Raw genomic sequence first — 115,343 nt, 5'->3', positions numbered from 1 at the left:
GTTAAGCCGGGTCAGTAAGGCACGGATGCGATGAAGGCGCGTTTCCTGCAGCATAAAGGTTTCCTTATAAAGCGCGAAGAGCACGGATGATACGCCTGTGAAGCGAAAGATTCCGTCTGAATCAGAGAGCAAGCTTAGCGCGGCGATCTGCCTGCGTCATGTGTATTTTATTGTATTTGTGTATTTGGTTGCATTTTAGATTCAGGCAGGCATGATAAAGGCGTCAGCTCTTCCTCCTTCATCCTTGTAACGGGAGTCATTATGGCCACGCGTTCCACTATTATGGATACCAACAGTTTCCGCGCCGAACATGCCGATGCGCTCGACAGCGAGACGCGCAAACTGACCGATAAACGCAGCAAAGTGCTTGGCGAATCTTATCGCCTGTTCTATCGCAAACCGGTGCATCTGGTGCGGGGTGAGGGGCAATATCTGTGGGATGCGGCGGGCGATAAATATCTCGACGTCTACAACAACGTGGCGAGCATCGGTCATTGCCATCCGGCCGTGACTGAGGCGGTGACGCAGCAGATGAAAATGCTGAACACCCACACCCGTTATCTGCATGAAAATATTCTGGACTACAGTGAAGCGCTGCTGGCGACTACGCCCACGGCGATCGATCGCGCGATGTATATGTGCACCGGATCGGAAGCTAACGACCTGGCGATTCGCGTGGCGCGCGCCTTTAGCGGCGGCAGCGGGATTATTGTCAGTAAAGAGGCCTATCACGGCACCAGTGAGCTGACATCCGGCGCTTCTCCGGCGCTGGGCAGTGGCCAGCCGCTTGCGCCCACCACGCGGCTGGTGATGCCACCGGATGCGTATCGTGTGGATGCGCCTGACCTGGGCGACTGGTTCGCTGACCAGATTCAGCAGCAGATTGATGATATGGCGGCGCACGGCATTAAATTTGCCGGTTTCCTGGCGGACTCAATCTTCTCCTCGGACGGCGTGTTGCCCGATCCGCGCGGCTTCCTGAAAAAAGCGGTCGAGGTGGTGCATGCCAACGGCGGCATCTTTATTGCCGATGAAGTGCAGCCTGGTTTTGGCCGTACCGGTGACGCGTTCTGGGGCTTTGGCCGCCACGATGTGGTGCCTGACATCATTACCACCGGCAAGCCAATGGGCAACGGCATTCCGGTTTCCGGCCTGCTGGCAAAAAGTGAAGTGCTGGCCGCCTTCAGCGACTCAATTCCTTACTTCAATACCTTTGGTGGTAATCCGGTCGCGATGGCGGCGGCGCAGGCGGTACTGAACGTGATCACCGAAGAGGGGTTACAGGAACACAGCCGCGTGGTCGGCGCGAAGCTGCTGGCGGAGCTGCGAACCCTGATGGATCGCTATGAGTGCGTGGGGGATGTGCGCGGTGCCGGACTGTTTATCGGTTTTGAGCTGGTCACCGATCGTCACAGCAAAACGCCGGACAAAACGCTGGCGCTGGATTTAATCGAGAAGCTGCGTGAACATCGCGTGCTGACCTCGGTCGCCGGCCCGTATGGGAATGTGCTGAAACTGCGTCCGCCACTGGCGTTCCAGGAAGGTGATATCGACTGGCTGGTCGGCGCGCTCGACAGTGGGCTGCGCGAACTCGGCAGGTAACGCGCAGGGCAGGGCAGATGCGGCGTTCGGGCGAGATGAGTGCCTGCTGGTGGTGCTGGCAGAGTGCTTCGCTCTCCCTGTCTGATAAAGCTGAAAAGGTGGAGTCAGCAGCAGCATGCTGTAAAAACAACAGGTTGCTTTTGCCAGATTTCTCAAATCCTTATGGTTAATAGGGCATTGATTACCCTTTTACGCTACATGAATTTAACTATAATGATTCGACTGCTTACGCGGCACGTCCCGAATTCGTCGTGCTGCTCAAACTAAATGGAGAGGAAGAACATGAGTTATTCACTGCCATCCCTGCCTTACGCATACGACGCACTGGAACCGCATTTCGACAAGCAGACGATGGAAATCCATCACACCAAACATCACCAGACCTACGTGAACAACGCTAACGCGGCGCTGGAAGGCACTGAATTTGCCAATCTGCCGGTAGAAGAGCTGATTACCAAACTGGATCAGCTGCCAGCCGACAAAAAAGGCCCACTGCGTAACAACGCAGGCGGCCATGCTAACCACAGCCTGTTCTGGAAAGGCCTGAAAACCGGCACCACGCTGCAGGGCGACCTGAAAGCGGCTATCGAGAAAGATTTCGGTAGCGTGGAAAAATTCCAGGAAGAGTTCGAGAAAGCGGCTGCGACCCGTTTCGGCTCAGGCTGGGCGTGGCTGGTTAAAAAAGGCGACAAACTGGCTGTGGTATCTACCGCAAACCAGGACAACCCGCTGATGGGTGAAGCGGTTGCTGGCGTTTCTGGCTTCCCAATCATCGGTCTGGACGTGTGGGAACACGCCTACTACCTGAAGTATCAGAACAAACGTCCTGATTACATCAAAGCATTCTGGAACGTGGTCAACTGGGACGAAGCAGCAGCCCGCTTCGCAGCAGCCCAGTAAGTTAACCCAGTGTTAACGTGATGACGATAAACCGGTGGAATTTATTTCGCCGGTTTTTTTTATCTTTAACTTCTGTTGTCCCAGATTAAACCAAAAATAAACGGATCTCGCTTTTTAACCGCCGCGCTTTTAACCTTCTGCCACATTAACACGCCGTTGATACTCGTTGTCTTATGCTCAGTGACATTCCTGCTCACTGTGTGTCGATGATTATGTCAATTATAACTACTCACGAAACCACGACCGATTCTTCTGCATCGCTTTTTTTTCAGTTAATTAGCGGAAAATACGTTCCGAATAAACTCTGGATAAGTAAACGTTTCCGGCTGAAATTTGTGTTAAGAACCTTAATATCGCCGCTGACTACGCTGCGTTATCTGGATGAGCTGTCGCATTTACCGCAACTCCCTCTGTTGATGAGTACTCAGGGATTGCTGCCAGCCAAGCTGCACCGGCCCTATCTGCGCTCAGGGTTGAGCATTGCTGCGCGCGCGCAGGCGATACTTGATCATTACAGCCTGATGAATAATCTGGAAAACCCTGCGCTGCGTCAGCTGCTGCAAAGCGCCACGGATAATCCGCTGGCTACGCTGACCGGTAAAAATGGCGAAACCTTTTTACTTTCCTGCAGTTCCGGTTATTTCGATCGGGAAGGGGAAGTGACGCTGGTATTACGTTATAACGACGAAATTATTGCTTCACTTTCATTTTCAATTCTCAATGAAAATAACCAGCGCACATTATTAATTGGCGGATTACAGGGTCCGCGGAAACATATCAATAATGAAGTGATCCGCGAGGCGACCAAAGCGGCGCAGGGTCTCTTTCCGAAACGCCTGTTAATGGAAGCGGTATTTATTGTGGCGAAGCAGTGCGGTGTGGAGAATATTCTGGCGGTAGGCGATGAGACTCATGTCTTCCGCAGCCTGCGTTACCGTCACAGCAAAGGAGATAAGTTCTTTGCCAGCTACAGTGAGTTCTGGCTGTCGCTGAGTGGCGAGGCGCGCAGGGATGGGATGTTTATTCTGCCACTGAGCCTGCCGCGCAAAACGCTGGAGGAGATTGCCAGTAAGAAGCGGGCTGAGTATCGTCGCCGCTATGAATTGCTGGATGCGCTGGCGGAGCAGGTCTATGCCGCCGCCGGCGAACGCAAAGCCGATGTCGATCAGGCTGCTGCCTGATCGACCCGTCAGAATGCGGTTTTGGCGAAGCCGGTCATTGCTCTCAGCCCCATCTCACGTCCCAGCGCGGTCATTGGATGCACCACGACCAGGCCGCGCACGCTTTTCTTCAGCGCGCCCAGATTTGCCTGCTCTTTCTTGGTAATTTCGCGGCTGAAGCCCATTTTTTGCAGCTTCTGCGCCTCGGCACTGAGTTTTTCAACCCGCTGACCGCGCAGACGCTCAATCTCAATGACCAGCGCTTCTTTCTCTTTCAGCAACGCGCCCAGTTTCTCGACATCACCCGATTCCAGTAACTGCGGCTCTTTGCGGTTCAATGCGTCCAGCTTATCGCTGAGAAGTTTGATTTCGTTCTTTTCTTGCTCTTTCATGACAACAACTCGTTGAGGAAAACAGGCAAAGGATACACCAAATCTGGCGCATATTCCCGCTCAGGTTAAGACGAAAAAGGCGCCGTGATGGCGCCTGACAGGATTAGCTGCCGGACTTTTTAAACGCCTGCTTCATACTGATGCGGGCGATCAGCTCGGTTAGCGACAGGACCATGGTGGATCGCACCATCTGCAGATAGCGCTGCTGCTGCATGCTGCGCAGCTCTGCATCTTCGGTGTGAAACACCGGCGCGGGCGGCCAGGCGGTGACGCAGTGCAGTTCACCAAACGGGCCAAGGATCTCATCGTCGGTAAAACGATAATCACCGCTGTCGTGATTCAGCTCTTCGCGCAGCGCCAGCAGCAGTTCACCATCTTCATATTCGTGCCGGCTGATAACGCCAAGACCGTAAATCAGCTTCAGACGAACCGAGAGTTCGCCTAAAGGACCGTTCCCCAGCAGCAGTGGTTCTACGGCATATTTCACCGCGTAGTCATCTTTGCGGAAGACCTGCAGCACCAGCAGATTGACGGCTTCAGCCAATAGCTCAACGGCGGCGATCAGAAAGCTTCTCACCGAACGACCGGCGTTCAGGCGCTCAAGCACCCGGTTTTCAAAAGCCTGCTTCTCTTCCATTATTGCCTGCATGGGTTCAATACCGCCGTTGGGCGCAGGCGAACTGCGCCCGGCTTGCGTCACTAACACGCGCGCATTATGCCATAGCGTGCCAGGCGCTCACCACAGAAGCTACCACTTCGCTGTCAGCATCCAGACCTGAAACCTCAGCCAGCGTCGCCTGTGGGCCTTTTTCTGCCAGCAGCGTGGCCAGCTCCTGCGCCTGTGGGTCCTGGTCGCTGCGATAGTGCATCGCGGCGGCAATGCCCTGCACCAGGCTGGCGTGCGGTAAACCATACTCCAGCGTGCCCAGCGTCGGCTTGATCAGGCGATCGCCCGCGCTGAGTTTACGCAGCGGCTGACGACCCACACGCTCAACATCATCTTTCAGATAGGGGTTTTCAAAACGGCCAAGAATTTTCTGGATGTAGGCCGCATGTTTATCCGCCTCAAAACCGTAGCGCTTAATCAGCACCGCGCCGCTCTCTTCCATCGCCCCTTTTACCACGGCCCGGATTTTTTCATCGAGGATGGCGTCACGAATGGTCTGGTGACCGGCCAGCTGGCCAAGATAGGCGGTAATCGCGTGACCGGTGTTCAGTGTGAAGAGTTTACGCTCAACAAATGCCATCAGGTTATCGGTCAGTTCCATACCCGGAATCGCAGGCAGGTCGCCTTTAAACTGAGTTTTATCGACGATCCATTCGCTGAAGGTTTCCACGGTCACTTCCAGCGGATCGGTGCTGCCCGCTTCAGATGGTGGCACGATGCGATCGACAGCGGAATCCACAAAGCCGACATGCTGCTCCAGCCAGGCGTGATACTGCTCCGGCAGCGCCTTCAGCACATGCTGTTTCAGCTGGCTGGTGCCGCGCACCATATTCTCACAGGCGATAATATTTAGCGGGCGGGTATTGCCGTTGTCACTGCGTTTTGCCAGCCCTTTAGCCACACTGCCGGCAATACGCTCCAGAATCTGCGGGCCCACGGCGGTGGTAACGAGATCGACTTCAGAAACCAGGGTGATGATCTCATCGCTGGTGCTGTTTACCGCACTGACGCCTTTAACGGTTTCTGTTTTGGCCTGCTCGCCAACCACATGAACGGGATACTCATGACGCGCGTTCAGTGCATCCAGCACCGTCTGATTCACATCAGCAAAAACCAGTTCGATACCTGCATCAGCCAGTAACTTGCCGATAAAGCCGCGACCAATGTTTCCTGCTCCGAAATGTAACGCTTTCATAATTTTTGACCCATATCAAATGACGATGGGGCGGGCAAACCCGCCCCAGGAAATCGGGACGGGCATGACCGCCCCAGGGAAAATAATTGCTATAAATTACGCGATTGCAGGCTTACCTGACAGCAGATCCAGCACTTCCTGCACGCTGGTGGTGTTCGCCAGCTTCTCAATCACGCTGTCATCATCCAGCGCATTGGTCAGGCTGGTGATCACCTGGATGTGCTCGTTGTTACGGGCAGCAATACCAATCACCAGGCGCGCCACATCCTCCGGCTCTTCACCGAACAGGACGCCTGCCGGGTACTGACAGAACACCACGCCGGTTTTCAGCACGCGATCTTTCGCTTCGACCGTACCGTGCGGCACGGCAATCGACTCACCGAGATAGGTCGGCGTCAGTTTCTCACGCGCCAGCATCGCCTCAACGTATTCAGGCTCAACGTAACCGCCTTTCACCAGCTGTTCACCCGCAAAGCGAATCGCCTGCTCTTTGTTACTGGCGGTCAGGCCGAGGAAGACGTTATCCGCACCCAGTTTAAACAGGTGTGCGTTGCCTTCATCGTAGCTGTCAGAGAGCGCGGTATTCACCGTTTGACGATGCACGTCGCTGCGGTTAGCCGCCACCAGACGCTCGGTCAGGGTGCTGTAGAGCGCGCTGTCGAGGAAGTTGTTCAGCGAGATATGCTGCGCATGCGGAGCCTGACGAATGGCGCGCTCAGTCAGGTCACGGTGGGTAATCACCAGATCGACATCACCCGGCAGGGCGTTGATCGCGGTATTGGTCACCGACACATTGCTCAGCCCGGCGTCCTGCACTTTCTTACGCAGTACGCCTGCACCCATCGCGCTGGAACCCATACCGGCATCACAGGCGACGATGATTTTACGCACGTGATGCAGTTCAACGCTCATGGCATCGCTGGCGACTGGGGCACCCGCGCCGCTCTGGCCTTTAGACTGCGCTTTCATCTCATGCATGCGCTGGGTCGCGGCTTCGATATCGTCATCTTCTTTGACTTTGCTGGTTTTCAGCAGGATAGCGGACACCACGAAGGAGACAGCGAAGGCCGCAGCAATAGCGGCGATGTTCGCGAAGTAGGCACCTTTTGGCGTCATTGCCAGCACCGCCAGGATTGAACCCGGTGAGGCAGGAGAGACCAGGCCACCGTTCAGCACAGTCAGCGTGAAGACGCCGGTCATACCGCCAAGGATAACCGCCAGCAGCAGGCGAGGGGCCATCAGCACATACGGGAAGTAGATCTCATGGATGCCGCCAAGGAAGTGGATGATTGCCGCACCGCCCGCAGACTGTTTAGCACTGCCACGACCAAAGAACATATAGGCCATCAGCACACCCATACCCGGACCCGGGTTGGCTTCGATCAGGAAGAAAATGGATTTGCCGGCTTCACTCGCCTGCTGGATACCGAGCGGCGAGAAGATACCGTGGTTAATGGCGTTGTTCAGGAACAGGATTTTCGCGGGTTCGACGAAGATTGAGGTCAGTGGCAGCAGGTTGTTCTGCACCATCAGATTCACGCCCGCGGCGAGAATGTGTGACAGACCTTCTACCAGCGGACCGATCGCCAGGAACGCCAGCAATGCCAGTATCATCCCGATAATACCGGCCGAGAAGTTGTTGACCAGCATCTCGAAGCCGCTTTTGATTTTGCCGTCAATCGCCCGGTCAAACGACTTGATTGCCCAGCCGCCCAGCGGACCGGCAATCATCGCGCCGAGGAACATTGGCATATCAGCACCGACAATCACACCCATGGTGGTAATGGCACCGACCACGCCGCCGCGATCGTCGCCGACCAGACGCCCACCGGTGAAACCGATCAGCAGTGGCAGCAGGTAGGTGATCATCGGGCCAACCAGTTTGGCCAGCGTTTCGTTAGGGATCCAGCCAGTTGGAATAAACAGTGCGGTGATGATACCCCAGGCGATAAACGCCCCGATGTTTGGCATCACCATATTACTCAGAAAGCGACCAAAGCTTTGTACTTTGACCTTCACTGATGAGGACATAAACCCACCCCTTATTGAGACGCGCTGCAATAGGAGAGCGCGCTTGTTTTTGTTTAGCCACCCCGACCCAAAGCCGGTGGTATTACTGTATGCACGCGGACTCTATCACGCGAATTTGACGCTGCGTAGCGTGCGGGGTAAGTGTGATCTACATCACTAATTAAGGGTGGTGGCAGGGGTGGTTAGCGTGATTTTGATCACACTTTAAAGCGCAGCTCAGGCTCTTTTGGCTGATTTTTAGACGAGGTGGCCGGTTATTTGTGAGGTAAATCACACTTGCCTGACGTTGATTTGTTATATATCTGTGACTTAGATCACAAACTATTTTTGGTCGAAAATGCGCCAGATCACACTTCATTCTGCGGGTGATCGGGTGGGAGGAGAAAAGGGAGTGTAACGGGCAGACGATTAACGTCTGCCCGTAAGGCGGGTTTACTGCAGACCACCCTGGACGGCAGCCTGTGCCTGAGGAAGCGCCTGCGAGTTGGCGGATAAGGTGCTCATCAGCGCGTTATATTGCGAAGCCTGATCCTGAGTCGGGAACTGCACGCCGCCATCATTGAAGCTGACACGGGTTCCCTGCGTTTGCAGGAAATCGCCGGTCTGCACTGCACCCTGGCTCAGCGCCTGGAGTTTTGGCAGCAGAGGAATCAGCTGATTAGCGGGCACCGTCACCACTTTGTTATAGGCGGTGTCGTAGACTTTTTTCAGGTCATCCGGCTGCTTCAGGGTCGCCTTGCTGCTATCCGCCTGCATTTTGGCGCTTTCAATCTGCTGGGTGACGATCACCAGTGCGCTGGTCGCCTGACGCAGGGAATCACGACGGCTGAGATAATCCTGCGGAACGCGAATAGCAGAAAGCTCATCCACCACCGGACGCATACCCTGTTCAACCGCTTTGTTCGCCTGCTGCGAGAAGCCATACATAATGGCGTAATCGCTGGCGAAGTTGCCAAAGCTCTGCTTCTGGTTTTCGCTGAGGCTGGGCAGATGCTCGCCGCTGCGCATCACAGTGTTCTGGAGAAAATCGATAAATGCTTTGCGCTGCTCGCCTTCTTTATCACCGCATGCGGTGAGTTGCAGCACGATCAGCGCGCCAGCGAGCATAATGCCGCCGCGTGCCATAAGGCGTGTAAGTCCTGAAGCCATAGGGTCAACTCCTGTCGGTGATACTGTCAGATGTCCAGGTAGGAATGGCCTAAAGAATAGAACAAACCCGAGCCACGGCACAACGTGAAACCACCTGTGAAACAGATGCTTTCTGAAACGCCGGTTACAGAATGGGAGCGCCTGCGCCTCACGGCGTGCTGCGTTCCCTGCCATCGCAGGCTTCAGCGCGCAGAGATGAAGGAGGGGCTGAGCAGCCTGACGCTCACTGCCGCAACCTTAAAACACCACCGCCTGACCATCTTTGCGACTCTCACTGGCCGCAATGTAGAAGCCCTGCGGATCGCGCACTATCGCCTGCGCGCCACCAAAATTGTAATTACTCAGGGGATCTTCCAGTACCACGTTGTGACCCATACGGCGCAGTGTGCTCAGGATATTGCGATCGAGGGTTGATTCAAACACGACTTCGCGTCCCTGCACCACCCGCCAGCGCGGCGCATCAATCGCGGCCTGCGGATTCTGGCGGTGCAGCATAATGCGTAGCGCCAGCTGGAGGTGTCCCTGCGCCTGCATCGGGCCGCCCATCACGCCAAATGCCATCAGCGGCTGGCCCTGCTGATCCCGCGCAAAGGCCGGGATAATGGTATGAAACGGCCGCTTACCGCCCGCCACGACGTTGGGATGGTCTGGATCGAGTGAAAAGCCCGCGCCCCGGTTCTGCAGGCTGATGCCGGTATCGGGTACCACCACGCCGGAGCCAAATCCCATGTAGTTAGACTGAATGAATGAGACCATCATGCCGCTGGCATCACCGGCGGCGACATACACTGTGCCGCTCTGCTGCGGTGATCCAAAGCGGAAGTCTCCCGCCTTGTCAGGATCAATTAACGCTGCCCGCTGGCGGATATAGTCGTTGCTGAGCAGGTGTTCCGCCGGAAATTCGAGGTGATCTTCATCGGTGACATAACGGTCCAGATCAACCAGCGCCAGTTTCATCGCCTCGATGGAGAGATGCAGCCACTGCGGCGAATCCGGTGCATAGCGGTTGATTTCCCACTCTTCCAGAATGCCAAGTGCAATTAAGGTCGCAATGCCCTGACCATTCGGCGGCAGCTCCTGCACCGATCCTCCGGCAAACGGACGCGACAGCAGGGTAACCCAGTCGGCACGATGGTTTTTCAAATCCTCCAGCGTCAGGGCCGCGCCATGCTCACGGGCAAAGGCTGCCATCTTCTGCGCCAGGGCGCCGCGGTAAAAGCTTTCGCCCTGAGTCTCAGCGATTTCCTGCAAGGTACGGGCCTGAGCCGGGTTGCGGAACAGCTCGCCAGCACGCGGCGGACGACCCTGCGGCGCAAAGCAGTCGCTAAAGCCAGGTTGATCCCGCAGCTTGTCATAGCCGCGCTGCCACAGCTGACCAATCAGCGGAGATACCGGAAAGCCGTCGCGCGCATAGTCAATGGCCGGTTGTGCCAGGGTGGTCAGCGGTAAGGTGCCAAAGCGCTGTGCCAGTGTGACCCATGCTGAGACGGCCCCCGGCACAGTGACGGATTCCCAGCCGGTTTCAGGCATTGCACTAAAATCGGCAAAGCGTTCGGGATGCCAGGCGGCTGGCGATCGGCCTGAGGCGTTTAACCCATGCAGCTCGCTGCCATCCCAGACAATGGCAAACGCATCGCTGCCGATGCCGTTTCCGGTTGGCTCCAGCACGGTTAAGGCGATGGCGGTGGCGATAGCCGCATCCACGGCGTTACCACCCTGTTGCAGCATACGTAAACCCGCCTGCGCCGCCAGCGGTTGAGAGGTTGCGACGGCATTACGACCCATCATCGGTACACGATGAGAAGGGTATCCGACGTTAAAATCTGTTTCACGCATCGCTTTTCCTTACAGAGGTCAGGTATAGGTTTTGCCCGTCGTCAGTACGTTATTACGGGCTGCACTTTTACCGCGCATCAGGTCGATAGTTGCCGGGTAACTGCACCGGCATGAGGCGTCAGCCGTTTCGTTAAGATGACTGTTGATTAATCTGGCGACAGAGCGCCGTTAAGAATAAAAGATTTACCCGCTCTGCACTGTGAGCCGCCGCGCGCCAGGCCTCAGGCCCCAACCAGGACTATTCTTAATTTAATAAGAACAGTGAATATATGTGTTCAGGAAGTAAACCATTGGCGTATATTTTGCACTCACTACCTGAAGAGGTGTATCGCCTCACAGAAATGAGGATATGCCAGCAAAAAGCTTGATGGCATCCACATAAATAGCAAACACCATTTGATTTTTTTGCCCACATTGAAGGCCAAAAACTCAACTGCCTCAGCGGGTTAGAGGCGCTGGAACTTTTCCGGCAAACCATAGTTAAAAAAATAATTATAAATTGCGCGGCAAATAGTCAGGTCTCTATCCATACTTAGTCTCCCGGCATTTGTTGCATTGACCTGACATCTTTAAAGCAGTGCACCGCAGGCTGTGTCCCGTAATGGTTTCTCTCATAACAAAAATAAACCCTTGCGGGATCCAGCCTGAAACAGGCCCGGTTTCAGAGTCCTGACTTCAGGCTCGTACCTCTCTACTTTCACGTGCTTCATAGCGAGTTTTTAAGGAGTTCTCTATGGAATTAAAAGACCCGATGTTTGAATTGCTCAGCAGCCTTGAGCAGATTGTTTTGACACGTGATGATCGCGCCGCCGAGTTACTTATTCAGCGTCAGCAACCCGCCCAGCCAGAGCCGCAGCGTCTGCGTGAAATGACCGGCATGCAGGTTGATGAGTTTGCAAAAGTAATGGGCGTGAGCGTTTCTTCCGTGAAAAGCTGGGAAGCCCGGCGTACCCGTCCTTCCGCGACAGCGCAGAAATTGATGAAGTTATTACATGCCAATCCCTATCTGGGACGGCAGTTGCTTGAATAAACTGATATCACGAAAAGAACCCGCCGCTGGCGGGTTTTTTATTAGCGCAATTCACTGTATTTTGCCGCCTGCCTGGCAAACCAGCTCTCCGGCACGCTATAGGGCGGCTCCCGCAACTGTGCGAGTCCGCTTTCAATAATCGTTGAAGCCTGCTGCCATAACTGCGCATCTCCCTGCTTCAGCAACTCAATCTGTATCTGCTTTTCAACCAGGTAGACCCGCGCAAAGTCGGGATCAAAACGCACAATCGCGCGGGTGTTATCAATGATGTCAGCCAGTTTGATGGTTTGTGCCTCCGGACTGGCGCTGGCTGTATGGCGGAAGTGCGCCAGTTTACGGGCCGCCCGGTTTTTTGCCGCAGCGGGCGCGCTGTTGGTCAGCATCTCTACCAGGCCTGCCACGCGCGTACCAAAGTGGGCTTCGATATCGCTCTGTGTGGTTGCGGTATCTTCCACGGTATCGTGCAGCCAGGCCGCCGCTAACAACGCGTCGTCATGGCTGACGCTGCGCACCAGTTCCACCACCGCTGCCGGATGAACAATATAAGGCTCATCGGTATATTTGCGGCGCTGACCGGCACTGGCATGTGCCTCGGTGGCGAAGCGACGCGCCTGTTCTTCCAGTGAATCCTGCATGCCTATCCCCCTGACAAAAAGTTTGCTTGCAATTATCTAGCGCGCTACCTATATTATTAACCATGAACTGTGATCAAGATGACAAAAAAGTGAAAACGATGCCACTGTTGGTCGATCAGCAACTCTGCTTTGCGCTTTATTCTGCCAACCTGGCGATGAATAAAGTCTATCGTCAGTTGCTGAGCCAGCTCGATATCACCTATCCTCAATATCTGGTCATGCTGGTGTTGTGGCAGAAAGATGATGTCACGGTGTCAGAGATTGGCGAGCAGCTTTTTTAGACTCGGCAACATTAACACCTCTATTGAAGCGGCTGGAAAGCGCAGGCCTGATTAACCGGCAGCGAACCCGTCAGGATGAACGACAGGTTGCAGTGACGCTGACCGAAGCTGGCCAGGCGTTACGGGCCAGGGCTGAAGCCATTCCTGAAGCGGTTAAGTGTGCCACGGCCTGTGATGATGACGCCCTGCTGGCGCTGAAATTACAGCTGGATGGGTTGCGCGATAACCTGAATCAGTCACGATAAATATTGCTGACGGGTGCGCGGCACCCGTTAAACCTCACAGCCTGATTACAGCTGCATAAGTAGCGGGCGATTAAATAGCGTAACGGAGAAATGTCATGTCTTTAGAACAAGTGGTTTACCGCGCCAAAGCCAAAGCAACCGGTGGTCGTGATGGTCGTGCAACCTCTTCTGACGGTGTACTGGACGTGAAACTGGGTGTGCCAAAAGAGATGGGCGGTGCAGGCGGCGAAGTGACTAACCCTGAGCAGCTGTTTGCTGCGGGCTATTCTGCCTGCTTCCTGGGCGCAATGAAGTTTGTGGCGGGCCGTGACAAAATCACCATGCCAAAAGACGCCTGGATCGAAGGTGAAGTGGGTATCGGCCCTATCCCTGATGGTTTTGGCATTGAAGCGACCCTGAACATTCATCTGCCAGAGATGGATGAAGCAGAAGCGCAGAAGCTGGTTGATGCGGCACACATCGTTTGTCCTTACTCAAACGCCACCCGCAACAACATCGATGTCACGCTGAACATTATTCGCTAAGCGTGCTGCGGGCCTGAAACTATCAGGCCCGCACTTTTCTTCCTCTGTCACTTCCTCTCTCCTGCTGCTGTCTGCAACAGCCTACCCGGCCGTTCCTGTTCGCTGTGTACAAAAAATGTGCTAATCAGGTCGACAACGATTATTTTCTGGTCTATCAAACGCGACCATGTTTTACTGAGCCACCTCGCGTTATAGCCTATAAATCCGTTCAGAATTTTCCTTCATCTTGTCCGGTCCGCTTATTCAGCGAACTCTGCCGCGTTTCGGCAGTCACATAAAAGATTTGGTCAAGCGCTTCACACCGGAGAAACACCTTTTTTCATGAATTACATTAAAACCCTGACTCAGCAGAAGTTATCGCTCTTGCTGGCGCTCTATCTCGGTATCTTATTGAATTTACCGATTTTCTATCGTCGTTTTGACGGTTTTCTCAGGCACTCTACGGTAACGAACTGGCTGACTGCCGTCACCGAGGTGATGGCTATTGTGGTGCTGACTTTCTTCCTGATGCGTCTGCTGTCGCTGGGAGGAAAGTGGTTTTATCGCGTGCTGGCCACGCTGATTGTGCTGATTTCTGTTGCCGCCGCCTATTACATGGCGTTTTTTAACGTGGTGATTGGCTACGGCATTGTGGCTTCGGTGATGACGACCGATACCGATCTCTCTAAAGAGGTGATTGGTTACCATTTCATCCTGTGGATGGTGCTGGTCAGCGCGCTGCCACTGCTGATGATCTGGCGCAATAAGCTGAGCATGACGCTGAATGAACAGCTGCGTACGCCGGGACAGCGACTCAAGCCCACCCTGATCATGCTGCTCTGCGTGGCGCTGGTCTGGCTGCCGATTCGTTTTTTCGACAAGCTGCAGAAGCATAACGAAGAGATCACCAACATCGATCTGCCGAGTTACGGCGGTGTGGTGGCGCACTCTTATCTTCCTTCGAACTGGCTGGCGGCTGTGGGCCTGTTTGCCTGGACCCGCGTGGATGAGTCGCTGAACAGCCAGGAACTGCTGGATCCGGCGAAGAAATTTACCTACGTCGCGCCTGCCGGGCTGGACGACACCTATGTGGTATTTGTGATTGGCGAAACCACGCGCTGGGATCACATGGGGATGCTGGGCTATGAGCGTGACACTACGCCAAAGCTGTCGAAAGAGAAGAACCTGGTGGCGTTCCGGGGCGAGTCCTGTGATACAGCGACTAAGCTTTCACTGCGCTGCATGTTCGTGCGCGAAGGCGGCACTATGGATAATCCGGGCCGCACGCTGAAAGAGCAGAATGTGTTTGCGGTGATGAAAGAGCTAGGCTTCACCTCTGAGCTGTTTGCGATGCAGAGCGAAGTCTGGTTCTACGATAACATCAACGCCAACAATTTTGCCTTCCGTGAGCAGATTGGTTCAGAGAAGCGTAATCAGGGCAAAGCGGTGGATGACATGCTGCTGGTACCGGAGATGAAAGCGTCACTGGATCGTTTCCCGAAAGGTAAACATCTGATTGTGTTGCACACGAAAGGTTCGCACTATCTCTATTCACAGCGTTATCCGCGCAGCTTCGCGAAATATCAGCCGGAGTGTATGGGTGTAGATGAGACCTGCAGCAAAGCGCAGTTGATCAACGCTTATGACAACTCGGTGCTGTATGTCGATAGCATGCTGGATAGCGTGCTGGATCAGCTGCGAGATAAGAAGGCGATCGTCTTCTATGCCGCCGACCATGGTGAGTCGATTAGCGAGAATATGCACCTGCACGGCACCCCGCGTGAGATGGCTCCGCCTGAGCAGTTCCGGGTGCCGATGATAGTCTGGGCGTCAGATAAGTATCTGGAAGACAGTCAGAACCGCAGCAACTTTGAGCGTCTGCAGGCGCAGCAGCGTGTGGGCCGGACCCATCGCCACGTTGAGCTGTTCGATACCATCCTGGGCTGTCTGGGTTACACCTCGCCAGATGGCGGTATTAACCCGGCCAACAACTGGTGTCAGGCACCGGGTAATGGTCAGGCTAAACCGCTGTAATAGTGGCCGAAAAGGGTAAAGCAGGCGGCTGATTCCCGGTAACCGCATGCTTTCCAGGCGATTGGCGGCAAAAGCATAAAAAGCGGTTGACGCTGATCGGGGGTAGCAGTAACATGCGCCCCCATCGGCGAGTAGCGCAGCTTGGTAGCGCAACTGGTTTGGGACCAGTGGGTCGGAGGTTCGAATCCTCTCTCGCCGACCATATTTAAGAAACCTGTCTGAAAAGACAGGTTTTTTTTCGTCTTTAGAAAAGAGGATGAGAACCTCCGAAGGAGGTTTGAGCCGAGCGTAGCGAGACAACGTTGCTTCAGCAACGGCCCGAAGGGCGCTGCTCGCAGAGCAGAGTCATCCTCTCTCGCCGACCATATTTAAGAAACCTGTCTGAAAAGACATGTTTTTTTTCGTCTGTATAAAAGTGGATGAAAGGTACGTATTTACCGTTGAGCTGGCTTCAGGGAGCATACGCCAGGCAGACGCTGGGAGCCTCAGACGGCTAACAGATCCAAACCCGAGTGACGGCTGACAGCAATGAACAATCTCAAGGCGCAGGGAACACGGGCAGAGGAGGAAAGCGTCCCACGCCATGGACGGCGTGGGCCGAGCGTCCATGGATGGTTTAAGCGCCTTTCCGATCTGACCGTGTTCCCGAAGCAGTCTCGATCTGACAGCTAAGCATTCACATTCTTACCGCTGAACGTCCATGGATGGTTAAAGCGCCTTTCCGATCTGGCCGTGTTTCCGAAGCAGTCTCGATCTGACAGCCATTCATGCCACATCCTCTTCCCTGAACATTCCCCCGCTTTCAGCCTCTGGCTATCATTTTCCAGAAAGTTCCAGTAAACCCCATCCACCGCGCATTCTGTTTACCAGCCGTTGTTATCATCACTTACCCGCTGGCAGGCCTTGCCATATAAGAGATGCGATCATAATTCGCGACACATTCTTCTTATGACCGAAAGCGGCAACATGCTGATTTCTTATGCTTCTTTACCAGCATATTCCGCTGGATGAACGTCATAACGCACGGTGAATCGTTCAGTTATTCAACATTTGCCGGTAAAAGTTTTAAGTTTTTTAGCGGTGAGAATCACTAGCGATAGAACAACCATCCAGCACAATGCACGGAAATCAGGCCAGCTGCGCTGTGCATTGTATGGCTTTTAGGCCGAAAGAGTTTTTATTACCGTTGCATGCTATCCCTCACACTCTGTGTAAATAAGTAACCGTTGTATTGACGTTCTTTGCAACTGTTGACAAATTGATGCGTCAATAAACGCGCAGTTACGGAATTTTCTGAATGCACCATCTGCATAAGAAAAAACAAAAAAAACGTAGCGTGCTTTAACCACCTGTTCGGTGGTACGCCTGAACCGCATAAAAAAATCAGAGGTCGGGCAATACACACAACATCACATCACAATGGAGCAAAAGCATGATCAACTCCCTGGCTAAATCCGGGATGCTGAAGGTCGGTCTGAGCCTGATTGCTATGACTGTCGCCGCCAGTGTTCAGGCAAAAACCCTGGTTTACTGTTCTGAAGGTTCTCCGGAAGGCTTTAACCCGCAGTTGTTCACCTCGGGCACCACCTACGATGCCAGCTCACGTCAGATCTACAACCGACTGGTTGAGTTCACTATCGGCACCACCGAACTGCACGCTGCGCTGGCAGAGAAGTGGGATGTCAGTGAAGACGGTAAAACTTACACCTTCCACCTGCGCAAAGGCGTGAAGTGGCAGACCACCAAAGATTTCAAACCGACGCGCGACTTCAATGCGGATGATGTGGTGTTCACATTTGAGCGCCAGCTGGATAAAAACAACGCCTATCACGGCGTCTCCGGCGGCAGCTACGAATATTTCGAAGGCATGGACATGCCGAAGCTGATCAGCAAAATTGAAAAAGTGGACGAGAACACCGTGCGCTTTGTGCTGACGCGTCCTGAATCGCCGTTCCTTGCTGACCTCGGCATGGACTTCGCCTCGATTCTGTCGAAAGAGTACGCTGACAACATGCTGAAAGCGGGCACCCCGCAAAATGTCGACCTGAACCCGGTCGGTACCGGTCCGTTCCAGCTGCTGCAGTACCAGAAAGATTCGCGCATCCTTTACAAAGCTAACCCGGATTACTGGGGCACCAAGCCGAAAATCGATCGCTTAGTCTTCTCTATTACCCCGGATGCTTCAGTGCGTTACGCCAAGCTGCAGAAGGGCGAATGTCAGGTCATGCCCTATCCAAACCCGGCTGACATCGCGCGTATGAAGCAGGACAAAAACATCAACCTGTATGAGCAGGCTGGTCTGAACGTCGGCTATCTGTCGTACAACGTTGAGAAAAAACCGCTGGATAACCTGAAAGTGCGTCAGGCACTGACCATGGCCGTCAACAAAAAGGCGATTATCGAAGCCGTTTATCAGGGGGCAGGTCAGCCTGCTAAAAACCTGATCCCACCAACGATGTGGGGCTATAACGACGACGTGAAAGACTACGCCTACGATCCTGAGAAAGCCAAAGCGCTGCTGAAAGAAGCGGGCATGGCAGACGGCTTCTCAATCGACCTGTGGGCAATGCCGGTTCAGCGTCCGTACAACCCGAATGCACGCCGCATGGCTGAGATGATTCAGAGCGACTGGGCGAAGATTGGCGTCAAAGCCAAAATCGTCACCTACGAGTGGGGCGAATATCTGAAGCGCGCCAAAGCAGGTGAGCACCAGACCGTCATGATGGGCTGGACTGGTGACAATGGGGATCCGGATAACTTCCTGGCCACCCTGTTCAGCTGTTCAGCGGCAAAAGATGGCTCTAACTACTCGCGCTGGTGTGATAAATCCTTTGAGGATCAGATTCAGCCAGCTCGCGCCACCGCCGATCAGGCGAAGCGCATCGAGTACTACAAGCAGGCACAGGTTGTGATGCATGACCAGGTACCGGCGCTGATGATCGCGCACTCAACGGTATACGAACCGGTCAGCAAGAAAGTCTCCGGGTACAAAGTCGATCCGCTGGGCGGACACTACTTTGCTCAGGTAGACATTAAAGAATAATTGTCGCCTTTTCCGGGGCGGCTGCGCGTCGCCCCGGCTTTATCTCCCTGTTTTACTGGAAACGGTAGAGGCGCAGCCTGTCTGCGTCGCGGTCGGGCCTACCCGATCGTCAGATGTAAGCAATAACTACCCTCGCGGCGACGGTCGCGCGGACAAGAGAGAACCCGGATTATGCTGCAGTTCATACTCCGACGTCTGGGCCTTGTCATCCCAACGTTTATCGGTATTACATTACTCACCTTCGCATTTGTTCACATGATCCCCGGCGATCCGGTACTGATCATGGCGGGCGAACGCGGTATTTCTCCTGAACGCCATGCACAGTTAATGGCGCTGTTAGGTCTGGATCAGCCGCTGTGGAAACAGTACCTGAACTACATTAACGGCGTATTACATGGTGACCTGGGCATTTCACTTAAGAGCCGCATCCCGGTCTGGGATGAGTTTGTTCCGCGCTTCAAAGCGACGCTGGAACTCGGCATCTGCGCCATGATATTTGCCGTGGCCATTGGTATCCCGGTTGGGGTCATGGCTGCCGTGAAGCGGGGGTCGATTTTCGATCACACCGCCGTGGGAATCTCACTGACCGGCTACTCGATGCCGATCTTCTGGTGGGGCATCATGCTGATCATGCTGGTCTCGGTACAGCTCAACCTGACGCCGGTTTCCGGGCGGGTCGGCGACACCGTCTTCCTGGATGACACCATGCCGCTGACCGGCTTTATGCTGATCGATACCTTCTTCTGGGGGGAGCCGGGCGACTTCCACGATGCGGTGATGCACATGATCCTGCCTGCCATCGTGCTCGGCACCATTCCGCTGGCGGTGATTGTGCGAATGACGCGATCGGCGATGCTCGAAGTGCTGGGTGAAGATTACATCCGTACTGCGCGTGCCAAAGGCCTGACGCGGATGCGCGTGATCGTGGTGCATGCGCTGCGAAACGCCATGCTGCCGGTGGTCACGGTGATCGGCCTGCAGGTCGGCACTTTGCTGGCCGGGGCGATTCTGACCGAAACCATCTTCTCGTGGCCGGGCCTGGGTCGCTGGCTGATTGAAGCGTTGCAGCGCCGTGACTATCCGGTAGTGCAGGGCGGGGTGCTGCTCACAGCAGTACTGATTATTGTGGTCAACCTGCTGGTTGATCTGCTGTATGGCGTGGTTAACCCGCGCATACGTCACAAGAAATAAGGGGGCATCATGTCTGTTGTTGATCCCGGCAGCGTTACCGTTGCACCCAAGCCGATGACCCCGTTTCAGGAATTCTGGCACTACTTTAAACGTAACAAGGGCGCCGTTGTGGGCCTGGTCTACATCATCATTGTGTTGCTGTGCGCCATTTTTGCCGATGTGCTGGCCCCGCATGCCCCTGCTGAGCAGTTCCGCGATGCGCTGCTGCATCCGCCGGTCTGGCAGGAAGGCGGCAGCTGGAGCTACATTCTGGGCACCGACGATGTAGGCCGCGATGTGCTGTCGCGTCTGATGTACGGCGCGCGCCTGTCGCTGCTGGTTGGCTGTCTGGTGGTGGTGCTGTCACTGATTTTCGGCGTGATATTTGGCCTGCTGGCCGGTTATCTCGGCGGCGTGGTCGATGCCATCATCATGCGTGTGGTCGATATCATGCTGGCGCTGCCCAGTCTGCTGCTGGCGCTGGTGCTGGTCGCCATCTTTGGCCCCTCAATCGTTAACGCTTCCATCGCGCTGACCTTTGTGGCGCTGCCGCACTATATCCGTCTGACCCGCGCGGCGGTGCTGGTGGAAGTGAACCGCGACTATGTGACCGCCTCCGGCGTGGCCGGTGCCGGTATGCTGCGCCAGATGTTTGTGAATATTCTGCCTAACTGCCTTGCACCATTGATCGTGCAGGCTTCATTAGGTTTCTCCAACGCCATTCTCGATATGGCGGCGTTGGGCTTTCTCGGTATGGGTGCGCAACCGCCAACGCCGGAGTGGGGCACGATGCTCTCCGACGTCCTGCAGTATGCGCAAAGTGCCTGGTGGGTAGTGACCTTCCCTGGATTGGTCATTCTGCTTACCGTGCTGGCATTTAACCTGATGGGCGATGGTTTGCGTGATGCACTCGACCCGAAACTCAAGCAGTAAAGAGGCACCGAGATGGCGTTATTAAATGTAGACAAACTATCGGTGCATTTCGGCGACGATAAAGCACCGTTCCGCGCGGTTGACCGCATCAGTTATCAGGTTGAGCAGGGCCAGGTCGTGGGTATCGTGGGCGAGTCCGGCTCTGGTAAATCGGTGAGTTCACTGGCGATCATGGGGCTGATCGATTTCCCCGGCAAAGTGATGGCTGAGAAGCTGGAGTTTAACCAGCGCGACCTGCAGAACATCTCCGAACGTGAGCGCCGCCAGCTGGTGGGTGCCGAAGTGGCGATGATTTTTCAGGACCCGATGACCAGCCTCAATCCCTGCTACACCGTAGGTTTCCAGATCATGGAAGCGATCAAGGTGCATCAGGGCGGTAATAAGCGTACACGGCGTCAGCGGGCGATCGACCTGCTGAATCAGGTCGGTATTCCCGATCCCGCGTCACGGCTCGATGTCTATCCGCACCAGCTGTCGGGCGGCATGAGCCAGCGTGTGATGATTGCCATGGCGATCGCCTGTCGGCCTAAGCTGTTAATCGCCGATGAGCCGACCACGGCGCTCGATGTGACCATTCAGGCGCAGATCATCGAACTGCTGCTGGAGTTGCAGCGGCAGGAGAACATGGCGCTGATCCTGATTACTCACGATCTGGCGTTAGTGGCAGAAGCGGCGCACCACATTATCGTGATGTATGCCGGTCAGGTGGTGGAAAGCGGTAAAGCGACCGATATCTTTAAGGCGCCGCGCCATCCTTATACGCAGGCGCTGCTGCGTGCGCTGCCGGAGTTCGCGGCCGATAAAGCACGCCTGGCCTCGCTGCCTGGCGTGGTACCGGGCAAGTATGACCGCCCGATTGGCTGTCTGCTTAATCCACGCTGCCCCTATGCGACTGACCTTTGTCGTCAGGAAGAACCTGAACTGCGCACCATTCCAGGACGCCAGTCCAAGTGTCACTATCCGCTGGACGATGCCGGGAGACCAACTTATGAGTCATGAAACCACTAAAGATCAGTTCCTGCTGCAGGCGATTGATCTGAAGAAGCACTACCCGGTGAAGAAGGGGCTGTTTGGTCAGGAACGTCTGGTCAAAGCGCTGGATGGCGTCTCTTTTAATCTGGAACGCGGTAAAACGCTGGCGGTGGTGGGCGAGTCAGGCTGTGGTAAATCCACGCTGGGCCGCCTGCTGACGATGATTGAAACCCCGACCGAAGGGCAGCTTTACTGGCACGGTCAGGATCTGCTGAAACACGATCCCCAGGCGCAGAAGTTGCGTCGCCAGAAAATCCAGATCGTGTTCCAGAACCCGTACGGCTCACTCAATCCGCGCAAAAAAGTAAGCCAGATTCTGGAAGAGCCACTGGTGATTAATACCCAACTGACCAGAGCGGAACGCCGCGAGAAGACGCTGGAGATGATGGCAAAAGTCGGTCTGAAAACCGAGCACTACGACCGCTACCCGCACATGTTCTCAGGCGGGCAGCGTCAGCGTATCGCCATCGCGCGTGGGCTGATGCTCGATCCGGACGTCCTGATTGCCGATGAGCCGGTTTCGGCGCTCGACGTGTCGGTGCGTGCCCAGGTGCTTAACCTGATGATGGATCTGCAGCAGGATATGGGGCTCTCTTATGTCTTTATCTCGCACGATTTGTCGGTGGTGGAACACATTGCCGATGAGGTGATGGTGATGTATCTCGGCCGGTGCGTTGAGAAGGGCAGCAAAGAGGCAATTTTTGCCAACCCGCGCCATCCTTATACTCAGGCTTTGCTGTCAGCGACGCCGCGGCTGAATCCTGACGACCGTCGTGAGCGCATTAAGCTGACCGGCGAACTGCCCAGCCCGCTCAATCCGCCGCCAGGCTGCGCCTTTAATGCGCGCTGCCACCGACGTTTTGGCACCTGCGTGCAGTTGCAGCCGAAGCTGAAAAACTACGGCGGACAGGAGATTGCCTGCTTCGCAGTTGATCAGGATGAAAATCAGCCAGTCGGCGTGGCAGAAAAGGTCAGCTGAGGATTGGCAGCGCATTCTGGTGTTTACAGACCGCACAAGATTGAAGGCGATGGGAGCATACGCCTGTAGCAAAGTATCGCGCCGCCCGGATAAAAACGCCGGGAGCGTTTTTGAACAACGCAACGCGTTGGCCCCGCTACGGGCGCACCTCAGGGATGAGGTGCGTAATCGCCCGCGCTGAGCCAGCCAGGGATGGCGTCTTTGCGTAAGGCGTATGCCCCCTGAGCCTGTTCGCGATCTTAACTCCCCAGCCGAAGGCTCCTTTCTGGAGCCTTTTTTTATCTCAACTCAGCTGCAAGCCGCATTGCTGGCAGGTCAGCGAGCACTTCCTGGTTATTCCTCCTCTTTTTCCGTTATCAGTCTTAACCTGTTTTTCTTCTGGCGATATTTGCAGTGAAAAAAGATAAATATCCTCAATCACTTATGGCAGAAATACGTTTTTTTTGCGCCTGCGGCAGCCTGAACGCTCTTTGAAACGCTGTTTACAGGAGTCAGCCTGGCAGTGCCAGAGGTTGTAAGAGCGGTATTTTCTGAAAAATTATTAAAACAGTGCTAATGAATTTAACTTAAGTATTACTTATTAATTATCAGCGGTAATGACTCAGCAAAGGCTTTCTTCCGCCACTATTGAATCTTTATGATTAAACAATTTGATTGAAATTGCTTTTTTTGTAATCAGGTTTTTCTGACTGATATTAAAGGGATGTGTTATATTCCAGGAAAATTCCCACCTTGTTGCAGGCCACGGCCAATGAAGAATAATTACGATGATTTGCAGCGTTTTAAAGAGAAAACGCAAACGCTCGACATCGACTTTAAAGATATGTCTGGCCAGACACAGGAAGCGGCGGAACACAGTAAATGGGCATTGATTCGCCAGCTGGCGAAAGAAGAACATCAGACCCCGTTTGGCGGCGGCGAGCGTATTGACCTGCCGCAACCTCAGCCGCTGCGTGGTGATGAGTTCACGGCTCCACCGCCTGGGGCACCGGCACGACATGCCGCACTCACTGCGCAACCGGCAATGGCAGCCCGCACCTCGATTCTTGATAGCCTGTCAGGCAGTAACCTGCCAGCAACCAGCACGACTGCACGCGGTCCTTCATCACTCTTTCCGCCACCGCCACCACTGCAAAAAGCGGCCGTGGCTGAGCCTGCGACCCCGCTGCGTGCTGAGCCGGTCCGGCCTGCCACCGTGGCGGAACTTCAGCCCGTCGTCGCACCCACCGCCACCCATTCTGAGCCAGGACGATTTGGTGCGCTGTTCCGCTCGCGCGAGATTAATCTGCCGAAAGAAACCTTACTCAAACCGTTACTGGAGAAGATTGCGCTATGCCATTAGTTTGTGTGTGCTCGCCAAAGGGGGGCGTGGGGAAAACCACGCTGGCGGCGAATCTGGCCTGGAGTCTGGCGCGTTCCGGTAGCAAAGTTCTGGCGATTGATTTTGATGTGCAGAATGCACTGCGTCTTCACTTTGGCGTGCCGCTTCATGATGGCCGCGGATTTGTGGCGCGCTCTGAAGAGCAGGCGGACTGGAGCCAGTCGATTCTTACCACTGGCGGCAATATCTTTGTGCTGCCCTATGGCGACGTCACGGAGCCGCAGCGCGAACGGTTCGAAGAGAACCTGATGAAAGATCCCCACTTTATTAAGCGCGGTCTGGATACGGTGCTCAATTATCCTGGTCTGGTGATCGTGGCTGATTTCCCGCCAGGCCCAGGCCCCGCCCTTAAAGCAATGACGGCGCTGGCCGATATGCATTTAGTGGTGATGTTAGCCGATACCGCATCAGTATCGTTATTACCGCAGATTGAAGAGAACCGGATGATCGGTAAGCCTCTCAATAATAAGCAGGGTCACTATTTTATCCTTAACCAGTGTGACAACCGCCGGAATATCAATCGCGATGTCACCGCGTTTATGCAGCAGCGCCTGGGCGATAATTTACTGGGCGTGGTTCACCGTGATGAAAGTGTGGGTGAAGCCAATGCTTCGCAGCAGTCTGTTTACGATTTCAGTCCCGCCTCCGCAGCGGCATTTGATATTGAACTGATCGCGAAAAGGGTCAGCAGCATTCTGAATATCACCGTGGGTAATGGCGAAGTTCAGGCTCCCATCCGCACAAACCACTTTTAGTCGGCTTCCGACAGGCGACTGACTTACACAGCTCTTCTCAGGGTGAATCATGAGTAAAATCGGGTTTTACCTGCTGCTGCTGGTGCTTGCACCTGTTGCCGCGGTGATCATCATTACGCCAATGGACAGCCAGAAACAGTATATTTTTGGTCTGATCAGCATCGGCATGATGTTTTTATTGGGTTTCAGCAAGAGCCGCAAAATAACGGTGGTGATGGTGGTTCTCTCTGCGCTGATGTCCAGCCGCTATATCTGGTGGCGGACCACCGAGACGCTGCACTTTAATTCCGAAGTTGAAGCTATCTTAGGCATTGGCTTATATCTGGCGGAGCTGTACGTTTGGCTGATCTTAATTCTTGGCTTCCTGCAAACCACCTGGCCATTAAAACGCACGATTGAACCCTTACCGGACGACACCAGCCTGTGGCCGACGGTCGATATTTATGTGCCTTCCTACAATGAAAGTCTTGATGTGGTGCGCGACACCGTACTCGCGGCGCAGTGTATCGACTACCCGCGTGACAAAATCAGGGTCTATCTGCTGGATGATGGCAAGCGCAGCGAGTTTGCCCGCTTTGCGGCGGATGTCGGCGTGGGTTATATCACCCGTGACGACAACAAACATGCCAAAGCCGGGAACCTCAACCATGCGATGAAAATCACTAAAGGTGAGCTGATTTGCATCTTCGACTGCGACCACGTGGCGACGCGCACCTTCCTGCAGGCGACGGTCGGACCGTTCCTGAAAGATCCAAAGCTGGCGCTGCTACAGACGCCGCACTACTTCTATTCTCCCGATCCCTTTGAGCGTAACCTGCGCGCCGCACGCAGCATTCCAAACGAAGGCTCGCTGTTTTATGGCCCGGTGCAGCAGGGTAACGATAACTGGAATGCCACTTTCTTCTGTGGCTCCTGTGCGGTGATCCGTCGTTCAGCGCTGGAAGAGATTGGCGGTTTTGCCGTTGAAACCGTGACCGAAGATGCACACACTGCCCTGAAAATGCAGCGACTGGGCTGGGGCTCAGCCTTTTTGTCGATCCCGCTGGCTGCCGGTCTGGCAACAGAACGTCTGGGCCTGCATATCATTCAGCGTACCCGCTGGGCGCGTGGCATGACGCAGATTTTCCGCGTCGATAATCCGCTGTTTGGCCGTGGCCTGAAGTGGCAGCAGCGTCTTTGCTATCTCAACGCCATGCTGCATTTCCAGTTTGGCCTGCCACGCGTTGCCTTCCTGACCGCGCCGCTGGCTTACCTGCTGTTTAACCTGAATATTATTCACTCATCGGCGTCGCTGATCTTTGCCTATGTGCTGCCCCATCTGGTGATGTCCCTCTACGTTAACTCACGGATGAATGGCCGTTTCCGTTACACCTTCTGGGGTGAGATTTATGAGACGGTGATGTGCTTCCATCTGGTTATCCCGACCATTCTGACCCTGTTGTCGCCAAAACATGGCAAGTTTAACGTGACCGATAAAGGCGGCGTGCTGGATCAGGGCTTCTTCGATTTCCACATCGTGCGTCCGCATGTGATTGTGGCGCTGCTGCTGGGCATTGGCATTGTAGCCGGCGTGGTGCGTGCCGTGATGCATGACTATTTTGGCGTCGATCCTTACGTTATCGCGCTCAACGTCGGCTGGGCGATCTTCAGCCTGATCATTCTGATGGCGGCGATTGCCGTGGCGCGCGAAACCAAGCAGGTGCGTAAAACCATCCGTGTTGAAGTGCAAATCCCGGCGATTATTCATTACGCCAGCGGCATTTCATCGCGCACCCAGACCAGCAACCTTTCGATGGGCGGCGCGCAACTTGATGCACCCGATGGACGTCATGAAACTGATGAGATTGAAGAGATTGATCTGTTGCTGAAATCCGGCGCGATCACTATCCCGGTCAGTCAGATTTCCGGCGATGATGAGAGCATCCGTCTGCGCTTTGAGGCGATGCCGCTCGCGCGTCGTCGCGAACTGGTCCGTGTGGTGCTGGCTCGTGCTGATGCCTGGATTCAGCCGGAGTATAAGCAGGACAACCCGCTGATTTCGCTGGGCACTATTATCCGTACCGTCTTTGAGCTGTTCTGGCTGACGTGGAAAGGCCGCCACGATAAACGTAAAAATGTCGACCCGGTTGCCGCGGCGGCGAAAGAGGATGGGGCGGCATGAAGATCCTGACGCAAACTTTGCTGGTCAGTTCACTGACCGCAGCGTTATGGCTGACGCCCGCTGGCGCGGAAATGCCGGTTGCTACTGATAACAGCAGTGCTGCGTCGGTAAACAGTTCAGCTCCGACGCCGCCTGATGCTGCTTCCACCGCGCAGCCTGCCAGTGCGCCGGTAAACAGTTCAGCCCCGATGCCGTCTGATGCTGCTTCCAGCACGCAGCCTGCCGATGCCACCGTCATTGCACCCGCGACAAATCAGGCTCCGGCCAGCGATGCGGCCTCTGTGGCACCCATGAATAATGGTTCCACCCAGACGGCAGGTTCAGACCAGGTAGCCGCCCCGGTCAGCGGTGGAGAGTCTGCAATGCCGTCAGTGTCACCAGCGGCAAATGCGCCATCTGCGACACCGTCCGCAGAATCTGCACCGGCATCGGCGCCACAGAGTGCATCACCCAATGCCATGGCACCCCCGGTGAACGCCTCTTACGCCCCAGGTAGCGACGCGACATCACAAACTCAGCCATCTTCAGTGACCGGTGACGCGACTTCAACGCCTCAGACAGCGTCATCGACCGGCGAGGCGGCGGCTTCTGCCCAGACCACCGCGCCGATGGCCGCCACCGGCGCGGTGACCCAGGACAGCAGCGCGCTGTCAGCAGTACCCCTGCCGCAGGGCCTGAGCAGTGCCGATCCCGCGCTGGAAGCAGCCGCCAGTGCGCTGCCCTACGCGCCAGGCCAGGTAGCTGCGCCGGTTGCAGAAGCGCAGCCGCCGATCGCGGCTGCCATCAATCAGCCGATCAGTAGTGTTATTTCAGTGGCCCAGATGGGCCAGTCGCGCGGCATCACGCTGACCGGCGGCCAGCTACAGTCGGGCATCACCTTTACCCTGCCCGGCGATGAAGTCATTACCAATGCGCGACTTAATCTGACGCTGCGCGTCTCAGCTGCGCTGGCGGCACGCAATACGTCGCTGCAGCTGATGCTGAATGGTCAGCCGCTCGGCACGCTGCCGCTGGGTGCGACGGACAGCGATGTCAGTGACTATGAGCTGGATATTCCGGCGGCGATGGTGGTGTCGGCGAACAATCTGAGTTTTAAAATCAACGATGCGGACAAGTTGCTGTGTGAAAGAGAGAGCGCACAGCAGTATCAGGTCACCATTCTGCCGAACACGTCGCTGCACCTTGAGGGTCAGAAGCTCAATATCGGCACCAGCCTGCGTAATTTCCCGCGCCCCTTCCTGGATCCTCAGCGGATGACGGCGTCCACCGTTACGGTGGGCTTTGCCAGTCATGTTTCAGCCGAGGCCGTCAGCGCGGCGGCACTGGTGGCATCCTGGCTCGGCATTCAGAGTGATTATCGCGGCATCCGTTTCCCGGTGGTGCGCGGCGAACTGCCGGAACACAACGGCATCCTGTTTGGTCATCCTGGTGATCGGATCGGCACCCTGACTTTCCCGGCCAGTAACGGTCCGATGTTGCAGGTGGTGGATAATCCCAATAATCCGGTTTACAAATTGCTGCTGGTCAGTGGCAACAATGAGGAGCAGTTGCGTCAGGCGGCGAACCGTCTGACGACGCAGCCACTGACGACAGATGAGAGTCAACTGCAGGTCCCTGAGCAGACTATTGCAAACCGCAAACCTTACGATGCACCACGCTGGATTAACACTGACCGCCCGGTACGGCTGAGCGAACTGCTGCGTAAAGATCAGAGTCTGACCAGCAGCGGCATCTGGCATGATGCGCTGCGTGTTAACTTCCGCGCCGCGCCTGATTTGTTCCTGTGGGATGGCGACACAGTGCCGGTCAATCTGCACTATCGCTTCCCGTCTGAAAGCTGGATCGATGAGGATAATTCCTTCCTTAACGTCATGCTCAACGGCACTTTTCTGCGCAATCTGACGGTGAACAAAGTCGGCCTGCTGGAGAACGCCTGGCACCGTCTGGGCGGTGATGCGCGTCAGGAGAAGTATCAGCTTAATCTCGAACCCTACCTGATCTATGGCGATAACCAGCTGGCGCTCTACTTCAATATCAAACCACGGGCTGATGCGCCCTGCGGTGTGTTACTCAACAACAACATCAAAAGCCGGATTGAAGAGGATTCATGGATCGACCTGAGCCATACCCGTCACTTCAGCATGCTGCCGAACCTCTCTTACTTTGTGGGTGCCTCTTTCCCGTTCTCACGTCTGGCCGATTTCAGCCAGACCACGCTGCTGCTGCCGGAAACGCCCAGCGATGCTGAACTGTCAACGCTGCTGGATCTGGCGGCGCGGGCTGGTAAAGCCACCGGTCTGGCGCTGACACAGAATCAGGTACTGTTTGGCCTGCCCAGCGGCGGCACACATCTGGCGCGCATACAGCAGAGCGATCTGCTGGCGGTGAGCACCACCGGCAACAGCGCCTTTAATCAGGCGATGCTGGCGGCTTCCCCTTATGACGCCACCAGCAGCACCTTTGGGGTGAAAGAGCCCGACACGCTGGAAAAATTACGCGGCTGGCTGACCGGTGACTGGAGTCGTCAGCAGCTGGATGCCGATCGTTACTTCTCCTCTAACGAAGCGTGGCGAGGCTTCCTCAGCTACCGATCGCCATGGAACCGCGATCGGCTGGTGGTGATGACGGTGGCAACCAGCGACGATCAGCTGTTGCGACTGCATAACGATTTGAGTTCAGCGCAGATTAACGCCGGCATTCGTGGCGATACGGCGATTATTACCGATGAAAACGGCATTCGCAGTTTCCGCGTCGGCGCGCAGTTCCCCAGCGGTGAGTTGCCCTGGTACATGATGGTGGTGTGGTATGCCAACCAGCACTCGGTGCTGCTGGCGGTGGCGGCGATGCTGCTCTCCGCGCTGGTGGGCAGTGCGGCCTGGGTGATGCTGAAGCGTCACGCCTGGCGACGTCTGAACCCAAAGCAGGACCGTGATTCCGGCAGGAAGTAAGGATAATAATAATGAAAAAAAATCTGTTAAGTGCCGGTATTCGTAAGGCGTTGCTGCTGGGCAGCGCGCTGGCCCTGTCACAGCCGCTGCTGGCGGCAGAAAGCGCCAACCCGGCGCTGCAGGCGCTGTTCGATCAGGCCTCTTACTGGCATCAGAAAGCGCATGACGACCTGGCGACAGCCTCACTGCAAAAGGTGCTGATGGTTGAACCCAACAACACTCAGGCGCTCTACCTGCTGGCGCTCTATTCACAGCAGGGCGGCGACACTGCGGCGGCGGCGCAGTATCGCGCCCGGCTGAGCCAGGTCTCCCCCAACGATCCGCATCTTGGCGAGCTGGATAACGCGCGCCAGATGCAGACCATTCCGCAGGCGCAGCTTGCGCTGGCGCGTCAGCAGGCGCGCAGCGGCAATATTCCGGCGGCGTTACAGACATGGCGCAACACCTTCAGCGGTAATGCGCCACCACCCAGTGTCGCGGCAGAATATTATCTCACTATGGCGGGCGACCGTACGCTGCTGCCGCAGGCAGTTGAGGCACTGCGTCAGTTTGCGACTCAGCATCCGCAGGACACCGGCGCACGGCTGGCGCTGGGTAAAGCGCTGACCTATCAGGAACCGACCCGTCGCGAAGGCATTGAGGTGCTGAGTTCGCTGGCGAGCGGTAATCAGGATGCCGACCGCTCACTGCGTCAGGCGCTGCTGTGGCTCGGTCCGCAGCCGTCAGATGCGGCGCTCTATCAGACCTGGCAGCAACGTCATCCGCAGGACTCCGCCGTCATCGACTACTACCGTAAAAACGTCGGCGGCGCAGAAAAAGGGGCCGGATTCAGTGCGCTCAACAGCGGTGACGTCGGCGGTGCGCAGTCCAGCTTTGAAAAAGTACTGGGCGCGAATCCGCAGGATGCCGATGCGTTAGCGGGCATGGGCTATGTGGCCCAGCGAGCCGGACGTTATCAGGAAGCGGCGGATTATCTGCAGCGGTCTGCTCAGCTCGGCGGCGATCAGGGTTCATCGCGTCAGCAGCAGGCTGACGATGCGCGTTTTTATGCACAGCTGGCCAGCGCCCAGCAGGCACTGAAAAGCGGAGACACGGCGCAGGCGCTGACATTAAGCGAACCGCTGGTGCAGGCTGACGGTGAAAAAGGGCTGGCCGCCAGACTGTTCCGCGCCGACGTGCTGCGCCGCACCAATCAGCCTGCGCAGGCGGAGCAACTCTATCGCACTATTCTGCAAAGCGATGCGGATAACCGCAGCGCCAAAGAGGGGCTGTTCTATGTTCTGCGTCAGCAGAATCGGGGTGCCGAAGCCAGTACGCTGCTGGGTGCACTGCCGGACAGCGTTCGCCAGAGCGTCACGCCACGGGCCAATGAAGCCGATGCGCTACGTCAGCAGGCGAAGCGTCAACTGGCGGCTGGTAACAATGCCGCTGCCATCGCGACGCTGCAGCAGGGTATTCAGCGCTATCCCACGGATGGCTGGCTGCGGCTTGATTTAGCCCGGCTCTACCGTCAGCAGGGCGATACGCTGCTGGCGGCCAACGTGATGCAGCCGGTGATGCGCAACGGGGCCAGCACCAGCGAACTGTATGCCGGTGCGCTTAACGCCAGCGAAAGCGGCGGCTGGCAGCAGGCCAGCACGTTGCTGTCGCGCATTCCCGCTAACGCGAAGACGGCGGCGATGCGTGAACTGGCGCAGCGGGTTAATTTCAATCTGCAGATGAGCACGGCCGACCAGTATCTGGCGCAGGGCGCGACGGCTGCCGCCGCCAATACCCTGAAGGCGCTCACGGTTAATCCACCCACCAACCCGGTTGATGCCGGAAACCTGGCGCAGAAGCTGGCGCAGGCGGGCGATCTCACCAGCGCCGTTTCGGTGGTGCGGACTAACCTGCAGCGTGGCGTGCAGGGCAATGCGGGCGATTATGCCGCGCAGATGACGGTGCTGAATCAGGCGGGCCTCGGCAGTGAGGCGCAGCGCTTCCTCAGCAACCCGGAACTGCAGGCGCGCAGTACGCCGACGCAGCTGGCCGGTATTCGCAATGGCTATCTGATTAACGAAGTGGATCGTCTGCGGCAGCAGCGTCAGTACGCGGTGGCGTATGACAAGCTCATTGGTGCACTGCAGCAGGATCCGCAGAACCGCGATCTGATGTTCGCGATGGCCCGTCTCTACCAGGACGGCAAGATGAACCGGGATGCGGGCGTGGTCTATGACTACCTGATGACCCAGGATACGCCGACGCAGGATGCGCGCGTCGGGGCCATCAACGTCGCGCTGGCGCAGAACAATGTGCAGCGCGCTAATGAGCTGAGTCGCGGCCTTAACAGTACGACTCAGACACCGGATCGTCTGCTGCTGCTGGCGCGGGTGGCGGAAGCCAATGGCGAGCATTCTCAGGCGATGGCTTATCTGCGTTCAGCGCGCGGTCAGCTGATTGGCCTGCAGGGCGCGCAGCCTGGCAGCGTGCCGACCGTGGGCGGACTGGCGCTGGCGGATAATCCGTTTATCAACCGTGATACTTCGCCGGTGGGACGTTCACCATCCAGCTACGGCACCGTGCTGCCGTGGCAGGCGGCACCTGCGAGCGTTGCCGCTGGCGTGACAACGCAGGGTGAACCGGCCGCGGGCAGCGAAACTGTTTCCCGGCAGTCACAGATTCTGCACGACGTCGACACCATGATGGATTCGCTGCAGGAGAAAACCGGCAGCTGGAGTCAGGGCATGGTGCAGGTGCGCGGGCGTGACGGCGAGTCGGGCCTGAGCAAGCTGACGGAAGCCAAAGCGCCGCTGACCTTCTCTACCGTGCCGTTTGAAACGGCGCGCCTCGACTTTACCGCAACGCCGGTCTCACTTACGGCGGGCAGTGGCGCAGCCGATGCCTGGCGCCGTTTCGGCACCAATGCGCTGAGTCAGGGCAGGGTAGTGGCTGCAGGCGGTGCAACGGTGAATGACCTGCCGAACGCCACCACCGATTCGCAAACTGCCTCGGGCGTGGAGCTGAATCTGGCGCTGAAGGGCGACAGCTATAAGGTGGATATCGGCAGTACGCCGCTGGGCCAGGATCTCAGTACTCTGGTCGGTGGCGTGCAGTGGTCACCGAAACTCACCGACTTCCTGACGCTGATCCTGACCGGTGAGCGTCGCGCGATTACCGACAGCCTGCTCTCTTACGTCGGCGCAGAAGATAAAACCAGTGGCAAACGCTGGGGACGCGTCACCAAAAACGGCGCTAACGCCCTGTTAAGCTACGACAATGGCGATGCGGGCTTCTACGCCGGTGCGGGCGCGTACAGCTATCTCGGCGAGAATGTCGCCAGCAATAATAACCTGCAGGCGACGGCCGGCGCCTACGTTCGTCCGTTCCACACTGACGATCGCGAGCTGAAAGTGGGCATGAGCCTGTCGTGGATGGACTTCTCGAAAAACCTCAGCTATTTCAGCTACGGTCAGGGCGGCTACTTCAGCCCGCAGAACTATGCGTCGGTCTCCTTCCCGATTGAGTTCTCCCGCAAATTTGACGATCTGAAGGTCAATATTGGCGGGGCAGCCGGTTATCAGACCTACAGTCAGGATAAAAGCGCGTACTTCCCGTCGGATGCCAGCCTGCAGTCAGAGCTGGAATCCCTTGCCGCCAGCGGCAGTGTGAAAGACGCTTACTACTCCGGCGACAGTAAAAACGGCATCGGCTACAACCTGCACGCCGGGGCGGACTACAAACTAAATAAAGATGTGACGATTGGCGGCCAGCTGGGTTATGACACCTTTGGTGACTACAACGAAAGCAGCGCGCAGCTCTATGTCCGTTACCTGTTCGGAGAGAAGTAATGAGTGAGCATTCGGGGGTATCGCATCCTTATCAGCCGGGCTGGTTTGATCTGGTCAGCGTGCTGATTGACGGGATGATCGCCAACGCCGGTCAGCAGGAGGCAGAAGCCTTTCTCTATAAGATGGGGGAATCGCTGGCGACCCGCTATCCTTTGCCTGAGTCGCGTACCGTGCAGGATCTGGAGCGCGAGTGCAATCTGCAACTGGCGCGGTTTAACTGGGGCTTTGTGCAGCTTCAGCCGGAAGAGAAGGCGCTGCTGATTGCCTGTCACGCCTTACCGGCAGGCGACAACACCCACTCTCCGGCTGACTGGCAGGCGGCGTTTGGTGCGGTGATGGCCGGGCTTTTTTCGGGCTGGTTGCAGGGCCAGGGCGGCAGCAGCATTGTGCCGGTTACGCTTGAACTCAACGATGGCAGCACGCTGCACTATCGATATCAATAGGATCGGAAATGAAACGTAATCCACTCTGGCGGGTCTGGCTCTGCTCTGTTTTACTGCTGGCCTGCAGCGCGCAGGCGAATGCCAGCGGCTGGGAGACTTTTAAAAGTCGCTTTGTGACCTCAGAAGGGCGGATCACTGACACCGCCAATAACAACGTCAGCCACACCGAAGGCCAGGGTTATGGCATGTTGCTGGCGGTGGCCAACGACGATCGCGCCACCTTCGATCGGTTGTGGCAGTGGACGCGCAGCCAGCTGCGTAATCCGCAGACCGGGCTCTTCTACTGGCGCTACGTGCCGGGCAGTGACAACCCCGTCGCCGACAAGAATAACGCCTCGGATGGCGATGTGTTGCTGGCCTGGGCACTACAGCGTGCTGCACAGAAATGGCAGATGGATAGCTACCAGCAGGAATCTGACCGTATTCAGCGCGCCATCATCAGGCTGGATGTCACGAGTTTTGGCGGCCACACCGTGATGCTGCCGGGTGCGCAGGGCTTTAACAAAGTCAGTTATGTGGTGCTCAATCCCTCTTACTTCCTGTTTCAGGCGTGGCGCGAGTTTGGTGAACACAGCCATCTTCAGGTCTGGGATAAGCTGATTAACGATGGCTTTGATCTGCTGGGTAAGCTGAGCTTTGGTAAAACCGGGCTGCCAATGGACTGGGTCGCACTGAATGCCGACGGTTCGGTTGCCCCGGCCGTCGGCTACTCGAACCGCTTCAGTTACGATGCGATTCGCGTGCCGCTGAACATCTGGTGGTATGACCCGCACAGCCTGGCACTGGTGCCGTTTCAGCGCGTCTGGCAGGGTTACAGCCGCATGCTGACACCCGCCTGGTTCGACGTGCTGGCGAATGCCCCTGCACCTTACCATCTTGAGGGCGGACTGCTGGCGGTACGTGACCTGACGCTGAATGAAACCGGCTATCTGAGCGATAAGCTGGCTGCGGATCAGAACTACTTTTCTGCCAGTCTGCAGTTGCTGACCTGGCAGGCATTTCAGGAGAAGCGCTGATAACCAGCAGAATGGCGGCACTGGCCGCTGTTCTGCCACCGACCGCCACGCGCTCAACAGGGAGCAGGCGCTCAGCCGCGCCTGCTCCGCCTTTAACTGCCGGGTCACGGCTCTGCAGCCCGTCGGTTACGCGTTACTGCGGATAGGCGACCCAGTCGCCGCCGTTCAGCCTGATCCAGGGTTTGCCCTGATACATCATCACCACCGCACCGTCATTTTCCGACACCACCGGCGTCTGTGGCAGCTTGTCAGTCAGCACCGACATATTCACATTCGGGGCATTAAAAACCTGCCCATCTACGACGCGCGACACAATCTCTGACAAGGCCAGCAGGCTGGTCGGCGCATCAATGTTCAATGGCTGAGCCTGATGCGGCGCCTTCATTCCGACGAATTTAATGCCTACCGGTACGTGAGTAATATCCGGGCTGGGAATATCGCGCAGGCCGGACATCTGCATTTTGTCTCCCTCTAGCGCGGCACCATGCTCGGGCACTACCATTACCATGACGCGGCGGCCCGACTTCTCCAGTTGTGTCATAAAGGTATCAAGCTGATCGAATAGTAGTTGCGCGCGCGGCTTCCACGGTGCCGTTTTGGTGCTGCCGAGTTCGCGGGTGCCGTCGTGCAGCGGGATCAGATTGTAGAAAGTGGCGCTGCGTGCATCGCTGCTTTTGCTGCGGTCGTCCAGCCAGCGCTGCATCAGTTGCGCATCGTTGAAGACCGGCGAGCCGTCGAATGATGTCAGTTCTGGTGCGATACCCGCCTGTGACATCAGCGGTGCCTGAATATCGCCCCCTTCGCGTACCTCCTTCAGATAGTTACCGAATACGCCGGTGTGATCCATCATCAACTGCTCTTTAAAGCCCAGCTTCGCCAGATTGTCGAACAGATAGCAACGCGGATCGGCAGGTTTATAGAGATCGCTATGCGAGGTCTGGCCACAACTGGCACGCAGCAGTCGGATGCCTGCCGGTCCGCTGTAGCTGGTTGCGGCGTTATAATTGCTCAGCATGATGTCGAAATGCTGCCACAGCGGATGGTTACGCAGCTGAGAAGCATCCATATCAGACCAGGCGAGCGAACAGATATTGATCACCAGGATGTCGAAAGGCTGCGAATCGGCGGGCAGATTGTCGGGAAAATGCGTCACGCGCTGGCGTTCACTTTCATGAAAGCGGTTCAGCCAGGCGGTGAGATTCGCGCTGGTCGGCGGCGCAGACTGCTCCAGTCCATCCGGCGTGGCGGCTGGCTGGCCGCCGCTGGGCGTCTGATTCAATACCACCTGTGGCGTGGCCGTCCGGGTCGGCAGCAGCGACATCGCCGGGCCAGCAATCGTCAGCACGTTAAGCCAGATCAGCATCAGCGAAACCAGCACCGTGATGCGGATCCATTGTGAAACAAACAGATAGAGAACCAGCAGCACAAAGGCGGCCCCCACCATTTGCCAGTTAATAAAGCGATCGGCCAGGTCGAGCAGATAGGCCGCAGAGAAGCCCGCCAGCTGATCGCCCTGGCTGAGTATGCTGCTGAGTCCTGGCAGCCAGGTGTCGTGCCAGAACAGCGCGATGCCAACCGGAATCGAGATCAACTGGCGGATGCGATGCAGGCGCGCCGAGGGTAACGGAAAAAGCAGCCAGGCGAGAAACACCAGATTACTCAGGGCGTGAAAATTGAGATAGCCATACCACAGCAGGCCGAACTTCAGTAAAAAGTAGAAATTCCAGCCGCCCAGTCCGCGCCAGGAGGACCAGAAGCGGGAAGAGGAGGCCGCCGCAGGTTGATCAGTATTCATTAATTTTTTCTATCCGTTTCAGAGGATTGACGCTGCCAGTGACCTTCCGATTTAAGCGCGCGAGCCGGCAACAGGCGATTCATGATGCCGTTCCAGCGACGGGGTAGCCATTTTTGATATAACGGCTTTAAAAACAGCAGGATAACCAGAGTAAGTAGCGCGATTTGTACCCAGTCCATCAGATTCATCAGGCTTTGTTCTCCGGCAATAAAGTGATGGGCTGCGGTGCAGCGCGTTCATGTGTTTCAGGCCGGCTCTCAACGGCGGCGCGGGCCGTCTCTGATACCGGAGTCAGCTCCTGAATTGCCATCGGCGTCAGTTTCTTGATATTGCTGACTTCCGCGAGGATCTGATTATCCTCAAACCAGACCATCCGGTTAGCAAACAGCTCGTCGTGAGGCAGAGAAAAGATATATTTCAATGCTTTATCAAGGTCGTTATAGCGGCAGGAAGAGAGGAAAAGGATGACACGATCTTCCAGCACCGTGACCAGGTCGCCAAAGCGGCGCGGTTTACAGAGCGTCAGGATTTGCTGAGGCTTAAGCTGTGGCACCGGCCGCAACGCGACCAGCAGGCCCTTATCATTTTCCGGCAGCAGGGTATTGCTGATCAACTGGCCGACTGACTGACAGAAGGCGTCGAGACGCAGGTAGCCTTTCTCATGCAGAGGCTGCAACGAAGCAGTTAACGCCTCAAGACTGGCGGGAACGCGACGGTTAAACACCTGTCCCTGAAGGCCCTCCAGCGTGGTCAGAAAGCGCGACAGTGTGGCGTTAGTCGGGACGATGGCGTTCACACCGCAGGCCAGCAGCAGACGTTCGTCGCTATAACGCAGGCTGGCCCCCATCTCGCGCACCACAATTTTCAGGCCGTTGCCGCGTGTACGCCGCAGGCTGTGCACCATCTTCGCCAGTTCGTTGATATATTCGCTGCGGGTCAGGCTGAAAATCACCGTTGCGGCATTGGCCTGCTGCGCCCGCAACCAGGCCTGTTCATTATCCTCGAACAGTTGCCACTGGCGTGAAAGCGGCGGCGCGCCTTCGAGCACGATTTTGTCCGCAAGATAATGCTGCTCATCGTTGAGGCTCAGCGGTTCCTGCTTTTCATTTAAGGTAAAAAAGCGCTCATTTTCACAGCCCAGACGTATTGCCCGATCGGCAAGCAGGCGTTCCGCGGCATACCACCAGTTAATTCGATACTGCCAGCTATCCTGCTGAAAGCTCAAATGCGCAACGCCATCCAGCTGACGAAAATAACGCTGAAGATGATTACTCAGATTTATTATTGTGGTGCCCGAGGTCACGATTAAAAGGGTGAGCTTTCTTTTATGCAGCGTCTGACGCATGCCCTTTATCCAGCGGGATAATTCTGCGTCATCAAGCTTATCCCATTGCGCTGCGTTGCTATTAAATATCACTAACCCATTTTTACTGCCGAGCGTGCGCAGAAAATCACTTTCCAGCTGCAACAAACTGCTTTTGCTTTTGGAAAGAGAAAACAGCGGAATACGATCGGGTCCGCCAATGGGGTCGGGCGTCAGCAAATCACGCGGCGGCTGGTCAGCGCTGATCAGCGTTACGGCCTGCTGATGTGAAATTACCTGTCGAATAAAAGTGCGGGCGTCATCCTGCCGCGCACAGGTCACCCAATAACAGCCAGGCGTTTGCAATGCCGTTAATTCAGGCTGAACATGCAACAGCCCCAGCGAAAAAGAATTTTTCATATTGAATTCGTTATTTTTCCAGTCCAGGCTAGCTTATTATAGACAGGCCGGGATGTAACCTGAGAAATTTAAACATTGCTAATCACAGGCCGGCTCACATTGTTCTGCAATTGCCGCGTTTCTGGAAATGTTTTTCAACTTTTCTTTACGCGCAGTCCGTCATCCTGAGTGTGACGTTGTTTTATTTTTGGCGAACAGTAATGAAAAACCACAATCTCTATAACCCTGTTGCCGCTGATGGCGATCGTCAGGATGATATTAGTGCGTTGCGTGATGCGTTTTCTTTGCACTCTTTCCGCTATGTCGACATTGCGCGGGAAGAGCGCCTGAAAGCGATTGTGTCGCGCTGGCCGCTATTAGCGGAAACCCTTGCCAGCCAGTCTGAGACCGATCGCTGATGCCGCAGATTGCGCTTCAGGGCGTACGGGGCGGCGTCGGCACGACTTCTCTTTGTGCCGGATTAGGCTGGGCGCTGGCTGCACTCGGCGAGCGAGTATTGTTGATCGATGGCTCCCCGGTCAGCCAGCTCGGCGTGCATTTTAATCTGCCCGCTCAGCAGGATAATGGCTGGATGAAAGCACTGTGTGAGGGCGGTGACTGGCAGCACAGCGGGCTTCGCTATCCCGATGGTCCTGATTTGCTGCCTCACGGGGTGCTTTCCCATCAGCATGCTTTGACTATTGCCAGACAGAATGAGGCGATCGCCGCGCCGCTGCTCCAGGCATTGCCGGACCTGCGGGCGCGCTATCAGTGGATTATTTTCGATCTGCCTGCCGATACCCTGCCCTGGCATGAAACGCTCTATCCGACGCTGGACAGCCTGTTGTGCGTCACTCAGCCAGACGCGAATTGCCATTTGCGGCTTAACCAGCGCCAGTTTCCGGCGCGCACCCGGTTTATTATCAATCAGTTTAATGCCAACAGCCGTCTGCAGCAGGATCTGCATCAGCTCTGGATGGCCTCGCTGAATCCGCTGATCCCGCTACTGATCCACCGGGATGAGGCGCTGGCAGAAGCGCTGATGATGAAGCAGCCGGTCGGTGAATACCGGCCACATGCGTTGGTCAGTGAAGAGATCATCACGCTGGCAAGCTGGCTGCTGCTCAATCTGAATGGAGTGAGCTCTTGAATCCGTTGTGCTGGCTGTTAACAGCGCCCGCCTGCCAATCGCTGCACAGGGGCTACACCACAGCGCGAGGCAATGGCGCGTCCCGCTTCGCCAGTGCGCTCCATCTGTTCTGGTCGGTGCTGGGTCTGATGCTGCTTCGCTTCGAAACGCCGGGCTGGCAGCGGATTATTCAGCAGCGCCGCCGGCTCTATCCGCACATTTCGCCGGAGCGGCCGCGACCGCTGGATATCCTGCGTTATCTGATCCAGACGCTGTGGCTTTTGGTGATCCTGACGCAGAGCGATGGCGCTCGTGGCGGTTTCCGTGGCCTCGGTGCGCTGTCTGGGTGGCGCCACCATGGCTACCGCTGGCTGGACAGGGCCGTTGCCCACTCACAGACCCAGGGAATCGATGTGCGCATCGAACAGTGGCTGAAGCGGCTGTCGCCGCTGGTGCGACGCAGCCTCTTCGCCGTCACCGCCCTGTTTGCGACGTTGCTGGCGCTGCTCTGTATCAGCCAGCCCTTTGGTCTGATGACGCAGTTTATCTTTGTGGTACTGCTCTGGAGTCTGGCGATGCTGGTACGACGCGTCCCGGGGCGTTTCCCGACCATGATGCTGATTGTGCTGTCGCTGACCGTATCGTGCCGCTACCTCTGGTGGCGCTATACCTCGACGCTGAACTGGGACGATCCGCTGAGTCTGGTGTTTGGTCTGCTGCTTATTGCGGCTGAGACCTACGCCTGGGTGGTGCTGGTGCTGGGCTATTTTCAGACGCTCTGGCCGCTTAACCGTCAGCCGGTGTCGATGCCTGTCGATCGGGATCAGTGGCCAGGCATCGATCTGCTGGTGCCAACCTACAACGAACCGCTCAGCGTGGTCAGACCCACCATCTATGCTGCCATGGGCATCGACTGGCCGAAAGACCGCCTGAATATCTATCTGCTCGACGACGGTGACCGGCCGGAATTCCGCGACTTTGCCGCCAGCGTGGGTATCAACTATGTCGTCCGTCCCACTCATGAGCACGCCAAGGCCGGCAACATCAATCACGCGCTGAAAAAGTACTGCCGCAGCGAATTTGTGGTGATTTTCGACTGTGACCATGTACCGACGCGCGCCTTTTTGCAGATGACCATGGGCTGGTTTATTAAAGATCCCCGGCTGGCGATGATGCAGACGCCGCATCACTTCTTCTCGCCTGATCCGTTTGAGCGCAATCTCGGGCGGTTTCGTCGTACGCCCAATGAGGGTTCGCTCTTTTATGGGCTGGTGCAGGACGGTAATGATACCTGGGATGCCACCTTTTTCTGCGGCTCCTGCGCCGTGCTGCGCCGCAGCGCGCTGGATGAAATTGGCGGTATTGCGGTGGAAACCGTTACCGAAGATGCCCATACCTCGCTGCGTCTGCACCGGCGCGGCTACACCTCGGCCTACATCCGCATTCCTCAGGCGGCCGGACTGGCGACCGAAAGTCTGTCAGCGCATATCGGACAGCGTATCCGCTGGGCACGCGGTATGGTGCAGATTTTCCGCCTTGATAACCCGCTGTTTGGTAAGGGGCTGAAGTGGGTACAGCGGCTCTGTTATGCCAACGCCATGCTGCACTTTCTCTCTGGCATTCCGCGGCTGGTCTTCCTGCTGGCGCCGCTGGCGTTTCTGCTCTGTCATGCCTACATCATCTACGCGCCTGCGCTGGCGATCGCCATTTATGTTTTGCCCCATATGCTGCATACCAGCCTCACCAACTCGCGTATTCAGGGACGCTGGCGACACTCTTTCTGGAGCGAGGTCTACGAGACGGTGCTGGCCTGGTATATCGCCCGGCCTACCACCGTGGCGCTGTTCAATCCTCATAAAGGGAAGTTTAACGTCACCGCAAAAGGCGGGCTGGTCGAGGAGCAGCATCTGGACTGGGTGATAACCAAGCCCTATATGCTGCTGGTGCTGCTCAACCTCGCAGGGGTATTGATGGCGTTCTGGCGCATGCAGCACGGTCCGGCCAATGAGGTACTGACGGTATGGGTGAGCCTGATTTGGGTGCTCTACAACATGATTATTCTTGGCGGTGCGGTAGCGGTTTCGGTTGAAGCACGGCAGATCCGTGAGGCGCACCGGGTGGAGATCGCCATGCCGGCCGCCATTGCACGCGAAGATGGTCATATGCTGCCCTGTACGCTACGTGATTACTCTGACGGCGGCGTCGGGCTGGAGATGCGCGAGCCGGATGCGCTGCGGGAGAATGAAAAAGTGTGGCTGCTGCTGCGTCGTGGACAGCAGGAGTTCAGCTTCCCGTGCCAGGTGCAGCGTGTCTTTGGCCACCGTGCTGGCGTGCGTCTCCATCAGCTGACCACCCAGCAGCATATTGAATTTATCCAGTGTACCTTCGCCCGCGCCGATACCTGGGCGCTGTGGCAGGACGGTTTTCCGGAAGATAAACCGGTGCAAAGCCTCGCCGATATCATGATCCTCGGTTTCAAAGGTTACCTGCGCCTGGCGGAATATGGCCCACCGCAGTTACGTCGGCTGTTTAACCTGCTTACCGTTGGGGTGAGCTGGCTGGCTTCGCTGTTGCCGCAAGGCATCGGACGTGTGCCGGCTTCAAAAAACGCATTGAGTTGATGATATGACGATACCGAGAGTAAACAGGTGGTTTGCCGCTCTGCTGCTGGGCAGTGCAACGTTAAGCTGTGCCGCCGCGCAGGAGGACGCGCCCGCAAACATCGCTGGTGTAACGCCTGTGCAATCTTTACCGCAGGATAACGGCGCACCGCTGCGGAACAGCCAGCTGAGCTTTGCCCAGCTGGCACCGCCGCCTGGCAGCATGACGCTGCGTGGCACCCGCACCACCGGACAGATTGAGTTCGGTGTGCGCAGCGATGAGGTGGTGACGCGCGCGTTGCTGAACCTCAGCTTTCGGCCTTCGCCCGCACTGCTGCCGACGCTGTCGCAGCTGAAGGTGTATCTCAATGATGAGCTGGTCGGTCTGATCACCCTGACGCCGGAACAGCTGGGTAAAGAGACCCAGACGCAGCTGTCGATCGCTCCGCGTTACATTGCCGACTTCAACCGCGTGCGTTTCGAGCTGGTGGGCCACTACGCCAACGTCTGTGAAAATCCTGCCAATAGCGCAATCTGGCTCGATATCGGCAAACAGAGCGGCATCGATCTGACGCTGCAAAAACTGCCGCTGAAAAATGACCTCTCCCACTTCCCGGAACCCTTTTTTGATTCGCGGGATACGCGACCGCTGACTCTGCCGATGGTGTTCAGCGCCCAGCCGGATGTCACGCAGCAGCGGGCTGCCGCCATTCTTGCTTCCTGGTTTGGCAGCAAAACGGGCTGGCGCGGGCAGCGCTTTCCGGTGCTGTATAACCAGTTACCGCAACAGCATCATGCGGTGGTGTTCGCCACCAACGAATCGCGCCCGGATTTCCTGAAAGATCTACCGCCGGTGACGAAACCCACAGTAGAGATTGTCAGCCAGCCCGATAATCCGTATGAAAAAATGCTGCTGATTCTGGGACGCAATGATGAGGACCTGCTGACGGCGGTTCAGGGTATCGCCCAGGGTGAGCTGCTGCTGCGCGGCGATATCTCAACCATCGACAGCGTTAAGCTGCTCTCCCCGCGCCAGGCCTATGACGCACCTAACTGGGTGCGGACCGATCGCCGCACCACTTTCGCCGAACTGACGCAATATGAGAATCAGTTGCAGTCTGATGGGGTGCAGCCTAATCCCGTAAGCCTGACCCTTAATCTGCCGCCCGATCTCTTCCTGGTTCGCGCGCGCGGTATCGATATGGATCTGAGTTATCGCTATACCGCGCCTTTCCAGTCGAATGGCTCACGGCTGGCGGTCAACCTGAATAATCAGTTCATTCAGGATTATCCGCTGCCGCCGAAAAATACGACGGGTCAGCAGCTGCTGCATATTCCGCTGATACAGGGAATGCTGGACAAGAGTCATGAGCTGCTGATTCCGGCGCTGCGCCTCGGGGTGGTGAATCAGCTGCGCTTCGATTTTGATTACGCCAACATCACCATCAGCGGTAACGCGGATGGGCGCTGCGAAACCGCAACGCCGATTACGCATCATGTGGTGGTGGACGACAATTCCAGCATCGATTTTTCCGGCTATCGGCACTACATCGAAATGCCGTCGCTGCGCGCGTGGGCGAATGCGGGCTTTCCGTTCAGCCGCTACGCCGATCTGGCGCAAACCCTGGTACTGATGCCGCCAAAACCCGATGCAGAGCAGGTCAGCACGCTGCTGAATACGTTGGGCAATATGGGTGCGCAAACCGGCTATCCGGCGCTGCGCGTTCAGTTGACCGATGACTGGGCCACGGCGAAGAAGCAGGATGTGGATCTGCTGATGATCGGCGTCATCCCCAAAGATCTTCAGGATGACCAGCGGATCCCGGCGCTGGTCGACGCCACCGCCAGCTGGCTGAAAGAGCCTGTGCGACGGATCACTCCGGAGGTGAACCCGCAAAGTCAGCGCGAGCAGGCGGCAGAAAGCACGACGACTATCAGCTCCCGCGGCCCGCTGGCAACGGTGATTGGCTTCCAGTCACCTTTTTACGATCAGCGCAGCGTTGTCGCGTTGCTCGCCGATGGCACGCCGCGCAGCTGGCAGTTGCTCAACGAGGCGATGGGTGACAGCGGCAAGCGTGGCACGATGTCTGGCTCCACCGTGGTGATCCGCGAGTCAGGGGTTAACAGCCTGCGCGTGGGAGAGAGCTACTACGTTGGTCATCTGCCGTGGTGGGAGCGTCTCTGGTCGCTACTCTCCGTCCATCCCTTCTGGCTGGCACTCTGCGCACTCTTTGTGGTGGTACTGTTCGCGCTGATGACCTGGCGTCTGATGCGAATTATTACCCGTCGTCGTTTACTGGATGAAGATGAATAACGCCCGGGTGCTGCGGGCAGGCATGCTGCTCGGCGCACTGAGTGCGCTGCCGGGGCTGGCTGCACCGGTCGACGGACCGGAGGTGTCGCCGGTCGAATGGTTGCTGTCACAGGTACGCACCGGCGAGTCGACCAACAAATACGATCTGGTGCAGCAATCGCTCTACCGGCTTGAGAAGATCGATCCTGATAATCCGCAGGTGCTGGCGGCTCGCCTGCGGCTGGCGCTGCGTCAGGGCGATATCCCTAAAGCTCAGATGCTGCTGGAGCAGCTGAAAAAGGTTGCGCCCGACTCCGCCGCGACGCGTGAATCAGCCGTCGGCCTGACGCTGATGTCGTCGGATGGGCGGCAGCAGCTGCAGCAGGCGCGCCTGCTCGCCACTTCGGGGCGCCTGGCGGAGGCGAAAAGTGCTTACGATGCGTTGTTCGGAGGGGTTTTTCCGGATGCGAACACGGCGCTGGAATACTGGCGGCTGCTGGCACGCATTCCCGATCAGGAGAGCGTCGCTTACCAGCAGCTACAGGCGCTGGAGCAGCGCTACCCGGGCAATATCGGGGTTGAGCTGCAAATTGCACGCATGGCATTTGATCAACAGCAGCCGGCGCAGGCGATAGCGCAGTTGAAAAAGCTGGCAAACAGCAACGGCGGACGCGCCGCCGCCGCCGATCTCTGGCTGCAGCAAATCAACGATCAGCCGGTCAGCGACAGCAGCGTGGCGCAGTTGAAGGCTTATCTGGCTGTTTTTACCGACGGCGACGCGCACCAGCAGGGCGCGGATGTGCTGGCGAAGCAGCAGGCGCAGCTCGCCGATCCCGCCTATCGCGAACGGATGCGTGGCCTGGCGCTGGTCGAGGCGGGCGATGTGAATAATGCGATGGCAGCGCTTAGCCGGGCACTGAAGGATAACCCCAACGACGCCGAATTGATGGGTGCAATGGGGCAGACTCAGGCACGCGCCGGCCATCGTGACGTGGCGGTGCTCTGGCTGGAACGCGCCGTTGAAGCGGGCAAGCAGAGCACGTTGATCGGCAAATGGCAGTCGCTGTTGCAGACTAACCGTTACTGGCTGGCGGTCGAACAGGGCGACAAGGCGCTGGCGCAGCATGACGTTGAGGGGGCCGAACGCGCTTACCGCGCCGCACAGAAAATTGATAGCACCGACAGCTATGCCCTGATTGGCCTGGGCGATGTGGCGATGGCGCGCAAAGATGCGGCAGGTGCCGAACTGTTCTGGCAGCATGCGCTGCGGCTTGACGCGACCAACACGACCACCGTGCGTCGCCTGGCCGGGCTTTATCAGGCTGAGTCGCCTGCCCGCGTAATGCAGTTTATCAGTACGCTACCCGCCGGGCAGCAGCGCGAGATGGCGGGAACGTTGCGCGCGCTGCGCAGTGACAGTCTGCGCGCCGAGGCCGATGCGCTCGCCCGGCAGAATAAATGGCCGCAGGCGGCAGAGAAGTATCGGGCGGCGCTGGCGCTGCAGCCGGATGACGTCTGGCTCAGTTATCGGCTGGCGAGCGCGCTACGCGACGGTGGGGCCACCCAACAGGCGGATGCACAGATCGCGACGCTGCAACAGCAGCATCCCGGAGATACGACCGCGATCTACGCTGCCGCACTCTACCTTTCCAGCCGGGATAATGATGACGCCGCACTGGCAACGCTGCATCGTCTGCCTGAAACGCAGTGGAACAGCAATATGCATGAGCTGGCTGACCGGCTCGGGCAGGATAAAATTTTTGCCAGCGCCGAAGCGCTTCGTGCGGCAGGGCAGGAGCGGGCATCGGTGACGCTGCTTTACCAGCAGCCGGTTTCCAGCCGACGTGACCTGACGCTGGCCGACTGGGCGCTGGCTCGCGGGGATGCGCAGCAGGCACTGGAGACCTATCAGCAGGTGCTGTCGCGCGAGCCGGATAGCGGCGACGCGGCGCTGGGACGAATCGAAGCGCTGGTCGCGCTCCAGCGCACCGGTGAAGCACGGCAGGCACTTGAGCAGCAGCCAGCCCAGCCCAATACTCTTAATGCCGATCGCCGCGCCGCGCTGGCATGGCAGGCAGTGGGCGAAACCACGCAGGCTGCCGTGCGCTTTGCCAGCCTGAAGCAGCGCGCTGCGTCACTGCCGCCTTCGCAGGATAAGGCACTGGTGTTTCGTGATGCGGCACGGCTGGAGCGCGCACAGCAGCAGCCAGAGATCGCGCTGGCGGATTATCGTCAGGCGATGACGGCCAGCGGTATCGGCAGCGGCGAAAGTATCAGCCGCGCGACACGTTCTCAGGAACAGGATGACTGGCTGAAGCGCAGTATTCGCAGCGACACCGCAGATCTCTATCGTCAGCGTGAGACAACGCTGACGGTGCAGCAGGATTATTCGCGCAATAAGGGTACGGCTGGGGTCTCCGACTTTACTGCCCATACCACCATGCTGCAGGCGGAAAGTCCGTTTGCCGACGGACGCGGCTTTTTCCGTCTCGACCGGGTGGACGTCTCGGCAGGGAGTTTTACCACCCGCAACGGCAGCTTCGACGAGCAGTTTGGTAGCTGCGACGACGCCAGTTCCGGCGGATGCAGCCGCGATGCCAGTCAGCGCGCCGAGGGCACTGCGCTGGGCGTCGGCTGGCATAATGACCGCTGGTCAGCGGATCTGGGTACCACGCCGCTGGGCTTTGAGGTGACCAACTGGACCGGTGGACTGAGCTGGAAAACTGACGTCAGGGATCTTGGCGTGACGCTGACCGCCTCGCGACGGCCGATCGCCAGTTCGCTGCTTTCCTATTCGGGCGCGCGCGATCCATCGGCCAATGGTGGAAAAAGCTGGGGCGGCGTAGTGGCAACGGGTGGCAGCATCGGGCTGAGTTACGATCAGGGTGGGGCGCACGGTATCTGGGGCGACATCAGCGCGCATCAGATCACCGGTAAAAACGTTGCGGATAACAGTCGCGAGCGCTTAATGGCCGGCTACTACTACAAGCTCATTAATAGCGATAATCGCCGTGCCACCGTCGGGCTGAACAGCATGCTCTGGCACTATCAGAAGGATCTCAGCGATTACACCTTCGGTCAGGGCGGCTACTACAGTCCGCAGCAGTATCTCTCCTTTTCCGTGCCGGTCACCTGGCGACAGCGTACGGAAAACTGGTCGTTCGACCTGGGCGGCTCGGTTTCCTGGTCACATTCGAAAACCGATGCGCAGCAGCGCTATCCGGTCAATCCCGGTTTTACCCTTGCCAGCAATCCCGTTTCCGCCAGCAGCACCGGCAGCGGCACCGGGTATACGCTGCAGGGCGTTGTTGAACGTCGTATTACGCCCGACTGGTTTATCGGGGTGGGTGTCGATATTCAACAGGCGAAAGACTATACCCCAAGTCACGGGCTTATCTACGTGCGTTACTCTGCCGCAGGCTGGGAAGGGGATCTGGATATGCCGCCACAGCCGCTGACCCCTTACGCGGATTTTAAATAATCCCGACCGGGAAAAAGCCGGACTTTTCAGACGGTAAAAAAGTCAGTTTATGGGATATACTGGCGGGCATTGTACTGTCTGCTATCTGGGCTTTTTTCATCGTCAGGAGAATATTTTTGCGCGTAAGCCGGTCACTTACGATAAAGCAGATGGCGACGGTTTCGCTGGTTGCGGTTATCACCATCAGCATCTTTATCGTCATCCAACTGTTTCATTTTGTGCAGCAGCGCAGGATTGACTACGCCCAGCAGATGGAGAATATTGCACACACCGTCCGCCAGCCGCTGTCGGAAGCGGTGCTACGCGCCGATATTTCTCAGGCCGAACGCATTCTCCATTCACTGAAACCTGCCGGTATTTTATCGCGCGCCGATGTGGTGCTGCCGAATGCGTTTCAGGCTCTGCATGCCGACTTCGAAACGGAGAAACCGGTGCCGCGTCTGGTGGCGCGACTGTTTGAGCTGCCGGTGCAGATTACCCTGCCGCTCTATTCAGTGGAAAATACCGGGATGCCGAAACCGCTGGCCTATCTGGTGTTGCAGGCTAACTCGACGCGCGTCTACCAGTTTATTCTCAGCACGCTCTCGACCATGATTATCACCTATCTGCTGCTGGCACTGATCCTGTCGGTGGCGATCAGCTGGTGTATCAACCGGCTGGTGGTGCATCCGCTGCGCAATCTCTCGCGGGAGCTGCAGGAGCTGCCGCCGCAGTCGATTCTGACGCATAAGCTGTCACTGCCGCAGAGCCACCGCGATGATGAAATCGGCATGCTGATCCGCAGCTACAACCGCAATCAGCAGGTGCTGGAGTCGATACATGATGAGATGAGCCGGCTGACCACCCATTTTCCCGTGACCGATCTGCCCAACCGTACCCTGTTTCTGGCGCTGGTCGAGCAGTTCATGAGCAGCCCGGAACAGCCGCTGGGGCTGATGGTGATCCGCATTGAAACCCTGCAGGAAGCCAATGGCGTATTGAGCGATGAGCAGCGCGATACGCTGATGCTGACGCTGGTGGAGAAGATCCGTAATACGCTGGATGACCATACTCTGCTGGCGCAGACCGGGACCAGCGACTTTGTCCTGTTAATGAAGCGCGCCAGTAATCCGTTCCGCGCCCTGCGTCTGGCCCGTAACCTGATGATTCGCCTTAATCAGCCGGTCAACCTGTATCAGCTGCAGCTGCGTCCTAACGTCAGCATTGGTCTGGCGCTGCGCGACGATCAGCCGCTGAGCGCCAGTGATCTGCTTGGCCGCGCGACCTCAGCGATGATGTCGGCCCGCCATCAGGGCAAAAATCAGATCCTGTTCTTTGACGCCGCGTTAACCGAGCGCGCGCAAAAACGTCTGACCCAGGAGCATGACATTCTGCAGGGCCTGCACAATGAGCAGTTCGCCCTCTATCTGCAACCGCAGGTCGATATGCGCACCGGCACGTTAGTTGGCGCGGAAGCGCTGCTGCGTATGCGCCAGCCCGACGGCAGCTACGGTCTGACCGAAGAGTTTATTGCCAGTGCCGAAGAGATTGGCGTGATTAGCGCCATTGGCCGCTGGGTGTTTGAAGAGGCGTGCCGCATTCTGGCAGGCTGGCAGCGACAGGGCATTACGCTGCCGCTGAGTGTGAATATTTCCGCTGTGCAACTGCGTGACACGGGCGTGGTCTCTCATCTGCAATCCCTGCTGACGCGCCACCGCATCGCACCTGGCACCTTCGTGCTGGAAGTGACAGAAACGGCTCAGCTTGATGATGCTGAACAGGCGATATCGATGCTGCGGATGTTGCAGCAGACCGGCGTGGCCGTGGCTCTGGACGATTTCGGCATGGGCTACTCCAACCTTAACTACCTCCATCAGCTGAAAGCGTTGCCGGTTAACAAGCTGAAGATGGATCGCAGCTTCGTGGCGGCGCTGCCGCATGACGACACCATGGTCTGCATCGTGGCGGCCATCGCCGAGATTATCCATCTGGAGGTGATTGCCGAAGGTGTGGAGACAGCGGAACAACGTGACTGGCTTCTGGCGCGCGGTATCCATATCGGACAGGGCTATCTTTATGCTGAAGCGCTGCCTCTGGCCCGATTCAATCAGGCATGGATCGAAAACTCCTCACTGCCGCAATAATTGCCTGATTCATTGATTTTGCGAGAATTTTAGTTACAAAACCCCCTGCTGAAGCGTTTCAGTTCAGAATTACGATCCCCGGGTTTCCTGGGCGTTTGTCACCCTGTATTAATCACGTAAACAGAGTGTTATTTTCGGGTTACTGTCAGGCGCCACCTCTGTTGCCCGCCAGTCACAATAACGAATCCGACAACATCACCTCACGGCGTTAGTGGACACCTGTTTATGAAAACCTCACTTTTTAAAAGCCTTTATTTCCAGGTGCTGATGGCGATTGGCATCGGCGTTTTGTTAGGCCATTTTTACCCGGAGTTAGGGACCCAGATGAAGCCGCTGGGAGATGGCTTTGTTAAGTTAATCAAGATGATTATCGCCCCGGTAATTTTCTGTACCGTGGTGACCGGCATCGCTGGCATGGAAAGCATGAAAGCGGTAGGACGGACCGGTGCGGTTGCACTGCTCTATTTTGAAATTGTCAGCACCATCGCGCTGATTATCGGCCTGATCGTGGTGAACGTGGTGCAGCCAGGTGCCGGGATGAACGTTGATCCTGCCACGCTGGATGCCAAAGCCGTAGCGATGTACGCCCAGCAGGCAGAACAGCAGGGTATCGTTGCTTTCCTGCTGGATATTATCCCCAACAGCGTAATTGGCGCCTTTGCCAGCGGCAATATTCTGCAGGTACTGCTGTTTGCCATTCTGTTTGGTTTTGCCCTGCATCGTCTGGGTAACACCGGCACGCTGATTTTCAACGTGATTGAAAGCTTCTCAAAAGTGATTTTCGGCATCATTAACATGATCATGCGTCTGGCACCGATAGGGGCATTTGGCGCGATGGCGTTCACTATCGGCAAGTATGGCGTGGGCTCACTGGTGCAGCTCGGCCAGCTGATTATCTGCTTCTATATCACCTGTATTCTGTTTGTTGTGATCGTGCTGGGACTGATTGCACGACTGTTCGCCGGATTCAGCATCTTTAAGTTCATCGCCTATATCAAAGAAGAGCTGCTGATTGTGCTGGGCACTTCCTCTTCCGAGTCTGCGCTGCCGCGCATGCTGGATAAGATGGAGAAGCTGGGCTGCAAGAAATCGGTAGTAGGGCTGGTGATCCCCACCGGTTACTCCTTTAACCTGGACGGCACCTCGATTTATCTGACCATGGCGGCAGTATTTATCGCTCAGGCGACCAATGCGCACATGGACATTTTCCATCAGATTACGCTGCTGGTGGTGCTGCTGCTCTCCTCCAAAGGCGCGGCGGGGGTAACCGGGAGCGGATTTATTGTGCTGGCCGCGACGCTCTCTGCGGTGGGACATTTGCCGGTGGCGGGTCTGGCGCTGATTCTTGGTATCGACCGCTTTATGTCCGAAGCCCGTGCGCTGACCAACCTGATCGGTAACGGTGTGGCGACCGTGGTGGTGGCGAAGTGGGTCGATCAGCTGGATCATAAACAGCTGACCGACACGCTGGCAGGCCGGAATAAGGAGAATAAAGCGTCTGAATCTTCAATTTAATCATTGAATTTCACTTAAATCCCCACAAATGCCCGCTGTCGCTTGCCCTGACAGCGGGCATTTGCATAATAAACCCCACTTGTTTTTTTTGACGTTTTTCACTTCGTTACGCGACATCCTGAGCTTCCTGTGGTCAAACACTTTGTTGTTGGATAACAGCGCGATTCGGCGCCAGCCGATTCGTTAATAACAGCGGCAATATGCGCCAGTGATAACGATATTTGAATTATTTGAGTAGGGGTTCACATGCAGGGCACCAGAATTCGGCTTTTGGTTGGTGGATTAGTGCTGGCAAGCAGCTTTGGTCTCCAGGCAGAAACGCTGCAACCGGATCCGGCCTGGCAGGAAGGCAAGCTGGATAATGGATTTAACTGGCAGTTACTGGCCACACCGCAACGCCCCAGTGACCGTATTGAACTGCGGCTGGTGGTGAATACCGGCTCGCTGGTGGAGAGTGCGCAACAGGCCGGCTTCAGCCATCTGCTGCCGCGTCTGGCGATGGTGCACAACACCGCGCTTGATAACAATCAGCAGCGCGCGCTATGGCAACAGGCGATGGATCCACAGCATCCGCTGCCACCTGTGATCACCTCCTATGATTCCACCCAATATAATCTGAGTCTGCCGAATAACCGCCCCGAGTTGCTGAAAGAAGCGCTGAACTGGCTGGCGGCCACGGCGGGCAATATGGCCATCACCGAACAGGTGGTCAACACCGCGCTGGCGGCATCGGATCCGGTGGCGACCTGGCCGAAAGATACCCAGGATGTCTGGTGGCGCTACCGCCTGAAAGGCTCCGCGCTGCTGGCACATGATCCCGCAGCGCAACCACGCGTGCCGGTTGATTTAACCCAGCTCAATGATTTTTATCATCAGTGGTACACCCCGGATGCGATGACGCTCTACGTGGTAGGGAATGTCGACAGCCGCAACCTCTCTGAGCAGATCAATAAAACCTTCTCGGCGTTAACCGGTAAACGAGAAACGCCTGCGCCACTGCCCACCCTGTCGCCGCTGCCGCACGAGCCGGTAAATCTGGTCAGCAGCAACATGACGCAGGATCGCCTTTCGCTGGTGTGGGATACGCCGTGGCAACCGATTCGTGACTCCCAGAATCTGCAGCGTTACTGGCAGGGCGATCTGGCGCGTGAAGCGCTGTTCTGGCATGTCCAGCGTGCGCTCAGTGACAGCAAGGCTCAGGGCATACAGGTGGGATTTGATTGCCGTGTGCTCTATCAGCGTGCGCAGTGCTCCATCAACCTGGATGGACGCAACGAAAATCTGGCGCAGAATATGAACCTGGTGGCGCGTGAGCTGGCAAACGTGCGTGACAAAGGCTTGCCGCAGGAGGAGTTCGATGCGCTGATGGCGCAGAAGCTGCTGGAGCTGAACAAGCTGTTTACCACCTATGCCCGCACCGATACGGATGTGCTGATGAGCCAGCGCCTGCGCTCCCAGCAGAACGCCGTAGTCGATATCGCACCTGAGCAGTATCAGAAGCTGCGTCAGACTTTCCTGGCCGGCCTGACCCGCGAACAGTTAAACCAGGAGCTGCGTCAGCAGCTGACGCAGGAGCTGATGATGGTACTGATTCAGCCAGAAGGCGAAGCGGAAACCAACGTGAAGAGCCTGCAAAACAACTGGGACAAAGTGATGGCACCGCCAGCGGCACCGGCGACCAGCAATGAAGCCAGTCCGCCGGATAGTAACGTCAAAGACGTTCCGCCAGCCGCATAAAATCAGGTCTTTGCCCTGAGCCACTCGGTCACTAACATCGGCCAGCTGGCGAGGGGCAAATCTGCCACGCCGCGGATACCAAATCCGTGCCCGCCTTTCTGATAGAAATGCACCTCTGCCGGGACCTTATGCTCACGCAGCGCGCCAAAAAACGCCATGCTGTGATTCACGGATACATCATCATCGTCGGCTGCATGGATCAACAGCGTCGGCGGTACCAGCGGATGAACCCGGGTTTCCATTGAATAAGCGTCAATGGTTTTCTGATCGGGCCAGGCACCCAGCAGGCGGGTTCTGGCTCCTTCATGGGCGATGCCGTCCCGCATGCTGATTACCGGATAGACCAGGACCATCGCATCCGGACGCGGCGAGAAGTTTTCTGCGCCATCCTGCACCGGATAGAGTTTCTCTGCGAAACGCGTACCCAGACTGGCAGCCACGTGGCCACCCGCCGAAAAGCCCATCATGACGATATATTTACCATTCAGGCCGCGCTGCGCCCGTTCACGCAGGACGCGTACCGCGCGCTGAGCATCGGCCAGCGGCGCGTCGGGGCCTTCGTGATGTCCATCATAGGGCAGGCGATAAGTCATCACCGCCAGGGTGTAACCCATTGAGGTAAAGAATGTCGCCAGGGCGCTGCCTTCACGATCGATCATCACGCGCTGATAGCCACCGCCCGGTGCGACCAGCAGGGTAATCCCGTTTGATTCGACCGGATGCCAGATCGCCATCTCCGGGCAACGCACGCCGGTAGCAGCCCGATCGTAAGGCTCATACTCTTTTGCCATGTCGACAATCTGCGGCTGGGCGCGCGAATCGCTGGCGCCTGGCGCATCACCGTGTGGCCAGATATTAATAATTTCTGTGTGCATAAATAGATCCTGATGCGGGGAATATTTTAATTGTTTTGTTCGCGGCCGGAGAGAACAGCGTCCTGCTGTCTTTTGATTAAAAGATGGTCTTTTTTCAGGCGGTCGTCCATCCGAAAAGGGGGGATCTGACCAGATTCGGACTATGCCTGGTGGTGGATCTGTTTATATAACTGATTAATTTTAATCAATAAATTATAAGGATGGTTGAAGGGGATTGCCGCAGGAAGTCCATTATTAACCACTAATTTGCAGCTTAAGGTAAATGGCTGGCACGGCCCGCTTCGATAGCCGCAATTTACCGGATATCACGCTGTCTGCTGTTAAGGCGACATAATGATTTTAGCGCCAGAGTCACTCCCGCCACGCTGCAGAGGCTTAAGTACCAGTCTCATTTGGGAATGATCAGCGTCGGATAGAAACAGGCAGTTTCCTGTTGGTTGATGGGGTTTAACATAATATCAGTCGTTCATTCACAACGGTAAGATGCATCCCATGTTTGATACCGATCTCTCCACCCGACAAACCTTTGGTCGCCTGTGGCCGACGATTTCTCCCTTCAGGCTGGGACTGCTGGTTGCGGGTGTTGCCCTGATCGTCAACGCCGCAATAGATCCATTTATGCTGACGTTACTGAAGACGCTGCTGGACGATGTCATTGGCAAAAACAATCACGGCATTCTGCGCTGGATGCCGCTGGTGATTATCGGGCTGATTCTGATTCGCGGTGTCAGCGGCTACATCTCCAGTTACTGCATCTCGTGGGTGTCAGGCAAAGTGGTGATGACCCTGCGTCGTCGCCTGTTCAGTCACATGATGGGCATGCCGGTGGCATTTTTTGATCAGCAGTCAACCGGCACGCTGCTCTCCCGTATCAGCTACGACTGCGAGCAGGTCGCCTCCTCCTCTTCCGGCTCGCTGGTGACGGTGGTGCGCGAAGGGGCCTCCATTGTTGGCCTGTTTGTGATGATGTTCTACTACAGCTGGCAGCTTTCACTGATCCTGCTGGTGCTGGCACCCATTGTGTCACTGGCGATCCGCATCGTCTCCAGACGCTTCCGCACAATCAGCAAGAATATGCAGAACACCATGGGGCAGGTGACGTCTCATGCAGAGCAGATGCTGAAAGGGCATAAAGAGGTACTGATGTTCGGCGGTCAGCAGGTCGAGACCTCCCGCTTTGAACAGGTCAGCAACAAAATGCGTCGCCAGGGAATGAAAATGGTCTCGGCGACCTCGCTATCCGATCCGATTATTCAGTTGCTCGCCTCCTCTGCGCTCGCCTTTGTGCTCTATGCAGCCAGTTTTCCGTCGGTCATGGCAACGCTGACGGCGGGATCCATCAGCGCGGTGTTTTCCGCCATGCTGATGCTGATGCGTCCGTTAAAGTCCCTGACCAACGTCAATGCCCAGTTCCAGCGCGGAATGGCAGCCTGTCAGACGCTGTTCGCGATCCTGGATACTGAACAGGAAAAGGATGAAGGTACCCGGGTGGCTGATCGCGCCACCGGGAATATTGAATTTCGCGATGTCACCTTTACTTATCCGGGATCGGAAACGCCTGCGTTGCAGCATATCAATCTGACCCTTCCCGCCGGTAAAACCGTGGCCCTGGTGGGCCGTTCCGGTTCGGGTAAATCGACTCTCGCCAGCCTGTTAACGCGTTTTTACGATATCGACAGCGGCGAAATTTTGCTGGATGGTCATGACCTGCGCGATTACACCCTGGCCTCACTGCGCGAGCAGGTGGCGCTGGTCTCTCAGCATGTTCACCTGTTCAATGACACGGTCGCCAATAACATTGCCTATGCCCGTACCGACGTCTTCAGTCGGGAGGCGATCGAAAAGGCGGCGCAGATGGCCCATGCCATGGAGTTTATTAATAAAATGGATAATGGGCTGGATACGGTGATTGGAGAGAATGGGGTGCTGCTGTCGGGTGGACAGCGTCAGCGCATCGCAATTGCCCGTGCCCTGCTGCGCGACAGTCCGATTCTGATCCTCGACGAAGCGACCTCGGCTCTGGACAGCGAGTCTGAACGCGCGATTCAGTCTGCACTGGAGACGCTACAGCAAAACCGGACCACGCTGATTATCGCTCACCGGCTCTCGACCATTGAAAAGGCAGATGAAATTCTGCTGGTGGAAGAGGGCAGGATTGTTGAGCGCGGCTCGCATCAGCAGCTGCTGCAAAAGAACGGCGCTTATGCCCGGCTTTATCAGATGCAGTTCAGTCAGCCACTTTGTGCGTAAGAGATGTTTGTGCCGAATGCCAAAGCAGAGTGAACCCAACAGCAATTAATATGCTCAACTCACAGAGAGCCGGGTCAGAGGAGAAAAGTGTTACAGCCACCCAACCAGACGTTACCAACAGCCTAAAAAATGCGCCCTCAGGCGCATTTTCTGGCATCGGCACGATCAGTGCCTGTATCAACGACGCTGGCTGCCGCTCTGTCAGTCAGGCATCGCCTCTGCCGGAATAATCGCGCCGCGATGCTGAATCACGGTACTGGCAGTCAGGTGTCCGCGCTGCGCGGCGACCTCTGCAGAAGCGCCGGTCAGACGGCGAGCCAGATAACCGGCACTGAACGAATCACCGGCTGCGGTGGTATCGATCACTTTCTCTTTCGCCAGACGAACCGCAGGCACATCAATCAGCGGCGCATCGCCGGTGACCACCAGGCAGGAGTCTGCACCGCGCTTAATCACGATTTCGCTGGCACCCGCCTGACGGGTACGCGCGATAACGTCATCCAGCGGCTCTTCGCCCCAGAGCAGATGTTCATCATCCAGTGTCAGGAAGGCGATATCGGTACAGTTGAGCATGGCGCGATAAGCGGCCTGTGTGCTGGCCCGATCGGCCCATAAACGTGGGCGGTAGTTGTTATCGAAAATTACTTTGCCGCCATTAGCCCGGCAGCGAGCCAGCAGCAGCATCAGCTTTTCACGACTGGCAGGCGACAGAATCGCCAGGCTGATGCCGCTGAGGTAGACATAATCGTATTGCGACAGCTGTTCAGTTATCTCTGCGGATTGCGGACTGTCGAGCCAGTAACGCGCGGCGGCATCACTGCGCCAGTACCAGAAGGTACGCTCACCGTCGGCATCGGTTTCAATGAAATACAGGCCCGGCATTTTATTATCGAGCCGCTGAATCAGGTCGGTATTGACCTTCTCCTGCTGCCAGGCTGCGATCATTTGATCGCTGAACGAATCCGTACCCAGCGCAGTGACATAATCGACCCGTAACTGCTGCTCATCAACCTGGCGGGCGAGATAAACGGCCGTATTGAGCGTATCGCCGCCAAAGCCACGTTTAATGTTCTCACCCTTTTCGGACAGCTCAATCATGCATTCGCCGATGATGGCGATTTTTTTCTGCGTCATGGTTTCAGACCTGTAGTGAAATATCGCCTTAGTCTCGCGTCTGGTATGGCAGACGTCAATGGTTTTAAAACGGTGTTTTAATTTACCTTCAAAGGTGACCATTAGCCCCGGTCTCGGGGATAAACGCCGGGAATGTCGGCTTTTTTTACCGCTTATGCTAACGAAATGGCTGATAAACCCCCTTTTCTGAATTGAATCATCTTACTATCCCGCTTCCCTGATGCCGTTGCCCGTGGTCTCGACTATCTTTAACGCAGACCGTGAATGTGCAAGGAGAAAGCGTAATGTCGCGTACCGGGAAAATAGTCAGCTGGGTAGCAGGAATTCTGGTGTTGTTGATCGTGGTGATTATCGTCGTCATCGCGACCTTTGACTGGAATCGCCTGAAGCCCACCATCAATCAAAAAGTTTCAACCGAGTTAAACCGTCCCTTTGCGATACGCGGGGATCTGGGTATCGACTGGGCACGAAATCGCGACGAGGCAGGCTGGCGGCGCTGGGTGCCGTGGCCGCAGATCCATGCGGAAGATATCATGCTGGGGAATCCGCCTGATATTGCTGACGTCACCATGGTACATCTGCAGCGGGTCGATGCCACATTGTCACCGCTGTCGCTGCTGCACAAAGAACTGTTCATCCCATGGATTAAATTGCAGCGGCCGGATGCGCGTCTGATCCAGACCGCGGATAAAAAGAACAACTGGACCTTTACCCTTGCCGATAGCGGCAAGGATGAGAAGAGTGCTGCGCCATCGGCCTGGTCATTCCGTCTGGATAATATTCTGTTCGATCAGGGCCAGATTCGTTATCGCGACGCCATTAACCGCGCAGATGTCACGGTGCAGGTTAATCCGCTGGGTAAACCGGTGCCGTATACGCAGATTGCCGGAGGCAATGATCAGCAGAAGGGCGCAGGCGACTTCGTCTTTGGCTGGCAGGCGAAGGGCACTTATAACAATGAGTCACTCAGCGGCGACGGTAAGATTGGCGGCATGCTGTCACTGCGCAGTCAGAACACCCCGTTCCCGATTGAGGCCGATCTGCGCAACGGCAGCACGCGGGTTCAGGTGACCGGCGGTCTGCAGGATCCGATGAACCTCGGCGGGCTTAACGTGCGACTGCGCTTCTCGGGCGATACGCTGGCGAATCTCTATGGCCTGACCGGCGTCCTGCTGCCTGACACGCCACCTTATGAAACCGACGGCCATCTGATTGCTAAATTCAGCGGCGAAAAGGGCGCGGTCTACCGCTATGAGAAATTCAACGGACATATTGGCGACAGCGATATTCATGGTTCGCTGATCTACAGTCAGGTCAAACCCCGCCCGACACTCAGCGGCGAACTGACCTCTGAGCAACTGCGCATGGCCGATCTGGGGCCGCTGATTGGCGTCGACTCTGGCAAAGGCAGTGAAAAAACGGCGCAGGCCAAAGCCCGGCGCGGTGAGAAATCGAATCAGCCCGCAGACCGCGTGCTGCCGCACGATAAATTCGACACCAAAAACTGGGACGTAATGGATGCCGACGTGAAGTTCAGCGGCAAACGGATCGAACACAGAAATTCACTGCCGTTAAGCGATCTCTATACCCATTTGCAGCTGAAAAACGGTGATCTGCTGCTGGACCCGCTGCGCTTTGGTGTGGCGGGCGGCAATCTCAACAGCACCATCCGGCTGGAGGGCGATCACTCGCCGATGCGTGGTCGGGTTGATCTTCATGTCCGTAAGCTGCAGCTGCGTCAGCTCTTCCCGAATGTGGAGGCGATGAAGAACAGCCGTGGCCAGCTCAATGGCGATGCCAGCTTTACCGGCACCGGTAACTCCGTAGCCGATCTGCTGGCGACCAGCAACGGGCAACTTAAGCTGCTGATGAATGATGGCCTGATTAGCCGCAGCCTGATGGAAATTGCCGGACTCAACGTCGGTAACTACGTGGTGGGCAAACTGTTTGGCGATGACCAGGTGCGCATCAACTGCGCCGCCACCGATCTCAAACTGCAGAACGGTGTGGCGACGCCTAACCTGTTTGTGTTTGATACCGAGAACGCGATTATCAATGTGTCAGGCAACGCGAACTTCGCCAGTGAGCGGCTGGATCTTTCGGTGAATCCGGAGAGTAAGGGCGTCCGCATCGTAACGCTGCGCTCCCCGCTTTACGTGCGCGGCACCTTTAAAAATCCTGATGCGGGCGTGAAAACGGGGCCACTGCTTGCACGTGGTGCCGCTGCAGTGGCACTTGGCGCAGTAGTCGGCCCGGCGGCGGCGCTGCTGGCACTGATCTCTCCTAGTGATAACGAAGACAATCAGTGCAGCACCGTCCTGCAGCAGATGAAGCAGAAGAAGTAACTAGTTGCGATAGAGCACTTTGATAATGTGATAACCAAAGCTGGTCTTTACCGGCCCGTAAGGCGTCAGCAGCGGGCAGGTAAAGACCGCTTTATCAAAGGCCGGCACCATCTGTCCCTGCCGGAACTCGCCCAGATCGCCGCCATTCCGGCCAGAAGGACAGGTTGAGTGCTTCTTTGCCAGCTGCTGGAAATTGCCACCCTTCGCCAGTTTAGCCAGAATCTCTTTTGCCAGCGCTTCCTCTTTGACCAGGATGTGTAAAGCCGCCGCGGTTTTCGCCATGTTGGTATCTCGGTTGTGTATAATTGCCGCCCAGTATAAACCCCTTTCTTTTGATTCAATCAGGCGATTTCTCCTATGCGTTTAAACCCCAGCCAACAACGTGCCGTCGAATTTGTTACCGGTCCCTGTCTGGTGCTGGCGGGCGCGGGATCGGGCAAAACCCGCGTGATTACCAATAAAATCGCCCATCTGATCCGTGAATGCGGCTATCAGGCGCGCCACATCGCTGCAGTGACCTTTACCAATAAAGCCTCGCGCGAAATGAAAGAGCGTGTGGCGCAGACGCTGGGCCGCAAAGAGGCGCGCGGCCTGCTGATCTCCACCTTCCATACGCTGGGGCTGGAGATCATCAAACGCGAAACGGCGGCGCTGGGCATGAAGTCAAACTTCTCGCTGTTCGACGATCAGGATCAGCTCGCCCTGCTGAAAGAGCTGACAAAAGAGTGGCTGGAAGAGGATAAGACGCTGCTACAGCAGCTCATCTCCACCATCTCGAACTGGAAAAATGATCTGATCGATCCGCAGGGCGCCGCCGCGCAGGCACGATCGCAGCAGGATAATATTTTTGCTCACTGCTACGCCCTCTACAGCCAGCATCTTAAGTCGTGCAACGTGCTCGATTTCGACGATTTGATTCTGCTGCCGACGCTGCTGCTGCAGCGTAATCAGGAGGTGCGTGAACGCTGGCAGCAGCGTATCCGCTATCTGCTGGTGGATGAGTATCAGGATACCAACACCAGCCAGTATGAACTGGTTAAGCTGCTGGTGGGGGCGCGGGCGCGCTTCACGGTGGTGGGCGATGATGATCAGTCTATCTACTCCTGGCGCGGCGCACGCCCGCAGAATCTGGTGCTGCTGAATCAGGATTTCCCGGCGCTGGAGGTGGTGAAGCTGGAGCAGAACTACCGCTCTTCGCAGCGCATACTGAAAGCGGCAAATATCCTGATTGCCAATAACCCGCACGTCTTTGAGAAGCGGCTCTTTTCGGAGCTGGGGCAGGGCAGCGAGCTGAAGGTGCTTACTGCCAACAGTGAAGAGCATGAAGCGGAGCGGGTCACCGGCGAGCTCATCGCGCATCACTTTATCAACCGGACGCAGTACAAAGATTACGCCATTCTTTATCGTGGCAACCATCAGTCCCGGACCTTTGAAAAGTTTCTGATGCAGAACCGCATCCCTTATCGCATCTCTGGCGGTACCTCGTTCTTCTCACGGCCCGAGATCAAAGATCTGCTCGCCTATCTGCGCGTGCTGACCAATCCTGAGGATGACAGCGCGTTTCTGCGCATCGTCAATACACCGCGCCGTGAGATTGGCCCGGCTACGCTGCAGAAGCTCGGTGAGTGGGCCAACCTGCGCAGCAAGAGCCTGTTTAACGCCAGTTTTGATGTCGGTCTGGGGCAGACGCTGAGTGGCCGCGGTCTGGAGCACCTGCAGCGCTTCACCCACTGGCTGAATGAGATTATCCAGCTGACCGAACGTGAGCCGGTAAACGCAGTGCGTGATTTGATTCGCGGCATCGACTACGAAAGCTGGCTGTTCGAAACCTCCGGCAGCCCGAAAGCCGCAGAGATACGGATGAAGAACGTCAACACGCTGTTTCAGTGGATGACCGAGATGCTGGAGGGCAGCGATATCGATGAGCCGATGACGCTGGCGCAGGTGGTGACGCGCTTTACCCTGCGCGACATGATGGAGCGCGGTGAAAGCGATGAAGAGCTGGATCAGGTGCAGCTGATGACGCTGCACGCCTCCAAAGGGCTGGAGTTCCCCTATGTGTTCCTGGTGGGCATGGAGGAGGGGCTGTTACCGCATCAGAGCAGTATCGATGAAAATAATATCGAAGAGGAGCGTCGCCTGGCCTACGTGGGGATCACACGGGCGCAGAAAGAGCTGACCTTTACCCTGTGTCGCGAACGCCGGCAATATGGCGAATTAATCCGGCCGGAGCCGAGCCGTTTTCTGCTGGAACTGCCGCAGGACGATCTGCAATGGGAAACTGAGCGCAAAGTGGTCAGTGCGGAGGAGCGGATGAAAACCGGTCAGAGCCGGGTGGCCGGTCTGAGAGCGATGCTGGATAAGGCGAAAAAGAGTTAAACCAGCGCAGGAGGCGAAAGAGATTCGCCTCACGCGACGGCAATTACGACAGGGAACACCTTCCGCAACTATTTTCACTTTCAGAAGATCTGATGAAAATTAAAATTAATCTTTAACAATGCGGCTTTGCAGTGGCTGTAAATTTTTAACATCTATTGTAATTCGCACATATTAAGAGGCATGACTGGGGGCGCTCTGGTTCGATATTAAAACTGCCCCTGAGATAAAATTATCTGCACGACAGGTAGAGACATGCAAGCCCAAAGACAAAGCCTATAAACTTGCTGATGGTATGGGATTGTACCTCTTTAGTTCCCTGACCAGAGCAAGCCATACCTGAAAGTCGGAAATATGTCATATAGCATTCTGGTAATAGACGGTAAGCGAAGTGCGCCGATTATGGCAACACGGCACAAATGATGCATAAAATGCGATCATTGCTGTACAATATTTACACTGCCGCCTGCTTCCACGTATTATTCTCTGCTAAGGACGCAACGGACGATAATACAAGGAATGTATACGGATGGCCGCACTACAGTTTCCCTGCACCCTATTCAAAACCCAGAAATGGATGGACGACTACAGCGCCAGTGATATGCAGTGCGCCGATCTGACTGAAGCGGCGCTAAAATCCCATTACGGGCTGGGCTATATTTCTGACCGGGTTGATCCTTACACGCTGACCCGACGCTCTTCAATGGATCGTCCTCAGTCCATGTTCTGCTGTAATCTGCGCGGCCAGGGTGAAAAGATTACCCGCCAGCAGTGTGCTGCTATGCTGCTTGATGAATTTCGCTTGTTATTCCGTCAGTTTTCCCTTTACGGGCCATACAGTCATTTGATCGAAAAGATGATCACTCATATGCAAAATGGTAACGGTAAGCCGTTTCGGGATATGGCGCTGGATGGGGCGTTAAAAGAACAAATTCTCAGCGATAAGTCACAGGAAAATAGTACACATGTTTTATTGCAGAAAGCGGTTGAAGACAATATAGACTGGAAAAATAACATTTATTTATCTATTGAGAAGGCAAAACTGTATGAAGCCATATCAGGGGGTAAATTGCCTAAATTCAATAAACTTCAGGATAATTTTAACGGTATGGGTATTATCGTTCATGATACCTGGGCAACACACATCACCCTAAACTCCCTGCATATTGAAAATGATCGTTTCCGGGCAGTGGTGCATTATAAAGTTCAGGATCATTTTGGTCTGGATAGTGATGACATTCTGAAAACAAAGTTCAGCCAGTTCCACTTCTTCCGCATCTGGTTTGTTATCCAGCGATATAATCAGTTTGGCTTCAAGCCTTTCATGACCAACATGGAAGCCACCATACAAATCACAGGAACTCGCAAATGATAGCGAAATACAAGAAAACTATAATTTCGCTCTTTCTGGCTGGTTGTGTGCTACTTAGCTATTGGCTTTGGGTGTTTCTTCGTCCTGTGGAGATCATAGATGTTCATCACAGAAGTAGTGGTTTTAGTGATGTTCTGGTCACCAATTTTCCGCCGACTGATAAAGGAAAAATCAACTGGTGGTTAAAAAACAAGGATATGTTAAAAGATAAATATGACATTCCAATGCCTGAAAGAAATGGCTATTTTTATACAACCTTCTGGATATTTGGCGAGGGGTATAAAGAGGAAGGAAAATATGACAGGCTTTGCTTTGTTGATATGTCCCCTCCTGTAAACTGCATTGAGAAAGATAGGGTTTTTTCGATCAGTTCCAGCAAAAACAGAGGCACTATATTTACAGTAAATGATGGCGAATACCGTATGAATAAAGAGGGTAAGATAATAAAAATTAAAGATGAGTAACTCTGCGCCGCCCCTCATGTAAAGAAAGCAATAAAACCAGTCTGGCTTAAAGCCATTCATGACCAATATAGAGGCTGCCATGGAAATTTTGGGGGTTCGTTAATGATAGTGAAAAACACCACTATTGTTCTGCTCTTTCTGGCTGACTGCTTGTTCCCTGGCTAATGGTTTTGGTTATCTCTGCGGCCAGTGGAAATTGTCGCCATTCATCATCAAAGTAGTGGTTTCAGCGATCTTTTAGTCACGAGTTTCCCGCCGACTGATAAAGAGAAAATTAACTGGTGGATAAAAAATAAATATGGTATTCCCAAGCCTGATTCAGAAGGTTACTTTTGTGTAACGTTTTGATTATCTGGAGAAGGATATAAGGAAGAAGAGAAATATCACTGGCTTTATTTTTATGGTATGAAGAAAAAATTAAATTGCATAGAAAAAGATGCTGTTTTTTCTGTCGATAAAAGCAGAAATATGGGCGTAATCTTTACCGTGTACGATGGTGATGATTATCGCTTAGACCATAATGGTTACATTATAAAAGTCGCTTCCGATTAGGTTTACTTCACGCGTAGAGACAGCAATACAATCATCTCCTGCACCAGCTTTGCATAAGTAGCAAAATGCTCAGGATGCTATCCCGAAGGAGAGAAAAGCTGCAATGCCTTATCGCCTGCCTCAACACCCTCCCGGCAGGTTTCGCAGTATACAGATATGCGGATCGATAATACTGAGTTCCAGACGCAGGCCATCACTGAAAGTCTGAAAGATGTTATATCGCATTGTGGCTTTAAACTGTAAGCGCAGTACGCCGATTATATGAACCCGGCCCGGATGGTGCACAAAATGCGATCAGGACTGTACAACGTTTACACTCCCGCCTGCCACCGCATATTATTCTCTTTTAAAAGCTCAACGGATGATAGCACAAGGAATGTGTCACGATGACCGCACTACAGTTACCCTGCACTCTATTCAAAACCCAGAAATGGATGGACGACTACAGCGCCAGTGATATGCAATGCGGCGATCTGACAGAAGCAGAGCTAAAATTCCAATACGGACTGGGCTATATATCTGACCGGGTTGATCCTTACTCGCTCACCCGGCGTTCTTCAATGGATCGTCCTCAGTCCATGTTCTGCTGTAATCTGCGCGGCCAGGGTGAAAAGATTACCCGCCAGCAGTGCGCCGCAATACTGTTTGATGAATTCCGCTCATTATCCCGTCAGTTTTCCCTTTATGGGCCATACAGTCATCTGATCGAAAAAATGATCACTCACATGCAGAACGGCAACGGTAAGCCTTTTCGGGATATGGCGCTGGATGGAGCTTTAAAAGAGCAGATTTTTAATGACAGGACAAAAAATAGTACTCGCTTGAGACTATACGAAGTTATTGAGAAAAATATTGATTGGGATAAAAGATATTACCCTGGAAAAGAGAAGGATAAATTAAAAGAAATAATTATTGGGGGTAAACTCCCAAAATTTGACCGCTTAGAAGATAATTTTAATGGTATGGGCGTCACTGTTCATGATACCTGGGCAACACACATCACCCTAAACTCCCTGCATGTTGAAAATGACCGTTTCCGGGCAGTGGTGCATTATAAAGTTCAGGATCATTTTGGTCTGGATAGTGATGATATTCTGAAAACAAAGTTCAGCCAGTTCCACTTCTTCTGCATCTGGTTTGTTCTCCAGCGATATAATCAGTTTGGCTTCAAGCCATTCATGACCAATATGGAAGCCACCATACAAATCACAGGAACTCGCAAATGATAGTGAAATACAAGAAAACTATAATTTCGCTCTTTCTGGCTGGCTGTGTGCTACTTAGCTATTGGCTTTGGGTGTTTCTTCGCCCCGTGGAGATCATAGACGTTCATCACAGATGTAGTGGTTTTAGTGATGTTCTGGTCGCCAGTTTCCCGCCGACTGATAAAGGAAAAATCAACTGGTGGTTAAAAAATAAGGATATGTTAAAAGATAAATATGGTATTCCCAACCCTGATTCAGAGGGTTACTTTTATGTAACTTTTTGGTTGTTTGGAGAAGGATATAAGGAAGAAGGGAAATATGACAGGCTTTGTTTTGATGATATGAAGACAAAAGTAAACTGCATAGAAAAAGATGCTGTTTTTTCTGTCGATAAAAGCAGAAATATGGGCGTAATCTTTACCGTGTACGATGGTGATGATTATCGCTTAGACCATAATGGTTACATTATAAAAGTCGCTTCCGATTAGGTTTGCTCCACGCGAAGAGACAGCAATACAATCAGTCTGGCTTCAAACCTTTCATAATTACTGGAAGCTGCTGTAGAAATTACCGGATTTCGTAATGAAAGTTAAACACAAGACAGTACTATTCGCGCTGTCATTTTTCGCTTTGCTGCTACTGGCATGCATACTCTGGCTGTCACTGCGTACGATGGAAATCGTCGCTGTACACGAGAATGGTAATCACAGCTATATTTTAGTGAGAAAATTTCCTTTTACGGATCAAGGAAGAATAAATTGGTGGAAGGAAAACAAGGATATGCTCAAAGAAAGGTATGAAGTCCCCAGGCCTGATGTTGATGGTTTTTTTACTGTTGTCTTTTGGGCTTTTGGTGATGGTTATAAAGAAGAAGGTAAGTACGACAGACTTTGCTTTGAAGACATGAAACCACCAAGGAACTGTATAGAAAAAGATAAAGTTTTTATTGTTAGCTATGGCAGGAATAGGGGGCTCTCTTTTACAACGAATAATGAAATATATCGCATGAAGAAAGACGGTAAGATAGTAAAAGACGGAACCGATTAGATTTACTTCAGACGTAGAGACAGCAATAAAGCATCCCCTACCCGGCTTGCACCAGTCATACATAAGCAGCAAAATGCTCAGCAGGCGATCCCGAAGGAGAGAAAAGCGGCAATGCCTAACCGCCTGCCTCAGGGGCATTGAAAATAGATAACGATTACATCGTAGTTATTTCCATGCCACTCACTTCAGGGTTTATTCCTGCAGCGTTAATAACCAGTGGACGTAAGACTGATAGTGGCTTTCCTGCTCCAGCAGCTCACTGCGCAACGGATGGGCCTCCAGCCAGCCCGCGGGCAGGGTCAGATGCAGGGCATCATCGTCTGCCCGTAGCCGCACCGCAGGCAGGGTGTCATCGCGACGACGGGTGGAGAAAATAATCGCCAGCCGGAGCAGACGGCACATCCGTTCCGCCAGCCGCGGCGGCAGGGCATTCTGCTGAGTCAGCAAAGCCAGATCGATGCTGCCGCTCTGGTTTTGCAGTAAACAGGCCAGCAGCTTCTTCTGCGCCGGTGTGAAACCAGGAAGATCGAGGTGACGTACCAGATACGCCGCATGCTGCGGCGCATGACGGAAGTCAACGCTCAGGCCGATTTCGTGAATCGCGCAGGCGCTGAGCAGCAACTCACGACAGCGCTGATCCAGCTTCCACAACGTGGAAACCTGACGGAAAAAGCTCTCCGCCAGCTGACGCACGCGATCCGCCTGCTCAACATCAATGCTGAAACGGCGCTGGACGTTGTGTAGCGTACGGGTACGGATATCCCGGTCGATGGGCAGATGCAGCATGCCGTAGACCAGTCCTTCACGCAGTGCGCCGCCCGCCAGCGTCATGCTATCGATACTGAGCTCCTGGAAGATGGCGATCAGAATCGACAGGCCGCTGGGGAACACCAGCGCCCGCTCCAGCGTCAGCCCTTCAATTTCCAGCTCTTCCAGTTTGCCGCACTGAATGGCGCGCTGCTTCAGCTGCTGCAGCTTATTCAGCGTGATGCGCTCATCCATGCCCTGCGCCACCATGATCTCCTGCAGCGCCTGAACCGTGCCTGAAGCACCAACACAGGCCTGCCAGCCCTGCTCACGCAGCTGCGCTGCAATGGGCTGGATCATCTCACGTGCCGCCAGCTCGGCCTGGTCAAAGTTCTCTTTTGCCAGATGACGATCGCTGAAGAAGCGCTCCAGCCACGTCACACAGCCCATCGACAGACTGAACAACACCGACGCGTGCGAACCATCGCCGGTAGCCAGCTCGGTGCTGCCGCCGCCGATATCGACCACTAAACGCTGGTCGGAACCGCCGGTGGTGTGGGCCACGCCCTGATAAATCAGGCGCGCCTCTTCTTCACCGCTGATGACGTTGATGGTACAGCCAAGGATCTGTTGGGCGGTGTCGAGGAAGGTCTGCGCATTGGCAGCCAGACGCAGCGTGGCGGTCGCCACCACGCGAATCTGATCGGGAGGAATATCCTGCAGTTGTTCAGAGAACAGTCTGAGGCATTGCCAGCCACGCGACATCGCGTCGGCTGACAACAGGTTATTTTTATCCAGACCGGCAGCAAGGCGAACCTTGCGCTTAATTTTTGCAACGGTCTGGATACTGCCAGAGACCTCGCGCACCACCAACATATGAAAGCTGTTAGACCCTAAATCAATCGCTGCATAAAGTGACGATGCGCTTAGCATGGTGGCCTTAACCTGAACGTTTACGGTTGTTGTTGCGTGGAGCACCGCGACGATTGGCGTTATTCCCTCCGCGACGCGGGCCATTGCCGGAACGGCTACGTTGCAGACGCTTAGGCGGCGGTAAATCCGTTAACAACGCTTCGCTGCTGTACTTGCTGACCGGGATGCTGTGGCCGATGTACTCTTCAATGGAAGGCAGATTCAGCGCGTACTCTTCACAGGCCAGGCTGATTGAATGACCGCTGGCGCCCGCGCGACCGGTACGGCCAATACGGTGAACGTAATCTTCACAGTCGTCTGGCAGATCGTAGTTAAAGACGTGGGTAACAGCCGGGATATGCAGACCGCGAGCAGCCACGTCAGTGGCGACCAGAATATCCACATCACCTTTGGTGAAGTCATCCAGAATGCGCAGGCGCTTCTTCTGAGCAACGTCGCCGGTCAGCAGGCCGACACGGTGTCCATCGGCGGCCAGGTGGCCCCAGATATCTTCACAGCGGTGCTTAGTATTGGCGAAAATAATGGCGCGATCGGGCCACTCTTCTTCCAGCAGGGTCTGCAACAGGCGCATTTTCTCTTCGTTAGACGGATAGAAAAGCTCTTCCTGAATGCGATGGCCGGTTTTCTGTTCCGGTTCCACTTCCACATATTCAGCACTGTTCATGTGCTCAAACGCCAGTTCACGGACGCGGTAGGAGAGGGTCGCCGAGAACAGCATGCTCAGACGCTGAGTCGCCGGCGGCATGCGACGGAACAGCCAGCGAATATCTTTAATAAAGCCGAGATCGAACATGCGATCGGCTTCGTCCAGCACCATGACCTGAATAGCACCAAGGTTGACGTGATTCTGTTTCGCGTAGTCGATCAGGCGACCGGTGGTAGCCACCAGAATATCAACGCCCTGCTCCAGCACTTTCAGCTGTTTGTCATAACCGTCTCCGCCATAGGCGAGACCCAGTTTCAGGCCGGTTGAGGCGGTAAGGGGTTCTGCATCTGCATGAATCTGCACAGCAAGTTCACGCGTCGGCGCAAGAATTAATGCCCGTGGCTGGTTAACCTGACGACCTTCCGCCGCAGGATGAGAGAGAAGATGATGAAACGTTGACGTCAGAAACGCCATCGTTTTGCCGGTACCGGTTTGCGCCTGGCCTGCAACATCACGCCCTGAAAGCGTAAAAGGCAGAGCTAACGCCTGAATCGGCGTGCAGTATTGAAAGCCTTTAGTATCAAGGGCTTCCACCACTTTTGGGTGCAGGGCGAAGTCGGAAAACTTCTGTTCAGTTAAGTGTGTTTTGCTCATAGTGTGGTAGAATATCAGCTTACTATCGCTTTACGAAAGCGTATCCGATGAAATAAAGTCAACCAACATTGGTATATTTTACGCCAATTCGCCAGGCATAATCTTGTGGAGTAAAACATGAGCAGCGATAAAATCGTTCATCTGACTGATGACAGTTTCGACACCGACGTGCTGAAAGCCGACGGCGTTACACTGGTAGATTTCTGGGCTGAATGGTGCGGTCCTTGCAAAATGATCGCGCCAATCCTTGATGAAGTTGCAGAAGAGTATGATGGCAAGCTGACCATCGCTAAGCTGAATATTGATGATAACCCAGGCACGGCACCGAAGTATGGCATTCGTGGTATCCCGACGCTGCTGCTGTTTAAAAATGGCGAAGTCGCCGCGACCAAAGTGGGCGCGCTGTCTAAAGGCCAGCTGAAAGAGTTCCTGAACGCCAATCTGGCGTAATTCAGGGCTGAATGTCCGGCAGTGGTGAATTTATCTCCTGCTGCTGGACGTTCGCTTTCAGGCGTGCTAATTTACCAGCACTGCATTACGAACTTACCTTGTAGTTAGCATCTAAAAGTTTTCCCTTGTTGAACCCTGTCGCCCTGTACCTTATAAAGATAGAACGGTTCAGCAATCTTACGGTTAGCTCCAACTCTGGCATCACATTCGGACATCTCCCTGCATACCGATCGCCATTCCATACGATGATCGTCAGGAAGAGCCGAAAAGAGCCATTAACGGCATGGATTAGTTGCCATACCATTCACGACAAACATTCCGAGTATTACCCCGAGTTTAAGAACCCATCACTATGAATCTTACCGAATTAAAGAATACGCCGGTTGCTGAGCTGGTTACTCTCGGCGAAAATATGGGACTGGAAAACCAGGCTCGTATGCGCAAGCAGGACATTATCTTTTCAATCCTGAAGCAGCACGCGAAAAGCGGCGAAGACATCTTCGGTGATGGCGTGCTGGAGATCCTTCAGGATGGATTTGGATTCCTCCGTTCCGGAGACAGCTCCTACCTCGCCGGCCCTGATGATATCTACGTTTCCCCTAGTCAAATCCGCCGCTTCAACCTCCGCACTGGTGACACCATCTCTGGCAAAATCCGTCCACCGAAAGAGGGTGAACGTTATTTTGCGCTGCTGAAAGTTAACGAAGTTAACTACGACAAGCCGGAAAATGCGCGTAATAAGATTCTGTTCGAAAACCTCACGCCGCTGCACGCAAATAAACGTCTGCGTATGGAGCGGGGTAATGGCTCAACGGAAGATTTAACCGCTCGCGTACTGGATCTGGCATCGCCAATTGGTCGTGGCCAGCGTGGTCTGATTGTTGCACCACCGAAAGCCGGTAAAACCATGCTGCTGCAGAACATCGCGCAGAGCCTGGCGCACAACTATCCGGACTGTACCCTGATGGTACTGCTGATCGATGAGCGCCCGGAAGAAGTAACCGAGATGCAGCGTCTGGTGAAAGGCGAAGTTATCGCCTCAACCTTCGATGAGCCAGCTTCACGCCACGTTCAGGTTGCTGAAATGGTGATCGAGAAGGCCAAGCGTCTGGTTGAGCACAAAAAAGATGTCATCATCCTGCTCGACTCCATTACACGTCTGGCACGTGCTTACAACACCGTGGTTCCTGCTTCAGGTAAAGTCCTGACCGGTGGTGTGGATGCCAACGCCCTGCATCGTCCAAAGCGTTTCTTTGGTGCTGCACGTAACGTGGAAGAGGGCGGCAGCCTGACCATCATCGCGACTGCGCTGGTTGATACCGGTTCGAAGATGGATGAAGTGATTTACGAAGAGTTTAAAGGTACCGGTAACATGGAACTGCATCTCGCCCGTAAAATCGCTGAAAAACGCGTCTTCCCTGCTATTGATTACAATCGCTCTGGTACGCGTAAAGAAGAGCTGCTCACCTCTCAGGAAGAGCTGCAGAAGATGTGGATCCTGCGTAAGATTATTCACCCGATGGGCGAAATCGACGCAATGGAATTCCTCATCAACAAGCTGGCGATGACCAAAACTAATGATGAATTCTTCGATATGATGAAGCGTTCTTAATCCGATACTGCCTGGCCGAACCTCAGATTCGGCTTTTTTAGTCCAGATGCGCAGAAAATCGACCTCACGCCACGTCTCAACGTGGCGTTTTTCATTTGTGAGCTATAGGATTGAACACTGGCAGGAGCATTTATAATGACTGTGGTAGCGATGGCGAAATTTTGACCGTTCGTCTGTCTCTTTATGCAGAATTCGGAATCCGACACAGCGATAGGCGCGTTTTTTCGCGTATTGTTGTGCGGGATGTTAGCTGAGAGCGTTTAACGTGAATTTACTCACTATGAGTACTGAGCTTGGTTTAATTTTTCTCTTTTCCCTGGCTTTCCTCTTTTTTGCTCGAAAAGCGGCTAAAAAAATTGGTTTAGTTGATAAGCCTAACTCACGTAAACGCCATCATGGCGCGATTCCGTTGGTGGGCGGCATTTCTGTGTTCGCAGGTATCTGCTTTACGTTTGCCATTACCAACTACTATCTGCCCCACGCGCTGCTCTATCTGGGCTGCGCCGGTGTTCTGGTGCTGGTTGGCGCACTGGATGACCGTTTCGATATCAGCGTCAAAATTCGTGCGGTGGTGCAGGCCATTGTCGCGCTGGTGATGATGTTTGGCGCAAAACTCTATCTGCTTAGCCTGGGCTTTATCGTCGGCCCGTTCGAGCTTATCGTGGGGCCCTTCGGTTATGTGCTGACGCTGTTTGCCGTCTGGGCCGCGATCAACGCCTTTAATATGGTGGATGGGATCGACGGTCTGCTGGGCGGACTCTCCTCGGTCACTTTTGCCGCCATGGGGATTATCCTCTACTTCGACGGCCAGACCAGCCTCGCGATGTGGTGTTTTGCGATGATTGCCGCCACGCTGCCCTATATCCTGCTTAACCTCGGCTTCCTTGGCCGTCGCTTCAAAGTTTTTATGGGCGATGCCGGCAGCACCATGATCGGGTTCACCATTATCTGGATTCTGCTGGAAACGACGCAGGGTCTGAGCCATCCCATTACGCCCGTTACCGCACTGTGGCTTATCGCCATTCCCCTGATGGATATGGTGGCGATTATGTATCGTCGCCTGCGTAAAGGCATGAGTCCGTTCTCGGCTGATCGTCAGCACATCCACCATCTGATTATGCGTGCCGGTTTTACCTCACGTCAGGCCTTTGTGCTGATTACCGTTGCGGCGGCCATTCTCGCCGGTATCGGTGTGCTGGGTGAATATCTGGCATTTATCCCGGAGTGGGTGATGCTGCTGCTGTTCCTGGGCGCGTTTATGGTTTACGGCTACTGCCTCAAACATGCGTGGCGCGTGGCGCGACGTGTCCGCCGCATTAAGCGCCGTCTGAGCCATCATCGCGAAGCAAAAAACAAATTACCCTGAAAAGAGCTGATAAAGGATACCTCTGCCATGCCTTCTGACGTTGTGGACAACGAACTGGATATTCGCAGCTTTTGCTGCCGTTTATGGCGTGGCAAGCGCTGGATTATCGGGCTGGCGCTGCTGTTTGCTCTGATCGCCTGGCTGGCCACGCTGCTGCTGAAACAGGTCTGGAGCACCACGGCGATCACCGATCGTCCGACGGTAAACATGCTGGGTTCTTACTATGCGCAGCAGCAATTCCTGACCAATCTGGATGTGCGCAACAACGCCTTAACCCTGGCCGCACCTTCACCTACGGTGATGGATCAGGTTTATCAGGAGTTCACCATGCAACTCGCCTCCTGGGATACGCGTCGTGAGTTCTGGCAGCAAACGGATTATTACAAGAGTCGTAAAACCGGCAATGCACATAATGACGCCGCGCTGCTCGACGATATGATCGGCAATATCCTGTTTACGCCCGCTGACGCGGCACATAACCTGCCCGATAACGTGAAACTCAAAGCGGAAACCGCTGGCGACGCCAACAATCTGCTGCGTCAGTACATCGCCTATGCCAGTGAGCGCGCCGCACGTCATCTGAATGATGAGCTAAAAGGTGCCTGGCGGGCGCGTACCGACCAGTTGCAGGCGCAGGTGAAACGTCAGGAAGATGTGGCTAACGCGGTATTTCAGCGCCAGCAGCATCGGCTGGAGCAGGCGCTGAAGATCGCCAGCCAGCAGGGCATCAATGAGAAACAGACGCGAGAAGCGGGTGAAAATCTGGCAGACAGCGACCTGTTCCTGCTGGGCCAGCCCGTTTTACAGGGACAGCTGGATACGCTGCGCGCTACCGGTCCGGAGTTTGATATCAGCTATGATCAGAACAGAGCTATGCTGACCACGCTGCAGACCGGGCCAAAACTGAACAGCCAGTTCCAGACCTACCGTTATCTGCGTACGCCGGAAGAGCCGGTATCACGTGACAGTCCGCGACGTCTGTTCATGATGATTATGTGGGGTGCCATTGGGGCATTAACAGGCGCGGGAGTGGCGCTGGCACGTCGTCCGCGTCTGATGTCAGACACGCATGAGTGAGAGAAACAGTGTGAAAGTTCTGACGGTATTTGGTACTCGCCCCGAAGCGATCAAAATGGCACCGCTGGTTCAGGCGCTGGCGCAGGATCCCGCTTTCGAATCGCGACTGTGCGTCACCGCACAGCATCGCGAAATGCTCGATCAGGTGCTGCGCCTGTTCAAGCTGCAGCCGGACTATGATCTCAATATTATGCGTCCCGAGCAGGGGCTGACCGAGATCACCTGCCGCATTTTAGAGGGCATGAAAACCGTCCTGCTCGACTTCAAACCGGACATCGTGCTGGTGCATGGTGACACCACCACCACACTGGCGGCGAGCCTGGCGGCATTTTATCATCAGATTCCGGTCGGGCATGTGGAGGCCGGTCTGCGTACCGGCGATCTCGCCTCTCCATGGCCGGAAGAGGGTAACCGTAAACTTACCGGTCATCTTGCCCATCTGCATTTTACCCCCACCTCGCGATCGCGTCAGAATCTGTTGCAGGAAAATCTGCCCGATGCGCGCATTATCGTGACCGGCAATACGGTCATTGATGCGCTGCTGTGGGTTCGCGACAGGGTGCTGGATGACAGCAATCTGAATGCACAACTGGCAGCGCGCTATCCGTTTCTCGACCCGGATAAGAAACTGGTGCTGGTCACCGGACATCGTCGCGAAAGCTTTGGTGGCGGCTTTGAACGTATCTGCAGCGCGCTGGCGCAGATTGCCCGCCAGCATCCCGAGGCGCAGATTGTCTATCCGGTGCACCTTAACCCCAATGTCAGCGAGCCGGTAAACCGGATTCTCAGCGGCATTGAGAATATCATTCTGATTGAACCGCAGGAGTATCTGCCTTTTGTCTGGCTGATGAACCGCGCCTGGCTCATCCTCACTGACTCCGGTGGCATTCAGGAGGAAGCGCCTTCGCTGGGTAAACCGGTGCTGGTGATGCGTGATACCACCGAGCGGCCTGAAGCGGTCGACGCCGGCACCGTCAAACTGGTGGGGACCGATATCGCCCGAATCGTGGCGGAGGTCAGCACCTTGCTGACTGACGACGCTGCCTGGCAGGCGATGAGCCACGCCCATAATCCGTATGGCGATGGCAAAGCCTGTGGTCGTATTTTACAAGCCTTAAAAGATAACCGAGCCGAATTATGAGTTTTGAAACCATCTCCGTGATTGGACTGGGATACATTGGGCTGCCGACGGCAGCCGTTTTTGCCTCAAAGGGAAAAAAAGTGGTCGGCGTGGATATCAACGCGCGCGCCGTTGAAACCATCAATCGTGGCGCGATCCATATCGTGGAACCCGATTTAGATCAGGTGGTGCATGCGGCCGTTACGCGTGGCGATCTGCGCGCCACCACGCAGCCGGAAGCCGCCGACGCTTTTCTTATCGCCGTACCGACCCCTTTTAAAGATGAGCATCAGCCCGATCTGCGCTTTGTGAAAGCCGCGGCGGAGTCGATTGCGCCGGTACTGAAAAAGGGCGACCTGGTGATTCTGGAGTCGACCTCACCGGTGGGCAGCACCGAACAGATGGCCGACTGGCTGGCGGCGGCGCGTCCCGACCTGCGCTTTCCTCAGCACGGTGATACGCCCGATATTTTTGTCGCCTACTGCCCGGAGCGCGTGCTGCCTGGTCAGGTGATGATTGAGCTGATTAACAACGACCGGGTGATTGGCGGCATGACGCCAGCCTGTTCCACCCGCGCCAGCGAGCTTTATCGGCTGTTTTTAAAAGGCGAATGCGTTGAAACCAACGCCCGAACCGCCGAGATGTGTAAGCTGACAGAAAACAGCTTCCGTGACGTGAATATCGCCTTTGCCAATGAGCTGTCGCTGATTTGTGCCGATCAGGGGATTAACGTCTGGGAGCTGATTGCGCTGGCGAATCGCCATCCGCGTGTCAACATTCTGCAGCCAGGTCCAGGCGTCGGCGGTCACTGTATCGCCGTCGATCCCTGGTTCATCGTGGCGCAGAATCCTGAATTAGCCCGCCTGATCCGCACCGCGCGCGAGGTCAATGACGCCAAGCCGCTGTGGGTGCTGGACCAGGTGAAAACCGCGCTGGCGGACTGCCTGACGCAGACCGGCAAGCGCGCCAGCGATATCACCATCGCCTGCTTTGGCCTGGCCTTTAAACCCAATATCGACGACCTGCGCGAAAGTCCGGCGGTGGGTGTGGCACAGAAAATTGCAGAGTGGCACAGCGGCACCACCTGGGTGGTTGAACCCCATATTGAGCAGCTTGCTGACGCACTGGCCGACAAAGCCGTGCTGGTCTCTGCCGGGCAGGCGCTGGAACAGGCCGATATTCTGGTGATGCTGGTCGATCACCGCGCCTTCCGCGCCATTGATGGTGCCAGCGTTCAGCAGAACTGGATTGTCGACACCAAAGGTGTGTGGCGATGAGGCGTTTTCTGATCACGGGCGGTGCCGGTTTTATCGGTTCCGCACTGGTGCGCTTTCTGATTGCAGAAACCGAACATCAGGTGGTGGTGGTCGATAAACTCAGCTACGCCGGAAATCTGGCGTCACTCGCCAGCGTTGCCGACTCGTCCCGCTTTCATTTTGAGCAGGTCGATATCTGCGATCGCCCGGCACTTGATCAGGTGTTTGCCCGTCATCAGCCAGACTGTGTGATGCATCTTGCGGCTGAAAGCCATGTGGATCGTTCAATTGACGGGCCGGTGGCCTTTATCGAGACCAATATTGTCGGGACTTATCAGTTGCTGGAAGCCGCGCGTTTTTACTGGCAAAACCTGGATGACGCGCGCAAAACCGCCTTTCTGTTCCACCATATCTCGACCGATGAAGTCTTTGGCGATCTGCATGACAGCCAGGCTTACTTCACCGAAACCACACCTTATGCGCCAAGCAGTCCTTACGCCGCCAGCAAGGCCAGCAGCGACCATTTAGTGCGGGCCTGGCTGCGAACTTACGGTCTGCCCACGCTGGTCACCAACTGTTCAAATAACTACGGCCCCTGCCATTTCCCGGAGAAGCTGATCCCGCTGACCATCATCAATGCGCTGGCCGGGAAAGCCTTGCCGGTTTACGGCAACGGACAGCAGATTCGTGACTGGCTCTACGTCGAAGATCACGCCCGCGCACTCTATCAGGTGGTCAGCCATGGCAAGCCAGGCGAAACTTATAATATTGGCGGCCATAACGAGCGACGCAATATTGAGGTGGTCGAAACTATCTGCAGCCTGCTTGAAGAGCTGGCTGCAGAGCAGAAACCTGCCGGGCTGGCGCATTACCGCGACCTCATTACCTATGTCACTGACCGCCCCGGTCACGATCAGCGCTATGCCATTGATGCCAGTAAAATCGCGCATGAACTTGGCTGGGTGCCGCAGGAAACCTTTGAAAGCGGCATGCGTAAAACCGTGGCATGGTATCTGACCAATCCCACCTGGTGGCAGGCTATTCTGGATGGCCGCTATCAGGGCGAACGCCTTGGCTTATCGCAATAAACCCGTGTAAGGAGCAGCGATGAAAGGCATCATTTTAGCGGGAGGGTCGGGCACGCGGCTACACCCGATAACCCGTGCAGTATCAAAGCAACTTCTGCCGGTTTACGACAAACCGATGATCTACTATCCGCTCTCCGTGCTGATGCTGGCGGGTATTCGCGACATCCTGTTAATTACCACGCCGGAAGACCGGGCGCAGTTTGAACGTCTGCTGGGCGATGGCAGTGAATTTGGGATACGCCTTAGCTATGCGGTGCAGCCAAGTCCCGATGGGCTGGCGCAGGCCTTTATCATCGGCGAATCCTTTATCGGGGAGGATAATTGCTGCCTGGTTCTGGGTGATAACCTCTATTTTGGCCAGGGCTTCAGCCCCAAGCTCCGGAAAGTTGTTGAACAGAATCGTGGCGCAACGGTTTTTGGCTATCAGGTCATGGACCCGGAACGTTTCGGCGTGGTGGAGTTTGACGATAACTTCAGGGCGATCTCGATTGAAGAGAAGCCACAGCAGCCGAAATCGCGCTGGGCAGTAACCGGGCTCTATTTTTATGACAATCAGGTTATTGAATTCGCGAAACAGGTGAAGCCCTCAGCGCGGGGCGAGCTGGAAATCACGGCCATTAACCAGATGTATCTGGAGCGTGGTGAGCTGACGGTCGAACTGCTGGGACGAGGTTTTGCCTGGCTGGATACCGGCACACACGACAGCCTGGTGGAAGCCAGCATGTTTGTGCAGACGGTGGAAAAACGTCAGGGCTTCAAGATTGCCTGCCTGGAAGAGATTGCCTGGCGTAACAGCTGGCTGAGTGATGACCAGCTGCGGGCCGCGGGTGAAGCGCTGACAAAAACCGGCTACGGCCAATACCTGCTGGATTTATTGCATGCCCGTCCACGTCAATATTAATCCCCTTAGCTGGGAGAGCGCATTCTTCGGTGTTAATACTGTGCGGCTGGAGCCGCAAGGTGACATTCCGCTGGAACAGGCGCTGCTTCATCCCTGTGCGCTGATGCAGATAAAAGTCGCTGCCAGCGAGACGGCACTGATTGATACGCTGCAGCAGCATCAGTTCCGGCTGGCAGAAGGCGAAGCAGATCTGACGCTGGCGCTGAAACAGACGGAACGGCAGACGGGAATTCGCATCGCGCGTGAAGCCCAGATCCCGCTACTGCGCGATGCGGCCTCACAGCTCTTCAGCCAGAGTCGTTTTCGCACGCCCTGGTATGCACCGGACGCCAGTGGACGCTTCTATGCGCAGTGGATTGAAAATGCGGTGCGCGGGGCGTTTGACGATCAGTGTCTGGTGGCAAGCGATACCGCGGGTCAGCTGCAGGGATTTGTTTCGCTGCGCGCGGTGGATGGCGATGCCCGCATTGGCCTGCTGGGCGTACTGCCCGACGCGCAGGGCCAGGGGCTGGGTCAGCGACTGATGCTGGCGGCGGCAGACTGGGCGCGGGTACGACAGCTGGCTCAGCTTCGGGTTGCTACCCAGCTCAGCAATCTCACGGCGATGCGCCTCTATTTACGCAGCGGTGCCCGGCTCGACAGCACCGCGTACTGGTTTTACAGGAAAGGTCATGATTCCATTTAATGCGCCCCCGATTGTGGGCACAGAAATTGAGTATATGCAGTCGGCGATGAACAGCGGCAAGCTGTGCGGCGACGGTGGATTTACCCGTCGCTGTCAGCAGTGGATGGAGCAGCGGTTTGGCAGCAAAAAAGTGCTGCTGACCCCCTCCTGTACCGCTTCGCTGGAGATGGCGGCGCTGTTAATCGATCTGCAGCCCGGCGATGAAGTGATTATGCCGAGCTACACCTTTGTCTCTACCGCCAACGCCTTTGTGCTGCGCGGCGCCCGCATTGTGTTTGTCGATGTGCGCCCGGACACCATGAACATTGATGAAACGCTGATCGAAGCGGCCATCACTGAAAAAACCCGCGCCATTGTGCCGGTGCATTACGCAGGCGTGGCCTGTGAAATGGACACCATTATGGCGCTGGCGGCAAAGCATAAGCTGTTTGTGATTGAAGATGCGGCGCAGGGCGTGATGTCACGCTACAAAGGTCGTGCGCTCGGCACCATCGGTCATATTGGCTGTTTCAGTTTCCACGAAACCAAGAACTACACCGCCGGCGGCGAAGGTGGCGCGACGCTCATTAACGACACCAGCCTGGTCGAGCGCGCCGAGATCGTGCGGGAAAAAGGAACCAATCGCAGCCAGTTCTTCCGGGGTCAGGTCGATAAATACACCTGGCGCGATATGGGATCGAGCTATCTGATGGCCGATCTGCAGGCAGCGTATCTCTGGGCGCAGCTGGAAGCCGCTGAAGGTATCAACCAGCAGCGGTTACGCATCTGGCAGCGTTATTACGATGCGCTGCAGCCGCTGGCGGCTCAGGGACGCATCAGTCTGCCGGTGATCCCCGCCAGCTGTGAACACAATGCGCACATGTTCTATATCAAACTGCGCGATCAGGACGATCGTCAGGCGCTGATAAACTGGATGAAAGAAGCCGAGATACTGACGGTGTTTCACTATATTCCGCTGCACAGTTCGCCTGCCGGTGAGCGGTTCTCGCAGTTTGTCGGCGACGATCGCTTTACCACGCGGGAAAGTGAACGCCTGCTGCGCCTGCCGCTGTTTTATAACCTGTCGGATAATAATCAGAGCACGGTTATCAGCTCACTGCTGAGCTTCTTTTCCTGATGTCATTAGCCAGAGCCTCAGTGTGGACCGCATCGTCCACGCTGGTAAAAATTGTGGCCGGCCTGCTGGTCGTCAAACTGCTGGCGGTCAGCTTCGGACCCGAGGGTGTCGGCCAGGCGGGGAACTTCCGTCAGTTAATCACCGTGCTGGGCGTGCTGGCGGGCGCAGGCATCTTTAATGGCGTTACCACCTATGTGGCGCAGTATCAGCAGAAGCCCGAACAGTTGCGGGCGATGGTGGGCACGGCATCAACTATGGTGCTGGGCTTTTCCGGTGTGCTGGCGCTGCTGTTTCTGCTGGCGGCGGCACCCATCAGCATCGCGCTGTTTGGTCACGACCGCTATCAGGGCGTTATCCGCGTGGTGGCCTTTCTTCAGCTCGGCATCGCCTGGGCCAACTTTACCCTGGCGCTGCTGAAGGGCTATCGCGACGCGCGCGGTAATGCGCTGGCGCTGATTCTTGGCAGCCTGATTGGTGTGGCGGGCTATCTGCTCTGCTGGTGGCTGGGCGGCTATCAGGGCGCGCTGACGGGTCTGGCGCTGGTGCCGGCTTTGCTGCTGTTGCCTGCACTCCTGATGCTGAAACACCGTGCGCCGCTGCCGCTTAGCTGGCTGCGTCCGCAATGGCATCCTGAGCTGGCCCGTAATCTGGCAAAATATACGCTGATGGCGCTGATCACTGCCGTGACCCTGCCGGTCGCCTGGGTGTTGATGCGTAATCTGCTGGCGGAGCAGCAGGGCTGGGCACAGGTCGGATTGTGGCAGGGCGTTACCAGCATTTCCGATGCCTATCTGCAGTTTATTACCGCGACGTTTAGCGTCTGGCTGCTGCCGACGCTGGCGCGGCTGGATAACAAACGCGACATCGCGCGCGAGATTGGCCGTGCACTGCGCTTTGTCCTGCCCGCCGTGGCGGTTGCCAGCCTGGGTGTCTGGGTACTGCGCGATTTCGCCATCAGCCTGCTGTTCTCTGAAGCTTTTCGCGGGATGCGCGATCTCTTTGTCTGGCAGCTGTGCGGTGATGTTTTTAAGGTCGGCGCCTATGTTTTCGGATATCTGGTTATCGCCAAAGCCTCGCTGCGCTTTTATGTTCTGACTGAGATCAGCCAGTTCCTGTTGCTGACCCTGTTCTCACGCTGGTTGATCCCGTTACATGGCGCGACAGGTGCGGCGCAGGCCTATATGTTTAGCTATATGGCTTACTTTGCCCTCTGTTGTGGCGCTTTTATTGTTTACTGCCGGAAAAAATGACTTTAATTCACGTTTTGGGATCGGACATTCCCCACCACAATCTTACGGTGCTGCGCTTTTTCAACGACGTACTCAGCGTTGAGCAGCCAGCGGCTGCACCACGCCATTTTATGGTGGTGACGCAGCAGCCTGAGAGTCTGACGCCGTTCACTGCGTTGCAGATCGAGTGCTTTACCAGTAAGAAAGCGCTGGCGCAGGCGGTAGTGCAGCGGGCCAGAAATCGTCAGCAGCATTTTTTCTGCCATGGACAGTTTAATCCGTGGATCTGGCTGGCGTTGCTCAGCGGTAAGCTGCGTCGTTCACAGCTGTTCTGGCACGTCTGGGGCGCCGATCTTTATGAAGATTCGCGCAGCCTGAAGTTCCGCCTGTTCTATCTGGTTCGCCGGATAGCGCAGGGGCGGGTTGCACAGATTTTTGCGACCCGGGGCGACCTGCATCACTACCAGCAGCGCCATCGGCGCGTACCCGGTTCACTGCTCTATTTTCCCACCAGAATGCCCGCCGCAGCCGTTGAATCTGTCCCGTCGCAACCTTTTACGCTGTTGCTGGGTAACTCGGGCGATCCGAGTAACCGACATATCGAAGGCTTAAAAGCGATTCACGCGCAGTTTGGCGAGCAGGTGCGTATCGAGGTCCCGTTGGGCTATCCGCCAGGCAATGAGGCTTACATCAGCCAGATTCAGGCCGCTGCCGATGCGCTGTTCCCGAACGGGCAGGTGAATCTGATGCGTGAAAACCTGGCCTTCGATGATTACTTAGCCCTGCTGGCGCGCTGCCATGTCGGCTATTTTATGTTTGAACGTCAGCAAGGGGTTGGAACACTCTGCCTGCTGATCCAGGCCAACGTGCCGTTTGTCCTGACCCGCAAAAATCCATTCTGGCGTGATGTGGCAGAGCAGCAGCTTCCGGTATTGTTCAGTGAAGATATGCTGTCGCCTGCGGTGATCGCCGAGGCACGTCGTCAGCTGATGAGCTGTAATAAACAGGCTATCGCCTTTTTTGCGCCGGGTTATCTGGCGGGCTGGCGAGCCGCGTTACAGCTTAGCGAAGGGGAGTTGTCATGAGTCTTATGCAGTTTGGCGGCCTGCTGGTGGTCTATCTGCTGTCGCTGGTTTTTATTCTGACCCTGACCTGGCGGGAGTTTAAGCGCGTCCGTTTTAACTTTCATCTGTTCTTCACGCTGCTGTTCTTACTGACCTTTTATTTCGGCTTCCCGCTGACCTCCGTGCTGGTGTTTCGCTTTAATGTCGAAGTGGTGCCGGTTGAGAACCTGCTGGAGGCGCTGCTGTCGGCCACGGCCTTTTACGCCATTTATTACGTCAGCTATAAAGTGCGACTGAAACCCGCCAGCGCGTCTCCGGCGAAGCCCTGGCTGCAGATGAATCGCGTCGAAACCCATCTGACCTGCGTGATCCTGGCGCTGGTGGCGCTGGGTACGGTGACGGTGTTCTTCATTCATAACGGTTTTCTGCTGTTCCGCCTGACCGCCTATAACCAGATTTTCTCCAGTGAAGTGTCGGGTGTAGCGCTTAAGCGCTTCTTCTATTTCTTTATTCCGGCGATGCTGATCCCCTACTTTTTGAGCCCGACGCGCCGCAACTGGCTGCTGTTCCTGGTGGTGACCGTTGCCTTTGGTTTACTGACCTACGCGCTGGTGGGCGGTACCCGAGCCAATATTATTATTGCGTTTGCCCTGTTCCTGTTTATCGGGATTACCCGTGGCTGGATCACTTTGTGGATGCTGGCAACGGCGGGCGTGCTGGCGATTGCAGGAATGTTCTGGCTGGCACTGCGCCGCTATAACCTCGACGTTATGGGCGATGAAGCGTTCTATACCTTTCTGTATCTGACGCGTGATACCTTCTCGCCGTGGGAGAATCTCGCCTTGCTGCTGGATAATTACGCCAGAATTGAGTTTCAGGGGCTGGCACCGCTGTGGCGTGATTTCTACGTTTTCATTCCGACCTGGCTCTGGCCGGATCGGCCGCTGGCAGTGTTAAACAGTGCTAACTACTTCACCTGGGAAGTGCTGAACAACCATTCTGGCCTGGCGATCTCACCCACGCTGATAGGGTCGCTGGTGGTGATGGGCGGCGTCTGGGCGATTCCGATTGGTGCGGTCGCGGTAGGGATGATTATAAAAGCCTTTGATGCGATCTATCAGCGTGGCTGCCTTGAGACCAACCGTTACACCGGCGCTATCCTGCAAAGCTTCTGTTTTGGTGCGGTCTTTAACATGATCGTGCTGGCACGCGAAGGCCTTGATGCGTTCGGTTCACGCGTGGTGTTTTTCTGCATCATTTTTGCTGCCTGTCTGGGCATGGCTAAATTACTTTTCTGGTTACTGGATCGCGCAGGTTTGATTCGCGACCGCAGCGGGCGGGTGTTGCACAGCCCGCTCTGAGTAACCTCTGGGATTGACGGAAGATATGACAAAGTTAACTGAGACGCCGCAGTACCGGATTCGCGGCGTTGAGTTGTATGGCTTCGAAAACATGCCGTCGGCGGTGAATTTTTTGATGCCCCCGCAGAGCGTACGTAGCGGTATTTTAGTGGCGATTAATGCGGAGAAGATCCTGACCGCTGAGCGGGATGAGGGATTACGCACGCTGTTAGCGCAGGCGGAGTATGCGTACGCCGATGGCATCAGCATTGTGCGCTCGATTCGTAAAAAGTATCCACACGCGTCGGTGCAGCGCATTGCAGGTGCTGATTTATGGGAAGCGCTGATGGAACGCGCCGGGCGAGAAGGGACGCCTGTATTTCTTATCGGCGGTCGTCAGCAGGTGCTGGATGAAACCTGCGAAAAGCTACGTCGTCAGTGGAATGTGAATATTGTCGGGGCGCAGGATGGCTATTTTGCGCCAGCCGATCAGGATGCGCTGTTTGCACGGATTGCAGCCAGCGGCGCGAAGCTGGTGACTGTAGCGCTGGGGTCGCCACGTCAGGAGCTATTGATGCTGGCGTGCCGTGCGCACTGGCCTGATGCGCTCTATATGGGCGTTGGTGGAACGTACGATGTTTTCACCGGCCATGTGAAGCGAGCGCCTGAGATCTGGCAGCGGTTGGGGCTGGAGTGGCTCTATCGTCTGATTCGGCAGCCTGGCCGCCTGCGCCGGCAATTAAAACTGCTTAAATATTTGCGCTATCACTGGCGTGGCGATCTCTGATATTGCTGATAAATGCCGCATTTTTACGCGTCGTGAGAGAGGAAATGCACTATTTGTCGACAAAATGCACAAAGCGTAATCAAACGCGTCTTTTTATTTAAAAAGCACTAGACACGATGGGCGCTTATCTCTAGTATGCACATCCGCAACGGCGCTACGCGCCCGTAGCTCAGCTGGATAGAGCGCTGCCCTCCGGAGGCAGAGGTCTCAGGTTCGAATCCTGTCGGGCGCGCCATATCGTTTGTGCGCATGAGCTTCGGTGGTTGATTTACCGCGGTTGGCAGTAGAGATTTAAATGCTGCAGGTTTTTAACTTGTGACATTAAGTATTGTGGTGGCTATAGCTCAGTTGGTAGAGCCCTGGATTGTGATTCCAGTTGTCGTGGGTTCGAGTCCCATTAGCCACCCCAGATTTTGCTGGGAAACGCGAAGGTGGCGGAATTGGTAGACGCGCTAGCTTCAGGTGTTAGTGTCTTAACGGACGTGAGGGTTCAAGTCCCTCCCTTCGCACCAGGCAAAACAGTTAAAAAAATCGGCGAGTAGCGCAGCTTGGTAGCGCAACTGGTTTGGGACCAGTGGGTCGGAGGTTCGAATCCTCTCTCGCCGACCATTTTAGAAACCTGTCTGTAAAGACAGGTTTTTTTTCGTCTGCAGAAAAGAGGATGAGAACCTCCGAAGGAGGTTTAGGTGAGTACAGCTAAATAAGTTTGCTGTAAATCCGAGCCTGCGAAGGGAACATGGTCAGATCGGAAAGTCGCTTAAGCCATCCATGGCCGCTCGGCCCACACGATTACGCACCTCATCCCTGAGGTGCGCCCGTAAACGGGCCAACACTTTGCGTTGTTCAAAAACGCTCCCGGCGTTTTGTCCCTGGCGTGGGACGCTTTCCTCTTCTGACCATGCTCCCTGCGCGTTGAGCTTATGCGCTGTCGTCAGATGCATCCGGGTTTAGATCTGTCATTTGTCTGAAGCGTCCTTGTAAGTATCAGATGCGTCTGCCATACGTGAAGCGAAGGGAGCATACGCCTGTAGCAAAGCATCGCGGGCCAGGGACGGCCCGCGCTGAGTCTGCCATGGATGGCGTCTTTTGCGTCTTTGCGAAAGGCGTATGCTCCCTGAAGCCCGCACAGCAGTGAGAGCGGGCTGCTTGTTAGCTAATCCTTTGATGCCAGCTCACCCTCGATTTCGCCAGTTGTCAGATAAAGTTGCTTAAACAGTAGCAACAGCGTCGTGAATTGCCGACAAATAAGTCATTGTTATTGTTGAGTTCACAGAGAGATTGACCTTGCTGTCTCCATTCAGAGACAGAGAAAATGCCAGCTGTCGCTGGATACCGACATTTCCCGACAGGCCTGTTGAATGAAGCTTTGAGCTAATTTTTTAACCTGCTGATTTATCGTGATTTTAAAAATAATCATAAACCTGGCATGGCTTGTGCAATACTTCTGCTGTAGATGCTCATTCCACCTCTTATGTCTGCTGATGCTACATAAACCTGGGAATGACGCAGAGCCAATTTTAGGTACCTGTTGTCTGCCTGCCTGTATCGCGAAAGCCTTACAGGGTTAACAGACACCACGTTGAGTCAGGTACCTCCCGGTTGTCTTACCGACCTGATCTTACACCTGCCAGTGGCAGGTGTTTTTTTTGCCTGCGAAAGCGTGCTGGCAGATTGCGGGCACAAAAAAGCCGGGCAAGCCCGGCTTTCTCAGGTATGAAAAGAGGATCAGGCGTTGGGATTGTTCTTCAGTGTGAGTAACAACCCTTCACGACGCATCTTCGCCGCTTCTTCCGGGCGACGCAGACGATCGTAAACATCCGCCAGCCATGCATAATCAAACGCGTCAGGACGCTGTGCCAGCGCCTGCTGCAGTGCCTCAGCAGCCTGCTGCCATTCACCATGCCGCATCAGCAACTGCCCCAGCGTACTGTGCAGCAGCGGTGTTGCGCCGTGTTGTTTGATTTGCTGGCGTAGAACTTTCTCCAGCGCTTCCGGATTACCGCTTTTGATGCGAGGCATCAGCAGTACCAGACGATCGTCATAATGACGCTTGAGGCCCTCCAGCACGATCGATTGCGCGGTGTCGTGATCGTTGCATTCAATCAGATGATCCGCCATGGCCACCTGCAGCGTCGTTTCCTGACGAGTTTTGCGGCTCAGATCGTTCCACCAGCGCTTCAGCCCATCGCTGCCCTGGTCGGCCATCGCCTGATTCATCAGACCCAGCCAGGCCTGCTGCTGTAACGCATCGCGATGCAGCTCATCGCCAACCTGCGCCTTCTGCATGGCGGGCAGAATATCCAGCAATGCACTCCAGGCACCAGTACGGACATACGCCTGTTCGGCCAGGCGCAGCACTTCAGGATGACGCGGTGCCACTTCCAGCAGACGGTCAATGCTATGACGTGCAGCATGATCTTCGTTACGTGCCAGCTGAATACGTGCGCGGGCAATTTCTACCGGAATAGTGTTGCTCTCCGACAGCTCTGCAGCACGTTCAAGATGCTGATTAGCACGGATTTCATCACCACGCTGTTGCGCAGCTTCTGCTGCCAGCAGGTAGTTCGCCACCGGCACATCAGCGTGATCGGCATCTTTAGAAAGCAGTTTTTCCACCTGACGGTGATCGCCTTCTGCCAGCTTCATCAGCGCCGACTGAGTATGACGCTGGGCGCGACGGCGTTTACGTCCGGTAAACCAGCCACGGGTACGCGCGCCGGTGTGCAGCACGCGGCGCAGCAGCCATTCCACGGCCAGAATCACCAGCAGGCTGAGGATGAGGATAATGACCAGGCCGGTGACGCTGGTTTCGATATTCCAGTTATCGGTCTGAATCAGCACGTAGCCCTGATGACCGGCAATCATCGGTCCCAGCACTACGCCAGCAATCAGCAGGATAAAGAGGATAAATACCTTAAGCATGTTTAGCCTCCCTGCTGATTAGCAGCGGCAGACGGTTGCGCTAACAGGTTCCGAACGCGGGTCTGCATCAGCTGTTCCAGCAACGGCTGACTTTCCAGGTTATCCGGCAGATCCATATTGATGTTCTGCTGGCTCAGCTCATCCAGCTGGGCAAGGAAGGCTTTGGTAGCGGCATCATTGGTGTCGTACCAGGCGCGAACCCACGCGGATACGGTGTCGATAGATTGTTTATAAATCTCATCCTGATGACGCGGTACCGCCTGAGCAGCAATCAGCAGACGCGAGCGGATATTCTCACGCAGGTAAACATCCTGATTAGGGGCCAGCAGTGGCTGTGCGGTGTTATCGCGGCGGCGGATGGTAATAAAATCATCCATAAAGTTATGCCAGCTTTTCACCAGATTCTGACGCCATTCGCGCACGGAACCTGACAGTTCACCGCCATCGCTGTCCATCGGCGCATCATCGCTGTCGTTATCGGCCAGACGCAGATTATCAACGTTGTTCGACAGCTGGTTCAGTTTGAGGATCACGCCGTCATAATCGACCTGCGTAACAGAAGAGAGGTTACTGATATCCTGGGTCAGCGCACGACGCACATTCATGACGCTGGGATCGTTCATGTCTGCCAGGCTGGCATCGGCGCTTTTCAGCAGAGCAGCGGCGGTGGTGACATCCTGGTCGCTCCAGAGTTTGCGACCAGCCAGTTTCACCAGATAGTCCGCCTGTGCCAGCAACCAGCTGCGCACGTCGTTGCCAGAAATCACGGCCACTTTTTCACGCAGGGTTTCCAGCTCTTTTGCTGACGCGTTCTGCTGTGTCTGGGCTGTCTGCAACGCGGTTTCGGCGCCGCTCAGTTGCTGAGTCAGCTGCTGTTTGTCGCTGCTGGCCTGCTGTTGCAACGCGCTTAATTGTTCGCTCAGCTTCTGATTGGTTTGTGCCTGTAAATCAGCCTGATGTTTCCCGTTAAGGTATAAACCCGCACCAATCGCCAGCGCAATGACAATCGCAACTGCACCCAGCACCATGCCACCATTTTTCGCATTACGCGATGGTGTGCTGTTGCTGGAAGGAGAGCGGTCGACCGCTGGGGTGGTTTCTTCAACCATGGCGGAGGAGTCTTTTTGTTCCGTCATATGTGGCACATCCCATTGTTAAAGTTCAGCGTAACGCGCGCAGCAGCGCATCGTTATCGGCACCATCGGCTACCTGAATATCCTGCCAACCCAATCCTGCGGCCAGGGTAGCCAAACGTTCACTGACGACAACCAGTCGGCAGTTGAGCAGCCATTCCTCGCGATCAACTGCGGGGAACAGCGAAAAAAGCTGTTGTAACATTTCACCGCTGGTCACCACCAGCACGGAGACACCGCGATCGCGCCAGCGGCGTCCTTCAACGGGTCCATCATAATACTTCTGGCAGCGCTGATAACAGGCTGCAAACGACACCTCAGCACCTCGCCGGGTTAACGTCTGTGCCAGCAACTCGCGTCCGGGATCGCCACGCAGGATCAGTGCACGTTTACCGGCAACCTGCTGAAGGGTATTCAGCTGGATCAGTTCTTCACTGGTTTCATGTGCATGAGGCCAGGTCACCTGCTGTCCGCTGGCGGTATGAAACGCCAGTGCGGTGCTGCGACCAATTGCATAATAGTCCAGCTCAGCGGGCCATGCTGTGACGGTGTGTTGTGCGTAATGTATAACCTGCTGAGAAAGGATAAAAACCAGGTCGCCAGGGCGAAGTGCGGCGAGCTTTTGTGGCAGAGAGGTGAGATCAGCGCCCGGCGCAAATTCGATCAGCGGCAGGCTCCACGCCTGTTTGCCAAGGGCATGCAGGCGTGACACCAGCTCTGCCGCTGCGGGTTCCGGACGCGTCACCAGAATGGTCATGCCGGCGGCTGCCCCTGGTAAACTTCCTGCAGGATTTCACGCGCGCCGCCATTGAGCAGTTCATCGGCCAGTGAAATGCCCATCTGTTCAGCCTGAGCACGGGGACCACGGCGTTCGCCGCTGACCATGACCCGGCCATCCGGTGCGCCGACCATGCCGCGCAGCCAGAGGTCATCGCCTTCCAGCACCGCGAAACTGCCGATTGGCACCTGGCAGCCACCCTCTAAACGGGTATTCATGGCGCGCTCCGCTCGGACACAGACTTCGGTGTCATCGTGATTCAGCGCCTGCAACAGGCCAATTAAGGTGGTGTCGTCCAGACGGCATTCAATGCCGACCGCACCCTGACCCACGGCGGGCAGGGAAACTTCGGCAGGCATCGCCTGACGAATGCGATCTTCCAGTCCCAGGCGTTTCAGCCCGGCGACAGCAAGAATAATCGCGTCATACTCTCCGGCATCGAGCTTGCCGAGGCGGGTGCCGACATTGCCTCGCAGCGAGCGGATCACCAGATCCGGACGGCGCGCACTAATCTGGCACTGACGGCGCAGGCTGGACGTGCCGACAATGGCACCCTGTGGCAGCGCGTCAATAGAGTCATAATGATGAGAAACGAACGCATCGCGCGGATCGTCGCGCTCGCAGATGGTTACCAGGCCCAGACCTTCCGGGAAATTGACCGGCACATCCTTCATCGAGTGCACCGCCATATCGGCACGGCCATCCTGCATCGCCAGCTCAAGCTCTTTGACAAACAGCCCTTTGCCACCCACTTTTGCCAGCGGCGTATCAAGGATAATGTCACCTTTCGTGACCATAGGCACCAGCTCAACGCGCAGTCCCGGATGGGCACTCATGAGTCGTTGCTGTACATAATGTGCCTGCCATAATGCGAGCGGGCTTTGTCTTGTAGCAATTCTGAAAATTTTGTCTAACATGCTGTTAACCATTTTTATCGTTCACTGAATATCCTATCATCTCTGGGTGAAGACTGTCAGTTTCAACGGATTGAAAACGGCCTGCGTGCGGTTTCAGGCCGGTTTATTAAGCCATAACGTGGGAACCAGAGCTGAAAAGGCGGGAAGCTGGTAAGAACGTGCTAAACTGTCAGGTAGCGCAACTTTCTTTACGGTCAATCTGCAGGGTGTTAGATTGATCACGTTTCCAGCAATTATCTGCCAACTTTTTTACTTTATAAGCGGCAGAGTGTGGAAACAGGGTGCTTAAACACTGGGACAATCAGGCGAAACGTCTTGTACCTCTACATTGAGACACTGAAACAGAGACTGGATGCAATCAACCAGCTGCGCGTTGATCGTGCGCTGGCTGCTATGGGACCCGCTTTTCAGCGCGTCTACAGTCTGCTGCCAACCTTATTACATTATCAACATCCGCAGATGCCGGGTTACCTTGAAGGTAGCGTTCCACATGGCATCAGCTTCTTCACGCCTGATGAAAATCAGCGTCAGCTGCTGGCCGATCTCACCGGCGACAGCGATCTGCGTCATGCCGATGCGCCTAAAGGCGAAATGCCGATCACGGCTATCTATTCTATGGGCAGCACCTCATCTGTCGGCCAGAACAGCGTCTCGGATCTCGATATCTGGGTCTGCCATCAATCCTGGCTTGATAATGAAGAGCGTCTGAATCTGCAGCGCAAATGTACGCTGCTGCAGAAGTGGTGCGTTTCAATGGGCGTAGAGGTGAGTTTCTTTCTGATTGATGAGAACCGCTTCCGCCACAACGAAAGCGGCAGTCTGGGCGGTGAAGATTGCGGTTCAACACAACATATTTTACTGCTGGATGAGTTTTACCGTACCGCGGTTCGTATGGCGGGTAAACGGATCCTGTGGAATATGGTGCCGGGCGAAGAAGAGCACAATTACGACGACTACGTGATGTCGCTTTACGCCAAAGGCGTGCTGACCCCTAATGAGTGGCTCGATCTTGGCGGCCTCGGCACGCTGTCGGCGGAAGAGTATTTCGGCGCCAGCCTGTGGCAGCTTTATAAAAGCATCGACTCCCCGTATAAAGCCGTACTGAAAACGCTGCTGCTGGAAGCGTACAGCTGGGAATACCCGAATACGCAACTGCTGGCGATGGATATCAAACAGCGCCTGCATGACGGTGAAATCATCTGCTTCGGGCTTGATCCTTACTGCATGATGCTGGAGCGCGTCACGCACTATCTGACCAGCGTTGACGATCAGCCGCGTCTTGACCTGGTGCGTCGCTGCTTCTACCTCAAAGTGTGTGAAAAGCTCAGCACCGAAGATCATCAGCACCGCACCGGCTGGCGTCGCGAAATTTTATCGCAGCTGGTCAAAGAGTGGGGCTGGAACGAAGAGAAGATTGCCATTCTGGACAACCGCGCTGAGTGGAAAATCGAGCGGGTGCGCGAAGCCCATAATGAATTGCTGGATGCGATGATGCAGAGTTATCGCAACCTGATCCGTTTTGCCCGCCGCAATAACTTAAGCGTCAGCGCCAGCCCGCAGGATATCGGTGTGTTGACCCGTAAACTGTATGCCGCGTTTGAAGCGCTGCCGGGCAAAGTGACGCTGGTGAATCCGCAGATTTCGCCCGATCTCTCCGAGCCCAATCTGACCTTTATTCATGTGCCGCCTGGCCGCGCCAACCGTTCCGGCTGGTATCTCTACAACCAGGCACCGGACATGGATTCGATTATCAGCCATCAGCCGCTGGAATATAACCGTTACCTGAATAAGCTGGTGGCGTGGGCGTGGTTCAATGGGCTGCTGACCCGTAAAACCCGGCTGCATATTAAAGGCAATGAGGTTTGCGATCTGGCGCGTCTGCAGGAGCTGGTTAACGATGTTTCCAGCCATTTCCCGCTGCGTCTGCCCTCGCCGACGCCAAAAGCGCTCTACAGTCCGTGCGAAATCCGGCACCTTGCGATTATTGTTAACCTTGAACACGATCCGACGGCGGCCTTCCGCAATCAGGTGGTGCACTTCGACTTCCGTAAGCTGGATGTCTTTAGTTTTGGTCAGCAGCAGCAGTGCCTGATTGGCAGCATCGATCTGCTCTATCGCAACTCCTGGAATGAGGTGCGTACACTGCACTTCAGTGGCGAACAGGCGATGATCGAAGGGCTGAAAACCATTCTCGGCAAGATGCATCAGGATGCTGCACCGCCCGATACGGTGGAAGTGTTCTGCTACAGCCAGCATCTGCGCGGTCTGATTCGGACGCGGGTACAGCAACTGGTCTCAGAATGCATTGAGCTTCGCCTCTCCAGCACACGTCAGGAGCCGGGTCGCTTTAAAGCGCTGCGCATGGCTGGCGAGACCTGGGGCCTGTTCTTTGAACGCATGAGCGTTTCGGTGCAGAAGCTGGAAAACGCGGTTGAGTTTTATGGCGCGATCTCCAACAACAAGCTGCACGGACTGTCGATCAAAGTCGAAACGAATCAGACGCCGCTGCCACCCGTGGTCAACGGTTATGCCAGCGAAGGCATTATTCAGTTCTTCTTTGAAAACACCACTGATGAGCGCGGCTTCAATATCTACATCCTTGATGAGACCAATCGGGTTGAGGTCTATCATCACTGTGAAGGCAGCAAAGAGGAGCTGGTGCGCGACGTCAGCCGGTTCTACTCCTCATCGCACGATCGCTTTACCTATGGTTCGAGCTTTATCAACTTCAACCTGCCGCAGTTCTACCAGATTGTGAACACCGGTGAGCGATTCCAGGTGATTCCGTTCCGTAGCCAGACGCTGACGCAGCTGTGTACCTCGCAGCCTGATAACGACAACAGCGACTATCAGCCACGCTATCAGGTGCACTGATGCTGACGGGCTGCCTGCACTCTGCAGGTGGCCGCTATCTTCCCGGCTTGTCACCCGCTTCACGCTATTTGCGGGCATTTCCTGTTGCTTTTCCACCTTCAACTGCGATGATAAGCATCCAGGTAAAGGACATGAAGAGCATAAAGAATGAAGAAAGTAATAAGCCTGTTGGCCATGACACTGGCAGTAATCAGCCTTGCAGGTTGTGGTCTGAAAGGACCGCTCTACTTCCCGCCGAAGGATCAGCCGAAGAAACAACAAGCCCCAACCGACCGCCAGAAAGCGGATGCCTCTAAAGCCGATGTCGGCGGGCTGGTTACCGGCAATTCAGGCGTAAAAGCGAACTAATCTGATGGCTTATCCGGCGGAGCAAAAAATGCAGTTCTCCAAAATGCACGGTCTCGGCAACGATTTTATGGTTGTGGATGCGGTGACACAAAACGTCTTCTTTTCGCCGGAATTGATCCGCCGGCTGGCCGATCGTCATCTGGGGATCGGTTTTGATCAACTGCTGATTGTTGAACCGCCTTATGATCCCGATCTCGATTTCCACTATCGCATTTTCAACGCTGACGGCAGTGAAGTCGCACAGTGCGGCAACGGTGCGCGCTGCTTTGCCCGCTTTGTTCAGCTGAAAGGGCTGACCAACAAAAGTGACATCCGGGTCAGTACGCAGAATGGCCGCATGGTGTTGACCGTCACGCCTGACGACCAGGTGCGCGTGAACATGGGCGAGCCAAACTTTGAGCCTCAGCAGGTGCCGTTTCGTGCCAACAAAGCCGAAAATCTCTATCTGCTACGTGTGGCCGAACAGACGGTGATGTTGGGTGCGGTGTCGATGGGCAACCCGCACTGCGTTATCCAGGTTGAAAGTGTCAAAACCGCGCAGGTTGAACTGCTTGGCCCGATTCTGGAGAGTCATGAACGCTTCCCGGATCGCGTCAATGTCGGTTTTATGGAGATCATCAATCCCGAACATATCCGCCTGCGCGTTTACGAACGCGGAGCGGGTGAAACGCAGGCGTGCGGCAGCGGCGCCTGTGCTGCCGTTGCCTGTGGCATTCAGCAGGGCATTCTGGCACCCAAAGTGCGTGTCGACCTGCCTGGCGGAACGCTGCACATCACCTGGAAAGGCGCCGGTCAGCCGCTCTATATGACCGGGCCTGCGACACACGTCTACGATGGGTTTATTCATCTATGAAAAATATCGAAGAGCAGGCTGACAGTTCGGTTCTGCTGGACGATCAGGCCGTCAGTGATTATCTGCGGCAGAATCCCGATTTCTTTATCCGCAATGCCCGCGCAGTTGAACAGATGGCCGTGCCGCATCCGGTGCGTGGCAGCGTCTCGCTGGTCGAATGGCATATGGCGCGGCAACGCAACCATATTCAGCGGCTGGAAGAAGAGATCACGCTGCTGATGGAGCAGGCCAGCGCTAACCACGAACTGTTTGACCGTCTGCTGTCGCTGGAAAGCCATCTGGCCGCGGCTGACTCGCTGCAGGATATGCTCAACCGTCTGCATCGCTGGGCGCGTGAGCTGGGCCTGGCGGGTGCCAATGTGCGGCTGTTCAGTGATAAATGGCTGCTGGGCGCGCCCTCCGATTTCTTTCAGCTGAGCCTCTCGCGTCAGGCGTTTGAACCGCTGCGTATTCAGCGCTTCGGTAACCAGCATCACTATCTTGGCAACATTAACGGGCCGGAACTGCTGCTGCTGTTGCCGCAGGCCAAAGCGATCGGGTCGGTTGCCATGTCGCTAATGGGTGAGGAGGGCGATCTCGGCGTGCTGGTGTTTAGCAGTCGTGACAGCCAGCACTATCAATCGGGCATGGGGACACTGCTGCTGCAGCATCTGTCGCAGATGATGCCTGATCTGCTCTCCCGCTGGGTTGAACGCGCATGAGCAGCGCGCTGCAGGAGGCCGTCGACGGATTTCTGCGCTACCTGAAAGTGGAGCGCCAGCTCAGTCCGTTAACCCAGAGCAGCTATGCGCGCCAGCTTGCCGCGCTGGTGGCGATTGCTGATGAGATGAAGCTCAGCAGCTGGGCGCAGCTGGAACCAGCACAGGTGCGCAGCATGGCGGCGCGCAGCCGTCGCGCCGGACTGGCCGCCAGCAGCCTCGCGCTGCGGCTCTCCGCCCTGCGCAGTTTTCTCGACTGGCAGGTGAGCCAGGGTTTGCTTTCCGCCAACCCGGCCAAAGGGGTGATGACGCCGCGTAAAGCGCGCCATCTGCCTAAAAACATTGATGTTGATGAAGTGAATCAACTGCTGGAGATCGACCTTAGCGATCCGCTGGCGGTGCGCGACCGGGCGATGCTGGAAGTGATGTATGGCGGCGGTTTGCGTCTCTCTGAACTGGTGAATATGGATTGTCGCCACGTCGATCTCGATTCAGGCGAAGTGTGGGTCGTCGGTAAGGGCAGCAAAGAGCGCCGGATACCGATTGGTCGCACGGCGGTCACCTGGATCCAGCACTGGCTGCCGCTGCGTGAAACCTTTGGCGCCCAGGATGATGCGCTGTTTCTTTCGACGCGCGGCAACCGCATCTCGCCACGTAACGTGCAGAAACGCTTTGCCGAATGGGGCATCCGACAGGGCGTGGCCAGCCATATCCATCCGCATAAGCTACGACATTCATTTGCCACGCATCTGCTGGAATCCAGTGGTGACCTGCGCGCCGTGCAGGAGTTGCTGGGCCATGCAAACCTGTCGACGACCCAGATCTATACCCATCTCGACTTCCAGCATCTGGCTTCGGTGTATGACGCTGCGCATCCCCGCGCCAAACGAGGAAAGAACGAATGAAGTTTTATCGTCCGCTGTCGGCCATAAAAGCCATGACCTTCGACCTTGATGACACACTCTACGATAACTACCCGGTCATCCGTCGCACCACCCTGGAATCCCATGCCGCGTTGCAGGCTTTTCATCCGGCGCTGCGTGACTTCACGCCGCAGGATTATCAGCAGTTGCGCGATGAACTGCTGCAGCGCGAACCTGATATCTATCATGATGTTTCGGAGTGGCGACGCCGTTCGGTTGAGCTGGCGATGCTGAATATCGGCCTCTCTGCTGCTGAAGCCACCGCGGGCGCGGCAGAAGTGATGGCGGTCTTCCATCAGTGGCGGAGTCAGGTCGAGATGCCGGATGAGACGCACCAGACGCTGAAAGCCCTGGCGGAAAAAATCCCGCTGGTGGCGGTCACCAACGGCAACGCCTGCCCGGAAAAAATGGGCATTGCCGAATACTTCCGCTTCACACTGCGGGCCGGCCCGGACGGGCGCGCCAAGCCGTGGCAGGATATGTATCAGCTTGCCGCGCAACGCCTTGATATCGCGCCACACCATATTCTGCACGTGGGTGATGACCTGACCACCGACGTGGCGGGCTCACTGCGCTGCGGGCTGCAGGCCTGCTGGATTAACCTGCGGCAGGGCAACCTGATGCATATCCCGGATGCGCGCCTGTTGCCGCATGTCGAAATTTCGCGGTTGGCATCACTCACCTCACTGCTATAATGGCTGTAAATTTATCCAGTCGTCTCCTCTTTCTGTTTTGCCGCCGTCCCTTATCCGGCACCTGTGTCGCCGCCTGACTGGCAGCGATAATGCCTTGCGGCAGGCGGAATAATCAGTGTGACGACGGCGTTTTTTTCTTTGGTAATCGGTGCTTATGGACGTTTCTGAACTGCTCGATGGTTTGAATGACAATCAGCGCGCTGCCGTTGCGGCACCGCGCAGTAACCTGCTGGTGCTGGCAGGCGCGGGCAGTGGTAAAACGCGGGTGCTGGTGCATCGCATTGCCTGGCTGATGTCGGTGGAGAACTGCTCGCCCTATTCGATTATGGCGGTGACCTTTACCAATAAAGCGGCAGCGGAGATGCGTCACCGTATCGAGCATCTGATCGGCACCAGTCAGGGCGGGATGTGGATCGGAACCTTCCACGGTCTGGCGCACCGCTTACTGCGCGCCCACCATCTTGACGCCGGTCTGCCACAGGATTTTCAGATCCTCGACAGCGAAGATCAGCTACGTCTGCTCAAGCGCCTGATCAAATCAATGAACCTTGATGACAAACAGTGGCCTGCGCGTCAGGGCATGTGGTACATCAATGGCAAAAAAGATGAAGGCCTGCGGCCAAAGCATATCGAAAGCTACGGCAATCCGATTGAGCAGACCTGGCTGCGCATCTATCAGGCCTATCAGGAAGCCTGTGATCGCGCGGGTTTAGTCGACTTTGCCGAGCTGTTGCTGCGCGCCCATGAGTTATGGCTCAACAAGCCACACATTCTTAATCACTACCGCGAACGCTTTACCAATGTGCTGGTGGATGAGTTCCAGGATACCAACAACATTCAGTATGCATGGATTCGGATGCTGGCGGGCGACAGTGGCCGGGTGATCATCGTGGGCGATGATGACCAGTCGATCTACGGCTGGCGCGGCGCGCAGGTCGAGAATATTCAGCGCTTTCTGCAGGATTTCCCCGGCGCGGAAACGATCCGTCTGGAGCAGAACTACCGCTCAACCAATAACATCCTGAAAGCCGCCAACGCCCTGATCGCTAACAACAATGGTCGTCTGGGGAAAGAGCTCTGGACCGAAGGCAGCGATGGCGAACCGATCTCGATTTACTGCGCCTTTAATGAGCTGGATGAAGCACGCTTCGTGGTCAACCGCATTAAGGTCTGGATGGAGAACGGCGGTGCGCTCAACGACTGCGCCATTCTCTATCGCAGCAACGCCCAGTCGCGTGTGCTGGAAGAGGCATTACTGCAGAGCAGCATGCCGTACCGTATTTATGGCGGCATGCGCTTCTTCGAACGTCAGGAGATCAAAGATGCGCTCTCCTATCTGCGTCTGATGGCGAACCGCAATGACGACGCGGCATTTGAACGCGTGGTAAATACCCCGACCCGCGGCGTGGGCGATCGCACGCTCGACGTGGTGCGTCAGACGGCCCGTGAACGTCAGATGACGCTGTGGCAGGCAACGCGTGAACTGCTGCAAAGCCGTGCGCTGGCCGGCCGGGCCGCGTCTGCACTGCAACGCTTCTGTGAACTGGTTGATTCACTGGCAACCGAAACCGCCGAGTTACCGCTGCATGTGCAGACCGACCGGGTCATCAAAGACTCTGGCCTGTGGCTGATGTATGAGCAGGAAAAAGGTGAGAAGGGTCAGGCGCGTATCGAAAACCTTGAGGAGCTGGTGACCGCTACGCGGCAGTTCAGCTATCAGGATGAAGATGAAGATCTGATGCCGTTGCAGGCCTTTTTATCCCACGCCGCGCTGGAAGCGGGCGAAGGCCAGGCAGACAAATGGCAGGATGCAGTTCAGCTGATGACGCTGCACTCGGCAAAAGGGCTGGAGTTCAGCCAGGTGTTTATCGTCGGCATGGAAGAGGGCATGTTCCCGAGCCAGATGTCACTGGATGAAGGTGGCCGGCTGGAGGAGGAGCGTCGTCTGGCTTATGTCGGCGTGACCCGTGCGATGCTCAAGCTGACGCTGACCTACGCCGAAACCCGCCGACTCTATGGTAAGGAAGTGTATCACCGGCCGTCCCGTTTTATCGGCGAACTGCCCGAAGCGTGCATAGAAGAAGTGCGTCTGCGCGCCAGCGTCAGCCGTCCGGTAAACCATCAGCGTATGGGTGCCCCGGTGACCAAAAATGACAGTGGATTCGCGCTGGGTCAGCGTGTTCATCACGCAAAATTTGGCGAAGGCACCATCATTAATCTGGAAGGCAGCGGCGAGCATAGCCGTCTTCAGGTGGCGTTTCAGGGGCAGGGAATCAAGTGGCTGGTGGCGGCTTACGCGAAGCTGGAAACGCTTTAGCGTGCGGTTGACGGCTTTTTCGTCTCAGCGTAACATGCGCCCACTATTATCATGAGAGGACAATGCCTTGGACACGCCCAGTCGATGCTGGCTCAATGACCTGGATTCCAGGAATAACATCTAAGGCTACCTCTTTACGCGGGTAGCCTTAGCGGTTATCAGCGACCTCCCTTTTTGATTCCGTCGCGAGTCAGCACTGATTTATCTCTGAAACTCTGTTTCCGTGTTCAGGCTGCCCGTTCCATGTTGAGGAACGGCGGACTGCCTTGTCCCATTTAGTCTGCAATGGGGAGTATTGCTATGCTGAGCGCATTTAAACTGGATCACAGCCGCCTGACGCGACTGGAGCTGGAAGACGAAAACGACAAACTGACGACCTCTGTCTGGGTCGATCTGATCGAGCCGGAAGAGGGCGAACGTGATCGCGTGCAATCTGAGCTGGGCCAGAGTCTGGCAACACGGCCTGAGCTGGAAGATATCGAGGCCTCGGCACGCTTCTTCGAAGATGAAGATGGCCTGCATATCCACTCCTTCTTCTTCTATGAAGATGCTGACGATCACGCCGGTAACTCCACCGTGGCGTTCACCATCCGTGAAGGCCGCCTCTACACGCTGCGCGAACGTGAGCTGCCTGCTTTCCGTCTCTATCGCATGCGCGCCCGTAATCAGACCCTGATCGACGGCAATGCCTTTGAGCTGCTGCTTGACCTGTTTGAAACCAAAATCGAGCAGCTGGCGGACGAAATCGAGAACATCTACAGCGCACTGGAGAAACTCAGCCGGGTGATCATGGAAGGTCAGCAGGGCGAAGAGTACGATCAGGCGCTGTCGCGATTAGCGGAACTGGAAGATATCGGCTGGAAGGTGCGCCTCTGTCTGATGGATACCCAGCGCGCCCTGAACTTCCTGGTACGCAAAGCACGTTTGCCGGGCAATCAGCTGGAGCAGGCGCGTGAAATTCTGCGCGATATCGAATCGCTGCTGCCGCATAACGAATCACTGTTTCAGAAGGTCAACTTCCTGATGCAGGCGGCTATGGGTTTCATCAACATCGAGCAGAACCGCATCATCAAGATCTTCTCGGTGGTCTCCGTGGTGTTTCTGCCGCCGACGCTGGTGGCCTCCAGTTACGGGATGAACTTTGAGTTTATGCCGGAACTGAAGTGGAGCTTCGGTTATCCGGCGGCGATCGGCCTGATGATTCTGGCCGGACTGGCGCCCTATCTCTATTTCAAACGTAAAAACTGGCTGTAAAATAAGAACGGGCCATCTGAGATGGCCCGTTCTGCTGGCTCCTGTCCCCATTTCTGCGTAATCTTACCCTCCTTTTTTTACAAATTATTAACTTCTTATGGACGCTTTTTCGTTGCGCGCGCAGTGGACACTGCTGCTGCTGATCTCGGTATTACTGGGCGCGGTGCTGCACTATTTTCATGTGCCCGCTGCGCTGTTACTGGGGCCGATGATTGTCGGTGTAGTGATGGGGCTGTCGGGTGCCACGCTGCGAATTGATAAACGGCTGTTCCTGCTCGCTCAGGCCGTACTGGGCTGCATGATTGCGCAGAGTCTGTCGCCTTCGATTCTGGCACCGCTGATTCAGGACTGGCCGATCGTGCTGACGGTGCTGCTGCTGACGCTGGCGGCCAGCGGCCTGTCAGGTTTTCTGCTGGTGCGCTTCAGTCATCTGCCTGGCCCGACCGGCGCATGGGGATCGTCGCCGGGCGGTGCATCGGCCATGGTGGCGATGGCGGGTGACTTTGGCGCTGACGTGCGGCTGGTCGCATTTATGCAATATCTGCGGGTGCTGTTTGTCGCCTCGGCGGCCGCACTGGTGGCGCGCATCGGGCTGGGTGATGAGGCGCACAGCGTCTCGCTGCTCTGGTTTCCACCGCTGAATCATGGCTTTGTTGTCACCCTGGTGGTGATGCTGACAGGCGCGTGGCTGGGCACACGACTGCGCATTCCTTCTGGCGCGCTGCTGCTGCCTGCGCTGGCGGGTGCGGCACTGCACAGTAGCGACATCGCGGTGTTACAGGTGCCGGAATGGCTGCTGGCCGTGGCCTATGCACTGATTGGCTGGAGCGTGGGATTACGTTTCACCCGCCCGATTTTTCTGCTGGCACTGCGCACGCTGCCGCAGATGCTGGCCTCGATCTTCGGGCTGATGCTGTTGTGTGGCGGGCTGGCGTGGATGCTGACGCGAATGCTGGATATCGATCTGATGACGGCCTATCTCGCCACCAGTCCAGGCGGGCTGGACACGGTGGCGATCATTGCGGCGGGAACCCAGGTCAACATGGCGTTTGTGATGGCGTTGCAGACGTTGCGTCTCTTTACTATCCTGCTGACCGGCCCGGCTTTAGCGCGCTTTATTTCACGCTATGCGCGAACGGGAACGGAATGAAAACGCCACCGCATCGCAGACAAATACCAGCAGCGCCAGCCAGATGAAACCAAAAGTCACCATCTTGTCTGGCGTGATGGTCTCACCGTAAAACGCGACCGCCAGCACAAACATCAGCGTCGGACCGAGATACTGAAAGAAGCCTACGGTGGAAAGTCGCAGACGACTGCAGGCTGCCGCAAACAGCATCAGCGGAATGGTGGTCACAATGCCCGCCGCTATCAGCTTCAGGTTGAGACTCAGTGGGTTGGCGGATAAGTGGCTGGTGGCGCTGTCGGCAAAGCCAAACAGGTAAATCGCCGCCAGCGGAAACAGCCACAGAGTTTCAATCAGCATGCCGCTCTGCGCATCGACCTGAATCTTTTTACGCACCAGGCCATACAGGGCAAAACTCAGCGCCAGGCCCAGCGCGATGATCGGTAACGAGCCAAACTGCCACAGCTGGACCAGCACGCCGACGGTGGCCAGCAGCACGGCGAGCCACTGCAAGCGGCGAAACCGTTCGCGCAAAAACAGCATGCCGAACACCACGTTGATCAGCGGGTTAATAAAGTAGCCCAGGCTGGCTTCCAGCATATGCTGATTGTTGACTGCCCAGATAAACAGCAGCCAGTTGCCGCCGATAGTCACGGCCGTCAGCGCCAGCAGCAGCACTTTTTTAGGCTGGCGCAACACGCTGCGAACGCCGGGCCAGCTGCGGCTCAGGGTAATCAGTAACAGCATAAACAGTGCAGACCAGATCACCCGGTGCGTCATGATTTCCGTGGCGGGAACCTGCTTTACCAGCTTGAAATAAGCGGGCGCAATGCCCCAGATAAAGTAAGCGCCCAGTGCAAAGCCAACGCCCTGGCGGGTTTGTTGCGTATCCATATGCGATCCATTCAATGGCGTGGTTAGCCGATAAGATAGGTGGCGGTAGCCGTGGCGATATAATCGCCCTGTTGATTGTGCAGTTCCACACGCGCCACGGCGACTTTGTTACCGGCGCGCAACAGGCTGCTGGTGGCGGTGAAGCGTTCGCCGCGTCCGGGACGCAGATAGTCGACGCGCATATCAATGGTACCCATGCGTGACAGACGCTGGCGCAGATCCGCTTCGCTTATGCTTTCCTGACGGGTTAACGCATTACTGACGCAGACCATGCCCGCCGCCACATCCAGTACCGACGCGATAACGCCGCCGTGCAGAATCTGCTGCGCCTGGTTGCCCACCAGCATGGTTTTGTTATTGAAGCTGATCTCTGCGTAGTCTGCGTCAAGGCGCATCAGTTCCAGGCCCAGCGCCTGATTAAACGGCATGTGATAAACGAAAATTTCGCCGACCAGCTGGCGAGCGTCCTGCTGTGTCAGCACGGGTGATGACATGATGATGTGTCCTGAAAAAATCGGGCCAGAGGGGCGCGGAATATGAATGAGTTGTGTATTCTATGCCGCCTGCGAGGGTGTTTCCAGTTTAAGAAATCAGCACTCATGCTCACTGCCATTTGCGTGTAGAATGGCCTGCTTTTTACGACACCCTTTCAGTTACTTTGATACGCAGCTGCTCACCGGAGAATTTTATGCGTAAGCATCGCGCCTTGCTGGCGGCAATGTTGATATTTCCTGCGCTGGCGCAGGCGGATGAAGCCCATATTAAAGAGGTTCATGACGCGCCACAGGTTCAGGGCAGCATTATCGCTAACCTGCTGGAGAAGCATGACAACCCGTTTGTTCTCTATCCTTACGAGAACAACTATCTGCTTTATACCTATACCAGCGACCTCAATAAAGAGGCGATCTCCTCCTATAACTGGGGAGAGAATGCCCGCAAAGATGAAGTGAAATTCCAGCTCAGCCTGGCGTTTCCGCTGTGGCGCGGTATTCTGGGCGACAACTCGGTGCTGGCCGCCTCTTATACCCAGCGTTCCTGGTGGCAGCTGTCGAATAGCGCTGAGTCATCGCCATTCCGTGAGACCAACTATGAGCCGCAGATTTTCCTGGGCTGGGCGACCGACTATTCGCTGGCGGGCTGGACACTGCGTGATGTCGAAGTGGGTCTGAATCACCAATCCAACGGACGAAGCGATCCCACCTCGCGCAGCTGGAACCGCGTCTATGCACGTCTGATGGCTGAGAATGGTAACTTCCTGGCGGAAATCAAACCCTGGTATCGTATCCCTGAAGGGGCGAACAGCGATGATAATCCCGATATCACCAAATACATGGGTTACTACCGCACCCGTCTGGGCTATAAGCTCGGCGACAATATCTTCAGCGTAGAGGGCAACTATAACTGGAACAGCGGTTATGGCGGCGCGACCCTGGGCTGGAGCTACCCTATCACTGAGCACGTTCGCTTCTATACTCAGGTGTTTAGCGGTTACGGTGAATCACTGATCGATTACAACCATCGCCAGACGCGTCTGGGTGTGGGTGTAACACTTAACGACTTGTTCTAATCCATAACGAAAGACAGGAATCGCGTGGCAACCTCGGCAGTTCTTAATCAGGAAGCGCTGGCGCAGCAGGTATTGCAGGATACCTTCGGCTACCAGCATTTTCGTCCCGGTCAGCAGACGATCATCAATGAGGCGCTGAGCGGGCGCGATTGTCTGGTGGTGATGCCCACCGGCGGTGGTAAATCGCTCTGTTATCAGATCCCTGCGCTGGTGCGCGAGGGGCTGACGCTGGTGGTGTCGCCGCTGATCTCGCTGATGAAAGATCAGGTCGATCAGCTGCTGGCGAACGGCGTGGCGGCGGCGTATCTCAACTCCACTATGACGCGCGATCAGCAGCAGACGGTGATGGCCGACTGCCGAACCGGTCGGGTTAAGCTGCTCTACATCGCCCCGGAACGCCTGATGATGGATAACTTCCTGGAGAGTCTGGCGCACTGGCAACCGGCGATGCTGGCGGTGGATGAAGCGCACTGTATTTCCCAGTGGGGCCACGATTTCCGTCCGGAATATGGCGCACTCGGCAAGATGCGTCAGCGCTTCCCGGAATTACCGGTAATGGCGCTGACCGCGACCGCGGATGAAACCACCCGCAACGACATCGTTAACCTGCTGCATATGCAGGATCCGCTGATCCAGATCAGCAGCTTTGACCGCCCCAATATTCGCTACACGCTGGTGGAGAAATTTAAACCCACCGATCAGCTGCTGCGTTACGTTCAGGATCAGCGCGGCAAGTGCGGCATTATCTACTGCAACAGCCGGGCGAAGGTGGAAGACACCGCCGCGCGGCTGCAAAGCCGGGGGTTTAGCGTTGGGGCATACCATGCCGGGATCGACAGCGAACAGCGTGGCCGGGTGCAGGAAGCGTTTCAGCGTGACGATCTGCAAATCGTGGTGGCGACGGTGGCCTTTGGCATGGGCATCAACAAGCCCAACGTCCGTTTTGTGGTCCACTTCGATATCCCGCGCAACATTGAGTCCTATTATCAGGAAACCGGGCGGGCCGGACGTGATGGTCTGCCTGCCGAAGCGATGATGCTTTACGACCCGGCCGATATGGCCTGGCTGCGTAAATGTCTGGAAGAGAAAGTGCCCGGGCCGCTGCAGGATATTGAGCGTCACAAACTCAACGCCATGGGCGCGTTTGCTGAAGCGCAGACCTGCCGCCGTCTGGTGCTGCTGAACTATTTTGGCGAGGGCCGCCAGCAGCCGTGCGATAACTGCGATATCTGTCTCGACCCGCCTAAACGGTATGACGGCCTGGTTGAAGCGCAAAAAGCGCTCTCCGGCATCTACCGTGTGGGTCAGCGTTTTGGTATGGGCTATATCGTTGAGGTGCTGCGCGGGTCCAACAATCAGCGTATCCGAGAGCAGGGCCATGACAAACTGCCGGTCTATGGACTGGGCAAAGATCAGAGCCACGAACACTGGGTGAGCGTGTTACGTCAGCTAATCCATCTGGGGCTGGTGACGCAGAACATCGCTATGCATTCGGCTCTGCAGCTCACCGAAGCGGCGCGTCCCGTGCTGCGCGGTGAAGTGCCACTGATGCTGGCGGTGCCCCGTTTAATCACCGCAAAAACAAAAAGCAGCAGTCCGGCGAAGTTTCACGGTGGCAACTACGATCGCAAACTGTTCGCCAAGCTGCGTAAGCTGCGAAAAGCGATCGCCGATGAAGAGAATATTCCGCCTTACGTGGTGTTCAATGACGCCACACTGATAGAGATGGCAGAACAGATGCCGGTCAGCGCGTCAGAGATGCTCAGCGTCAACGGCGTGGGTCACCGCAAACTGGAGCGCTTTGGCAAACCTTTCCTGGTGATGATCAAAGAGCATCTTGATGATGAAGAGTAAAGGACACTGATTATGCTGATGTTATTCGCCACTGTGGCGCTGGTGCATCTGGTGGCACTGATGAGCCCCGGCCCCGATTTCTTTTTCGTGTCACAGACTGCCGCCAGCCGCTCGCGCAAAGAGGCGATGATGGGTGTACTGGGCATTACGCTGGGCATTGTGGTCTGGGCGGGTGTGGCGCTGATGGGGCTGCATCTGATTCTGGAAAAAATGGCCTGGCTGCATCAGATCATCATGGTCGGCGGTGGACTTTATCTGTTGTGGATGGGCTGGCAGCTGATGTGCTCGGCACGTCAGCGTCATAAACAGCCGCAGCAGGATGAGCCGGTGGTTGCGTTGCCGAAACGCGGCATGAGCTTTCTCAAAGGCCTGCTGACGAACCTGTCGAATCCTAAAGCCATTATCTACTTCGGCAGCGTCTTCTCGCTGTTTGTTGGCGACGATGTCGGTTCGGCGGAGCGCTGGGGGCTGTTCCTGCTGATTGTCGGTGAAACCTTTGCCTGGTTTACCCTGGTGGCGGCGATTTTTGCGCTGCCGTGGATCCGCGCTAAGTATCAGCAACTGGCGAAGTGGGTCGATGGCATGGCAGGCGTACTGTTTGCCGGTTTTGGTATCCACCTGATTCTTTCGCGTTAAATTCCGCGTTTCAGTCTTTATGCCGGAGTGCGCGTTGCGCCTCCGGCAGAAACCTCCCTTGCTGTCGCTTCCTCGAGAGAGTTCGCTTGTGTGACGGATGTCACATTCCAGGGCTCAGGGAGTTTTGCTGTTGCAACCGCAGATAAATCGTCACTCTTTATTAATCATTCATATCCACATCTCCATTACAGTCGGGAAGCAGGCGCAACGTTTATGGAGAGGATGATGAGAGTGAAGTTCATATTACTGGTGTTGATGACGGCCTGTCTCAGCGCCTGCGCCTCGCCTGATGCCGCCCGCAATCCTGCGCCAGAGGCGGGCCAGACCGATGAGGTCACCTCGATCCTGATGCAGACGCTGCCCGATGTCGATAAGACGCAGGGCGAAAGGATTAGCCGGATCTCTGCGACGTTTCTCGGAACACCCTATGAAGCGGATACGCTGATCGGTTCTCCCACGCGTCCGGAAGCGCTGGTGATCAATTTCAACAGTGTGGATTGTTACACGCTGCTTGATTATGTGCAGGCGCTGAGCCGCAGCCACGATCGCGCCAGCTTTGAGGCTAACCTGATTCGGACCCGCTACGCTGGCGGTGAGGTCAGCTACCGGAATCGTCGCCACTTTTTTTCCGACTGGTTCGCCGATAGCCCGCGCAATGCCGATGACGTGACCCGCACCCTTAGCCCGGATACGGTGACGGTGGTGAAGCACCTGAATCGTCAGGCCAGCGGAGCAGAACAGGTGCCCGGTCTGGGTGTGATTGCACGTCGTATCACTTACATTCCGGCCCGGGCGATCACACCGCAGGTGCTGAAGCAGATCCAGACCGGCGATTACGTGGGGGTTTACGCCACCAGTCAGGGGCTGGATGTTACGCATGTGGGGATTGCTGTCCGGCATGATGGCCGCTTATGGTTCAGGAACGCCTCTTCGCTGGCCGTTAATCGAAAAGTTGTCGATGCGCCGTTCAGGGAATATATGCGCTCGAAGCCGGGCATCATTGTGTTGCGTGCGGTTCCATTGTCAGCGCCGTAGCGGGGCCAGGGAAGAAGGAATAATCTTTCGCGCCGAATTCGGCGCGAAAGGCGTTAAGCGATTTTTCTGGCACTGGCCAGCAGTGCGCCTACCGCCATAAACAGCCCGCCAAAAATGCGGTTCATTAACTTCATCTGTTTTGGTCCCTTAATCCAGCCCGCAATCCGCGTTGCCAGCGTGGCGTAGCCAATCATCACGATGATATCGACCACAACGGTGGTGACGCCCAGCACCAGATACTGCATAAATAGTGGCTGATGCGGCTGAATAAATTGCGGGAACAGGGCGGCGAGAAAGACGATACTTTTCGGGTTGGTCAGGTTAACCAGCACGGCGCGTTTGAACAGGCGACGACGCGGCATCGCTCTGGCGACCGCATCCAGATCAATGCCACCCGCTGAGCGCCACTGCTGAATACCCAGCCAGACCAGATAGGCCGCACCGGCCCATTTCAGAATCTCAAACGCCAGCAGCGACTGAGAAAACAGCGCACCCAGACCGATGCCGACCAGCACGATATGCAGCGCCAGGCCGACCTGCAAACCGGAGATAGAGGCCACCGTGCCGCGATAGCCGTGGCTGATACCGGTACTCATGGTGTTGATTGCGCCGGAACCGGGCGACAGGCTGAGAATTGTAGTGGTAAGCAGATAGGTCAGCCACCATTCGATGGTCATGGGTCAGGCTCTCTTTAGTAGCGGAATTGTGACACAATACGCCAGAAATAAGCGCGGCGCTACGGCCTGCGCATGGCATTCAGGACTCTGTATCCGGTCATCAGGAGGGCGAATGAATCAACACAAAGCCAGCTGGCTGCGACGAGAAAAAGCCTTTGCTGCCTTCGCTACCGGGCCACTGCTCGATTTCTGGCACAGCCGCGAAGAGCTTGAGTTTACCGGCGTGGGTAATCTGACGCTGCGCTACGTCCGCTTCACATCACCGCAACACAAGCGTGTGATCCTGATTGTGCCGGGACGCATCGAGAGTTACATAAAATATCCTGAGCTGGCGTACGATCTGTTTCACTGCGGATTTGATGTGGTGATCCTTGACCATCGCGGTCAGGGGCGTTCCGATCGCCTGCTGGAAGATTCACACCGTGGCCACGTGGCGGAATTTACCCATTATGTCGACGACCTTGAAACGCTCTATCTGAAAGAGATTATCAGCGGTCACTACCAGCAGCGCTATGCGCTGGCTCACTCCATGGGCGGCGCAATCTTAACGCTGTTTCTGGCGCGTCAGCCGCAGGCGTTTCATGCGGCCGCGCTGGTGGCGCCGATGTTTGGCATTGCTTTACCGTTGCCCTCTTTTCTGGCTCATCGGATTCTGGACTGGGCGGAGAAGCGTCCGGCCATGCGCGATGGCTATGCGCTCGGCACCGGCCGCTGGCGTGCGCATCCGTTTGGCATTAACCGGCTGACGCACAGCACCGAGCGTTATCGGCGAAACCTGCGCTTTTATGCGGACGATCCGGCGATTCGCGTTGGCGGACCAACCTACCATTGGGTACGTGAAGGCGTCCATGCGGGTCGCAACATCATCAGTCAGGTCGATAAAATCACCACGCCACTGCTGCTGTTACAGGCCAGCGATGATCGGGTGGTCGACAATCGTTCGCAGGACCTTTTTTGTGCCGCGATGGCGGCGGCGGGTCATCCGTGTGAGGGCAATAAGCCACGGGTGATCGACGGTGCGCGTCATGAGATCCTGTTTGAAAAGGATGAGATGCGCGCCGAAGCACTCAATGCAGTGGTCGACTTTTTTCCTCGCACCACTGACGTTATTTATCCGACCGGTTAAGGCCGGCAGAACCAGATACCCGAGGTATTCATGTATCACATCGTTGCATCCGATCTGGATGGCACGCTGCTTTCTCCCGAACATCGCCTGACCCCTTTTGCGCGTGAAACGCTGCAGCAACTGGTTGCGAAAGATATTCACTTTATATTCGCCACCGGCCGTCATCATATCGATGTCGGACAGATGCGCGACAGCCTGGCGATTCCGGCCTATATGATCACCTCAAACGGCGCGCGCGTGCACAACGCAGAGGGCGAACTGGTGTTCAGTCATAATCTGGATGAGGATATCGCCAGCGATCTGTTTGGCCTGCAATATCATCACAGCGATATTCTGACCCACGTTTACCGCGACGATGAGTGGTTTGTCAGCCGCTCAAGCCCGGCTGAGCAGGACTATTTCCGCGAGTCGGTGTTCAACTATCAGGTCTATGAGCCGGGTCTGCTGCCAACCGATAATATCAGCAAGGTCTTTTTCACCTGCGAAAATCCCGAGCATCTGATCCCGATGGAACAGGCGATTGAAGCGCGCTGGGGCGACCGGGTTAACGTCAGTTTCTCGCTGCCTACCTGCCTGGAAGTGATGGCGGGCGGCGTGTCGAAAGGGCATGCGCTGGAAGCGGTGGCGAAAACGCTGGGCCACTCACTGGAAAGCTGTATCGCCTTTGGCGACGGCATGAACGATGTGGAGATGCTGAGCATGGCGGGTAAAGGCTTTATCATGCAGAACGCCCATCAGCGGTTGAAAGATACGCTGCCGGAGCTGGATGTGATCGGTTCAAATGCCGATGATGCCGTGCCGCAGACGCTGCGCACGCTCTATCTTGCTTAAGCCGTCTGCGTAAAAAAGAGCCGGACATCCGGCCCTTTTTTATTGCCGTCAGGCAGAGGTCTTTTTGTGTTTGTGTTCGCTGACCATGGTCAGTAACAGCAGGATAACCGCCAGCACACAGCCAGCAATCATCACCATGAAGCCGCCGTCCCAGCCGAAGTAATCGACGGTGTAACCGACAATGGCGCTGGCTGCCACCGATCCACCCAGATAGCCGAACAGGCCGGTGAAGCCCGCCGCCGTCCCCGCCGCTTTTTTCGGCGCCAGCTCCAGCGCGTGCAGACCAATCAGCATCACCGGACCGTAGATCAGGAAGCCAATCACAATCATACAGGCCATATCGACGCCAGGATTGCCCGCCGGGTTGAGCCAGTAGATCACGGTCGCGATGGTTACCAGCGTCATAAAGAACACCCCGGTCGCACCGCGATTACCGCGGAACACTTTGTCCGACATCCAGCCGCACAGCAGCGTCCCGGGGATCCCCGCATACTCATACAGGAAGTAAGCCCACGACGATTTATCCAGCGTGAAGTGTTTTACTTCTCTGAGATAGGTCGGCGACCAGTCGAGAATGCCGTAGCGCAGCAGATAAACAAATACGTTGGCCAGCGCGATGTACCACAGCAGCTTGTTCGGCAGTACATATTTCATGAAGATCTGTTTAGCCGTCAGCTCCTCTTCGTGGCTGGCATCGTAGTCGGGCGGATAGTCGTTTTTGTACTCTTCAATCGGTGGCAGACCACAGGATTGCGGCGTATCGCGCATCAGCGCAAAGGCCAGAATAGCAATGGCGATGGCGCCAAACGCCGGCATATAGAGAGCCGCTTTCCAGTCGTTGAACCACGCCATACCGAGCAGGAACAGCAGAGGCGGAATACCGCCGCCGACATTATGGGCGCAGTTCCAGACCGAAACGATCCTGCCGCGCTCCTTCTGCGACCACCAGTGAACCATGGTACGTCCACAAGGTGGCCAGCCCATGCCCTGGAACCAGCCGCAGATAAACAGCAGCACGAACATCACCATGATGCTGGAGGTGGCCCAGGGCACGAATCCCATAATCAGCATCACTGTCGCGGCCAGAATCAGGCCTGCCGGTAAGAAGACGCGCGGGTTTGAGCGGTCAGAGACCGATCCCATGATGAATTTTGAAAAGCCGTAGGCGATAGATATCCCGGATAAGGCAAAACCGAGATCGCCACGTGAAAAACCCTGCTCTACCAGGTAGGGCATGGCGAGTGCGAAGTTTTTTCTGACCAGATAGTAGGCGGCGTAACCAAAGAAGATCCCGATGAAAATTTGCCAGCGCAGACGACGGTAGAGCGGATCAACGTGATCCTCCGCCACCTGCGGCTGACGTGGTGCAGGTTTAAAAATGCTCAGCATCAGTGAGGCCCTCCAGGGCACATTATGGTTTTTAATTCCCAGCAGGTTGGGGCAGGAAAAGAGCAGAAGAAAATGGACGCAGAATGTTCCATTTCGCGCAAAGAATAGTGTTAGTTGCGCAACGTTACTGTGATGAATGACACATTTGTTACACTTTTATTACATTCTGGAGCGGAAGTGATCATGTGATGGATCATTTCGCGCATTTTATCTGGCTGAAAGATCTTTCTGCAGACAGTTATGTCAGGAAGCGAAAGCCCTTTTCCGATGGGCATTCTGATCGCCTGTTTTGTAATCAGATGTCAACCAGATTTCACAGCCTGATGGCAGCACATTGTTTACACTGACGGCCTGTTAATTTCGGGGTCGTCACCGTGTTTTTATTGATTATTACCACCATTCTGTGGGCCTTTTCGTTCAGTCTGATCGGCGAATATCTTGCCGGGCAGGTGGACAGCTGGTTCTCTGTACTGATGCGACTGGCGCTGGCTGCGCTGGTATTTTTACCTTTCCTGCGCTGGCGTGGTCATCGCCCTTCAACGCTGTTGCTTTACATGCTGGTCGGGATGCTGCAGCTGGGCGTGATGTATCTGCTGAGTTTTGAAGCCTATCTCTACCTTAGCGTGTCGGAATTCCTGCTGTTTACGGTGATGACGCCGCTTTATGTGACGCTGATTTACGATCTGATCAGCCGTCGTCCACTGCGCATCGGCTATATCTTCAGTGCACTGCTGGCTGTGGCAGGTGCGGCGATTATTCGCTATGACAAAGTCAGCGATCATTTCTGGTTTGGTCTGCTGTTAGTGCAACTGGCAAACATCTGCTTTGCGGCGGGAATGGTGGGCTATAAGCGTCTGCAGGAGACCCGCCCGATGCCGCAGCACGCGGCCTTCTCCTGGTTCTATCTGGGTGCGGTGTTGATTGCGGTGATCGCATGGTGTGCCTGGGGCAATCCGCAGAAGTTGCCGACCACCTCATTGCAGTGGGGCATTCTGGTCTGGCTGGGCATTGCGGCTTCTGGTCTGGGCTATTTTATGTGGAATTATGGTGCGACCCAGGTCGATGCCGGTACGCTGGGCATTATGAATAACATGCACGTTCCTGCCGGGCTGCTGGTGAATCTGGCTATCTGGCAGGAGAAACCGCACTGGCCAGGCTTTATTGCGGGCGCACTGGTGATCCTCGCCTCGCTGTGGGTGCACAAGCGCTGGGTGGTGGGGCGCAGTGACCGATCATAAACAGGGCTGTTGCATGGGTGCGGCCTCCCGGGCTGGCGCGTCCGATCGCGAAGGAATCTCACATCCCTGTTGATCGGCCGGGCCATCCCTGGCCCGGACGCTTCGCTCTTCAGACGCGCCAGCCCGGGAGACTTAACAGCATCATCGCAGTTGAACCAGGGGCTCAGAGCGAATATGAAAGAGGGGATGGCGCGCTGAAACGTAGAGCATTCGCGATGGAGTTGGCGTGTGCGATCGTGAAGGAATCTTACAGGATGGTTCAGAAACGCGCCCGGCGCTTTTTCCCCCTGCGACGAACGCTCCACCGATGACCCGCTTTCACTCCCCAGCGCTGGCCTGGTGTTGCTGATTAAAAAGCCATGAAGAAGCTTGAGGGAAGAGGTGGCGCAACTGAGGAGCAAAGCGTCCGAGCCAGGGATGGCGAGGCCGTGCTGCATGGATGCAGGCTTTCTTTGCGATCAGATGCGCCACTCTGACCACGCAGGTACCCGAAGCGATCAGCCACAGACGTTAAGCAGGCTTCTCACTCTTAGGACGCTGAATCATCGCCAGCCCTTTCAGGAAGTTACGCAGAATCTGATCGCCGCATTCGCGGTAGTTCTTATGATCAGGTTTGCGGAAAATCGCACCAATCTCAGCCTGTGAAACGGTAAAATTCACGCGCTTCAGTACATCAGGAATATCGGTGGTTTTCAGATCAAAAGCGATACGCAGCTTTCTCATGAAGATGTTGTTGGTCATCTTGCGCTCAATCGACGGTGCGGGCGCATCTTCACTTTTACCGCGACGGTAGAAGATCAGGCCATTCAGGAAATAACCCATCAGCACATCGGGGCAGGCACGGAACGCAGCATCGTCATCTTTTTTCAGCCACGCCTGAATATCCGCCAGCGGCACGTCACATTGCGCCAGCGCAAAAATCTCCACCATTTTGGCATCGCTCAGGTTGAGCATGTAGCGCACGCTGCGCAGAATATCATTGTTAGTCATGGTGAAATCTTCTCGTGGTCAGTCGACAGGCTGCGCATTATAGGGGATTTTGCCCGCCTTCGCGCAGGTTTGTGCCCGCCAGATTACCGCTGCAACACCGCACCGGGCAGCGCGGCGTCGCGCACAAAAGGCAGATGCTCACAGGCGTGCTGACGGGCAAAGCGGATAAACGCTTCCAGCACCGGCTGACGTTGCTCCCCTTCGCGCACGGCCGCATAAAGACGGCTCCACAGGCCATCACCCAGCGTGCGGGTGACCACCAGACCCTGCTTCTCAAAACTCTCCACCACCCAATGCGGCAGCGCGGCAATCCCCATACGCGCCGAGACCATCTGAATCATCAGCAGGGTGTTATCCACACTTTTCAGTGCCGGACTGACGCCTGCGGGCTGCAGAAAGTGACGCCAGATATCCAGACGCTGACGCTGCACCGGATAGATCATCAACACCTCATCGGCTAGATCTTCCGGCGAAATCTGCTCAACCTGCGCCAGCGGGTGATCCGTTGCCAGCACCAGACGTACTTCATAATCAAACATCGGGGAGTAGAACAGACCCGAGCGCGCCAGGATATCGGAGGTCAGCACCACATCCAGCTCACCCTGTTGCAGGGCGGGTTGAGGATCAAAGGTCACGCCCGATTTGAAATCCATCACCACCTGCGGCCAGCTCTGGCGGAATTTATCCAGCGCGGGGGTCAGCCACTGAATGCAGCTATGGCACTCTATCGCCACCCGTAATGTGGTCTGATGCGGCTCATGGCAGGCCTGCAATGCCTGCTGAATCTGCGGCAGCACCTGCTCGGCCAGCTGCAGCAGAATATCGCCCTGCGGCGTAAAGCGCAGCGGCTGAC

At 55.8% G+C, this 115,343-nt stretch carries 91 protein-coding genes, 5 tRNA genes, 1 other RNA gene and 3 pseudogenes (2 of these 100 running past the window's edge); 74 read left to right on the top strand and 26 right to left on the bottom strand.

The annotated features are described in order from the left end of the window. Window positions 1-54, bottom strand: partial view of a DeoR/GlpR family DNA-binding transcription regulator gene (locus tag ACR8BN_RS18790; RefSeq protein WP_052270949.1) — the 5' end (the start) only. Its footprint begins 723 nt before the window's first position; only the first 54 of its 777 coding nucleotides appear in the window; its start codon is at window positions 52-54; its stop codon lies beyond the left edge, outside the window. A 207-nt stretch (window positions 55-261) separates the two neighbouring features. Between ACR8BN_RS18790 and ACR8BN_RS18785 the strand changes: the two genes are divergently transcribed. The 3 genes from ACR8BN_RS18785 (at window position 262) to ACR8BN_RS18775 (ending at window position 3,683) form a co-directional block, all read left to right on the top strand. Next, window positions 262-1,602, top strand: coding sequence for an aspartate aminotransferase family protein (locus ACR8BN_RS18785; protein WP_434747222.1), 1,341 nt, complete (start codon window positions 262-264; stop codon window positions 1,600-1,602). 282 nt (window positions 1,603-1,884) lie between these two features. Next, on the top strand, window positions 1,885-2,502 hold the full coding sequence (sodA, locus tag ACR8BN_RS18780) for a superoxide dismutase [Mn] (RefSeq protein WP_008926407.1): 618 nt from the start codon (window positions 1,885-1,887) through the stop codon (window positions 2,500-2,502). Between the two features lie 212 nt (window positions 2,503-2,714). Then, complete coding sequence (locus ACR8BN_RS18775) at window positions 2,715-3,683, top strand: VirK/YbjX family protein (RefSeq protein ID WP_031593514.1); 969 nt, start codon at window positions 2,715-2,717, stop codon at window positions 3,681-3,683. A gap of 8 nt (window positions 3,684-3,691) precedes the next feature. On the opposite strand, the gene ACR8BN_RS18770 is transcribed toward ACR8BN_RS18775, so the two are convergent. The 6 genes from ACR8BN_RS18770 to ACR8BN_RS18745 form a co-directional block, all read right to left on the bottom strand. Continuing rightward, complete coding sequence (locus tag ACR8BN_RS18770; RefSeq protein WP_033734703.1) at window positions 3,692-4,054, bottom strand: YibL family ribosome-associated protein; 363 nt, start codon at window positions 4,052-4,054, stop codon at window positions 3,692-3,694. Between the two features lie 103 nt (window positions 4,055-4,157). After that, window positions 4,158-4,703, bottom strand: coding sequence for a mannitol operon repressor MtlR (gene mtlR, locus ACR8BN_RS18765; RefSeq protein ID WP_133248908.1), 546 nt, complete (start codon window positions 4,701-4,703; stop codon window positions 4,158-4,160). 64 nt (window positions 4,704-4,767) lie between these two features. Continuing rightward, window positions 4,768-5,916: a mannitol-1-phosphate 5-dehydrogenase gene (gene mtlD, locus ACR8BN_RS18760; protein WP_010257450.1), complete on the bottom strand. Its 1,149-nt coding sequence runs from the start codon at window positions 5,914-5,916 to the stop codon at window positions 4,768-4,770. A 96-nt stretch (window positions 5,917-6,012) separates the two neighbouring features. After that, complete coding sequence (locus ACR8BN_RS18755) at window positions 6,013-7,947, bottom strand: PTS mannitol transporter subunit IICBA (protein ID WP_434747221.1); 1,935 nt, start codon at window positions 7,945-7,947, stop codon at window positions 6,013-6,015. A 432-nt stretch (window positions 7,948-8,379) separates the two neighbouring features. Further along, window positions 8,380-9,096 carry a DUF3053 domain-containing protein gene (locus ACR8BN_RS18750; protein WP_010671639.1) on the bottom strand — a complete coding sequence of 239 codons (717 nt, stop codon included), beginning with the start codon at window positions 9,094-9,096 and terminating at the stop codon, window positions 8,380-8,382. A 237-nt stretch (window positions 9,097-9,333) separates the two neighbouring features. Further along, window positions 9,334-10,932 carry a gamma-glutamyltransferase family protein gene (locus ACR8BN_RS18745; RefSeq protein WP_031593520.1) on the bottom strand — a complete coding sequence of 533 codons (1,599 nt, stop codon included), beginning with the start codon at window positions 10,930-10,932 and terminating at the stop codon, window positions 9,334-9,336. Window positions 10,933-11,665: 733 nt separating this feature from the next. Between ACR8BN_RS18745 and ACR8BN_RS18740 the strand changes: the two genes are divergently transcribed. After that, on the top strand, window positions 11,666-11,962 hold the full coding sequence (locus tag ACR8BN_RS18740; protein WP_010257438.1) for an HTH-type transcriptional regulator: 297 nt from the start codon (window positions 11,666-11,668) through the stop codon (window positions 11,960-11,962). Between the two features lie 41 nt (window positions 11,963-12,003). Here ACR8BN_RS18740 and ACR8BN_RS18735 read toward each other — a convergent pair whose 3' ends face one another. Then, the gene (locus tag ACR8BN_RS18735) at window positions 12,004-12,597 is read right to left on the bottom strand and encodes an HD domain-containing protein (RefSeq protein WP_039390422.1); all 594 of its coding nucleotides are present in this window, start codon (window positions 12,595-12,597) and stop codon (window positions 12,004-12,006) included. Between the two features lie 62 nt (window positions 12,598-12,659). Between ACR8BN_RS18735 and ACR8BN_RS18730 the strand changes: the two are divergent. The 17 genes and pseudogenes from ACR8BN_RS18730 to ACR8BN_RS18650 all read left to right on the top strand — a co-directional run bounded on the left by ACR8BN_RS18730 (window position 12,660) and on the right by ACR8BN_RS18650 (window position 35,348). Next, window positions 12,660-13,123: pseudogene (locus ACR8BN_RS18730) on the top strand (MarR family winged helix-turn-helix transcriptional regulator). A 95-nt stretch (window positions 13,124-13,218) separates the two neighbouring features. Further along, a complete protein-coding gene (locus ACR8BN_RS18725; protein WP_010257431.1) occupies window positions 13,219-13,647 on the top strand; it encodes an organic hydroperoxide resistance protein in 429 nt (142 codons plus the stop codon). 321 nt (window positions 13,648-13,968) lie between these two features. Continuing rightward, on the top strand, window positions 13,969-15,660 hold the full coding sequence (eptB, locus tag ACR8BN_RS18720) for a kdo(2)-lipid A phosphoethanolamine 7''-transferase (protein ID WP_064703249.1): 1,692 nt from the start codon (window positions 13,969-13,971) through the stop codon (window positions 15,658-15,660). Between the two features lie 125 nt (window positions 15,661-15,785). Further along, window positions 15,786-15,862: transfer RNA gene (locus ACR8BN_RS18715), tRNA-Pro, on the top strand. A 33-nt stretch (window positions 15,863-15,895) separates the two neighbouring features. Further along, a non-coding RNA gene (locus tag ACR8BN_RS18710) (RtT sRNA) lies at window positions 15,896-16,025 on the top strand. Between the two features lie 1,067 nt (window positions 16,026-17,092). Then, entirely contained in the window at window positions 17,093-18,703 is a 1,611-nt protein-coding gene (gene dppA / locus ACR8BN_RS18705) for a dipeptide ABC transporter periplasmic-binding protein DppA (RefSeq protein ID WP_039390428.1), read from the top strand. Between the two features lie 171 nt (window positions 18,704-18,874). Further along, window positions 18,875-19,894 carry a dipeptide ABC transporter permease DppB gene (dppB, locus tag ACR8BN_RS18700; protein WP_010257427.1) on the top strand — a complete coding sequence of 340 codons (1,020 nt, stop codon included), beginning with the start codon at window positions 18,875-18,877 and terminating at the stop codon, window positions 19,892-19,894. Between the two features lie 9 nt (window positions 19,895-19,903). After that, complete coding sequence (dppC, locus tag ACR8BN_RS18695) at window positions 19,904-20,806, top strand: dipeptide ABC transporter permease DppC (protein ID WP_010671643.1); 903 nt, start codon at window positions 19,904-19,906, stop codon at window positions 20,804-20,806. A gap of 12 nt (window positions 20,807-20,818) precedes the next feature. After that, window positions 20,819-21,805: a dipeptide ABC transporter ATP-binding protein gene (gene dppD / locus ACR8BN_RS18690; protein ID WP_010257423.1), complete on the top strand. Its 987-nt coding sequence runs from the start codon at window positions 20,819-20,821 to the stop codon at window positions 21,803-21,805. Continuing rightward, window positions 21,795-22,817 (top strand): dipeptide ABC transporter ATP-binding subunit DppF, encoded by a 1,023-nt coding sequence (gene dppF / locus ACR8BN_RS18685; protein WP_010671644.1) that lies wholly within the window; start codon window positions 21,795-21,797, stop codon window positions 22,815-22,817. The genes dppD and dppF overlap by 11 nt, the downstream gene beginning before the upstream one ends. Window positions 22,818-23,568: 751 nt before the next feature. Next, on the top strand, window positions 23,569-24,159 hold the full coding sequence (gene bcsO / locus ACR8BN_RS18680; RefSeq protein ID WP_143790247.1) for a cellulose biosynthesis protein BcsO: 591 nt from the start codon (window positions 23,569-23,571) through the stop codon (window positions 24,157-24,159). Then, the gene (bcsQ, locus tag ACR8BN_RS18675) at window positions 24,150-24,953 is read left to right on the top strand and encodes a cellulose biosynthesis protein BcsQ (protein WP_010671647.1); all 804 of its coding nucleotides are present in this window, start codon (window positions 24,150-24,152) and stop codon (window positions 24,951-24,953) included. Before bcsO ends, bcsQ (ACR8BN_RS18675) begins: the two co-directional genes overlap by 10 nt. Window positions 24,954-25,002: 49 nt before the next feature. Continuing rightward, the gene (gene bcsA / locus ACR8BN_RS18670) at window positions 25,003-27,114 is read left to right on the top strand and encodes a UDP-forming cellulose synthase catalytic subunit (protein ID WP_010671648.1); all 2,112 of its coding nucleotides are present in this window, start codon (window positions 25,003-25,005) and stop codon (window positions 27,112-27,114) included. Further along, window positions 27,111-30,062 carry a cellulose biosynthesis cyclic di-GMP-binding regulatory protein BcsB gene (gene bcsB / locus ACR8BN_RS18665; RefSeq protein ID WP_434747220.1) on the top strand — a complete coding sequence of 984 codons (2,952 nt, stop codon included), beginning with the start codon at window positions 27,111-27,113 and terminating at the stop codon, window positions 30,060-30,062. Before bcsA (ACR8BN_RS18670) ends, bcsB (ACR8BN_RS18665) begins: the two co-directional genes overlap by 4 nt. Window positions 30,063-30,073: 11 nt before the next feature. Further along, on the top strand, window positions 30,074-33,889 hold the full coding sequence (locus ACR8BN_RS18660; RefSeq protein WP_434747219.1) for a cellulose synthase subunit BcsC-related outer membrane protein: 3,816 nt from the start codon (window positions 30,074-30,076) through the stop codon (window positions 33,887-33,889). Beyond that, window positions 33,889-34,332: a cellulose biosynthesis protein BcsD gene (bcsD, locus tag ACR8BN_RS18655; protein ID WP_039390436.1), complete on the top strand. Its 444-nt coding sequence runs from the start codon at window positions 33,889-33,891 to the stop codon at window positions 34,330-34,332. Before ACR8BN_RS18660 ends, bcsD begins: the two co-directional genes overlap by 1 nt. Before the next feature lie 8 nt (window positions 34,333-34,340). Further along, window positions 34,341-35,348 (top strand): glycosyl hydrolase family 8, encoded by a 1,008-nt coding sequence (locus ACR8BN_RS18650; RefSeq protein WP_143790250.1) that lies wholly within the window; start codon window positions 34,341-34,343, stop codon window positions 35,346-35,348. A 133-nt stretch (window positions 35,349-35,481) separates the two neighbouring features. Here the strand turns inward: ACR8BN_RS18650 and bcsG are convergent, their stop codons facing one another. The 3 genes from bcsG to bcsE are packed head-to-tail and all read right to left on the bottom strand — an operon-like array spanning window position 35,482 to window position 38,866. Then, complete coding sequence (gene bcsG / locus ACR8BN_RS18645) at window positions 35,482-37,143, bottom strand: cellulose biosynthesis protein BcsG (protein WP_069025584.1); 1,662 nt, start codon at window positions 37,141-37,143, stop codon at window positions 35,482-35,484. Beyond that, the gene (bcsF, locus tag ACR8BN_RS18640; protein ID WP_039390442.1) at window positions 37,143-37,331 is read right to left on the bottom strand and encodes a cellulose biosynthesis protein BcsF; all 189 of its coding nucleotides are present in this window, start codon (window positions 37,329-37,331) and stop codon (window positions 37,143-37,145) included. Before bcsF ends, bcsG begins: the two co-directional genes overlap by 1 nt. Next, window positions 37,331-38,866, bottom strand: coding sequence for a cellulose biosynthesis protein BcsE (gene bcsE / locus ACR8BN_RS18635; RefSeq protein WP_275102614.1), 1,536 nt, complete (start codon window positions 38,864-38,866; stop codon window positions 37,331-37,333). Before bcsE ends, bcsF begins: the two co-directional genes overlap by 1 nt. A gap of 200 nt (window positions 38,867-39,066) precedes the next feature. Here bcsE and bcsR point away from each other — a divergent pair, with 200 nt between their 5' ends. The 8 genes from bcsR (at window position 39,067) to ACR8BN_RS18595 (ending at window position 53,723) form a co-directional block, all read left to right on the top strand. Further along, window positions 39,067-39,264 carry a cellulose biosynthesis protein BcsR gene (gene bcsR / locus ACR8BN_RS18630; RefSeq protein ID WP_010257416.1) on the top strand — a complete coding sequence of 66 codons (198 nt, stop codon included), beginning with the start codon at window positions 39,067-39,069 and terminating at the stop codon, window positions 39,262-39,264. Continuing rightward, on the top strand, window positions 39,264-39,995 hold the full coding sequence (bcsQ, locus tag ACR8BN_RS18625; protein WP_434747218.1) for a cellulose biosynthesis protein BcsQ: 732 nt from the start codon (window positions 39,264-39,266) through the stop codon (window positions 39,993-39,995). Before bcsR ends, bcsQ (ACR8BN_RS18625) begins: the two co-directional genes overlap by 1 nt. Next, window positions 39,992-42,595 (top strand): UDP-forming cellulose synthase catalytic subunit, encoded by a 2,604-nt coding sequence (bcsA, locus tag ACR8BN_RS18620; RefSeq protein ID WP_434747217.1) that lies wholly within the window; start codon window positions 39,992-39,994, stop codon window positions 42,593-42,595. Before bcsQ (ACR8BN_RS18625) ends, bcsA (ACR8BN_RS18620) begins: the two co-directional genes overlap by 4 nt. A 4-nt stretch (window positions 42,596-42,599) precedes the next feature. After that, window positions 42,600-44,888, top strand: coding sequence for a cellulose biosynthesis cyclic di-GMP-binding regulatory protein BcsB (gene bcsB / locus ACR8BN_RS18615; protein WP_434747216.1), 2,289 nt, complete (start codon window positions 42,600-42,602; stop codon window positions 44,886-44,888). Next, window positions 44,881-48,348, top strand: coding sequence for a cellulose synthase complex outer membrane protein BcsC (gene bcsC, locus ACR8BN_RS18610; RefSeq protein ID WP_434747215.1), 3,468 nt, complete (start codon window positions 44,881-44,883; stop codon window positions 48,346-48,348). The genes bcsB (ACR8BN_RS18615) and bcsC overlap by 8 nt, the downstream gene beginning before the upstream one ends. A gap of 116 nt (window positions 48,349-48,464) precedes the next feature. Further along, window positions 48,465-50,471, top strand: a complete 2,007-nt coding sequence (gene hmsP, locus ACR8BN_RS18605; protein ID WP_235764665.1) for a biofilm formation regulator HmsP — start codon at window positions 48,465-48,467, stop codon at window positions 50,469-50,471. Between the two features lie 225 nt (window positions 50,472-50,696). Next, window positions 50,697-51,986, top strand: coding sequence for a dicarboxylate/amino acid:cation symporter (locus ACR8BN_RS18600; RefSeq protein ID WP_083070415.1), 1,290 nt, complete (start codon window positions 50,697-50,699; stop codon window positions 51,984-51,986). Window positions 51,987-52,232: 246 nt separating this feature from the next. After that, window positions 52,233-53,723 carry a M16 family metallopeptidase gene (locus ACR8BN_RS18595; protein ID WP_031590318.1) on the top strand — a complete coding sequence of 497 codons (1,491 nt, stop codon included), beginning with the start codon at window positions 52,233-52,235 and terminating at the stop codon, window positions 53,721-53,723. A 2-nt stretch (window positions 53,724-53,725) separates the two neighbouring features. On the opposite strand, the gene ACR8BN_RS18590 is transcribed toward ACR8BN_RS18595, so the two are convergent. Further along, window positions 53,726-54,598, bottom strand: a complete 873-nt coding sequence (locus ACR8BN_RS18590) for an alpha/beta hydrolase (protein WP_010671660.1) — start codon at window positions 54,596-54,598, stop codon at window positions 53,726-53,728. A 492-nt stretch (window positions 54,599-55,090) separates the two neighbouring features. Between ACR8BN_RS18590 and msbA the strand changes: the two genes are divergently transcribed. Then, window positions 55,091-56,848, top strand: coding sequence for a lipid A ABC transporter ATP-binding protein/permease MsbA (msbA, locus tag ACR8BN_RS18585; RefSeq protein WP_370513291.1), 1,758 nt, complete (start codon window positions 55,091-55,093; stop codon window positions 56,846-56,848). Between the two features lie 201 nt (window positions 56,849-57,049). Here msbA and ACR8BN_RS18580 read toward each other — a convergent pair whose 3' ends face one another. Further along, on the bottom strand, window positions 57,050-57,982 hold the full coding sequence (locus tag ACR8BN_RS18580; RefSeq protein WP_434747214.1) for a sugar kinase: 933 nt from the start codon (window positions 57,980-57,982) through the stop codon (window positions 57,050-57,052). A 284-nt stretch (window positions 57,983-58,266) separates the two neighbouring features. Here ACR8BN_RS18580 and ACR8BN_RS18575 point away from each other — a divergent pair, with 284 nt between their 5' ends. Then, window positions 58,267-60,327, top strand: coding sequence for an AsmA family protein (locus tag ACR8BN_RS18575; protein WP_434747213.1), 2,061 nt, complete (start codon window positions 58,267-58,269; stop codon window positions 60,325-60,327). Here the strand turns inward: ACR8BN_RS18575 and ppiC are convergent, their stop codons facing one another. After that, the gene (gene ppiC / locus ACR8BN_RS18570) at window positions 60,328-60,609 is read right to left on the bottom strand and encodes a peptidylprolyl isomerase PpiC (protein WP_090966428.1); all 282 of its coding nucleotides are present in this window, start codon (window positions 60,607-60,609) and stop codon (window positions 60,328-60,330) included. It lies immediately after the preceding gene. Window positions 60,610-60,684: 75 nt separating this feature from the next. Between ppiC and rep the strand changes: the two genes are divergently transcribed. From rep to ACR8BN_RS18530, 8 genes and pseudogenes are all read left to right on the top strand, one after another. Further along, window positions 60,685-62,706 carry a DNA helicase Rep gene (gene rep / locus ACR8BN_RS18565; protein ID WP_434747212.1) on the top strand — a complete coding sequence of 674 codons (2,022 nt, stop codon included), beginning with the start codon at window positions 60,685-60,687 and terminating at the stop codon, window positions 62,704-62,706. A 223-nt stretch (window positions 62,707-62,929) separates the two neighbouring features. Further along, a pseudogene (locus ACR8BN_RS18560) lies at window positions 62,930-63,013 on the top strand (Arm DNA-binding domain-containing protein); the annotation flags it as partial. Between the two features lie 219 nt (window positions 63,014-63,232). Next, a complete protein-coding gene (locus ACR8BN_RS18555) occupies window positions 63,233-64,075 on the top strand; it encodes a YPO3983 family protein (protein ID WP_191939447.1) in 843 nt (280 codons plus the stop codon). After that, window positions 64,072-64,539 (top strand): DUF943 family protein, encoded by a 468-nt coding sequence (locus tag ACR8BN_RS18550; protein ID WP_191939448.1) that lies wholly within the window; start codon window positions 64,072-64,074, stop codon window positions 64,537-64,539. The genes ACR8BN_RS18555 and ACR8BN_RS18550 overlap by 4 nt, the downstream gene beginning before the upstream one ends. Before the next feature lie 189 nt (window positions 64,540-64,728). Then, window positions 64,729-65,091 (top strand): annotated as a pseudogene (locus ACR8BN_RS18545) (DUF943 family protein). A 386-nt stretch (window positions 65,092-65,477) separates the two neighbouring features. Further along, complete coding sequence (locus ACR8BN_RS18540) at window positions 65,478-66,317, top strand: YPO3983 family protein (RefSeq protein WP_191939449.1); 840 nt, start codon at window positions 65,478-65,480, stop codon at window positions 66,315-66,317. Further along, window positions 66,314-66,784 carry a DUF943 family protein gene (locus tag ACR8BN_RS18535; protein ID WP_434747211.1) on the top strand — a complete coding sequence of 157 codons (471 nt, stop codon included), beginning with the start codon at window positions 66,314-66,316 and terminating at the stop codon, window positions 66,782-66,784. The genes ACR8BN_RS18540 and ACR8BN_RS18535 overlap by 4 nt, the downstream gene beginning before the upstream one ends. Before the next feature lie 94 nt (window positions 66,785-66,878). Further along, a complete protein-coding gene (locus ACR8BN_RS18530; RefSeq protein WP_434747210.1) occupies window positions 66,879-67,343 on the top strand; it encodes a DUF943 family protein in 465 nt (154 codons plus the stop codon). Window positions 67,344-67,535: 192 nt separating this feature from the next. On the opposite strand, the gene gppA is transcribed toward ACR8BN_RS18530, so the two are convergent. After that, window positions 67,536-69,023 carry a guanosine-5'-triphosphate,3'-diphosphate diphosphatase gene (gppA, locus tag ACR8BN_RS18525; protein WP_434747209.1) on the bottom strand — a complete coding sequence of 496 codons (1,488 nt, stop codon included), beginning with the start codon at window positions 69,021-69,023 and terminating at the stop codon, window positions 67,536-67,538. A 7-nt stretch (window positions 69,024-69,030) separates the two neighbouring features. Further along, a complete protein-coding gene (gene rhlB, locus ACR8BN_RS18520) occupies window positions 69,031-70,323 on the bottom strand; it encodes an ATP-dependent RNA helicase RhlB (protein WP_022624852.1) in 1,293 nt (430 codons plus the stop codon). 117 nt (window positions 70,324-70,440) lie between these two features. Between rhlB and trxA the strand changes: the two genes are divergently transcribed. The 18 genes from trxA (at window position 70,441) to ACR8BN_RS18430 (ending at window position 86,024) form a co-directional block, all read left to right on the top strand. Continuing rightward, complete coding sequence (trxA, locus tag ACR8BN_RS18515) at window positions 70,441-70,773, top strand: thioredoxin TrxA (RefSeq protein ID WP_003851963.1); 333 nt, start codon at window positions 70,441-70,443, stop codon at window positions 70,771-70,773. 352 nt (window positions 70,774-71,125) lie between these two features. Beyond that, window positions 71,126-72,385: a transcription termination factor Rho gene (gene rho / locus ACR8BN_RS18510; RefSeq protein ID WP_010257369.1), complete on the top strand. Its 1,260-nt coding sequence runs from the start codon at window positions 71,126-71,128 to the stop codon at window positions 72,383-72,385. Between the two features lie 280 nt (window positions 72,386-72,665). After that, window positions 72,666-73,751 carry a UDP-N-acetylglucosamine--undecaprenyl-phosphate N-acetylglucosaminephosphotransferase gene (wecA, locus tag ACR8BN_RS18505; RefSeq protein ID WP_022624853.1) on the top strand — a complete coding sequence of 362 codons (1,086 nt, stop codon included), beginning with the start codon at window positions 72,666-72,668 and terminating at the stop codon, window positions 73,749-73,751. 27 nt (window positions 73,752-73,778) lie between these two features. Then, a complete protein-coding gene (gene wzzE / locus ACR8BN_RS18500) occupies window positions 73,779-74,828 on the top strand; it encodes an ECA polysaccharide chain length modulation protein (RefSeq protein ID WP_031590308.1) in 1,050 nt (349 codons plus the stop codon). A gap of 10 nt (window positions 74,829-74,838) precedes the next feature. Further along, the gene (gene wecB, locus ACR8BN_RS18495; protein WP_033759719.1) at window positions 74,839-75,969 is read left to right on the top strand and encodes a non-hydrolyzing UDP-N-acetylglucosamine 2-epimerase; all 1,131 of its coding nucleotides are present in this window, start codon (window positions 74,839-74,841) and stop codon (window positions 75,967-75,969) included. After that, a complete protein-coding gene (wecC, locus tag ACR8BN_RS18490; protein WP_434747208.1) occupies window positions 75,966-77,225 on the top strand; it encodes a UDP-N-acetyl-D-mannosamine dehydrogenase in 1,260 nt (419 codons plus the stop codon). Before wecB ends, wecC begins: the two co-directional genes overlap by 4 nt. Next, window positions 77,222-78,292 (top strand): dTDP-glucose 4,6-dehydratase, encoded by a 1,071-nt coding sequence (rffG, locus tag ACR8BN_RS18485; RefSeq protein ID WP_134161688.1) that lies wholly within the window; start codon window positions 77,222-77,224, stop codon window positions 78,290-78,292. Before wecC ends, rffG begins: the two co-directional genes overlap by 4 nt. Window positions 78,293-78,311: 19 nt before the next feature. Then, window positions 78,312-79,193: a glucose-1-phosphate thymidylyltransferase RfbA gene (gene rfbA / locus ACR8BN_RS18480; RefSeq protein WP_031590304.1), complete on the top strand. Its 882-nt coding sequence runs from the start codon at window positions 78,312-78,314 to the stop codon at window positions 79,191-79,193. Continuing rightward, window positions 79,171-79,878, top strand: coding sequence for a dTDP-4-amino-4,6-dideoxy-D-galactose acyltransferase (gene rffC, locus ACR8BN_RS18475; RefSeq protein WP_143790259.1), 708 nt, complete (start codon window positions 79,171-79,173; stop codon window positions 79,876-79,878). The genes rfbA and rffC overlap by 23 nt, the downstream gene beginning before the upstream one ends. Continuing rightward, window positions 79,865-80,995, top strand: coding sequence for a dTDP-4-amino-4,6-dideoxygalactose transaminase (gene rffA / locus ACR8BN_RS18470; RefSeq protein WP_143790260.1), 1,131 nt, complete (start codon window positions 79,865-79,867; stop codon window positions 80,993-80,995). Before rffC ends, rffA begins: the two co-directional genes overlap by 14 nt. After that, window positions 80,995-82,245, top strand: coding sequence for a lipid III flippase WzxE (gene wzxE, locus ACR8BN_RS18465; RefSeq protein WP_191939453.1), 1,251 nt, complete (start codon window positions 80,995-80,997; stop codon window positions 82,243-82,245). The genes rffA and wzxE overlap by 1 nt, the downstream gene beginning before the upstream one ends. After that, a complete protein-coding gene (locus tag ACR8BN_RS18460) occupies window positions 82,242-83,309 on the top strand; it encodes a TDP-N-acetylfucosamine:lipid II N-acetylfucosaminyltransferase (RefSeq protein ID WP_191939454.1) in 1,068 nt (355 codons plus the stop codon). Before wzxE ends, ACR8BN_RS18460 begins: the two co-directional genes overlap by 4 nt. Further along, window positions 83,306-84,649 (top strand): ECA oligosaccharide polymerase, encoded by a 1,344-nt coding sequence (gene wzyE / locus ACR8BN_RS18455; RefSeq protein WP_039390475.1) that lies wholly within the window; start codon window positions 83,306-83,308, stop codon window positions 84,647-84,649. The genes ACR8BN_RS18460 and wzyE overlap by 4 nt, the downstream gene beginning before the upstream one ends. 25 nt (window positions 84,650-84,674) lie before the next feature. Then, the gene (gene wecG / locus ACR8BN_RS18450; protein ID WP_115388032.1) at window positions 84,675-85,415 is read left to right on the top strand and encodes a lipopolysaccharide N-acetylmannosaminouronosyltransferase; all 741 of its coding nucleotides are present in this window, start codon (window positions 84,675-84,677) and stop codon (window positions 85,413-85,415) included. A gap of 158 nt (window positions 85,416-85,573) precedes the next feature. Next, window positions 85,574-85,650 (top strand) — tRNA-Arg (locus ACR8BN_RS18445). A 98-nt stretch (window positions 85,651-85,748) separates the two neighbouring features. Further along, window positions 85,749-85,824: transfer RNA gene (locus ACR8BN_RS18440), tRNA-His, on the top strand. A 16-nt stretch (window positions 85,825-85,840) separates the two neighbouring features. Further along, window positions 85,841-85,927: transfer RNA gene (locus ACR8BN_RS18435), tRNA-Leu, on the top strand. A gap of 20 nt (window positions 85,928-85,947) precedes the next feature. Next, window positions 85,948-86,024: transfer RNA gene (locus ACR8BN_RS18430), tRNA-Pro, on the top strand. Window positions 86,025-87,140: 1,116 nt separating this feature from the next. Here the strand turns inward: ACR8BN_RS18430 and hemY are convergent. Genes hemY through hemC form a run of 4 tightly spaced genes read right to left on the bottom strand, consistent with a single transcriptional unit; the run spans window position 87,141 to window position 91,165 of the window. Beyond that, window positions 87,141-88,337 carry a protoheme IX biogenesis protein HemY gene (gene hemY / locus ACR8BN_RS18425; protein WP_010257339.1) on the bottom strand — a complete coding sequence of 399 codons (1,197 nt, stop codon included), beginning with the start codon at window positions 88,335-88,337 and terminating at the stop codon, window positions 87,141-87,143. A gap of 2 nt (window positions 88,338-88,339) precedes the next feature. Then, window positions 88,340-89,473 carry a uroporphyrinogen-III C-methyltransferase gene (gene hemX / locus ACR8BN_RS18420; protein ID WP_434747207.1) on the bottom strand — a complete coding sequence of 378 codons (1,134 nt, stop codon included), beginning with the start codon at window positions 89,471-89,473 and terminating at the stop codon, window positions 88,340-88,342. A 25-nt stretch (window positions 89,474-89,498) separates the two neighbouring features. Beyond that, window positions 89,499-90,227 (bottom strand): uroporphyrinogen-III synthase, encoded by a 729-nt coding sequence (hemD, locus tag ACR8BN_RS18415; RefSeq protein ID WP_010671672.1) that lies wholly within the window; start codon window positions 90,225-90,227, stop codon window positions 89,499-89,501. Further along, complete coding sequence (gene hemC / locus ACR8BN_RS18410) at window positions 90,224-91,165, bottom strand: hydroxymethylbilane synthase (protein WP_031292611.1); 942 nt, start codon at window positions 91,163-91,165, stop codon at window positions 90,224-90,226. The genes hemD and hemC overlap by 4 nt, the downstream gene beginning before the upstream one ends. A 315-nt stretch (window positions 91,166-91,480) precedes the next feature. Between hemC and ACR8BN_RS18405 the strand changes: the two genes are divergently transcribed. The 10 genes from ACR8BN_RS18405 (at window position 91,481) to ACR8BN_RS18360 (ending at window position 102,277) form a co-directional block, all read left to right on the top strand. Beyond that, window positions 91,481-94,039 (top strand): class I adenylate cyclase, encoded by a 2,559-nt coding sequence (locus ACR8BN_RS18405; RefSeq protein WP_010257330.1) that lies wholly within the window; start codon window positions 91,481-91,483, stop codon window positions 94,037-94,039. Between the two features lie 147 nt (window positions 94,040-94,186). Beyond that, window positions 94,187-94,387, top strand: coding sequence for an LPS translocon maturation chaperone LptM (gene lptM, locus ACR8BN_RS18400; protein ID WP_010257328.1), 201 nt, complete (start codon window positions 94,187-94,189; stop codon window positions 94,385-94,387). Between the two features lie 28 nt (window positions 94,388-94,415). Beyond that, window positions 94,416-95,240: a diaminopimelate epimerase gene (gene dapF, locus ACR8BN_RS18395; protein ID WP_010257326.1), complete on the top strand. Its 825-nt coding sequence runs from the start codon at window positions 94,416-94,418 to the stop codon at window positions 95,238-95,240. After that, entirely contained in the window at window positions 95,237-95,941 is a 705-nt protein-coding gene (locus ACR8BN_RS18390) for a DUF484 domain-containing protein (RefSeq protein WP_010257324.1), read from the top strand. Before dapF ends, ACR8BN_RS18390 begins: the two co-directional genes overlap by 4 nt. Next, window positions 95,938-96,843, top strand: coding sequence for a tyrosine recombinase XerC (gene xerC, locus ACR8BN_RS18385; protein WP_031590293.1), 906 nt, complete (start codon window positions 95,938-95,940; stop codon window positions 96,841-96,843). The genes ACR8BN_RS18390 and xerC overlap by 4 nt, the downstream gene beginning before the upstream one ends. Then, window positions 96,840-97,556, top strand: a complete 717-nt coding sequence (gene yigB, locus ACR8BN_RS18380; protein WP_022624864.1) for a 5-amino-6-(5-phospho-D-ribitylamino)uracil phosphatase YigB — start codon at window positions 96,840-96,842, stop codon at window positions 97,554-97,556. Before xerC ends, yigB begins: the two co-directional genes overlap by 4 nt. 154 nt (window positions 97,557-97,710) lie before the next feature. Continuing rightward, on the top strand, window positions 97,711-99,873 hold the full coding sequence (gene uvrD, locus ACR8BN_RS18375; RefSeq protein WP_010257313.1) for a DNA helicase II: 2,163 nt from the start codon (window positions 97,711-97,713) through the stop codon (window positions 99,871-99,873). Window positions 99,874-99,940: 67 nt separating this feature from the next. After that, window positions 99,941-99,997 (top strand): YsgD/CorL family protein, encoded by a 57-nt coding sequence (gene ysgD, locus ACR8BN_RS18370; protein WP_353748370.1) that lies wholly within the window; start codon window positions 99,941-99,943, stop codon window positions 99,995-99,997. A 176-nt stretch (window positions 99,998-100,173) separates the two neighbouring features. Then, window positions 100,174-101,127 (top strand): magnesium/cobalt transporter CorA, encoded by a 954-nt coding sequence (gene corA, locus ACR8BN_RS18365; RefSeq protein ID WP_003854370.1) that lies wholly within the window; start codon window positions 100,174-100,176, stop codon window positions 101,125-101,127. A gap of 97 nt (window positions 101,128-101,224) precedes the next feature. Next, window positions 101,225-102,277, top strand: coding sequence for an AbrB family transcriptional regulator (locus ACR8BN_RS18360; protein WP_045140893.1), 1,053 nt, complete (start codon window positions 101,225-101,227; stop codon window positions 102,275-102,277). Here ACR8BN_RS18360 and rarD read toward each other — a convergent pair. Both rarD and ACR8BN_RS18350 read right to left on the bottom strand, forming a co-directional pair. After that, on the bottom strand, window positions 102,248-103,147 hold the full coding sequence (gene rarD / locus ACR8BN_RS18355) for an EamA family transporter RarD (RefSeq protein WP_010257306.1): 900 nt from the start codon (window positions 103,145-103,147) through the stop codon (window positions 102,248-102,250). The genes ACR8BN_RS18360 and rarD overlap by 30 nt on opposite strands. 23 nt (window positions 103,148-103,170) lie before the next feature. After that, a complete protein-coding gene (locus tag ACR8BN_RS18350; protein WP_010257304.1) occupies window positions 103,171-103,641 on the bottom strand; it encodes a thioesterase family protein in 471 nt (156 codons plus the stop codon). A 194-nt stretch (window positions 103,642-103,835) separates the two neighbouring features. Between ACR8BN_RS18350 and pldA the strand changes: the two genes are divergently transcribed. The 4 genes from pldA to ACR8BN_RS18330 all read left to right on the top strand — a co-directional run bounded on the left by pldA (window position 103,836) and on the right by ACR8BN_RS18330 (window position 108,239). Next, window positions 103,836-104,714 (top strand): phospholipase A, encoded by an 879-nt coding sequence (pldA, locus tag ACR8BN_RS18345; RefSeq protein ID WP_010257301.1) that lies wholly within the window; start codon window positions 103,836-103,838, stop codon window positions 104,712-104,714. Window positions 104,715-104,738: 24 nt separating this feature from the next. Continuing rightward, window positions 104,739-106,568, top strand: coding sequence for an ATP-dependent DNA helicase RecQ (recQ, locus tag ACR8BN_RS18340; protein ID WP_115765137.1), 1,830 nt, complete (start codon window positions 104,739-104,741; stop codon window positions 106,566-106,568). Between the two features lie 12 nt (window positions 106,569-106,580). Further along, window positions 106,581-107,204 carry a threonine export protein RhtC gene (rhtC, locus tag ACR8BN_RS18335; protein ID WP_434747206.1) on the top strand — a complete coding sequence of 208 codons (624 nt, stop codon included), beginning with the start codon at window positions 106,581-106,583 and terminating at the stop codon, window positions 107,202-107,204. A gap of 225 nt (window positions 107,205-107,429) precedes the next feature. Then, the gene (locus ACR8BN_RS18330) at window positions 107,430-108,239 is read left to right on the top strand and encodes a DUF1460 domain-containing protein (protein ID WP_434747597.1); all 810 of its coding nucleotides are present in this window, start codon (window positions 107,430-107,432) and stop codon (window positions 108,237-108,239) included. 53 nt (window positions 108,240-108,292) lie between these two features. Here ACR8BN_RS18330 and rhtB read toward each other — a convergent pair whose 3' ends face one another. After that, window positions 108,293-108,916: a homoserine/homoserine lactone efflux protein gene (rhtB, locus tag ACR8BN_RS18325; protein ID WP_010257290.1), complete on the bottom strand. Its 624-nt coding sequence runs from the start codon at window positions 108,914-108,916 to the stop codon at window positions 108,293-108,295. 112 nt (window positions 108,917-109,028) lie between these two features. Here rhtB and pldB point away from each other — a divergent pair, with 112 nt between their 5' ends. Beyond that, entirely contained in the window at window positions 109,029-110,042 is a 1,014-nt protein-coding gene (gene pldB, locus ACR8BN_RS18320; protein ID WP_434747205.1) for a lysophospholipase L2, read from the top strand. 30 nt (window positions 110,043-110,072) lie between these two features. Continuing rightward, window positions 110,073-110,873 (top strand): sugar/pyridoxal phosphate phosphatase YigL, encoded by an 801-nt coding sequence (yigL, locus tag ACR8BN_RS18315; RefSeq protein ID WP_010257286.1) that lies wholly within the window; start codon window positions 110,073-110,075, stop codon window positions 110,871-110,873. A gap of 48 nt (window positions 110,874-110,921) precedes the next feature. Here yigL and glpT read toward each other — a convergent pair whose 3' ends face one another. Next, window positions 110,922-112,262, bottom strand: a complete 1,341-nt coding sequence (gene glpT, locus ACR8BN_RS18310) for a glycerol-3-phosphate transporter (protein WP_434747204.1) — start codon at window positions 112,260-112,262, stop codon at window positions 110,922-110,924. 374 nt (window positions 112,263-112,636) lie between these two features. Between glpT and ACR8BN_RS18305 the strand changes: the two genes are divergently transcribed. Beyond that, a complete protein-coding gene (locus ACR8BN_RS18305; RefSeq protein ID WP_031590279.1) occupies window positions 112,637-113,500 on the top strand; it encodes a carboxylate/amino acid/amine transporter in 864 nt (287 codons plus the stop codon). Between the two features lie 510 nt (window positions 113,501-114,010). On the opposite strand, the gene ACR8BN_RS18300 is transcribed toward ACR8BN_RS18305, so the two are convergent. Both ACR8BN_RS18300 and metR read right to left on the bottom strand, forming a co-directional pair. Continuing rightward, window positions 114,011-114,490, bottom strand: coding sequence for a DUF1456 family protein (locus tag ACR8BN_RS18300; protein WP_434747203.1), 480 nt, complete (start codon window positions 114,488-114,490; stop codon window positions 114,011-114,013). Window positions 114,491-114,573: 83 nt separating this feature from the next. After that, window positions 114,574-115,343 carry the 3' portion of an HTH-type transcriptional regulator MetR gene (gene metR / locus ACR8BN_RS18295; RefSeq protein WP_003854400.1) on the bottom strand. The gene runs 157 nt beyond the window's last position, so only the last 770 of its 927 coding nucleotides appear in the window; its start codon lies beyond the right edge, outside the window; its stop codon occupies window positions 114,574-114,576.

Origin of the sequence: Pantoea sp. Lu_F5_004, assembly GCF_051136245.1 — a bacterium.
In the GTDB taxonomy this organism is placed as follows: domain Bacteria; phylum Pseudomonadota; class Gammaproteobacteria; order Enterobacterales; family Enterobacteriaceae; genus Pantoea; species Pantoea agglomerans.
The sequence above is the reverse complement of the archived record's forward strand: the minus strand, read 5'-3'. Positions and strand labels throughout refer to the sequence as shown.

Excerpts from the sequence above, each read along its gene's own strand:
- ACR8BN_RS18785 (WP_434747222.1), top strand. The coding sequence starts at position 262 with ATGGCCACGCGTTCCACTATTATGGATACCAACAGTTTCCGCGCCGAA.
- sodA (WP_008926407.1), top strand. The coding sequence starts at position 1,885 with ATGAGTTATTCACTGCCATCCCTGCCTTACGCATACGACGCACTGGAA.
- ACR8BN_RS18775 (WP_031593514.1), top strand. The coding sequence starts at position 2,715 with ATGTCAATTATAACTACTCACGAAACCACGACCGATTCTTCTGCATCG.
- ACR8BN_RS18770 (WP_033734703.1), bottom strand. The coding sequence starts at position 4,054 with ATGAAAGAGCAAGAAAAGAACGAAATCAAACTTCTCAGCGATAAGCTG.
- mtlR (WP_133248908.1), bottom strand. The coding sequence starts at position 4,703 with ATGCAGGCAATAATGGAAGAGAAGCAGGCTTTTGAAAACCGGGTGCTT.
- mtlD (WP_010257450.1), bottom strand. The coding sequence starts at position 5,916 with ATGAAAGCGTTACATTTCGGAGCAGGAAACATTGGTCGCGGCTTTATC.
- ACR8BN_RS18755 (WP_434747221.1), bottom strand. The coding sequence starts at position 7,947 with ATGTCCTCATCAGTGAAGGTCAAAGTACAAAGCTTTGGTCGCTTTCTG.
- ACR8BN_RS18750 (WP_010671639.1), bottom strand. The coding sequence starts at position 9,096 with ATGGCTTCAGGACTTACACGCCTTATGGCACGCGGCGGCATTATGCTC.
- ACR8BN_RS18745 (WP_031593520.1), bottom strand. The coding sequence starts at position 10,932 with ATGCGTGAAACAGATTTTAACGTCGGATACCCTTCTCATCGTGTACCG.
- ACR8BN_RS18740 (WP_010257438.1), top strand. The coding sequence starts at position 11,666 with ATGGAATTAAAAGACCCGATGTTTGAATTGCTCAGCAGCCTTGAGCAG.
- ACR8BN_RS18735 (WP_039390422.1), bottom strand. The coding sequence starts at position 12,597 with ATGCAGGATTCACTGGAAGAACAGGCGCGTCGCTTCGCCACCGAGGCA.
- ACR8BN_RS18725 (WP_010257431.1), top strand. The coding sequence starts at position 13,219 with ATGTCTTTAGAACAAGTGGTTTACCGCGCCAAAGCCAAAGCAACCGGT.
- eptB (WP_064703249.1), top strand. The coding sequence starts at position 13,969 with ATGAATTACATTAAAACCCTGACTCAGCAGAAGTTATCGCTCTTGCTG.
- dppA (WP_039390428.1), top strand. The coding sequence starts at position 17,093 with ATGATCAACTCCCTGGCTAAATCCGGGATGCTGAAGGTCGGTCTGAGC.
- dppB (WP_010257427.1), top strand. The coding sequence starts at position 18,875 with ATGCTGCAGTTCATACTCCGACGTCTGGGCCTTGTCATCCCAACGTTT.
- dppC (WP_010671643.1), top strand. The coding sequence starts at position 19,904 with ATGTCTGTTGTTGATCCCGGCAGCGTTACCGTTGCACCCAAGCCGATG.
- dppD (WP_010257423.1), top strand. The coding sequence starts at position 20,819 with ATGGCGTTATTAAATGTAGACAAACTATCGGTGCATTTCGGCGACGAT.
- dppF (WP_010671644.1), top strand. The coding sequence starts at position 21,795 with ATGAGTCATGAAACCACTAAAGATCAGTTCCTGCTGCAGGCGATTGAT.
- bcsO (WP_143790247.1), top strand. The coding sequence starts at position 23,569 with ATGAAGAATAATTACGATGATTTGCAGCGTTTTAAAGAGAAAACGCAA.
- bcsQ (WP_010671647.1), top strand. The coding sequence starts at position 24,150 with ATGCCATTAGTTTGTGTGTGCTCGCCAAAGGGGGGCGTGGGGAAAACC.
- bcsA (WP_010671648.1), top strand. The coding sequence starts at position 25,003 with ATGAGTAAAATCGGGTTTTACCTGCTGCTGCTGGTGCTTGCACCTGTT.
- bcsB (WP_434747220.1), top strand. The coding sequence starts at position 27,111 with ATGAAGATCCTGACGCAAACTTTGCTGGTCAGTTCACTGACCGCAGCG.
- ACR8BN_RS18660 (WP_434747219.1), top strand. The coding sequence starts at position 30,074 with ATGAAAAAAAATCTGTTAAGTGCCGGTATTCGTAAGGCGTTGCTGCTG.
- bcsD (WP_039390436.1), top strand. The coding sequence starts at position 33,889 with ATGAGTGAGCATTCGGGGGTATCGCATCCTTATCAGCCGGGCTGGTTT.
- ACR8BN_RS18650 (WP_143790250.1), top strand. The coding sequence starts at position 34,341 with ATGAAACGTAATCCACTCTGGCGGGTCTGGCTCTGCTCTGTTTTACTG.
- bcsG (WP_069025584.1), bottom strand. The coding sequence starts at position 37,143 with ATGAATACTGATCAACCTGCGGCGGCCTCCTCTTCCCGCTTCTGGTCC.
- bcsF (WP_039390442.1), bottom strand. The coding sequence starts at position 37,331 with ATGAATCTGATGGACTGGGTACAAATCGCGCTACTTACTCTGGTTATC.
- bcsE (WP_275102614.1), bottom strand. The coding sequence starts at position 38,866 with ATGAAAAATTCTTTTTCGCTGGGGCTGTTGCATGTTCAGCCTGAATTA.
- bcsR (WP_010257416.1), top strand. The coding sequence starts at position 39,067 with ATGAAAAACCACAATCTCTATAACCCTGTTGCCGCTGATGGCGATCGT.
- bcsQ (WP_434747218.1), top strand. The coding sequence starts at position 39,264 with ATGCCGCAGATTGCGCTTCAGGGCGTACGGGGCGGCGTCGGCACGACT.
- bcsB (WP_434747216.1), top strand. The coding sequence starts at position 42,600 with ATGACGATACCGAGAGTAAACAGGTGGTTTGCCGCTCTGCTGCTGGGC.
- bcsC (WP_434747215.1), top strand. The coding sequence starts at position 44,881 with ATGAATAACGCCCGGGTGCTGCGGGCAGGCATGCTGCTCGGCGCACTG.
- ACR8BN_RS18600 (WP_083070415.1), top strand. The coding sequence starts at position 50,697 with ATGAAAACCTCACTTTTTAAAAGCCTTTATTTCCAGGTGCTGATGGCG.
- ACR8BN_RS18595 (WP_031590318.1), top strand. The coding sequence starts at position 52,233 with ATGCAGGGCACCAGAATTCGGCTTTTGGTTGGTGGATTAGTGCTGGCA.
- ACR8BN_RS18590 (WP_010671660.1), bottom strand. The coding sequence starts at position 54,598 with ATGCACACAGAAATTATTAATATCTGGCCACACGGTGATGCGCCAGGC.
- msbA (WP_370513291.1), top strand. The coding sequence starts at position 55,091 with ATGTTTGATACCGATCTCTCCACCCGACAAACCTTTGGTCGCCTGTGG.
- ACR8BN_RS18580 (WP_434747214.1), bottom strand. The coding sequence starts at position 57,982 with ATGACGCAGAAAAAAATCGCCATCATCGGCGAATGCATGATTGAGCTG.
- ACR8BN_RS18575 (WP_434747213.1), top strand. The coding sequence starts at position 58,267 with ATGTCGCGTACCGGGAAAATAGTCAGCTGGGTAGCAGGAATTCTGGTG.
- ppiC (WP_090966428.1), bottom strand. The coding sequence starts at position 60,609 with ATGGCGAAAACCGCGGCGGCTTTACACATCCTGGTCAAAGAGGAAGCG.
- rep (WP_434747212.1), top strand. The coding sequence starts at position 60,685 with ATGCGTTTAAACCCCAGCCAACAACGTGCCGTCGAATTTGTTACCGGT.
- ACR8BN_RS18555 (WP_191939447.1), top strand. The coding sequence starts at position 63,233 with ATGGCCGCACTACAGTTTCCCTGCACCCTATTCAAAACCCAGAAATGG.
- ACR8BN_RS18550 (WP_191939448.1), top strand. The coding sequence starts at position 64,072 with ATGATAGCGAAATACAAGAAAACTATAATTTCGCTCTTTCTGGCTGGT.
- ACR8BN_RS18540 (WP_191939449.1), top strand. The coding sequence starts at position 65,478 with ATGACCGCACTACAGTTACCCTGCACTCTATTCAAAACCCAGAAATGG.
- ACR8BN_RS18535 (WP_434747211.1), top strand. The coding sequence starts at position 66,314 with ATGATAGTGAAATACAAGAAAACTATAATTTCGCTCTTTCTGGCTGGC.
- ACR8BN_RS18530 (WP_434747210.1), top strand. The coding sequence starts at position 66,879 with ATGAAAGTTAAACACAAGACAGTACTATTCGCGCTGTCATTTTTCGCT.
- gppA (WP_434747209.1), bottom strand. The coding sequence starts at position 69,023 with ATGCTAAGCGCATCGTCACTTTATGCAGCGATTGATTTAGGGTCTAAC.
- rhlB (WP_022624852.1), bottom strand. The coding sequence starts at position 70,323 with ATGAGCAAAACACACTTAACTGAACAGAAGTTTTCCGACTTCGCCCTG.
- trxA (WP_003851963.1), top strand. The coding sequence starts at position 70,441 with ATGAGCAGCGATAAAATCGTTCATCTGACTGATGACAGTTTCGACACC.
- rho (WP_010257369.1), top strand. The coding sequence starts at position 71,126 with ATGAATCTTACCGAATTAAAGAATACGCCGGTTGCTGAGCTGGTTACT.
- wecA (WP_022624853.1), top strand. The coding sequence starts at position 72,666 with ATGAGTACTGAGCTTGGTTTAATTTTTCTCTTTTCCCTGGCTTTCCTC.
- wzzE (WP_031590308.1), top strand. The coding sequence starts at position 73,779 with ATGCCTTCTGACGTTGTGGACAACGAACTGGATATTCGCAGCTTTTGC.
- wecC (WP_434747208.1), top strand. The coding sequence starts at position 75,966 with ATGAGTTTTGAAACCATCTCCGTGATTGGACTGGGATACATTGGGCTG.
- rffG (WP_134161688.1), top strand. The coding sequence starts at position 77,222 with ATGAGGCGTTTTCTGATCACGGGCGGTGCCGGTTTTATCGGTTCCGCA.
- rfbA (WP_031590304.1), top strand. The coding sequence starts at position 78,312 with ATGAAAGGCATCATTTTAGCGGGAGGGTCGGGCACGCGGCTACACCCG.
- rffC (WP_143790259.1), top strand. The coding sequence starts at position 79,171 with ATGCCCGTCCACGTCAATATTAATCCCCTTAGCTGGGAGAGCGCATTC.
- rffA (WP_143790260.1), top strand. The coding sequence starts at position 79,865 with ATGATTCCATTTAATGCGCCCCCGATTGTGGGCACAGAAATTGAGTAT.
- wzxE (WP_191939453.1), top strand. The coding sequence starts at position 80,995 with ATGTCATTAGCCAGAGCCTCAGTGTGGACCGCATCGTCCACGCTGGTA.
- ACR8BN_RS18460 (WP_191939454.1), top strand. The coding sequence starts at position 82,242 with ATGACTTTAATTCACGTTTTGGGATCGGACATTCCCCACCACAATCTT.
- wzyE (WP_039390475.1), top strand. The coding sequence starts at position 83,306 with ATGAGTCTTATGCAGTTTGGCGGCCTGCTGGTGGTCTATCTGCTGTCG.
- wecG (WP_115388032.1), top strand. The coding sequence starts at position 84,675 with ATGACAAAGTTAACTGAGACGCCGCAGTACCGGATTCGCGGCGTTGAG.
- hemY (WP_010257339.1), bottom strand. The coding sequence starts at position 88,337 with ATGCTTAAGGTATTTATCCTCTTTATCCTGCTGATTGCTGGCGTAGTG.
- hemX (WP_434747207.1), bottom strand. The coding sequence starts at position 89,473 with ATGACGGAACAAAAAGACTCCTCCGCCATGGTTGAAGAAACCACCCCA.
- hemD (WP_010671672.1), bottom strand. The coding sequence starts at position 90,227 with ATGACCATTCTGGTGACGCGTCCGGAACCCGCAGCGGCAGAGCTGGTG.
- hemC (WP_031292611.1), bottom strand. The coding sequence starts at position 91,165 with ATGTTAGACAAAATTTTCAGAATTGCTACAAGACAAAGCCCGCTCGCA.
- lptM (WP_010257328.1), top strand. The coding sequence starts at position 94,187 with ATGAAGAAAGTAATAAGCCTGTTGGCCATGACACTGGCAGTAATCAGC.
- dapF (WP_010257326.1), top strand. The coding sequence starts at position 94,416 with ATGCAGTTCTCCAAAATGCACGGTCTCGGCAACGATTTTATGGTTGTG.
- ACR8BN_RS18390 (WP_010257324.1), top strand. The coding sequence starts at position 95,237 with ATGAAAAATATCGAAGAGCAGGCTGACAGTTCGGTTCTGCTGGACGAT.
- xerC (WP_031590293.1), top strand. The coding sequence starts at position 95,938 with ATGAGCAGCGCGCTGCAGGAGGCCGTCGACGGATTTCTGCGCTACCTG.
- yigB (WP_022624864.1), top strand. The coding sequence starts at position 96,840 with ATGAAGTTTTATCGTCCGCTGTCGGCCATAAAAGCCATGACCTTCGAC.
- uvrD (WP_010257313.1), top strand. The coding sequence starts at position 97,711 with ATGGACGTTTCTGAACTGCTCGATGGTTTGAATGACAATCAGCGCGCT.
- corA (WP_003854370.1), top strand. The coding sequence starts at position 100,174 with ATGCTGAGCGCATTTAAACTGGATCACAGCCGCCTGACGCGACTGGAG.
- ACR8BN_RS18360 (WP_045140893.1), top strand. The coding sequence starts at position 101,225 with ATGGACGCTTTTTCGTTGCGCGCGCAGTGGACACTGCTGCTGCTGATC.
- rarD (WP_010257306.1), bottom strand. The coding sequence starts at position 103,147 with ATGGATACGCAACAAACCCGCCAGGGCGTTGGCTTTGCACTGGGCGCT.
- ACR8BN_RS18350 (WP_010257304.1), bottom strand. The coding sequence starts at position 103,641 with ATGTCATCACCCGTGCTGACACAGCAGGACGCTCGCCAGCTGGTCGGC.
- pldA (WP_010257301.1), top strand. The coding sequence starts at position 103,836 with ATGCGTAAGCATCGCGCCTTGCTGGCGGCAATGTTGATATTTCCTGCG.
- rhtC (WP_434747206.1), top strand. The coding sequence starts at position 106,581 with ATGCTGATGTTATTCGCCACTGTGGCGCTGGTGCATCTGGTGGCACTG.
- ACR8BN_RS18330 (WP_434747597.1), top strand. The coding sequence starts at position 107,430 with ATGAGAGTGAAGTTCATATTACTGGTGTTGATGACGGCCTGTCTCAGC.
- rhtB (WP_010257290.1), bottom strand. The coding sequence starts at position 108,916 with ATGACCATCGAATGGTGGCTGACCTATCTGCTTACCACTACAATTCTC.
- pldB (WP_434747205.1), top strand. The coding sequence starts at position 109,029 with ATGAATCAACACAAAGCCAGCTGGCTGCGACGAGAAAAAGCCTTTGCT.
- yigL (WP_010257286.1), top strand. The coding sequence starts at position 110,073 with ATGTATCACATCGTTGCATCCGATCTGGATGGCACGCTGCTTTCTCCC.
- glpT (WP_434747204.1), bottom strand. The coding sequence starts at position 112,262 with ATGCTGAGCATTTTTAAACCTGCACCACGTCAGCCGCAGGTGGCGGAG.
- ACR8BN_RS18300 (WP_434747203.1), bottom strand. The coding sequence starts at position 114,490 with ATGACTAACAATGATATTCTGCGCAGCGTGCGCTACATGCTCAACCTG.